Origin of the sequence: Hydrogenophaga sp. H7 (assembly GCF_002025745.1) — a bacterium.
GTDB classification, from domain to species: domain Bacteria; phylum Pseudomonadota; class Gammaproteobacteria; order Burkholderiales; family Burkholderiaceae_C; genus Hydrogenophaga; species Hydrogenophaga pseudoflava.
In genome coordinates this window covers 444,973-531,041 of sequence record NZ_MCIC01000012.1, presented here as the reverse complement: position 1 = coordinate 531,041, position 86,069 = coordinate 444,973, and the positions used below count along the sequence as shown (strand labels likewise).

Annotated in this window: 83 protein-coding genes; 38 read left to right on the top strand and 45 right to left on the bottom strand. The window is 65.2% G+C overall.

Annotated elements, in window-relative coordinates; genetic code table 11:
- Window positions 1–27: 27 nt before the first annotated feature.
- The 3 genes from BC358_RS09030 to BC358_RS09025 form a co-directional block, all read right to left on the bottom strand.
- A protein-coding gene (locus BC358_RS09030) for an IS3 family transposase (RefSeq protein ID WP_256861428.1) occupies window positions 28–1,124 on the bottom strand; the annotation gives its coding sequence in 2 pieces (ribosomal slippage) (window positions 28–872 and window positions 872–1,124; 1,098 coding nt in all).
- A gap of 49 nt (window positions 1,125–1,173) precedes the next feature.
- Window positions 1,174–1,410 (bottom strand): hypothetical protein, encoded by a 237-nt coding sequence (locus BC358_RS21820; RefSeq protein ID WP_143434236.1) that lies wholly within the window; start codon window positions 1,408–1,410, stop codon window positions 1,174–1,176.
- Between the two features lie 74 nt (window positions 1,411–1,484).
- On the bottom strand, window positions 1,485–2,030 hold the full coding sequence (locus BC358_RS09025; RefSeq protein ID WP_079365553.1) for a GNAT family N-acetyltransferase: 546 nt from the start codon (window positions 2,028–2,030) through the stop codon (window positions 1,485–1,487).
- A gap of 175 nt (window positions 2,031–2,205) precedes the next feature.
- On the opposite strand from BC358_RS09025, the gene BC358_RS22100 reads away from it, so the two are divergent.
- On the top strand, window positions 2,206–2,409 hold the full coding sequence (locus BC358_RS22100; RefSeq protein WP_179130042.1) for a putative motility protein: 204 nt from the start codon (window positions 2,206–2,208) through the stop codon (window positions 2,407–2,409).
- A 12-nt stretch (window positions 2,410–2,421) separates the two neighbouring features.
- Here BC358_RS22100 and BC358_RS09015 read toward each other — a convergent pair whose 3' ends face one another.
- Window positions 2,422–3,945 carry an MFS transporter gene (locus tag BC358_RS09015; RefSeq protein ID WP_143434234.1) on the bottom strand — a complete coding sequence of 508 codons (1,524 nt, stop codon included), beginning with the start codon at window positions 3,943–3,945 and terminating at the stop codon, window positions 2,422–2,424.
- 91 nt (window positions 3,946–4,036) lie between these two features.
- Between BC358_RS09015 and BC358_RS09010 the strand changes: the two genes are divergently transcribed.
- Entirely contained in the window at window positions 4,037–4,372 is a 336-nt protein-coding gene (locus BC358_RS09010; RefSeq protein WP_079365551.1) for an EmrE family multidrug efflux SMR transporter, read from the top strand.
- Window positions 4,373–4,394: 22 nt separating this feature from the next.
- On the opposite strand, the gene BC358_RS09005 is transcribed toward BC358_RS09010, so the two are convergent.
- The 5 genes from BC358_RS09005 to argH all read right to left on the bottom strand — a co-directional run bounded on the left by BC358_RS09005 (window position 4,395) and on the right by argH (window position 9,504).
- Complete coding sequence (locus tag BC358_RS09005) at window positions 4,395–5,597, bottom strand: ammonium transporter (protein WP_079365550.1); 1,203 nt, start codon at window positions 5,595–5,597, stop codon at window positions 4,395–4,397.
- A gap of 128 nt (window positions 5,598–5,725) precedes the next feature.
- Window positions 5,726–6,241: a DUF2867 domain-containing protein gene (locus BC358_RS09000; protein ID WP_079365549.1), complete on the bottom strand. Its 516-nt coding sequence runs from the start codon at window positions 6,239–6,241 to the stop codon at window positions 5,726–5,728.
- A gap of 27 nt (window positions 6,242–6,268) precedes the next feature.
- On the bottom strand, window positions 6,269–6,778 hold the full coding sequence (locus tag BC358_RS08995) for a hemerythrin domain-containing protein (protein WP_066153128.1): 510 nt from the start codon (window positions 6,776–6,778) through the stop codon (window positions 6,269–6,271).
- Between the two features lie 47 nt (window positions 6,779–6,825).
- The gene (locus BC358_RS08990; RefSeq protein WP_143434233.1) at window positions 6,826–7,965 is read right to left on the bottom strand and encodes an HDOD domain-containing protein; all 1,140 of its coding nucleotides are present in this window, start codon (window positions 7,963–7,965) and stop codon (window positions 6,826–6,828) included.
- A 105-nt stretch (window positions 7,966–8,070) separates the two neighbouring features.
- Window positions 8,071–9,504, bottom strand: a complete 1,434-nt coding sequence (gene argH, locus BC358_RS08985) for an argininosuccinate lyase (protein WP_079365547.1) — start codon at window positions 9,502–9,504, stop codon at window positions 8,071–8,073.
- Between the two features lie 111 nt (window positions 9,505–9,615).
- Here argH and BC358_RS08980 point away from each other — a divergent pair, with 111 nt between their 5' ends.
- Together BC358_RS08980 and BC358_RS08975 are read left to right on the top strand one after the other, a co-directional pair.
- Window positions 9,616–10,677 (top strand): histidine kinase, encoded by a 1,062-nt coding sequence (locus tag BC358_RS08980; protein ID WP_079365546.1) that lies wholly within the window; start codon window positions 9,616–9,618, stop codon window positions 10,675–10,677.
- Between the two features lie 34 nt (window positions 10,678–10,711).
- Window positions 10,712–11,449 carry a LytTR family DNA-binding domain-containing protein gene (locus tag BC358_RS08975; RefSeq protein WP_079365545.1) on the top strand — a complete coding sequence of 246 codons (738 nt, stop codon included), beginning with the start codon at window positions 10,712–10,714 and terminating at the stop codon, window positions 11,447–11,449.
- A 163-nt stretch (window positions 11,450–11,612) separates the two neighbouring features.
- Here BC358_RS08975 and recJ read toward each other — a convergent pair whose 3' ends face one another.
- Both recJ and BC358_RS08965 read right to left on the bottom strand, forming a co-directional pair.
- Complete coding sequence (recJ, locus tag BC358_RS08970; protein ID WP_079365544.1) at window positions 11,613–13,349, bottom strand: single-stranded-DNA-specific exonuclease RecJ; 1,737 nt, start codon at window positions 13,347–13,349, stop codon at window positions 11,613–11,615.
- The gene (locus BC358_RS08965) at window positions 13,346–14,296 is read right to left on the bottom strand and encodes a hypothetical protein (RefSeq protein ID WP_079365543.1); all 951 of its coding nucleotides are present in this window, start codon (window positions 14,294–14,296) and stop codon (window positions 13,346–13,348) included. Before BC358_RS08965 ends, recJ begins: the two co-directional genes overlap by 4 nt.
- Window positions 14,297–14,366: 70 nt before the next feature.
- On the opposite strand from BC358_RS08965, the gene BC358_RS08960 reads away from it, so the two are divergent.
- On the top strand, window positions 14,367–15,623 hold the full coding sequence (locus BC358_RS08960; protein ID WP_079365542.1) for a lipoprotein-releasing ABC transporter permease subunit: 1,257 nt from the start codon (window positions 14,367–14,369) through the stop codon (window positions 15,621–15,623).
- Complete coding sequence (gene lolD, locus BC358_RS08955) at window positions 15,616–16,290, top strand: lipoprotein-releasing ABC transporter ATP-binding protein LolD (protein WP_079365541.1); 675 nt, start codon at window positions 15,616–15,618, stop codon at window positions 16,288–16,290. Before BC358_RS08960 ends, lolD begins: the two co-directional genes overlap by 8 nt.
- Here the strand turns inward: lolD and BC358_RS08950 are convergent.
- Entirely contained in the window at window positions 16,268–16,708 is a 441-nt protein-coding gene (locus BC358_RS08950; RefSeq protein WP_179130041.1) for an META domain-containing protein, read from the bottom strand. The two genes, lolD and BC358_RS08950, sit on opposite strands and share 23 nt — an antisense overlap.
- Before the next feature lie 69 nt (window positions 16,709–16,777).
- Here BC358_RS08950 and BC358_RS08945 point away from each other — a divergent pair, with 69 nt between their 5' ends.
- The gene (locus BC358_RS08945) at window positions 16,778–17,626 is read left to right on the top strand and encodes a TatD family hydrolase (RefSeq protein ID WP_079365540.1); all 849 of its coding nucleotides are present in this window, start codon (window positions 16,778–16,780) and stop codon (window positions 17,624–17,626) included.
- A complete protein-coding gene (locus BC358_RS08940; protein WP_079365539.1) occupies window positions 17,623–18,117 on the top strand; it encodes a DNA-deoxyinosine glycosylase in 495 nt (164 codons plus the stop codon). Before BC358_RS08945 ends, BC358_RS08940 begins: the two co-directional genes overlap by 4 nt.
- Before the next feature lie 48 nt (window positions 18,118–18,165).
- Here BC358_RS08940 and BC358_RS08935 read toward each other — a convergent pair whose 3' ends face one another.
- Window positions 18,166–18,978: a mechanosensitive ion channel family protein gene (locus BC358_RS08935; protein ID WP_079365538.1), complete on the bottom strand. Its 813-nt coding sequence runs from the start codon at window positions 18,976–18,978 to the stop codon at window positions 18,166–18,168.
- A 146-nt stretch (window positions 18,979–19,124) separates the two neighbouring features.
- Between BC358_RS08935 and BC358_RS08930 the strand changes: the two genes are divergently transcribed.
- The 5 genes from BC358_RS08930 to BC358_RS08910 all read left to right on the top strand — a co-directional run bounded on the left by BC358_RS08930 (window position 19,125) and on the right by BC358_RS08910 (window position 24,250).
- A complete protein-coding gene (locus tag BC358_RS08930) occupies window positions 19,125–19,889 on the top strand; it encodes a spermidine synthase (protein ID WP_066153165.1) in 765 nt (254 codons plus the stop codon).
- 7 nt (window positions 19,890–19,896) lie between these two features.
- Window positions 19,897–21,711, top strand: coding sequence for a GspE/PulE family protein (locus tag BC358_RS08925; RefSeq protein ID WP_143434232.1), 1,815 nt, complete (start codon window positions 19,897–19,899; stop codon window positions 21,709–21,711).
- A 13-nt stretch (window positions 21,712–21,724) separates the two neighbouring features.
- A complete protein-coding gene (locus tag BC358_RS08920) occupies window positions 21,725–22,435 on the top strand; it encodes a Crp/Fnr family transcriptional regulator (RefSeq protein WP_079365536.1) in 711 nt (236 codons plus the stop codon).
- Between the two features lie 63 nt (window positions 22,436–22,498).
- Complete coding sequence (locus tag BC358_RS08915; protein WP_079365535.1) at window positions 22,499–23,440, top strand: DMT family transporter; 942 nt, start codon at window positions 22,499–22,501, stop codon at window positions 23,438–23,440.
- Window positions 23,441–23,452: 12 nt separating this feature from the next.
- Window positions 23,453–24,250, top strand: a complete 798-nt coding sequence (locus tag BC358_RS08910) for an SDR family oxidoreductase (protein ID WP_079365534.1) — start codon at window positions 23,453–23,455, stop codon at window positions 24,248–24,250.
- Here the strand turns inward: BC358_RS08910 and BC358_RS08905 are convergent, their stop codons facing one another.
- A complete protein-coding gene (locus BC358_RS08905; protein ID WP_066153180.1) occupies window positions 24,251–25,186 on the bottom strand; it encodes a DMT family transporter in 936 nt (311 codons plus the stop codon).
- 119 nt (window positions 25,187–25,305) lie between these two features.
- Here BC358_RS08905 and BC358_RS08900 point away from each other — a divergent pair, with 119 nt between their 5' ends.
- Window positions 25,306–26,298, top strand: a complete 993-nt coding sequence (locus BC358_RS08900; RefSeq protein ID WP_079365533.1) for a quinone oxidoreductase — start codon at window positions 25,306–25,308, stop codon at window positions 26,296–26,298.
- 71 nt (window positions 26,299–26,369) lie between these two features.
- Here the strand turns inward: BC358_RS08900 and BC358_RS08895 are convergent, their stop codons facing one another.
- The 7 genes from BC358_RS08895 to BC358_RS08865 form a co-directional block, all read right to left on the bottom strand.
- Window positions 26,370–26,909 carry a porin family protein gene (locus BC358_RS08895; RefSeq protein ID WP_079365532.1) on the bottom strand — a complete coding sequence of 180 codons (540 nt, stop codon included), beginning with the start codon at window positions 26,907–26,909 and terminating at the stop codon, window positions 26,370–26,372.
- Between the two features lie 182 nt (window positions 26,910–27,091).
- Window positions 27,092–27,724: a hypothetical protein gene (locus tag BC358_RS22095; RefSeq protein WP_157576137.1), complete on the bottom strand. Its 633-nt coding sequence runs from the start codon at window positions 27,722–27,724 to the stop codon at window positions 27,092–27,094.
- A 116-nt stretch (window positions 27,725–27,840) separates the two neighbouring features.
- On the bottom strand, window positions 27,841–28,977 hold the full coding sequence (locus BC358_RS08885) for an aminotransferase class V-fold PLP-dependent enzyme (protein WP_066153189.1): 1,137 nt from the start codon (window positions 28,975–28,977) through the stop codon (window positions 27,841–27,843).
- 134 nt (window positions 28,978–29,111) lie between these two features.
- Window positions 29,112–30,785 carry a Na/Pi cotransporter family protein gene (locus tag BC358_RS08880; RefSeq protein ID WP_066153192.1) on the bottom strand — a complete coding sequence of 558 codons (1,674 nt, stop codon included), beginning with the start codon at window positions 30,783–30,785 and terminating at the stop codon, window positions 29,112–29,114.
- Between the two features lie 33 nt (window positions 30,786–30,818).
- On the bottom strand, window positions 30,819–31,325 hold the full coding sequence (gene lspA, locus BC358_RS08875) for a signal peptidase II (protein WP_066153194.1): 507 nt from the start codon (window positions 31,323–31,325) through the stop codon (window positions 30,819–30,821).
- The gene (gene ileS, locus BC358_RS08870; RefSeq protein ID WP_079365531.1) at window positions 31,325–34,243 is read right to left on the bottom strand and encodes an isoleucine--tRNA ligase; all 2,919 of its coding nucleotides are present in this window, start codon (window positions 34,241–34,243) and stop codon (window positions 31,325–31,327) included. The genes lspA and ileS overlap by 1 nt, the downstream gene beginning before the upstream one ends.
- 110 nt (window positions 34,244–34,353) lie before the next feature.
- Window positions 34,354–35,421: a bifunctional riboflavin kinase/FAD synthetase gene (locus BC358_RS08865; protein ID WP_079365529.1), complete on the bottom strand. Its 1,068-nt coding sequence runs from the start codon at window positions 35,419–35,421 to the stop codon at window positions 34,354–34,356.
- A gap of 139 nt (window positions 35,422–35,560) precedes the next feature.
- Between BC358_RS08865 and BC358_RS08860 the strand changes: the two genes are divergently transcribed.
- Window positions 35,561–36,118 carry an HNH endonuclease gene (locus tag BC358_RS08860; RefSeq protein ID WP_079365528.1) on the top strand — a complete coding sequence of 186 codons (558 nt, stop codon included), beginning with the start codon at window positions 35,561–35,563 and terminating at the stop codon, window positions 36,116–36,118.
- Between the two features lie 48 nt (window positions 36,119–36,166).
- Here the strand turns inward: BC358_RS08860 and BC358_RS08855 are convergent, their stop codons facing one another.
- The 3 genes from BC358_RS08855 to BC358_RS08845 all read right to left on the bottom strand — a co-directional run bounded on the left by BC358_RS08855 (window position 36,167) and on the right by BC358_RS08845 (window position 39,224).
- Entirely contained in the window at window positions 36,167–37,282 is a 1,116-nt protein-coding gene (locus tag BC358_RS08855; protein ID WP_079365527.1) for an acyl-CoA dehydrogenase family protein, read from the bottom strand.
- Between the two features lie 10 nt (window positions 37,283–37,292).
- Window positions 37,293–38,474: an acyl-CoA dehydrogenase family protein gene (locus BC358_RS08850; RefSeq protein ID WP_066153215.1), complete on the bottom strand. Its 1,182-nt coding sequence runs from the start codon at window positions 38,472–38,474 to the stop codon at window positions 37,293–37,295.
- Between the two features lie 78 nt (window positions 38,475–38,552).
- Window positions 38,553–39,224, bottom strand: coding sequence for a YceH family protein (locus tag BC358_RS08845; RefSeq protein WP_079365526.1), 672 nt, complete (start codon window positions 39,222–39,224; stop codon window positions 38,553–38,555).
- Between the two features lie 48 nt (window positions 39,225–39,272).
- On the opposite strand from BC358_RS08845, the gene purN reads away from it, so the two are divergent.
- Window positions 39,273–39,851: a phosphoribosylglycinamide formyltransferase gene (gene purN, locus BC358_RS08840; RefSeq protein ID WP_079365525.1), complete on the top strand. Its 579-nt coding sequence runs from the start codon at window positions 39,273–39,275 to the stop codon at window positions 39,849–39,851.
- Here the strand turns inward: purN and BC358_RS08835 are convergent, their stop codons facing one another.
- A complete protein-coding gene (locus tag BC358_RS08835; protein ID WP_079365524.1) occupies window positions 39,852–41,477 on the bottom strand; it encodes a peptide chain release factor 3 in 1,626 nt (541 codons plus the stop codon). It lies immediately after the preceding gene.
- Window positions 41,478–41,732: 255 nt separating this feature from the next.
- On the opposite strand from BC358_RS08835, the gene BC358_RS08830 reads away from it, so the two are divergent.
- The 3 genes from BC358_RS08830 to BC358_RS08820 are packed head-to-tail and all read left to right on the top strand — an operon-like array spanning window position 41,733 to window position 44,831.
- Window positions 41,733–42,074, top strand: coding sequence for a helix-turn-helix transcriptional regulator (locus BC358_RS08830; RefSeq protein WP_079365523.1), 342 nt, complete (start codon window positions 41,733–41,735; stop codon window positions 42,072–42,074).
- Window positions 42,064–43,344 carry a type II toxin-antitoxin system HipA family toxin gene (locus BC358_RS08825; RefSeq protein WP_079365522.1) on the top strand — a complete coding sequence of 427 codons (1,281 nt, stop codon included), beginning with the start codon at window positions 42,064–42,066 and terminating at the stop codon, window positions 43,342–43,344. Before BC358_RS08830 ends, BC358_RS08825 begins: the two co-directional genes overlap by 11 nt.
- 5 nt (window positions 43,345–43,349) lie before the next feature.
- Entirely contained in the window at window positions 43,350–44,831 is a 1,482-nt protein-coding gene (locus tag BC358_RS08820; RefSeq protein WP_079365521.1) for a HEPN domain-containing protein, read from the top strand.
- Window positions 44,832–44,844: 13 nt separating this feature from the next.
- Here BC358_RS08820 and BC358_RS08815 read toward each other — a convergent pair whose 3' ends face one another.
- The 3 genes from BC358_RS08815 to BC358_RS08805 form a co-directional block, all read right to left on the bottom strand.
- Window positions 44,845–45,216 carry an H-NS histone family protein gene (locus BC358_RS08815; RefSeq protein ID WP_079365520.1) on the bottom strand — a complete coding sequence of 124 codons (372 nt, stop codon included), beginning with the start codon at window positions 45,214–45,216 and terminating at the stop codon, window positions 44,845–44,847.
- A gap of 63 nt (window positions 45,217–45,279) precedes the next feature.
- Window positions 45,280–46,920, bottom strand: coding sequence for a relaxase/mobilization nuclease domain-containing protein (locus BC358_RS08810; protein WP_079365519.1), 1,641 nt, complete (start codon window positions 46,918–46,920; stop codon window positions 45,280–45,282).
- Complete coding sequence (locus BC358_RS08805; protein ID WP_218669481.1) at window positions 46,917–47,249, bottom strand: hypothetical protein; 333 nt, start codon at window positions 47,247–47,249, stop codon at window positions 46,917–46,919. The genes BC358_RS08810 and BC358_RS08805 overlap by 4 nt, the downstream gene beginning before the upstream one ends.
- Window positions 47,250–47,781: 532 nt before the next feature.
- Here BC358_RS08805 and BC358_RS08800 point away from each other — a divergent pair.
- Both BC358_RS08800 and BC358_RS08795 read left to right on the top strand, forming a co-directional pair.
- Window positions 47,782–49,305, top strand: coding sequence for a type IV secretory system conjugative DNA transfer family protein (locus BC358_RS08800; protein WP_218669480.1), 1,524 nt, complete (start codon window positions 47,782–47,784; stop codon window positions 49,303–49,305).
- A gap of 80 nt (window positions 49,306–49,385) precedes the next feature.
- Complete coding sequence (locus BC358_RS08795) at window positions 49,386–49,610, top strand: hypothetical protein (RefSeq protein ID WP_079365518.1); 225 nt, start codon at window positions 49,386–49,388, stop codon at window positions 49,608–49,610.
- Here the strand turns inward: BC358_RS08795 and BC358_RS22185 are convergent.
- Window positions 49,607–50,941, bottom strand: coding sequence for an ankyrin repeat domain-containing protein (locus BC358_RS22185; protein WP_218669479.1), 1,335 nt, complete (start codon window positions 50,939–50,941; stop codon window positions 49,607–49,609). The genes BC358_RS08795 and BC358_RS22185 overlap by 4 nt on opposite strands.
- 98 nt (window positions 50,942–51,039) lie before the next feature.
- Between BC358_RS22185 and BC358_RS08785 the strand changes: the two genes are divergently transcribed.
- Genes BC358_RS08785 through BC358_RS08775 form a run of 3 tightly spaced genes read left to right on the top strand, consistent with a single transcriptional unit; the run spans window position 51,040 to window position 53,020 of the window.
- A complete protein-coding gene (locus tag BC358_RS08785) occupies window positions 51,040–51,726 on the top strand; it encodes a hypothetical protein (RefSeq protein WP_079365517.1) in 687 nt (228 codons plus the stop codon).
- Window positions 51,723–52,448, top strand: a complete 726-nt coding sequence (locus tag BC358_RS22090; RefSeq protein WP_079365516.1) for a hypothetical protein — start codon at window positions 51,723–51,725, stop codon at window positions 52,446–52,448. The genes BC358_RS08785 and BC358_RS22090 overlap by 4 nt, the downstream gene beginning before the upstream one ends.
- Window positions 52,445–53,020, top strand: a complete 576-nt coding sequence (locus BC358_RS08775; protein WP_143434231.1) for a hypothetical protein — start codon at window positions 52,445–52,447, stop codon at window positions 53,018–53,020. The genes BC358_RS22090 and BC358_RS08775 overlap by 4 nt, the downstream gene beginning before the upstream one ends.
- Before the next feature lie 136 nt (window positions 53,021–53,156).
- Here BC358_RS08775 and BC358_RS08770 read toward each other — a convergent pair whose 3' ends face one another.
- Window positions 53,157–54,101 (bottom strand): ArdC family protein, encoded by a 945-nt coding sequence (locus tag BC358_RS08770; RefSeq protein ID WP_079365514.1) that lies wholly within the window; start codon window positions 54,099–54,101, stop codon window positions 53,157–53,159.
- Between the two features lie 779 nt (window positions 54,102–54,880).
- Here BC358_RS08770 and BC358_RS22085 point away from each other — a divergent pair.
- Genes BC358_RS22085 through BC358_RS08755 form a run of 4 tightly spaced genes read left to right on the top strand, consistent with a single transcriptional unit; the run spans window position 54,881 to window position 59,406 of the window.
- Window positions 54,881–55,033 carry a hypothetical protein gene (locus BC358_RS22085; RefSeq protein ID WP_179130040.1) on the top strand — a complete coding sequence of 51 codons (153 nt, stop codon included), beginning with the start codon at window positions 54,881–54,883 and terminating at the stop codon, window positions 55,031–55,033.
- Window positions 55,030–55,770: a hypothetical protein gene (locus BC358_RS08765; RefSeq protein ID WP_079365513.1), complete on the top strand. Its 741-nt coding sequence runs from the start codon at window positions 55,030–55,032 to the stop codon at window positions 55,768–55,770. The genes BC358_RS22085 and BC358_RS08765 overlap by 4 nt, the downstream gene beginning before the upstream one ends.
- A 28-nt stretch (window positions 55,771–55,798) precedes the next feature.
- Window positions 55,799–57,745, top strand: a complete 1,947-nt coding sequence (locus BC358_RS08760; protein ID WP_079365512.1) for an ATP-dependent endonuclease — start codon at window positions 55,799–55,801, stop codon at window positions 57,743–57,745.
- Window positions 57,742–59,406 (top strand): UvrD-helicase domain-containing protein, encoded by a 1,665-nt coding sequence (locus BC358_RS08755; RefSeq protein WP_079365511.1) that lies wholly within the window; start codon window positions 57,742–57,744, stop codon window positions 59,404–59,406. Before BC358_RS08760 ends, BC358_RS08755 begins: the two co-directional genes overlap by 4 nt.
- A gap of 58 nt (window positions 59,407–59,464) precedes the next feature.
- Here BC358_RS08755 and BC358_RS08750 read toward each other — a convergent pair whose 3' ends face one another.
- The 8 genes from BC358_RS08750 to BC358_RS08715 form a co-directional block, all read right to left on the bottom strand.
- Window positions 59,465–59,764: a type I restriction endonuclease subunit M gene (locus tag BC358_RS08750; RefSeq protein WP_079365510.1), complete on the bottom strand. Its 300-nt coding sequence runs from the start codon at window positions 59,762–59,764 to the stop codon at window positions 59,465–59,467.
- The gene (locus tag BC358_RS08745; RefSeq protein WP_079365509.1) at window positions 59,761–59,970 is read right to left on the bottom strand and encodes a hypothetical protein; all 210 of its coding nucleotides are present in this window, start codon (window positions 59,968–59,970) and stop codon (window positions 59,761–59,763) included. Before BC358_RS08745 ends, BC358_RS08750 begins: the two co-directional genes overlap by 4 nt.
- Before the next feature lie 267 nt (window positions 59,971–60,237).
- Window positions 60,238–61,458, bottom strand: coding sequence for a hypothetical protein (locus tag BC358_RS08740; protein ID WP_143434230.1), 1,221 nt, complete (start codon window positions 61,456–61,458; stop codon window positions 60,238–60,240).
- Window positions 61,455–63,761, bottom strand: coding sequence for a Piwi domain-containing protein (locus BC358_RS08735; protein WP_079365507.1), 2,307 nt, complete (start codon window positions 63,759–63,761; stop codon window positions 61,455–61,457). The genes BC358_RS08740 and BC358_RS08735 overlap by 4 nt, the downstream gene beginning before the upstream one ends.
- A gap of 77 nt (window positions 63,762–63,838) precedes the next feature.
- Window positions 63,839–67,234: a type I restriction endonuclease subunit R gene (locus BC358_RS08730; RefSeq protein WP_079365506.1), complete on the bottom strand. Its 3,396-nt coding sequence runs from the start codon at window positions 67,232–67,234 to the stop codon at window positions 63,839–63,841.
- A 37-nt stretch (window positions 67,235–67,271) separates the two neighbouring features.
- Window positions 67,272–68,420, bottom strand: coding sequence for a restriction endonuclease subunit S (locus tag BC358_RS08725; RefSeq protein ID WP_079365505.1), 1,149 nt, complete (start codon window positions 68,418–68,420; stop codon window positions 67,272–67,274).
- Window positions 68,417–70,519 (bottom strand): class I SAM-dependent DNA methyltransferase, encoded by a 2,103-nt coding sequence (locus BC358_RS08720; RefSeq protein ID WP_079365504.1) that lies wholly within the window; start codon window positions 70,517–70,519, stop codon window positions 68,417–68,419. Before BC358_RS08720 ends, BC358_RS08725 begins: the two co-directional genes overlap by 4 nt.
- A 28-nt stretch (window positions 70,520–70,547) precedes the next feature.
- Window positions 70,548–70,868: a HigA family addiction module antitoxin gene (locus BC358_RS08715; protein WP_079365503.1), complete on the bottom strand. Its 321-nt coding sequence runs from the start codon at window positions 70,866–70,868 to the stop codon at window positions 70,548–70,550.
- A gap of 339 nt (window positions 70,869–71,207) precedes the next feature.
- Here BC358_RS08715 and BC358_RS08710 point away from each other — a divergent pair, with 339 nt between their 5' ends.
- Complete coding sequence (locus BC358_RS08710; protein ID WP_079365502.1) at window positions 71,208–71,390, top strand: hypothetical protein; 183 nt, start codon at window positions 71,208–71,210, stop codon at window positions 71,388–71,390.
- A 543-nt stretch (window positions 71,391–71,933) separates the two neighbouring features.
- Here the strand turns inward: BC358_RS08710 and BC358_RS08705 are convergent.
- The 3 genes from BC358_RS08705 to BC358_RS08695 are packed head-to-tail and all read right to left on the bottom strand — an operon-like array spanning window position 71,934 to window position 73,700.
- On the bottom strand, window positions 71,934–73,148 hold the full coding sequence (locus BC358_RS08705) for a site-specific integrase (protein ID WP_079365501.1): 1,215 nt from the start codon (window positions 73,146–73,148) through the stop codon (window positions 71,934–71,936).
- Between the two features lie 18 nt (window positions 73,149–73,166).
- The gene (locus tag BC358_RS08700; RefSeq protein ID WP_179130039.1) at window positions 73,167–73,451 is read right to left on the bottom strand and encodes a hypothetical protein; all 285 of its coding nucleotides are present in this window, start codon (window positions 73,449–73,451) and stop codon (window positions 73,167–73,169) included.
- Window positions 73,452–73,463: 12 nt separating this feature from the next.
- Window positions 73,464–73,700, bottom strand: coding sequence for a hypothetical protein (locus tag BC358_RS08695; RefSeq protein ID WP_218669478.1), 237 nt, complete (start codon window positions 73,698–73,700; stop codon window positions 73,464–73,466).
- 251 nt (window positions 73,701–73,951) lie between these two features.
- Between BC358_RS08695 and BC358_RS21800 the strand changes: the two genes are divergently transcribed.
- Genes BC358_RS21800 through BC358_RS08680 form a run of 3 tightly spaced genes read left to right on the top strand, consistent with a single transcriptional unit; the run spans window position 73,952 to window position 74,683 of the window.
- Window positions 73,952–74,185: a hypothetical protein gene (locus BC358_RS21800; RefSeq protein ID WP_143434229.1), complete on the top strand. Its 234-nt coding sequence runs from the start codon at window positions 73,952–73,954 to the stop codon at window positions 74,183–74,185.
- On the top strand, window positions 74,182–74,415 hold the full coding sequence (locus BC358_RS08685) for a hypothetical protein (RefSeq protein ID WP_079365499.1): 234 nt from the start codon (window positions 74,182–74,184) through the stop codon (window positions 74,413–74,415). The genes BC358_RS21800 and BC358_RS08685 overlap by 4 nt, the downstream gene beginning before the upstream one ends.
- Window positions 74,416–74,452: 37 nt before the next feature.
- Complete coding sequence (locus BC358_RS08680) at window positions 74,453–74,683, top strand: hypothetical protein (protein ID WP_079365498.1); 231 nt, start codon at window positions 74,453–74,455, stop codon at window positions 74,681–74,683.
- Between the two features lie 57 nt (window positions 74,684–74,740).
- Here BC358_RS08680 and BC358_RS08675 read toward each other — a convergent pair whose 3' ends face one another.
- Window positions 74,741–75,949 carry a site-specific integrase gene (locus BC358_RS08675; protein WP_079365497.1) on the bottom strand — a complete coding sequence of 403 codons (1,209 nt, stop codon included), beginning with the start codon at window positions 75,947–75,949 and terminating at the stop codon, window positions 74,741–74,743.
- Between the two features lie 298 nt (window positions 75,950–76,247).
- Here BC358_RS08675 and BC358_RS08670 point away from each other — a divergent pair, with 298 nt between their 5' ends.
- Both BC358_RS08670 and BC358_RS08665 read left to right on the top strand, forming a co-directional pair.
- Entirely contained in the window at window positions 76,248–77,513 is a 1,266-nt protein-coding gene (locus BC358_RS08670) for an RsmB/NOP family class I SAM-dependent RNA methyltransferase (protein ID WP_079365496.1), read from the top strand.
- 136 nt (window positions 77,514–77,649) lie between these two features.
- Window positions 77,650–78,876, top strand: a complete 1,227-nt coding sequence (locus tag BC358_RS08665) for a fatty acid desaturase (protein WP_066153224.1) — start codon at window positions 77,650–77,652, stop codon at window positions 78,874–78,876.
- 100 nt (window positions 78,877–78,976) lie between these two features.
- On the opposite strand, the gene rpmG is transcribed toward BC358_RS08665, so the two are convergent.
- The 3 genes from rpmG to trxB all read right to left on the bottom strand — a co-directional run bounded on the left by rpmG (window position 78,977) and on the right by trxB (window position 80,575).
- Window positions 78,977–79,147, bottom strand: coding sequence for a 50S ribosomal protein L33 (gene rpmG, locus BC358_RS08660; RefSeq protein WP_056269543.1), 171 nt, complete (start codon window positions 79,145–79,147; stop codon window positions 78,977–78,979).
- Between the two features lie 11 nt (window positions 79,148–79,158).
- The gene (rpmB, locus tag BC358_RS08655) at window positions 79,159–79,392 is read right to left on the bottom strand and encodes a 50S ribosomal protein L28 (RefSeq protein ID WP_056269541.1); all 234 of its coding nucleotides are present in this window, start codon (window positions 79,390–79,392) and stop codon (window positions 79,159–79,161) included.
- A 235-nt stretch (window positions 79,393–79,627) separates the two neighbouring features.
- Window positions 79,628–80,575 carry a thioredoxin-disulfide reductase gene (gene trxB, locus BC358_RS08650; protein WP_079365495.1) on the bottom strand — a complete coding sequence of 316 codons (948 nt, stop codon included), beginning with the start codon at window positions 80,573–80,575 and terminating at the stop codon, window positions 79,628–79,630.
- Between the two features lie 150 nt (window positions 80,576–80,725).
- On the opposite strand from trxB, the gene BC358_RS08645 reads away from it, so the two are divergent.
- The 4 genes from BC358_RS08645 to BC358_RS08630 all read left to right on the top strand — a co-directional run bounded on the left by BC358_RS08645 (window position 80,726) and on the right by BC358_RS08630 (window position 85,856).
- Window positions 80,726–81,400 (top strand): Crp/Fnr family transcriptional regulator, encoded by a 675-nt coding sequence (locus BC358_RS08645; protein WP_079365494.1) that lies wholly within the window; start codon window positions 80,726–80,728, stop codon window positions 81,398–81,400.
- A 114-nt stretch (window positions 81,401–81,514) separates the two neighbouring features.
- Window positions 81,515–83,869, top strand: coding sequence for a DNA translocase FtsK (locus BC358_RS08640; RefSeq protein ID WP_079365493.1), 2,355 nt, complete (start codon window positions 81,515–81,517; stop codon window positions 83,867–83,869).
- A gap of 45 nt (window positions 83,870–83,914) precedes the next feature.
- Window positions 83,915–84,553: an outer membrane lipoprotein chaperone LolA gene (gene lolA, locus BC358_RS08635; RefSeq protein ID WP_079365492.1), complete on the top strand. Its 639-nt coding sequence runs from the start codon at window positions 83,915–83,917 to the stop codon at window positions 84,551–84,553.
- A 10-nt stretch (window positions 84,554–84,563) separates the two neighbouring features.
- Window positions 84,564–85,856: a replication-associated recombination protein A gene (locus BC358_RS08630; RefSeq protein ID WP_256861452.1), complete on the top strand. Its 1,293-nt coding sequence runs from the start codon at window positions 84,564–84,566 to the stop codon at window positions 85,854–85,856.
- Window positions 85,857–86,069 lie beyond the last annotated feature (213 nt).

Sequence of the window (86,069 nt, the reverse complement as noted above, 5' to 3'; positions counted from 1 at the left end):
TGAAGTCCCCTCGAATTCCTGAGCCAGTCAGAAGTAGAGGTTGGGGAACAGTTTGACACGGTACTCGACCGGTGGGATTCGGCCGAGAGATTCATGGGGGCGCTGGTGGTTGTAGCGGTGCAGCCAGTCGGCCGTCATATCACGCACCTCCTGCAATGACTCGAAGACATAGCAGTCCAGCACCTCGGTTCGGTAGGTCTTGTTGAATCGTTCGACATAGGCGTTTTGCGTGGGCTTTCCTGGCTGGATGTGATTGAGCGCGATGCCCTTGGATTTCGCCCATTCGGACAGAGCGTGAGCGATGAACTCCGGGCCGTTGTCCAGGCGAATCGACAGCGGCGCTCCGCGCACTTCCACCAGCTCATTCAAGGCACGTATGACACGGGCTGCCGGCAGGCTGGTGTCGACCTCGATACGCAGGCCCTCGCGGTTGAACTCATCGATGACGTTGAAGGTCCTGAATCGCCTGCCGGACCACAGTGCATCGGCCATGAAGTCGCAGCTCCAACCCTGATTGGGTTGGCCAGCAGCCTCCAGCGGTTGCTTGATGCGCGCCGGCAAACGCTTCTTGCCGCGCCGTGGCAGGTTCAGCCGCAGCTCGCAGTACACGCGCCAAAGCACCGTCTTGCCCCAGGGCTTGCCTTGGTGGCGGGCACTGTCGTAAAGCAGGCCAAAGCCGTGGCGCGGGTTGAGCGCCATGTGCATCTGGATGAAGGTGATGACCCCGGAGTCGTCGCGCGCAATGGGTCGGTAGCGCAGTGTGGAGCGGGCAATGCCGCTGGCCTGGCAGGCTCGGCGCTCGCTCATGCCGTGCTCGGCCATGAGGGCTTGAACGACCATCTCGCGACGCTCCGGGGTCAGAGCTTTCGGTCGACAACGTCCTTGAGCGCGTGGTGCATGAGCGCCAGGTCGGCATACATGCGTTTGAGCTTGGCGTTCTCGTCCTGCAGTTGCCGAAGCTGCGCCAGGTGCGAGACCGTCATGCCAGAGAACTGACTCTTCCACTTGTAGTAGGTCGGCTCGCTCACGCCGTGCTTCCTGCACGTCTCGCCGACCTTGGCACCCATCTCGACCTCCTTGAGGATGCCGACTATCTGCGCTTCGCTGAATCTGGATTTCTTCATGTAGAGACTCCGTCTTGGGGAATTCTCTACTTCCGGGTGGTTCAGGTTTTCAAGGGGACTTCAACTCTTCAGCTTTAAACGCCTCAAGTGTTGTTAGTGTGAAGTAGATGCTTGCAAAACTTGCGATGACTGCACCCGCAAGAGATGCGAAGAAGGTGAGTAGGGTTTTTGAGAATAGTGACAAAACTGTGGAAACGACCTTGGGTGCCCTTCCTTGCGTGTTGGTGTGAGCTTCCGGGATAATTTGGCTTTTTTGCTTCTGGCGTCTTTTGTAGGGTAGTTCCATTTTTGAACTCTTTGATAGTTATTGACGTTCTTGTTTCAGCAAATTAGATGCCATCAGATTTTGAAGCTTGCTGTTCATATTTGCTCCGTACTCATAAACCGACTAAACGGATCCTCGCGGTAATCCGAAAACGGCCCGCATTCCACAAACCCGAAACGCCGGTACATCGCAATCGCCGGTTCAAACGCCGGCGTGCTGCCGGTTTCCAGGCTGACTCGCGCGTAGCCGCGTTCACGGGCCAGGGTCAGCAGTTCGGTCAGGATGGCCTGCGCGGCGCCCTGGCGCAGGTGGCGCGCGCTGGTGCGCATGGACTTGAGTTCGCCGTGGCCGCCGGCGGTGGCGGTGGTGGGCGTGAGTTCCTTGAGGGCGCCCATGGCGACCAGTTCGCCCACGGCTTCGGGTTCAGTGCCGGGCGCGGCGTCCGGCGGCAGGCGCCAGGCGGTGAGGAAGGTGATCTCGGGCCGGCGCAGGCCGTTCAGGTCCAGCGCGAACACGCATTCGGGCGGTGAGGCGGCGCGCATGCCGGCCAGGTGTTCGTCCAGCAGGCCGAGCACCTGCGGGTGCGTGAGTTTGCGGTCAACGCGGATGTGAAACCGGTGCGCCGGTGCCTCTGCTGTCATGTCGCTCCCTCCCCGGGCGGCGTGTGGGGTCTGGCCGGAATGGCTCTGCGGCCATTTTGTTCGTTTTGTTACCAGTGAGGCAAGCGGCGCACCGGGGCCAGCAGCGCCGCCAGTTCAAGCCGCCTGTCCCACCGGCCGATACAGGCTGAACAGCTTCAAAGGATTTCCCATGGACATGTCCGTTTCTCCCGCCCTGGTCGTGGACCGCGTGGCCCAGACGCGCCGTGGCGCGGCCGAGCAGCAGGTGCAGATCGCGGTGCTCAAGGAGGCCATGCAGACGCAGGAGTCGGCCGCGGCCACGCTGCTCAATGGGGTGGCCGGCAACCTGCCGCTGGCGGGCAGCGGCCCGGTGGGCACGCAGGTCAACACAATGGTGTGACCCGCGGGGCGGCTACGGCCGCCGCAGCATCCGCGCGGCCAGCACACTGGCGAGCAGCACCAGCACGCTGCTGGCCAGCGCGGTGAACTGCAGCGCGTCGGTGAACGCAGCCTGCGCGGCGCTCACCAGCGTCTGGGCCATGTCCGGTGGCAGCCGGTTCGCGGCTTCCAGGGCGCCGCCGAGCGTGCTTTGCGCCTGCGCCGGCACATCGGCCAACCCCGCGCCGCCCAGCTGGTGGCGGTAGATGAGCGTGCCCGCGCTGCCGAACAGCGCGATGCCCAGCGCACCACTGAACTCCGAGGCCGTTTCGGCGATGGACGAGGCCGCGCCCGCGCGTTCGGGCGGCGCCGAGGTGATGATCTGCTCGGTGCCCACGGCGAACACTGGTGCCATGCCCAGGCTGACCACCACCATGCCGGCCACCAGCACCCACAGCGCCCACGGGCCGTCGGCGCCCACCATCAGCAGCATGCCCACGGCCGCAGCGGCCAGGCCACAGACCATCACTGGGCCGGGGCCGTAGCGCGCCGCCATCTTCGGCGCCAGCACCAGCGAGCCGAACACGAAGCCGCCGGCCCAGGGCACGGTGGCCCATCCCGCCTGCAGCGGCGTGAGCATCAACACCATCTGCAGGTACTGCGCGATGAAGATGTAGACGCCGAACATGGCCAGGCACGACAGCGCGTAGGCCACGATGGCGGTGCGGAAGGTGGGGATGGCGAACAGCCGCAGTTCCAGCAGCGGGTAGTCGATGACCCGCTGGCGCCGCACGAACACCCAGCCCACGGCCACACCCGTGGCCAGCAGCGCCAGCCGCGCCGCGCTGGGGCCGGCCTCGGCCATGGCCTTGATGGCGTAGATGGTGGCGAGCACGGCCGCCAGCGAGAGCAGCACGCTGGCGGCGTCGATGCGGCCGGCGTTCTCGTCGCGGTACTCGGACAGCAGGCGCGGCCCCAGCACCAGCAGCAGCACCATCACCGGCACCGCGGGCAGGAACACCGAACCCCACCAGAAATGCTCCAGCAGCCAGCCGCCAACCAGCGGGCCGATGGCGCTGCCGACCGAGAATGCGGTGATCCACACGCCGATGGCGAACTGGCGCTGCGTCTCGTCGTGGAACATGTTGCGGATCAGCGAGAGCGTGGACGGCGCCAGCGTCGCGCCGGCGATGCCCAGCAGCGCGCGCAGCACGATCAGTTCGGCCGGCGTGCGCGCGAACGCGGCCAGCACCGAGGCCGCGGCAAAGAAGGCCGCGCCGATCAGCAGCAGCCGGCGGCGCCCGATGCGGTCGCCCAGCGTGCCCATGGTGATCAGGAAACCGGCGACCAGGAAGCCGTAGATGTCGATGATCCACAGCAGCTGCGAGGCGCTGGGCGCCAGCGCCCGGCTGAGCGCCGGCACCGCGAGGTTGAGCACCGTCAGGTCCATGGCATAGACCAGACAGGGCAGGGCGATGGCGGCCAGCCCCCACCATTCGCGGGGGGTGGCTTTGGCGGGGGCGGTCGAGTCGTGTTCAGGCGGGCGATCCGGCGGCATGCGCCCACTCTATGGCAAGCGGGCGGCGGACCCTTGACGCGGGGCTTTGGTGGTTCCCGGCCGCGGATTACCCCCGGGGTAGATTCCCTTCATGAAAGCCGCCTACCTCTACCTCGGCGCGGCCATCGTCGCCGAGGTGATCGCCACCTCCCTGCTCAAGACCTCCCAAGGCTTCACCCGCCTCTGGCCCAGCGTGGCCACGGTGATCGGCTACGCCATCTCGTTCTACTGTCTGGCGCAGACCCTAGGCAGTGTGCCGACCGGCGTGGCCTACGCCATCTGGTCGGGCGTCGGCATCGTGCTGATCTCGCTGATCGCGTGGTGGGTGTTCGGCCAGACGCTGGATGCGCCCGCGCTGATCGGCATGGGCCTGATCGTTGCCGGCGTGGTGGTGATCAACCTGTTCTCGACGTCGGTGGCGCACTGAGCGCCACCGCCCCGGCCCGGGTTCACCAGCTGACTTCGCGGTCCGGCGTGGCGCTGATCTTGTGGATGCTCAGGTCGGCGCCGTCGTACTCCTCTTCCTGGTCCAGCCGCAGGCCCAGGGTGGCTTTCAGCAGGCCGTAGACCACCACCCCACCCAGCAGCGCCCAGGTCACGCCCATCGCGGTTCCGATCAGTTGCGCGCCGAAGCTGACGCCACCCAGACCTCCCAGCGCCTGTTGGCCGAAGATGCCGGCGGCGATGCCGCCCCAGGTGCCGCACAGGCCATGCAGCGGCCAGACGCCCAGCACGTCGTCGATCTTCCAGCGGTTCTGCGTGGCGGTGAACATCACCACGAACAGCAGGCCCGCCACGGCGCCGACCACCAGCGCGCCCAGCGGGTGCATCAGGTCAGAGCCCGCGCACACAGCCACCAGACCGGCCAGCGGGCCGTTGTGCACGAAGCCGGGGTCGTTCTTGCCGGCGATCAGCGCGGCCAGCGTGCCGCCGACCATGGCCATCAGCGAGTTGACCGCGACCAGACCCGAGATCTTGTCCAGTGTTTGCGCGCTCATCACGTTGAAGCCAAACCAGCCCACGCAAAGGATCCAGGCGCCGAGCGCCAGGAACGGAATGTTCGAGGGCGGGTGGGCCGAGATGCCGCCGTCCTTGCGGTAGCGGTTGGCGCGGGCGCCCAGGAAGACCACCGCCGGCAGGGCGATCCAGCCACCGACCGCGTGCACCACGATGGAGCCGGCGAAGTCATGGAACGTGGCGCCGGTGGCGGCCTCGATCCAGGCCTGCACGCCGAAGTGGCCGTTCCAGGCGATGCCTTCGAAGAACGGATAGAAAAATCCGACGATGACGGCCGTTGCAATCAGTTGCGGCCAGAATTTGGCACGTTCGGCAATGCCGCCGGAGATGATGGCGGGGATGGCGGCGGCAAAGGTCAGCAGGAAGAAGAACTTGACCAGGTTGTAGCCGTTCTTCTGGGCCAACGTTTCGGCGCCGATGAAGAAGTGCGTGCCGTAGGCGACGCCGTAGCCGACGACGAAGTAGGCGATGGTCGAGACCGAGAAGTCGACCAGGATCTTGACCAGGGCGTTGACCTGGTTCTTTTTCCGGACCGTGCCGAGTTCAAGAAAGGCGAAACCGGCGTGCATGGCCAGAACCATGATCCCGCCGAGCAGGATGAACAGGGCGTCGGCGCCCTGTTTGAGTGCGTCCATGAGGAATCTCCGTGCAGAAAGCGTTTTTTGGTGCGTGATTGGCGCCAAAACAGGATCTGCATGGCGAATCGCACCATGTCAAAGCAAAAAACGCACCAATGGAGAGGTTCTTCTGCAAGAGTGGTGCGTCATGCACCGATCGCGCGCAGCACCGACGGCGCGATCAGCTTGTGCATGGGCCTGACCGGCAGCATGTAGAGCCGTCCGAGCCGGTTCTTGGTGTGGACCACGGTGGTGACCGTCACACGCACGGGCTGTCCGGCTGGGCGGGCGCAATGCACCGAGACCACCACGTCCAGGTGCTTGTCGCGGTCACCCAGCAGCACCTCGTCGGGCGTGTTCTCGAACAGGGTGAAGATGCCCACGCGCTCGCCAGGCCGGTAGTCGGCGTCGGGGCGGGCGGGGTGGATGCCGGAGAGTTCGCCCAGGTTCTTCAGGCCCACCAGTTGCACCGCGCGGTTGCGCAGCGTCATGCAGGCATCGACCCAGCGCGGCGTCGCCCGGGCCGATTTCAGGAACTGGCCGAGGGCGCTGAGCGAGGGTTCGGCGGCGTCGATGGCCCAGGCATCGTGGAAGTCGGCGCCTTCCAGGCGCAGGGCGATGCGGCTGCCCGCGGGCGGGGCGACGGCGGTGGGTGTGTTCATCCACCCACTGTAGCCGCCCGGTGGCGGTCAGGAGCAGCTGACGCTGCCGCAGCCGCTCATGGTGGCCGGGCGCACCCGGCTGGGGTCGGCCAGGGTTTCGGTGCGGGAGTCGAAACCCACGTCCTTCATGTGCAGCGCCAGGCCGGCGTCCATGGTGGCGGCGTGCTGCGGGAACCACTCGACCAGCGCCTCGGCCAGGCGTGTGATGATTTCCTTGTCGTCTTTTTCGTAGTGCTCCACCACGGCGTGCAGCGTTTCCATGATGGTGGCGTGGTGGCCGGCGTGGCAGTTGTCGGGCGCGAAACCGGTGGCCACCATCCAGCGCTCTTCCTGGGCGAAGTGCTCCTTGGTGTGCTCGATGAACTCGAGGTAGAGCGGCAGTTGCTGGTCTTGCGGGGTGGCCAGCAGCCGGTTGAGCATCTCCACGAACTCTTCGTGGGTGTCGTCCATGCGGCCGTCGCCGGTCTGCAGCTGCGGGGTCCAGTCCAGCCCGGTGGTGGCCTGGGCGGGGGCTTCGGGGGTGGTGGTCGCTTCCATGGGACGTCACTGTAGCTGCAAACCACTGCCCGGGCGCTTGACCGGGGTCAAGCCTCGGCGGTGGCGCGGCCCATCATCTGGTCCAGCGCGGCCTGCAGTTCGGGCGCGGCCAGCGCCTGATCGAGCCGGGCCAGGGCGGGGTGGGCCAGGCTGGCGCGCAGGTGGTGGGTGTCGGCGGCAATGTCCAGCGCCGGGTCGTAGCCTTCGAGGCTGTCGAGCTCTCCCAGCGCAAAGTGCTCGCCCAGTCGGGCGCAGAGATAGCCCAGCGCAAACCGCGGTGCCCGGGCGCGGTCGGTGACCATGAAAGGCGTCGCCAGCTGGCGGCCGACGCCGCAGACCTCGTCGATCAGGCTCTCGGGAAGCTCCCAGGACTTCATCAGCAGGCTGCCGATTTCGCTGGCGTTCAGGCCCAGCAGTTCCTGCTCGGTGTGGGCGCGCTGCAACCGGTTCTGGTGGTGCCACGGCTCCAGGCGCGAGGCGGGAATCAGGGATGCGGCCGCCAGTTGCCCCACGAAGCTGAGCACGACCTGGGTGGAGAGGTTGCCCACATCGGGCAGGTTGAGCGCCTTGCCCAGCCGCACGCAGAGTTCGCTGGCGATGGCGCTGGCCTGCCAGATGGCGTCGAAGCAGCGCTGCGCCTCGGCCAGCTTGGGCTTGAAGGCCTCGGCCAGCATGTACTGCAGGCAGATGCTGCGCACGGTGTTCATGCCCAGGAAGGTCACCGCATGGCCGATGTTGGTCACGGGGGTGCGCAGCCCGTACATCGGCGAGTTCACCGTTGAAAGCACCTTGGCGGCGATCAGCGGCTCGCCCATCACCAGTTCGCTGAGTTCGGCGGAACCGGCCTTGGCCACGAAATCCGGCGACAGCAGCTTCTGCATCGAACGCGGGGGGCGCGGGATGCCGCGGAAGGCGGCCAGCAGGGCGTCGCGGCGTGCGGGGTCGATGTCCTGTTCCCGCAGCCAGCGGAATCCAGCGAGTTCCGCCGGCATGGCTTCGGCCGGCGGCAGGGTGGTTTCACGGACGGCGGGCGAGGGTGTCGGGGCGGCGGCGCGCAGCGCGGGGGCATTGCTGTGCTGTGCAGCGATGGGTCGTGCGGGCGCCGCTTTCACCGGTGGGCGGCGGAAGAACCACCAGGCCAGGGCCAGCGCCAGCACACCGGCCATCCAGTACATGAGCAGGGACAAGACAACCTCCGTTCAGGGATGAGTGTCCGTGGGCCACGGACTTTTTCACCCCCGTAGATCGGCATCTGTGCGCCAGTCTTGAGGGAACTGGCCGGCTGACCGCTGTCAGGCGAGGCGGGTGCGGTGGCGCGCGATCTGCGCCTTGACTTGGGCAGGCGCGGTGCCGCCCAGGGTGTTGCGGGCGTTCAGGCTGCCGCGCAGGCTGAGGCACTCGTACACGTCTTTTTCGATCGACGCGTTGAAACCCTGCAGCACGGCCAGCGGCAGTTCGGACAGGTCGCAGTTGTGGCTGGTGGCGGCCTTGACGGCGTGGGCCACGGTTTCGTGCGCATCTCGGAAGGGCAGGCCCTTCTTGACCAGGTAGTCGGCCAGGTCGGTCGCGGTGGCATAGCCCTTGTTGGCGGCGGCCTCCATGGCGGCGGCGTTGACGGTGATGCCGCCTTCTTTCTGCCCCGTGGCCGGGTTCAGCTGACCACCCACCATCTCGCAGAAGATGCGCAGCGTGTCCTTGAGCGTGTCGACGGTGTCGAACAGCGGCTCCTTGTCTTCCTGGTTGTCCTTGTTGTAGGCCAGTGGCTGGCCCTTCATCAGGGTGATCAGGCCCATCAGGTGGCCGACCACGCGGCCGGTCTTGCCGCGGGCCAGTTCGGGCACGTCCGGGTTTTTCTTCTGCGGCATGATCGACGAGCCGGTGGTGAAGCGGTCGGCGATCTTCACGAAGCCGAAGTTCTGGCTCATCCAGAGGATCAGCTCTTCCGAGAAGCGGCTGATGTGCACCATGCACAGGCTGGCCGCCGCAGTAAATTCAATCGCAAAGTCGCGGTCGCTCACGCCGTCCAGGCTGTTCTGGCAGACGCCCTCCATGCCCAGCGTCTTCGCGACGCGCTCGCGGTCGAGCGGGTAGGTGGTGCCGGCCAGCGCGGCGCTGCCCAGCGGCAGGCGGTTGGTGCGGCGGCGCACGTCGGCCATGCGCTCGGCATCGCGGCTGAACATTTCCACGTAGGCCAGCAGGTGGTGCGCAAAGCTCACCGGCTGCGCCACCTGCAGGTGGGTGAAGCCCGGCAGGATCACCTCCACATTCTTCTCCGCCACATCCACCAGCGCGACCTGAAGTTCTTTCAGCAGATCCGAAATCAGGTCGATCTCGTCGCGCAGCCACAGGCGCACGTCGGTGGCCACCTGGTCGTTGCGGCTGCGGCCGGTGTGCAGGCGCTTGCCGGCGTCGCCCACCAGCTGGGTCAGGCGCGCCTCGATGTTCAGGTGCACGTCTTCCAGGTCGAGCTTCCACTCGAAGGTGCCGGCCTCGATCTCCGAGCGGATCTGCGCCATGCCGCGCTGGATGTCGGCCAGGTCGCTGGCGGCGATGATGTTCTGCGCCGCCAGCATCTCGGCGTGGGCCAGGCTGCCGGTGATGTCGGCCAGCCAGAGGCGCTTGTCGAAGAACACGCTGGCGGTGTAGCGCTTGACCAGCTCGCTCATGGGCTCCGAGAATAGGGCGGACCAGGCTTCGGATTTCTTGTCGAGTTGGTTGGTGGACATGGTGGTGCCAGCGGCGAGAGAAAGGATCGGAGGGCGGCGCGTGCGCCTGGAGGAATGGCCCCGGGCGCTGTGGACCATGCGGTCTGACGGCGACAACCTATAGTGCGAGCCATGCGGGACTCCCGAATTTTATCGAGCTTCCAGGACTTGTCGTCGACCATGGGCACGCTGCCGCTGTCGCAGATGCCCGAGCACCGGCGCGACCTCGAACTGGTGTACGACACCTGTCAGCTGGGCGTGGTGCTGCGCGTGGTGCTGTTCGTGCAGGCGATTGCCTGGGTGGCGGCGCTGTACGGAGCTCAGAGCGTGGTGGGCTGGCTGGAGACGCTGGCGGTACTGACAGCGGCCACGCTGCCCTCGGTGCTGATCTGGCTGCTGGTGACCTGCGCGCTCAAGCGCCAGCTGGCGCGCCTGCCCATGCCGGCCCAATGGGCGGCGGGCATCGGTCTGGGCGCCGTGTCGGCGATCTATGGTTGCGGCATGCTGGTCTGGGCCGGTCTGGTGTCACCGGCCCCCTGGCTGGCCAGCGCCGCCAGCGGCGCGCTGGTCGCGACCGTGGTCGTGGCGGGCCTGGTCTGGCGTCTGCGGGCCAAGGCCCCGGCCGGCACCACGGCGCGCCTGGCCGAACTGCAGGCGCGCATCCGCCCGCACTTTCTCTTCAACACGCTCAACAGCGCGATCGCGCTGGTGCGCGCCGAGCCCGCCAAGGCAGAGGCCCTGCTGGAAGACCTGAGCGAGCTGTTCCGCCACGCCCTGGCCGATTCGCAGGAGGCGGTGCCGCTGTCGCAGGAGCTGGCGCTGGCCGAGCACTACCTGGCGATCGAGCAGGTGCGCTTTGGCGAGCGCCTGCGGCTGGAGTGGAACCTCGACCCGAAAGCCGCCGGCGCGAAGCTGCCACCGCTGATCCTGCAGCCGCTGGTCGAGAATGCAGTCAAGCACGGTGTCGAACCGAGTCCGACCGGCGCCACCGTGCGCATCACCACCAAGCGCCGCGGTGGCATGGTGGTCATCAAGGTGACGAACACCGTGCCCGCCGGCAGTGGCCCACCGGGGCACGGTCTGGCCCAGGACAATGTGCGTCAGCGGCTGGCGCTGCTGCACGATGTCGAGGGCCGGTTCCAGTCGGCGCTGGTGAATGGCGTGTACCAGGTTCGACTCGAAATACCGATATAAGACAGTCTGGACGCAGGGATCAACGGAGCGTGACATGGCACTCAAGGTACTGATCGTGGACGACGAAGCGCTGGCGCGGTCGCGGTTGCGCACGCTGCTGGGCGACTGCACCGATCCGCGCGCCGAGGTGATCGGCGAGGCCGGCAACGCGGTGCAGGCGATGGACCAGATCCAGCGTGGGCCCTGCGACCTGCTGCTGCTGGACATCCACATGCCCGGTGTGGATGGCATGGCGCTGGCGGAGAACCTGCGTTCGATGGCCGCACCGCCCCGGGTGGTGTTCGTGACCGCGCACGCCGAACACGCGGTGCATGCCTTCGAGCTGGAGGCGGTCGACTACCTGACCAAGCCGGTGCGCCTGGAACGCCTGCAGCAGGCCCTGCAGAAGGTGCAGCGGCTGATGACGGCGGAGCCGTCGGAGGTGGGCGGGGGAACCGAGAGCCTGCTGATCCAGGAGCGGGGCCGCAGCGAGCGGGTGGCGCTGTCGGAGGTGATCTACCTGAAGGCCGAGCTGAAGTACATCACCGTGCGCACGGCTGAGAAGGAGCACATCTACGACGGCGCGCTGAGCGATCTGGAGCAGAAGTACGCCCACCTGTTCGTGCGCGTGCACCGCAACGCGCTGGTGGCGCGGCGCTGTGTGCGGGCGGTGGAGAAGCACAACGATCCGGTCGAGGGCGAGGGCTGGACCGTGCGCCTCGATGGCTGCGACGAGCGCCTGGCGGTGTCGCGCCGTCAGCTGGCGGCGGTGCGGGAGTCGCTGGTCGGCTGACTTTCCGTTCGCCGCTTTGTTGGCGTTGACGGAGCTCCGGTCAGCGGCGACTCGGGTGACCGGCTCCGCTCATGTCCCCCGGATCGGGCCGTGCCCGATCCTCCTCCTTTACTTCGCTGCGCCGCCCTCCCCAGCAACGCCCAAGTGCCGGCGTGAAAGGACCTCAGACCTCCGCCGCCTCGATCAAAAACCGGACCCGCCGCTGCCCCTGCCACTCGTCCGCATCCAGCCGGAACGCAATCTTCACCGTCGACGGCAGCGGTTCCGTGTGACCGAACCAGATCCCGTCGACCTGGTCGCCCTGGTGCTTGAGCTTCACCGACAGGTGCTTCTCGCCCACCAGCCGCTGGCTCACCACCTGCACCTCCTCGCAGAACACCGGCGGGGCAAAACCCTGGCCCCAGACCTCGGCGTGCAGCGTGTCCACCAGGTCCGGACGCCGGTACTGCCTGTCGAGCACGCCATCGGCTTCCAGCCGACGCTGCAGCGTGGCCGCGTCCAGCCACTCGTGGGCCACCTGTGCAAAGGCTTGCTCGAAGGTGTCGATGTGTTCTTCGTCAATCGTGCAGCCGGCGGCCATGGCGTGGCCGCCGAAGCGCAGCAGCACCCCCGGATGGCGCTTGGCCACCAGGTCCAGCGCGTCGCGCAGGTGGAAACCGGGGATGGAGCGGCCTGAGCCCTTGAGCTCGTGCTCCTTGCCCTCGGCGCCGCTGGCCGCGAACACAAAAGTCGGGCGGTGCAGCTTGTCCTTCAGGCGCGAGGCCACGATGCCGACCACGCCCTCGTGGAAGTCGGGATCGAACACGGTGATGGCCGGTGGCGGCTCCTCGCTCTCGTCAAACAGCTCCTCCACGATCATCAGCGCCTGCTCGCGCATCTCGCCTTCAATCGTCTTGCGCTCGCGGTTGATGCCGTCCAGCGTGCGCGCCAGTTCGTCGGCGCGACCGGGGTCGTCGGTCAGCAGGCATTCGATGCCCAGCGTCATGTCGGCCAGGCGGCCGGCGGCGTTCAGGCGCGGGCCCAGCGCAAAGCCGAAGTCGAAGGCGCTGGCCTTGGCCGGTTGGCGCGCGGCCACGGCGAACAGCGCGGCCATGCCCGGCGGCATGGCGCTGGCGCGCACACGCTTGAGGCCCTGGGCGACGAGGCGGCGGTTGTTCGCGTCGAGTTTGACCACATCGGCCACGGTGCCGAGAGCGACAAGGGGCAGCAGCGTGTCGATCTTGGGCTGCGTTTTTGCGTCGAACACACCGCGTTCGCGCAGCTCGGCGCGCAGCGCCAGCAGCACGTAGAACATCACGCCCACGCCCGCGATGCTTTTGCTCTCGAAGCCGCAGCCGGGCTGGTTGGGGTTGACGATGGTGCAGTCCTGCGGCAGCGTCACCGCGCCGTCGATGACCGCGGGCAGGTGGTGGTCGGTCACCAGCACGTTCAGGCCCGCCTCGCGCGCGGCGCGCACGCCGGCCACGCTGGCAATACCGTTGTCCACGGTCACCAGCCAGTCCGCGCCGCGCTGCTTAACGCGCTGCGCAATCGACGGCGTGAGGCCGTAGCCGTCGGTCACGCGGTCGGGCACCAGGTACTCGACCTTGTCCCAGCCCATGGGGGCGCCCAGCAGTTTCAACCCGCGCACGCCGACGGCGCAGGCGGTGGCGCCGTCGCAGTCGTAGTCGGCCACGATGCACAGGCGCTGGCCAGCGGCCATGGCGTCGGCCAGCTGCTTCGCGGCGGTGGTGGCGTTCAGCATCTGCGTGGGCGGGATCAGCAGGGACAACGCGTCGTCCAGCTGTTCCTTGGCGGTGATGCCTCGGGCGGCGAACAGGCGGGCCAGCAGCGGGTGCAGGCCGGCCTGCTCCAGCGCCCAGGCGGCGCGCGGTGGCACGTCGCGGGTGATGATCTTCATAGGTCTTTCAGGGTGTCGCTGACCGGCGTGGTGCCGAACAGATGCTTGATCGAACGGCCGAGGCGCGCGAACGCGCCCGCCGGGGCGGTGGTCCAGGTGCGGGCGTGGCGTTCGCCGCAGAGGGTGAGGGTGACGGGCTCGCCGCGCTGGGCGGCCGCCAGCAGCGCGGCGATCTCGCCCGCGTCCAGCGCCTGCCAGGCCTGCTGCCAGCCGGCCCAGTCGCCGCGCAGCGCGGCCTGGCGCAGGGTGTCGGGCATGTCCGGCGCCTCGGCCAGCGCGGGGGGCGCGGCCAGCGCACCTGCGCCGTGTACCCAGAAACCGTTGACCGGCAGCAGGCCGCGCGCGGTGCGGGCGTCGTGCGCCGGGTGGGTGTAGAACAGCATCTGCGCCTCGCTCTGCAGGCGCTTGAGCAGGCGCGCACCCGCCGGGTTGGCAGGGCTCTCGGCCAGCCAGGCGTCCACCATGCGCCCGCTCACCCGGTCCAGGCTGGCGCAGGCGATGCCACGCAGCGGCTCGCCGCTGGCGTGCCACTCGGTGGCGCTCTCCCGCCGCAGCGTGAGGCCGTCTTCGGCGCACAGCGGCTCGAAGGCCTCGAACAGGGCGTGCGAGTCGGCGTCGTCCAGCACCAGTTGTGCGCCGGGCAGCAGGGTCACCTGTTCCATGCCGACCTGGTAGTGGCAGAGGCTGAACCAGGCCTGGGGCACGGTGGGCGCTTCGCTCTGCGCAGCGGCCCAGGGAATCTGACCGTCGGCCACCGGCAGGCCCAGCGCGCGGGCCAGGGCCCGCTCGTGCGGCGGGGTGAGCTGGTGGTCGTCGCCCCGGTCGGCGGGCTGCTCGGCCAGGCGGGCCAGCAGGGCCTGCAGGTTGGGGAGTTTCAGGCCGGGGAGCAGCGCCTGGCATTCGGGGGCGCTGGCGGCGGCAAAGGGGGTCAGCAGGTGGTGGGACACGGAGGGACAAGCCGGACGGGGGAACAGCCGGGATTGTCGGGGATGCCACAATCGCCGCTGGATTTCATCGATGCAAACCCCTTACGAACTCATCCTCGGCTGGCGCTACACGCGCGCCGGCCGCGCCACCCGGCGCAACGGCTTCATCTCCTTCATCTCGGGCGTGTCCATGCTGGGCATTGCGCTCGGTGTGGCGGCGCTCATCGTGGTGCTGTCGGTGATGAACGGCTTCCAGAAAGAGGTGCGCGACCGCATGCTGGGCGTGCTCTCGCACATCGAGCTGTATGACGCCAGCGGCCAGGCCATTCCCGACCTCGGTGCGGTGCTGACCACCGTGCGCCAGCACCCTGAAGTGGTCGGTGCTGCGCCCTATGTGGGCGCGCAGGCGCTGCTGGCGCGCGGCGAGGATATGAAGGGCGCCATCGTGCGCGGCATCGACCCGGCGCAGGAGCCGCAGGTGGCCGACCTCGCCAAAGACCTGTCGCAGACCTCGCTGCCGCGGCTGGTGCCAGGCGGCTTCGGCGTGATCCTGGGTGGCGAACTGGCGCGCAGCCTGGGCGTGGGCACGGGCGACACGGTCACGCTGATCGCGCCCAGCGGCCAGGTCACACCGGCCGGCGTGGTGCCGCGGGTGCGCCAGATGAACGTGGTCGGCACCTTCGACTCCGGCCACTACGAGTACGACTCGGCGCTGGCGCTGCTGCACGTCGAGGACGCCGCACGCATCTTCCGCGTCGAAGGTCCGACCGGCGTGCGCATCAAGATCCGCGACCTGCACCAGGCGCGCGAGGTGGCGATTTCCCTGGCCGGCCAGCTGCCCGAGGGCATGCTGGTGAAGGACTGGACGCGCCAGAACCGCACCTGGTTCGCGGCTGTGCAGCTGGAAAAACGCATGATGTTCATCATCCTCACGCTGATCGTCGCGGTGGCGGCGTTCAACCTGGTGTCGACGCTGGTGATGACGGTGACCGACAAGCGCGCCGACATCGCCATCCTGCGCACCCTGGGCGCGAGCCCGAAAAGCATCATGGGCGTGTTCATGGTGCAGGGCGCCATGGTGGGCGTGATCGGCACCGGCCTGGGCCTGCTGCTGGGCCTGGGCATCGCGTTCAACATCGACACCATCGTGCCGGCGCTGGAACGTGCGCTGGGCGCCAGTTTCCTGCCGCAGGACGTTTATCTCATCAGCCGCATGCCCAGCGACCCGCAGCGCGCCGACATCCTGCCCATCGCGGTGATCTCGCTCGTGCTGTCCTTCGTGGCCACGATCTACCCGAGCTGGCGCGCCAGCCGCGTCAATCCTGCAGAGGCTTTGCGTTATGAGTGATGTTGTGTTGCAGGCGCAAGGCCTGACCAAGCGCTTCACCGAAGGCCGGCTGGACGTGACCGTGCTCAAAGGCGTGGACCTCACGGTGCGCGCAGGCGAGACGGTGGCCATCGTCGGGGCCTCCGGTTCGGGCAAGAGCACGCTGCTGCACCTGCTGGGCGGGCTGGACGCGCCCACCGCGGGCAGCGTCACGCTGATGAAGCAGCCGCTCGCCGGGCTCAGCGCCGCTCAGCAGGGCGCGCTGCGCAACCGCCACCTGGGCTTCGTCTACCAGTTCCACCATTTGCTGCCGGAGTTCAGCGCGCGCGACAACGTGGCGATGCCGCTGTGGATTCGCCGCATGCCGCGCGCCGAGGCGGGCGCCCAAGCGGCCCAGGTGCTGGTCAAGGTCGGGCTGTCCGAACGCCTGCAGCACCGGCCGGCCGAGCTCTCGGGCGGTGAGCGCCAGCGGGTCGCCATCGCGCGCGCGCTGGTGACAAAGCCGGCCTGCGTGCTGGCCGACGAACCCACCGGCAACCTGGATCGCAGCACGGCCGACGGTGTGTTCGAGCTGATGATGCAGCTGGCCCGCGACCAGGGCACGGCCTTCATCGTCGTGACCCACGACGACGCCCTGGCCGCGCGCTGCGGCCGGGTGCTGCGACTCACTTCCGGGGTGCTGTCCTGACCAAGCGCAGCGGCTGGTCCAGGCCCTGCGCATGGATCAGCAGCGTGTCGCCCTGCACCTCGTAGCGCTGGGCATTCTGCAGCGCGCCCAGGTAGCGCGACTCCTGCTCGCTGGCGCCACCGGGACAGGCCATCTTGGTGGACATCAGCGGGCCGAACTTCAGACGGTCTTTTTCGACTTCGACCGCGCCGGAAAAGCGGTTGCAGGAGCCGTGGCCCACTACCTGCCCTGGCTGCGGGAACACCAGCGTGGCCGCCGGCTGCGGCAGCGCGGCCTGACCGGCGATGGACTGCAGCCGCCACTCGCTGCCCCACAGCGGCTCGGGCTCCGGCGAAGGCGCAGAGGCGGCGCAGGCCCCCAGCGTGCCGGCGATGGCCAGGGTCGCGATGGAAAAGAAACGGGTGGTGCGCAGTGGCATGGGAATTCCTCCGTGGAGCCTGGTGGCCCCGGGGGTCGGGGCACAATCGTTCAAGGAGTTATACCCCCGATGTGGATCGACACGCACAGCCATCTGGACGCCCCCGAGTTCGGCGCCGACCACGCGCTCGCCGTGCAGGCGCGCGCGCTGGCGGCGCAGCGCGGCGTGGGGCTGTGCGTGATTCCGGCGGTGATGCGGCAGAACCTGGACACGGTGCGGCTGCTCGCGCACCGGCTGGGCGACGCCTACGCGCTGGGCATCCATCCGCTGTACGTGCCGCAGGCGGCGGACGAGGACCTGGACGCGCTGGACGCAGCGCTGACCGAACACCGCGGTGACCCACGCCTGGTGGCGTTGGGCGAGATCGGGCTCGACTTTTTTGTGCCGGCCCTGTGCGAGCCCGCCATGCGCGAGCGGCAGGAACGTTTCTACCGCGCCCAGCTGCGGCTGGCGCGCCAGCACGGCCTGCCGGTGATCCTGCACGTGCGCCGCAGCGCGGATGGGCTGCTCAAGCACCTGCGTGAGCTGCCCACCGGCGGCGGCATCGCCCACGCCTTCAGCGGCAGCGCCGAACAGGCGCGCGCCTTCACCGACCTGGGCTTCGCGCTGGGCTTCGGCGGCGCGTCCACCTTCGAGCCGGCCAAGCGCCTGCGCGCGCTGGCGGCCGAACTGCCGCTGTCCGCGCTGGTGCTGGAGACCGACGCGCCGGACATCCCGCCGCACTGGCTCTACGCCACCGCCGCCGAGCGGGCCGCGGGCCAGGCGCAGGGACTGAACACACCGGCCGAGCTGCCGCGCATCGGCGAGGTGATCGCCGGGCTGCGGGGCATGACGTCTGCAGAATTCGCCGAGGTGACCACCGCCAATGCGATGCGGGTGCTGCCGCGTCTGGCGGCGCTGGCGCCTGTCGTTCCATGACCCGGCTGGTCGGCCTGCCGCCGGTGATCGGGCCGCAGACCCGGCTGCTGGTGCTGGGCAGCTTTCCGGGTGTGGCTTCGCTGCGTGAGCAGCGCTATTACGGGCATCCGCAGAACCAGTTCTGGAAGATCCTGGGGGCGCTCTGGTCGGTCGACTTGGTCACCCTCGGCTACGCGGAGCGGCTGGCCGTGGTGCGCGACCGCGGGCTCGGGATCTGGGACGTGTACGCCGCCTGTGAGCGCGAGGGGAGTCTGGACACGTCCATCCGGAATGCGGAGCTCAATGACTTTGGCCGCGTGCGGCGCGAATGTCCTGGTCTGGTGGCGATCGCCCACAACGGCGGCGAGAGCTTCCGCCATGCGAAGCACACCCAGGCGCTGGGCTTGCCGGTGCACAAGCTGCCGTCCACGAGCCCGGCGAACGCCAGTTGGTCGTTGGATCGCAAGCTGGCGGCGTGGGGTGAGGTGTTTCGTCTGTACGGGCTGGCTTGAGTCTGCTCGGGCGCAGACCTCGCGGGCACGCTGCGAGGTGCCAACCGGTCAGCCCACCGTCCGATGCGCCATCGGCGTCTCCGGCACCGGGTACCCCGCCGCACCGAAGGTCGACACGATGGCCTTGTTGGTGTCGAAGTAGACCTGCCAGTAGTGGTCGGTGTGCGTGTACGGGCGCACACACAGCATCGGACCCTCGGGCGTGAACTGCAGGATCTCGATGTCCGGGGCGGGCGAAGCCTTGACATTCGGGATCGCAGCGATCACCGGCCGCAGGCGCGCCATGGCGTCCATCACGTCCACGCTGTTGGCCACCTTGGCCACACAGTCCACCCGGCGGTACGGCTCGGCGCTGAAGTTCTGCACGTTGTCTGCAAACACCTTGTTGTTGCCCACGACGGTCAGCACGTTGTCCGGCGTCAGCACCGTGGTGGCGAACAGACCCAGTTCCTTCACGGTGCCCAGCGTGCCGCCGGCGTTGATGAAGTCGCCCACCTTGTAGGGGCGCAGCACCTGCAGGAACAGCCCGGCCGCGAAGTTGCCCAGCATGCCGCTCCAGGCCGCGCCGATGGCCAGGCCCGCGCCGGCCAGCAGGGCCGCGAACGAGGTGGTCTTGATGCCGAAGATGTCCAGAATGGCCAGCACCAGCACCAGGGTCAGCAGCACCGAGATGATGGACTTGAGGTACTGCGTGAGGGTGGCATCGATCTTTTTGCCCTTTTCCAGGGCGGCGCCAATCAGCCGCACCGCCACCGAGATCAGCCAGCGCCCGACCACCCAGGCGGCAATCGCGCCCAGGATCTTCAGGCCGAAGTCGGCCCCCTGGGTGCTGAGGAAATTCCAGACCACTTCCATGTTCATAATGAATCCTTTCTCCTGGAACACCTTGTCCCGATGCGATCTTCCTTCGCCCATGCGAACTCTTTTCGACAGGCCGACGCCTTGACGCGCAACGCCGTGTCGTTTGCGCCGCCGCTGTCGCATTCCTGTGAGTGGAGGGCGCCCCGATGAGGAGTTCTTCACGCGCCGCAGCCGGCGCGCTGCCGGACGTCACACTCTCGGAGGACGGCGAGGTGCGCTTCCTGCACCTGGGCACCGAGTGGATCCAGGGCTCGATGATCATCGACGACCCTTTCGCCATCGAGCTGGACTACGTGCAGCGCATGATGGCCTGGTTGCTGTTTGTCGACCCCGACTCGGTGTCCAGACGCCGAGCCATGCAATTGGGCCTGGGCTCGGCCGCGCTGACCAAGTTCCATTACAAAAAGTTGCGCATGGACACCACGGCGGTGGAAATCAATCCGCAGGTGGTCGCCGCCTGCCGCGGCTGGTTCAAGCTGCCGCCCGACGGGCCACGCCTGCGTGTGCTGCTGGCCGACGCGGCGCAGGAGGTTCGCCAGGCGGTGCACCTGGGCAGCATCGACGCCCTGCAGGTGGACCTGTACGACCACGAGGCGGCGGCGCCCGTGCTCGACAGCCCCGACTTCTACGCCGACTGCCGCGCCCTGCTGACCGACGAGGGCGCGATGACGGTCAACCTGTTCGGCCGCGATGCCAGCTACGAGCGCTCGCTGGAAAGCATCTGCGCCGCGTTCGGGCGCGACGCGGTCTGGGCCTTCAAGCCCACGCGCGAAGGCAATACCATCGTTCTGGCGCAGCGCACCCCCCAGCGACCCACGCGCATGGAACTGCTGGCCCGCGCGGAAGAGATCCGCACGCGCTGGGACCTGCCCGCGGTGAAATGGCTGCGCATCTTCAAACCGGTTGAATGAGACCCGCATGAAAACCACCCACAAGCCCGCCGCCCCGAAAACCGCCGACGCCGGTCCGCTGGACTGGCGTGTTCTGGTGGGATGGCTGCGGGAGGACGCCGTGATCTCGGCCGACGAGGCCGCACGCACCATCGCCCGCTGCGCTTCGGCCCACAGCGCCCAGCATCCGCTGGTGCGGCTGGCGGTGGTGGGCATGTCGCGCCAGTCGGACGGCCAGGTGCTCGACGTGGAGATGCTCACGCAGTGGCTGGCCGCGCGCAGCGGCATGGAGTTCTTCCGCATCGACCCGCTCAAGGTCGATGTGGGCAAGGTGGGCGACGTGATGAGCGCGGCCTACGCCGAGCGCCACAAGGTGCTGCCGGTGCAGGTGGGGCCCGCCGAGGTGGTGGTGGCGACGGCCGAGCCCTTTGTGCGCGACTGGATCCCCGAGGTCGAGCGCCAGACGCGCAAGAGCGTTCGCGTGGTGGTCTCGCCGCCGCAGGATGTCGCACGCTACACGGCCGAGTTCTTCGCGCTGGCCAGGTCCGTCCGGGCGGCCAGCAAGATGGGCAACCAGAGCAACCCCTTCGGCACCTTCGAGCAGCTGGTCGAGCTGGGCAAGGCCAACAAGCTGGACGCCAACGACCAGCACGTGGTGCAGGTGGTCGACTGGCTCTGGCAGTACGCCTTCGACCAGCGCGCCAGCGACATCCATCTGGAACCGCGCCGTGACCAGGGCGTGATCCGCTTCCGCATCGACGGCGTGCTGCACCCGGTCTACCAGATGCCGATGACGGTGATGAATGCCATGACCGCGCGCATCAAGCTGCTCGGTCGCATGGACGTGGTCGAGCGCCGCCGCCCGCAGGATGGCCGCATCAAGACGCTGCGGCCTGAGCGCGGCAACGGCAAGGGCGACGAGGTCGAAATGCGCCTCTCGACCCTGCCCACCGCCTTCGGCGAGAAGCTGGTGATGCGCATCTTCGACCCCGACGCGACGGTGAAGGACCTGGCCGCACTGGGCTTCTCGGCCACCGACGCGCCGCGCTGGGAGTCGCTGACCAAACGGCCGCACGGCATCATCCTGGTGACCGGTCCGACCGGCTCGGGCAAGACCACCACGCTGTACGCCACGCTCAAGCGCCTGGCGACCGAAGAGGTCAACGTCAGCACGGTGGAAGACCCGATCGAAATGATCGAGCCGGCCTTCAACCAGACCCAGGTGCAGCCGCACCTCGACCTGGACTTTGCGCAGGGGCTGCGCTCGCTGATGCGCCAGGACCCGGACATCATCATGGTGGGCGAAATCCGCGACCTGCCGACCGCCGAGATGGCGGTGCAGGCGGCGCTGACCGGCCACCTGGTCTTCTCGACCCTGCACACCAACGACGCGCCCAGCGCCATCATGCGGCTGATGGAACTGGGCATTCCGCCTTATCTGATCAACGCCACCGTGCTCGGGGTGCTGGCGCAGCGCCTGGTGCGCACGCTCTGCCCGTCGTGCAAGGTGCGCGAGGACGATGCGGCGGCCGAGGCCTCGCTCTCGTCGCTGGCCGATCTGGTCAAACCCTGGCAGGTGAGCGGGAAGTACCGGCCCTACCAGCCGGTGGGCTGCGTGGAGTGCCGCATGACCGGTTTCCGTGGCCGCACCGGCCTGTACGAGCTGCTGACCATCACCGAGGCCTTCAAGGACAAGGTCAACCGCGAGCCGAAAATGGAGAGCCTGCGCCGCCAGGGCGTGGCCGACGGCATGCGGCCGCTGCGCCTGGCCGGGGCCGCCCGGGTCGCCGAAGGCCTGACCACGCTGGACGAAGTGCTGGCCTGCACACCGCCGGTGCAATGACACCCTGAGAACCATGATCCCCATCAAGACCGAGTCGGCCTGGCGCGGCACCGCCGACTGCCGCGCCTGCGGCATCCGCGACATGGTGCTGTTCGCCGACCTGCACGAAGACGACTTCAACCTGATCCACGCGCCCATCGACGACCTCGAATACGCGCCGGGACACGCGCTGGTGCGCATGGGCGAAACCGCCACCTCGCTGTTCACGCTGCGGGCCGGCATGGTCAAGCTGGTGCGCAACACGGTGGACGGCCGCCAGCGCATCGTGCGGGTGCTGCGCAGCGGCGACGTGATCGGCCTGGAGGCCCTCATGGGGCCGACCTACGACGCCGACGCCATCGCGCTGACCAGTGTCCGCGTCTGCCGCCTGCCGCTGCAGGTGATCCAGCGCCTGAACCGCGAAACACCGCGCCTGCACCAGCGCCTGCTGGAGCGCTGGCACCGCAGCCTCAAGGAGGCCGACGACTGGCTGGCCGACCTCAACTTCGGCAACGCGCGCCAGCGCCTGGCGGGCCTGATCCTCAAGATGCGCACCGACCAGGACCCCACGCTGTGCACGCTGTTCTCGCGCGAGGACATGGGGGCCATGCTCGACCTCAAGCTGGAGACCGTCAGCCGCACGCTCAACGCCTTCGTGCGCGAGGGGCTGATCGAGCCGATGGACCGGATTGGCCGTGCCTACCGCATCGTCGATGCGGCGCGCCTGACGGCGCCCAAAGACTGAGCGCGAAGGCTCCCATCGCCGAACACGACAGCGGCGCTGGCGTGGCCTGCAGATAATTCCCGGATGACGGTCTCCGCTTCCCGCCCGCCCCACCTCGTTTCCGGACTGCTGCTGGCCTGCGCCGGCTCCATCGCCTTCAGCGGCAAGGCCATCATCGTCAAGCTCGCGTACCGCCACGGGGTCGATGCGGTGACGCTGATCATGTACCGCATGCTGTTCGCGCTGCCGATGTTCCTGGCCCTGGCCTGGTGGGCCACCTACCGGCAGGGCGGTGGCGCGAAGCACCCGCTGAGTCGGCGGGACTGGCTGGGCATCCTGGGCCTGGGCGTGACGGGCTACTACCTCGCCAGCTTCCTGGACTTCTGGGGCCTGAGCTACATCAGCGCCAGCCTGGAGCGCCTGATCCTCTACCTCAACCCCACCCTGGTGCTGCTGCTGGGCTGGCTGCTGTATGGCCGCCGCATCAGCGCCACGCAGGCGGTGGCGATGGCGGTGAGCTACGCGGGTGTGCTGCTGGTGTTCGGCCACGAGGCCGACTTCGCCGGCCCGGGCGCGGCGCTGGGCGCGCTGCTGGTGTTCCTCAGTGCCATCAGCTACGCGATCTACCTTGTCTACAGCGGGGAGATGGTCAAGCGCCTGGGATCGATGCGGCTGGTGGGGCTGGCGACCAGTGTGGCCTGTCTGCTGTGCCTGCTGCAGTTCGTGCTGCTGCGGCCGCTGAGCGCCGCCGAGGTGGCGCCCGAGGTGATCTGGCTGTCGGTGCTCAACGCCACCGCCTGCACCTTCGCGCCGGTGATCATGGTGATGATGGCGATCGAGCGCATCGGCGCGGGGCTGGCGGCGCAGACGGGCATGATCGGGCCGATGTCGACCATCGCCATGGGGGTGCTGATCCTGGACGAGCCCTTCAACGGCTGGATCGTGGCCGGCACGGTGCTGGTGGTCTCGGGCGTGTTTCTGGTGACGCGCTTCGGCGGCCAGGCGGCGCAACCCAAACAGGACTAGGAGAAATCAACGATGGATCTGGGCATTGCAGGCAAGTGGGCGCTGGTGTGCGGCGCGAGCAAGGGCCTCGGGCTGGGCTGCGCGCAGGCGCTGGCGGCCGAGGGCGTGAACGTGGTGATGGTGGCGCGTGGCCGCGAGGTGCTGGACGCCTCGGCCGCCGCGCTGCGGGCGGCCTCGCCGGGCGTTGCCGTGATTGCGGTGGCCGCCGACATCACCACGCCGGAGGGGCGCGACGCCGCGTTCGCTGCGCCGGACGGGCCGGGCACGGCCTTTGACATCGTGGTCACCAACGCCGGTGGCCCGCCACCCGGCGATTTCCGCTCGTGGGACCGCGAGGCCTGGATCAAGGCGGTGGACGCCAACATGCTCACGCCCATCGAGCTCATCAAGGCCACCGTGGACGGCATGGCGGCGCGCGGTTTTGGCCGCATCGTCAACATCACCAGCAGCGCGGTGAAGGCGCCGATCGACATCCTGGGCCTCTCCAACGGCGCGCGCAGCGGCCTCACGGGTTTTGTGGCCGGTGTCGCGCGCAGTGGCATCGCGGCCAAGGGCGTGACGATCAACAACCTGTTGCCCGGCAAGTTCGCCACCGAGCGCCTGCAGGGCACGATCGCGGGCACGGCGTCCAAGACCGGCCAGACCGTGGACGAAGTGCGCGCCGCGCAGCTGGCGCTGGTACCGGCCCGGCGCTTCGGCACGCCCGAGGAGTTCGGCGCCATCTGCGCCTTCCTCTGCAGCCGGCAGGCGGGCTACCTCAACGGCCAGAACATCCTGCCCGACGGCGGGCTGTACCCCGGAACCTACTGATCAGCGCCGGGAACTGACCAGAATCCCGCCCACGATCAGCACGAAGCCGGCCAGGTGGTAGAGGTGCGGCGGCTCACCCAGCAGGGTCGCCGACATCAGCGCGGCGAACAGCGGGGTGAGGTTGCTGAAGAAACCGGCCACGGTCGGACCGACCCGAGACACACCCGCGCCCCAGGCCCGGTAGGCCAGCAGCGAGGGGCCGATGGCCACGTACAGCAGCGACAGCACCAGCGGCCAGCCCCAGCGCAGGTGGTGTTCGCCCTCGGGCAGGGACGGCAGCATCAGCCACTCCCCGGTGGTCATGGCGGCGGACCAGGTGAGCCCGAAGGCCACCTGGGCGAGCAGGAAGGCGGCCCAGTCGCGCCGCACCTCGGGCGGCTCGCTGCCGGGCGCCGGGCGGGCGAGCATCCAGCTGTACCAGGCCCAGGTGATGGACGCCGCGAGCATCCAGGCGTCGCCCGGCACCAGCTGCAGGGTGCCCAGCTGGTGCCAGTCGCCGCGCACCAGCACCACGACCACCCCGGCCAGCGACAGCGCGGCGCCCAGGGCAGCGCGCCTTGTCACCGGCACGCCGTAGAACAGCCGACCCAGCAGGATCATCCACACTGGCATGCTCGCGGCGACCAGCGTGACGTTGATCGGCGTCGAGGTCTTGAGCGCCATGTACTGCAACGCGTTGTAGAGCGCCACGCTGGTCAGGCCCAGCACGGCGAAGCGCCGGCCATGCGCCCACACCGGGCTGCGCGGTGCCAGCACCCAGGCGGCCAGCGGCAGCAGCATCACGAAGGCCAGCACCCAGCGCAGGAAGTTGAAGGTGATGGGCGGGATGCTGCCCTGCATCAGCCGGCCGACCACGGCGTTGCCAGCCCACAGCAGCGGCGGTATCAGGAGCAGGGCCGCGGTGGCCGGGGTCAGGCGCTGGGAGGGGTTCGACATGCCTGCACTGTAGCGACCGGTGGCATCCCCTGGCTGGCCTGGGGCTGACGGCCTGACTCCCTCGGGACGGTCGCGAATCGTGGCAGCATGTGCGGCATTGCCAACCTGAGGAGACCTGCATGACCCAGACCAGCCGCGCCGTGCGCATCCACGCCCATGGCGGCCCCGAACAGCTTGTTGTCGACACCGTCGAGGTCGGCGATCCCGGCCCGGGCGAGATCCGCATCCGCCACCACGCCATCGGCCTGAACTTCATCGACGTCTACCAGCGCACCGGCCTCTACCCCAACCCCATGCCACTGGCACTGGGCATGGAAGGTGCGGGAGTGATCGAGGCGGTGGGCGAGGGCGTGACCCATCTCAAGGTCGGCGACCGCGCGGCCTACGCGGCGGGCAAGCCCGGCAGCTACTGCGATGTGCGCGTGATGCCGGCGATGAACGTCTGCCAACTGCCCGACGGCATCTCGTTCGAGACCGGTGCAGCCATGATGCTCAAGGGTCTGACCGCGCAGTACCTGCTCAAGCGCTGCAAGCCGGTGGAAGGTCTGGAGAAGGGCGACTTCGTGCTGTTCCACGCCGCGGCCGGTGGTGTCGGACTGATCGCCTGCCAGTGGGCCAAGGCCCTGGGCCTGCGCCTGATCGGCACGGCCGGCAGCGACGAAAAGTGTGCGCTGGCGCGCGAGCACGGCGCCGAGTTCAGCATCAACTACCGCACCGAAGACTTTGCGGCACGCGTGAAGGAGATCACCAGCGGCCAGGGCGTGAAGGTGGTCTACGACTCGGTCGGCAAGGACACCTTCGACAAGTCGCTGGACTGCTTGCGACCGTTTGGTCTGATGGTCAGCTTCGGCAACGCCAGCGGCCCGGTGGCGCCGTTCGCGCCGGGCATCCTGGGTCCCAAGGGCTCGATCTACGTCACGCGCCAGACCTTGTTCACCCACATCAGCAGCCGCGAGCGCACACAGGCCATGGCCGACGACCTGTTCGACGTGGTGGGCAGCGGCGCGGTGAAGATCCGCATCGACCAGCGCTTCGCACTGACCGATGTGAGGAAGGCGCACGAAAGCCTGGAAGCGCGCCAGACCACTGGGTGCACCGTGCTCCTGCCCTGAGCCAGAGAGCCATAAAAAAAAGCCCCGGAGCCAGCAGCCCCGGGGTTTTTTCAATGGTGAGCCGGCAACGGTCAGAACTTGAAGCCGACGCCGAAGGTGACGCCGTCGACCTTGGTGCCGCGGCGGTCCAGGTAGTTCATGTAGTCGGCGTTCAGCGAGAGCTGCGGCGTGAGGCTGAAGCTCGCGCCACCGCCATAGGCGAAGCCGGTGGTGCGGTTCGAGTCGCCGACGCCGAACGCCGAGGTGCTCACCTTGGTGCTGGCCACGCCGGCCCGGCCGTACAGCTCCACGGTGTCGCCCAGCATCACCTTGGGTTTGACGAACGCCCCCAGCATGTTGTCGACCTCACCCGTGGCCCTGGCCGGCCCGATGCGCACCGAGTCGTCCTTCACGCCGGTGGCGGCGTGGCCCTCGATGGCCAGGTGCGGCGCGAGTTCCACGCCCACGATGGCGCGGGCGGCGGTCGGCTTGACCTTGGCGTCGAAGCCACGGCTGTCCTGCTTGAGGTTGAACTGGCTGTAGCCCACCTCGCCGTACACCCCCTGGGCCTGCGCGCCGAGGGCGAGCAGCGAAGCGGAGCCGATGAGCACTGTTTGCAGACGTCGTTTCATGAAACCTCCTGGTTGTGAAGATCGCTGACCCGGACAGGCCAACGCCCAGTAGGAGGGACGCGCGGGACAGCGGGTTCCGGTGATTGGGACAACGCTGCGCAAACGAGGTAATGAAATGTAGGCCGTGGGCACAACAAAAAAGGCCACCGGAAGGTGGCCCTTGGACTCAAGGCGCGCTTGTTTCAGAAGGCCACGCCGGCGCCCAGCGTGAAGCCGGTGAGCTTCACGCCGCTGCCGCTGTAGTAGCTCATGTAGTCGGCGGCCACGCTGACCGGGCGGTTGCCGAAGGACTTCCAGGGCGTCACCGTCTTGAATCCCAGCCCGTAGGACAGGCCGGCGCCGCCGTCGGTGCCGGTGTAGCCGCCGACGCTGGTGCCGGCGTTGGCGATGCCCAGGCGGGCGAAGAACTCGGTCTCACCACCGATGCGCAGCCGCGGCTTGGCGTAGGCGCCCAGCAGGGTGCCGGCGCTCACGCTGTAGGCGGTGCCCCAGGGCCCCACGGCATCGGCGCCACGCAGGCCCAGGCCCAGCATGGCTTCGGCGGCCAGGTTGGGGTGGTAGTCGTAGCCGGCGACAGCGCGCAGCATGATGGGCTTGGCCGAGATGCCGGCGCGGGCGATCTTGTAGTGCAGAAAGCTCAGGCCGAGCTCTCCGTACACCTGTCCATCCAGGCCTTGCGAGGCCAGACTTTTTTCCACATAGGCCTCGCCTTTGGCGGCGCCGGCACTGGCCTTCTTCTGAACGGTCTGCGCCGAGGCGGCGCAGGTCATCACAGCCATCGCGCCGAGCGCGATGAGCTTCTTCATCGTTTGCATGGGAACTCCCTGAAAAAACAAAAAAACGCTGGGTCGCCTTCTTCCGCTTGACGGGCGGCACACAAGAAAAAAGGAGCCCGTTGTCGGGCTCCTTTTCCTAGTGGAAAGCGGCGGGATTATATCTTTGGACTTACCGTCTTCAGCGCATCCTGCAGGTGCGAGAGGGTGCCCGCCACGTCGTGCCACTTGTCCAGGCCGAACAGGCCGATGCGGAAGGTCTTGAAGTCGGCGCCTTCGTCGCACTGCAGCGGCACGCCGGCGGCGGTCTGCAGGCCGGCGGCGAGGAACTTCTTGCTGTTCTGGACGTCCGGATCGCTGGTGTAGCTGACCACCACGCCGGGCGCCTGGAAGCTGGGCGCGGCCACGCTGGCAAAACCGTTCGACTCCAGCAGCGCACGCACCTCGCGGCCCAGAGCGACCTGTTCATCGCGCACCTTGGCAAAGCCGTAGGCCTCGGTCTCTTTCATGGTGTCGCGCAGGCGTTGCAGCGCATCGGTCGGCAGGGTGGTGTGGTACGCATGGCCGCCGCCTTCGTAGGTCTCCATGATCTGCAGCCACTTCTTCAGATCCATGGCGAAGGTCGTGCTCTGGGTGGTGTCGATGGCCTGTCGGGCGCGCTCGCTGAGCATCACCATGGCGCAGCAGGGCGAGCTGCTCCAGCCCTTCTGCGGTGCGGAGATCAGGATGTCGACGCCGGTGGTCTTCATGTCGACCCACATGGCGCCGGAGGCGATGCAGTCCAGCACGAACAGGCCGCCCACGGCGTGCACGGCCTCGGCCACCGCCTGCAGGTAGTCGTCGGGCAGCATCATGCCGGCGGCCGTCTCCACGTGCGGTGCGAACACCAGCGCCGGCTTCTCTTTGGCGATCGCGGCGGTCACCTCCTCGATCGGGCAGGGCGTCCAGGGCGACTGCGCACCGTCAGCGGTCTTGCGCGCCTTGAGCACGGTGTGGCTGGCGGGAATCGAGCCCATGTCGAAGATCTGCGTCCAGCGGTAGCTGAACCAGCCGTTGCGGATCACCATGACGTGTTTTCCGTGCGCGAACTGGCGCGCGACGGACTCCATGCCGAAGGTGCCACTGCCGGGCACCAGCACCGCCGAGTGCGCGCCATAGACCTGCTTGAGCATGGCCGAGATGTCGGTCATCACACCCTGGAAGCGCCGCGACATGTGGTTGAGCGCGCGGTCGGTGTAGACCACCGAAAATTCCAGCAGTCCGTCGGGGTCGATGTGGGGCAGCAGTCCGGGCATGAGGGTGTCTCCGTCAACAGGTGTGCCGGCCAGATTAGCACAGCACCCAGCACTTTCATCGCAGGGCCGCCCCAAGATGAAAGTAGCCCCTTGGGGGCAGCGACCCGCGTGGCGGCGGAGCGTGGGGCGGATGTTCAGTGCCGGCCGTGCGGTGTCTCCAGGCTCTGCAACCGGCTTTCGCGCAGGCGGCTGGGCGCCAGCGCGCCGGCCGAGTCGAGGATGGGATAGGCGATCGAACAGATGTGCGAGTTGATGCGCTTGAGGTCGCTGATCAGGTCAATGTGCAGCGAGCTGCTTTCCATGCTGGGGGCCGCGCGTTCGGTCAGGCGCTCAAGGTGGCTGCTGGCGTATTCGCGCTCCATCTCGCGAAAGCGCACCTTTTCTTCCAGCAGGCGCTGCGCGTCCCGCACGTCGCCGTCAAGGAAGACGCTCATGCCCAGGCGCAGGTTGTCCAGCAGGCGCGCGTGCATGGCGCTGATCTCGGTCATGCCGGCTTCGGAGAACTCGCGGCCCTTGCGGATCTTCTTGTCCTCGATGTCCAGCAGCACGCGCTCGACGGTGTCGCCGATCTGCTCCATGTTGATGGTGAAGCTGATGATGTCGGTCCAGCGCCGGCCTTCCTTCTCGTTGAGCTGCTCGCGCGAGATCTTGGTCAGGTAGTACTTGATGGCCGAATACAGGTCGTCCACCGTGTCGTCCATCTTGCGCAGGTCCTGCGACAGCTGCAGGTCGTTGGTCCGGATGACCGTCATCACGCCACGCAGCATGGTTTCCACCACATCGGCCTGGTGCAGGGCCTCGCGCGCCGCACACGAGATCGCCAGCGATGGCGTGGCCAGGGCGGAGGGGTCGAGGTGATTGGGGCGTTCGAGCGCGCTGCCGGCTTTCTGCAGCGGCAGCAGCTTCTCCACCCAGTGGGCCACGGTGCCGGTCAGGCCGATGAAGACCAGGCCGACCATCAGGTTGAAGCACAGGTGGAACAGCACGGTCTGCGCTGCCGGGTCCGGTACCCAGGGCGGCACCCAGCGCAGCCAGAACGGAATGAGCGCCGGCGCGATGGCCACGCCCATCAGCTTGAAAAGCAGGTTGCCCAGCGGCACCTGGCGCGTGGCGCGGTTGGCTTTGGCCGTGGTCAGCACCGCCAGCAGGCCGCTGCCCAGGTTGGCTCCCAGCACCAGGCCCAGCGCCACGTCGATGCCCACCACATTGATGGCCAGCGTCGCGGTCAGCAGCACCACGGCCAGGCTGGAGTACGACAGCACTGCCAGCGTGGCGCCGACCAGGATCTCCAGCATGCGGTCGCTGGTCAGCGATTCCAGCATCAGCTGCACCGCGGGGTTGGCGGTCAGCACGTGCGTGGCCTGGCTCACCAGCTGCAGGGCCAGCAGCATCAGGCCCAGGCCGATCAGCACGCGCCCCACGTCACCGACCTGGGTGCCCTGGCGCAGGATGAACAGCGTAACGCCCACAAAGATGAACAGCGGCGAGAGCCATGACAGGTCGAAGGAGAACACCACCGCCATCACGCTGGTGCCGATGTCGGCGCCCAGCATCACGGCCAGGGCCGCGGGCAGGGTGATCAGGCCGCGGCCGACGAAGGACGCGGTGATGAGGGCGGTGGCGGTGCTGGACTGCACCAGGGCGGTGACGCCCAGTCCCGACAGCGCCGCGGTGAGGCGGTTGCCCATGCTGGCCGCCAGCACCTGGCGCAGCTTGCTGCCCAGCACGCGCAGCACGCCGGTGCGCACCAGGTGGGTCCCCCAGACCAGCAGCGCGATGGCGGCCAGCAGATTCAGCAGGTGTTTCATGTCCGGGAAAACTATACCCGGAGTGCCATCGGTTTAACGGCTCTTCTTCACCCGCAGGATTTCGTCGAGGATCAGTGCGACCGCGCCGACAGTGATACCCGCATCGGCCAGGTTGAACGCCGGGAAATGGCCGCCGGGGAACAGGCCCGACAGGAAGGACCAGTGGAAATCCAACATGTCGACCACGTAGCCGTGCAGCACGCGATCCACCACGTTGCCGATGGCGCCGCCCAGGATGCAGGACAGAGCGAAGGCGAACAGCTTCTGTCCGGGGTGAGAGCGCAACATCCACACAATGAATACGGCCGCCGCGATGCCGATGCCGGTGAACAGCCAGCGCTGCCAGCCGCCAGCGGACGCCAGGAACGAGAAGGCCGCGCCGGTGTTGTGCACCCGCACGATGTTGAAGAAGCTGGTGACGTAGGTGCTGTCGCCCAGCTGGTAGTAGCCCAGGATCAGGGTCTTGGTGAACTGGTCCAGCAGGAAGACAACAGCGGCCAGACCGAGCCATGGCCAGAGGCTTGCCTTGGTTTTGGCCATCAGGCGATGCTCCTCGTTTCACCAGTGCCGGTGCCGGCTGCTTCGGCCAGGTTGCCCACGCAGCGGCCGCACAGCGTGGGGTGCTCGGCGTGTGCGCCCACATCGTCGGCGTAGTGCCAGCAGCGCTCGCATTTGGTGGCGGTGCTGGGGGTCACGGTCACCGCCAGTTCGGCGCCGTCCACCACGGTCACGGCAGAGGTGATGGTCACGAACTTCAGGTCCGCGCCCAGCGCGCGCAGCAGGGCCGCATCGTCCGCACCGGCGGTGATGGTCAGCGTCGCCTGCAGCGACGCGCCCACCTTGCCTTCGGTGCGCAGGTCTTCGATCGCCTTGTTGGCCACGTCGCGGATCTCGCGGATGCGGGCCCACTTGGCCAGCAGCGCTTCGTTGGCTGAGGGCAGGGCGCTGAAGGTCTCGAAGAAGATCGAGCCCTGCGTCGAGTCCTTGGCGAACACGGCCCAGGCTTCTTCGGCGGTGAAGCTGAGGATGGGCGCCATCCAGCGCAGCATGGCGTGCGTGATCTGGTGCAGGGCGGTCTGGGCCGAGCGGCGCGCCAGGCTCTTGGGGGCGGTGGTGTAGAGCCGGTCCTTGAGCACGTCGAGGTAGAACGCGCCCAGGTCTTCGGAGCAATAGACCTGCAGCTTGGCGACCACGGGGTGGAACTCGTAGACGTCGAAGTGCTTCAGGATTTCGGCCTGCAGCTCGCTGGCGCGGGCCATGGCGTAGCGGTCGATCTCCAGCATTTGGTCCAGCGGCACGGCGTCGGTGGTCGGGTCGAAATCGACCGTGTTGGCCATCAGGAAGCGCAGCGTGTTGCGGATGCGGCGGTACGCGTCCACCACGCGGGCCAGGATCTTGTCGTCGATGTTCAGATCGCCCGAGTAGTCGGTCGCACCCACCCACAGGCGCACGATCTCGGCCCCCAGCTTGGTGGTCACCGACTGCGGCTCCACCGTGTTGCCCAGCGACTTGCTCATCTTGCGGCCCTGGCCGTCGGTGGCGAAACCGTGGGTCAGCAGGCCACGATAGGGCGCGCGGTCGTAGATCGCGCAGCCCAGCAGCAGCGAGCTGTGGAACCAGCCGCGGTGCTGGTCGTGGCCTTCCAGGTACAGGTCGGCCTCGGGGCCTTGCGCGTGGCTGGCGCCGTTCGGGTAGGCCTTGGCGTGGCTGCCGCGCAGCACGTGCCAGAAGGTCGAGCCCGAGTCGAACCAGACTTCGAGGATGTCGGTGCTCTTGGTGTACTTGGCCGCGTCTTCGGCGCCCAGGATCTCTTCGGCCGTCACACGGCTCCAGGCCTCGATGCCGCCCTTCTCGACGATGTCGGCGGCCTGGTCCAGGATCTCCATCGTGCGCGGGTGCAGCTCGCCCGAATCCCTGTGCAGGAAGAAGGGCACAGGCACGCCCCACGACCGCTGGCGCGAGATGCACCAGTCGGGCCGGTTGGCGATCATGTCGCGCAGGCGGGCCTTGCCATTCTCGGGGTAGAAGCTGGTGTGGTCGATCGCGTCCAGGGCCAGCTGGCGCAGGGTCTTGGGCGCCTTGTCCTTGGTGAACACGCCTTCGCCCTCGTCCATGCGCACGAACCACTGCGCGGCGGCGCGGTAGATCACCGGCGTCTTGTGGCGCCAGCAGTGCGGGTAGCTGTGGGTGATGCCTTGCGTGGCCATCAGGCGGCCGTGTTCGCGCAGGGTGTCAATGATGACCGGGCAGGCCTTCCAGATGTGCTGGCCGCCGAACAGAGGCAGCTCGTCGGCGTAGACGCCGTTGCCCAGCACCGGGTTGAGGATCTGGTCGTAGCGCAGGCCGTGCGCGACACAGCTGTTGAAGTCGTCCACGCCGTAGGCAGGGGCCGAGTGCACGATGCCGGTGCCGTCGCCGTCGCTGACGTAGTCGGCCAGGTACAGCGGCGAGAGGCGCTTGTAGCTGTATTCGTTGCCAGGGACGTTGATGTCATCCGGTAGGTCATACAGCGGGTGACGGAACACCTGGCCGCGCAGGGCCTCGCCCTTGGCCGTGGCCAGCACGTTGCCGCTCAGGCCGAAGCGCTCCAGGCACTTCTCGACCAGGCTGGCGCCCAGCAGCAGCACGCCTTTGGGTGTGTCGACCAGGGCGTACTCCAGCTCGGGGTGGGCGTTCAGGGCCTGGTTGGCCGGGATGGTCCAGGCGGTGGTGGTCCAGATGACGGCAAAGGCCTGCTTGCCGTCAGGCAGGGCGCTCAGGCCGAAGGCTTGGGCCAGACCGGCGGCGTCGTTGGACTCGAAAGCCACGTCCAGCGTGTCGCTCTTCTTGTCGGCGTATTCGATCTCGAATTCGGCCAGCGATGACCCGCAGTCGAAGCACCAGTAGACCGGCTTGAGGCCCCGGTAGACGAAGCCGCGCTCGATCACGCGCTTGAAGGCGCGGATCTGGCCGGCCTCGTTGGCCGGGTCCATGGTGCGGTAGGGGCGCTCCCAGTCGCCCAGCACACCCAGGCGCTTGAAGTCCTCGCGCTGCTGGTTGATCTGCTCGGTGGCGTAGGCACGGCTCTTGGCCTGCATGTCGTCGCGGCTGAGGTTGCGGCCGTGCAGCTTCTCGATGGCGTTCTCGATCGGCAGGCCGTGGCAGTCCCAGCCGGGGATGTACTGCGCGTCGAAGCCGGCCAGTTGGCGGCTCTTGACGATCATGTCCTTGAGCACCTTGTTCAGCGCATGGCCGATGTGCAGCTTGCCGTTGGCGTAGGGCGGGCCGTCGTGCAGCACGAACAGCGGCGCGCCCTGGCGGGCGTCGCGCAGGCGTTTGTACAGGCCGCCGCTGTTCCAGTCGGCCACCCAGCCCGGCTCGCGCTTGGGCAGGTCGCCGCGCATCGGGAAGGCGGTGTCGGGCATGTTCAGCGTGGCGCGGTAGGCGCCGCCGCTGGCGTTCTCGTTCTTTTCAGCCATGGTGTTCGGCTTTCGGTGGTGGGGCTTGCAGGCTCGGTGGGCGGCGCGGTGGCCGCAGGGGGTGGGGCAGGGCGCCCCGAGCCTGTGCAGGGGCGGCGACCGGACGGCGGTCAGCCTTGAATTCGGTCGCGCGTGGTCTGGCGGCGCGTCTGGGCGTGCAGCGAGGCAAAAAACGTGCGAGCGTCGTCGCAGTCCTTGGCGATCCCTTGGGTCAGGGCGTCCAGGCTGTCGTATTTCAGCTCGTCGTGCAGTTTGTGCAGCAGTTCCACCCGGATGATTTTACCGTAGGCCTCTCCGCCGGGCAGGGCGGCCGAGAGCCCGTCGGGCCAGTCCAGGCAATGGGTTTCCAGCAGCACGCGGCCGCCGTTGACGTCGTTCGGGTCCAGCGAGGGGCGCACGCCCAGGTTGGCCACGCCCGCGAGGGGCTCTCCGGGCGGCGTGAGGCCGTGCACATGGACCGCGAAGATGCCGCTGGCGGCGGGTTTCCAGTGCGAGAAGCGCAGGTTCAGCGTGCGGAAGCCGTCGCTGCGCCCAGGGGCCGACTCGGCCAGCTGGCGGCCCAGCTTGCGCCCATGGACCACGTGGCCGCTGATGGCGTAGGGCCGGCCCAGCAGGGCGGCGGTGCGCTCCATGTCGCCGGCCGCCAGGGCCTCGCGCACCGCCGAACTGCTGACACGGGTGCCGTGCACCTCGTAGCTCTGCATGCGCGCCACATCGAAACCCATGGCCGACCCGGCGGCGTCGAGGAGGCGATAGTCACCGGCCCGCTGGGCACCGAAGCGGAAATCGTCGCCCACCAGCACGTACTTGACCCCCAGCGCGTGCACCAGGATGTCCTCGATGAAGGCCTGTGGCGGCAGCGAAGCCAGGCGCTGGTTGAACGGCAGCACCACGCACTGGTCCACGCCGCAGCGTTCCAGTTCTTCCAGCTTGTCGCGCAGGGTGGCGATGCGGGCGGGCGCCAGCTCGGGTTTGCGGTGCACCGCGGCGAAGAAGTCGCGCGGGTGGGGCTCGAAAGTCATCGCGCAGGTGGGCACGCCCCGGTGGCGCGCCTCGTTCTGCAGCAGCGCCAGCATGGCCTGGTGGCCACGGTGCACACCGTCGAAGTTGCCGATGGTGAGCGCACAACCCTGGGTCGCGGGGAGGGGGCGGTTCCAGAGGCCGCGGAGGATTTTCATGAGGGATTGCGCGGGGTTCGCGAGGGCGTCACAAAAGCACGCTATATTGACACAGCCCCGCGGGCACCGGCCTGTGGGCGCACCAGCCGCAGGTGACGGTGCGGCTGGCCTCTTCAGTTTCCGTTGAAGGAGCCAGGTCTTGAAGGTCTTGAAGCTGTCTGCCCAGGGGCTGCCGCAATCGTGGATCAGCCTGGAGGAAGCCGTGCTGCACTACGCCGCGGACGAGGTGCGCTGGGAAATGGGCGCCGAGGTCGCGGTGTTCCATGGCGGGCACAACGCGGTCACCGGGCGCCAGTCGATCATCACTGTCAACTCGATCATCGGCACCAAGGGTGTTCCCAACATCAACCCCTTCGAGCTGCGGCCCACCCTGACCAATGCCAAGCTGTTCGCCCGCGACCGCTGCCTCTGCGGCTACTGTGGCCACCAGTTCCACGAGGACGAACTGACGCGCGAGCACATCCTGCCCATGGCCCAGAACGGCCGCGACATCTGGATGAACGTGGTCACGGCCTGCAGGTCCTGCAACCACCGCAAGGGCAACCGCACCCCCGAGCAGGCGAACATGCCGCTGCTGTACGCCCCCTACGTGCCCAGCCTCTGGGAAGACTTCATCCTGCGCAACCGCCGCATCCTGGCGGACCAGATGGAGTTCCTGATGTCGCACCTGCCCAAGACCTCCAGGTTGCATGCCTGAATGAAAAAGCCCCGCTTGGCGGGGCTTTTGGTGAGGCGTCCGAGGCGATCAGGCGAACACACCCGCCGAATCCTCCATCCGCGCCGACACCTCGCCCAGGTGGTGCAAGGTGTCGCCGTAGGTCATTTCCAGCTGCGTGAGTTTCTTGAAGTAGTGGCTGACGATGTACTCGTCGGTCACGCCGATGCCGCCGTGCAGCTGCACCGCCTGCTGGCCCACATAGCGCATCGATTGCCCCAGCTGCACCTTGGCGCGCGAGAGCGCGCGGCGGCGTTCGTCCGCCGAGGCATTGAGCTTGAGGCTGGCGTAGTAGCTCATCGAACGCGCCAGCTCCAGCTGCATCTTCATGTCGGCCATGCGGTGGCGCAGGGCCTGGAAGGTGCCGATGGCGACGCCGAACTGTTTGCGTGTGTTCAGGTACTCGGCCGTCACGGCCACCGTCTTGTCCATCACGCCCACCGCCTCGGCGCAGACGCAGGCGATGCCGATGTCCACCGCGTGTTCCAGCGCGGCCAGGCCATCCGCCGTGACCAGCGTGGCCGCGGCGTTCTGCAAGCTCACCTCGGCCGCACGGCCGCCATCTTGGGTGCCATACCCTTGAGTGGACACGCCATCGGCGTTGCGCTCGACCAGGAAGAGTGCGATCTGGCCGTTGGCCATGGCCGGCACGAGGAAGGCGTCGGCGTGGTCGCCCGCGGGCACCACGCTTTTGGTGCCGCTGAGGGTCCAGCCGCTGCCCGCCTGCGCGGCGGTGGTCTTGCAGAGGTCGAGCTGGTAGCGCGCACCGCGCTCCTGCTGCGCCAGCACCACCAGGGCCTCGCCCGCTGCGATCTTCGGCAGCCAGGCCGCCTTCACCTCGGCGCCACCGTAGGCGCCGATCACGCCGCTGGTGACCAAGGTCTGCGCCAACGGTTCAAGCACGATGCCGCGGCCCAGCTCCTCCATAACCACCATGCCTTCGACCGGTCCCATGCCCAGGCCTCCGTCGGCTTCGCTGATGTACAGGCCGCCCAGCCCGAGTTCGGCCAGTTCGCTGTAGGCCGCGCGGTCAAAGCCGCCGGCCTTCACGATGGCCCGCCGGCGCTCGAAGTCGTAGCCCTTGTCCACCCACTTGCGAACCGCGTCGCGCAACTGTTCCTGGTCGTCGCTGAAATCGAAATCCATGTCTGTCTCCTTAGCCGAGGACCGTCTGGGCGACGATGTTGCGCTGCACTTCGTTGGAGCCACCATAGATGGTGGTCTTGCGCATGTTGAAGTAGGTCGACGCGAGCGGTGCGTTGGCCACCACCCCGCCCGGGAAGTTGCCCTGCCAGCCGGCCTCCATGGCTTCCTCGATGAAGGGCAGGCTGAACGGGCCGGCGGCCAGCATCATCAGCTCCGCGTAGCGCTGCTGGATCTCGCTGCCCTTGATCTTGAGCAGGCCGGCGATGTCCAGCGACTGCTTGCCCGATTTCTCGGCCGACAGCACGCGCAGCACCAGCATCTCCAGCGCCACGATGTCCACTTCCAGCAGCGCAATCTGGTCGCGGAAGCGCAGGTCGTCCCACATGCCTTCGGCTTTGGCGATGCGTTTGAGGCGTTCCAGCTCGCGTTTGGCGCGGTTGACGTCGGCGATGTTGGTGCGTTCGTGCGAGAGCAGGTGCTTGGCGTAGGTCCAGCCCTTGTTCTCTTCGCCGATCAGGTTCTCCACCGGCACCTTGACGTTGTCGAAGAAGACCTCGTTGACCTCGCACTCACCGTCCAGCAGCTTGATCGGGCGCACCGTCACGCCGGGCGACTTCATGTCCACCAGCAGGAAACTGATGCCGGTCTGCGGTTTGCCTTCGGTGCTGGTGCGCACGAGGCAGAAGATCCACTCGCCGTATTGGCCCAGCGTGGTCCAGGTCTTCTGGCCGTTGACCAGGTAGTGGTCACCCTGGCGCTCGGCGCGGGTCTTGACCGAGGCCAGGTCCGAGCCCGAGCCGGGTTCGCTGTAGCCCTGGCTCCACCACACTTCACCGCTGGCAATGCCGGGCAGGAAACGTTCCTGCTGTTCCTTGTTGCCGAACGCCATGATCACCGGCGCCACCATCACCGGGCCGAAGGGCACGATGCGCGGCGCGCCGGCCAGGGCGCATTCTTCTTCGAACAGGTGCTTCTGCACGGCGGTCCAGCCCGGGCCGCCGAACTCCTTGGGCCAGCCGTAGCCCAGCCAGCCCTTCTTGCCGAGGATCTTGGCCCAGCGCTGCATGTCGTCGCGCGAGAGGCGCAGCGCGTTGTGGACCTTGTGGGCGATGTCGGCGGGCAGGTTGTCCTTGACCCAGCCGCGAATCTCGTCGCGGAACGCCAGCTCTTGCGGCGTGAATGCCAAATCCATGCTTGTCTCCGTGGTCGGGTGATCGTTGGTCGCCGGGGGCGGCGGCCCGATCCACGAAGTTTCGCACGACCGTTCGTTTTATGGCTGTCCGGGCTGCGACAAACCCAGCTGGTCCCGAAGGTCGGCCAGCTGGGCCTGGAGGGTCGCCACCGTGGCTTCTAGAGTGGCGACGCGCTCCGCCAGGGCACTGTCGCCGGGTGAGCTTTCGGGTACCGCCGGGGCCGACATGTCCACCGGGCCACACAGCAGGTGCGTCCAGCGTTGCTCGCGGGCACCGGGCGCGCGCGGCAGCTTGACGACCAGCGGGCCACCCTTCTCGTCGCTGCGGTCCTGCATTTCTTCCAAGAAGCCCTCCACCGAGGCGATGTCCAGAAACTTGTACCAGCGGTCGGCGTTGATGCGCAGTTCGCCCGCCGTCTGCGGGCCGCGCAGCATCAGCAGGCCCAGCAAGGTGGCCGACTGGTCCGGCACGCCGGCCGCGCGCGGGAAGTTGTGTTCATAGCGCGGCACGCGCGAGCCGCTGGACTCGATGACCATGCTGTAGTCGCGCAGCACATCGATGGCGTCGCTGATCTGGGCCTCGCTGAGGCTCATCACCGGTTCCCGTGCGGTCTTCTGGTTGCAGCCGCCGTGCAGGCTGTTGAGCGAGAGCGGGTAGCTGTCGGGCACGGTGCGGGCCTTTTCCATCAGGGTGGCCAGCACGCGGGCTTCGACTGGCGACAGGGGGCGGGTGCGGAAATCGTGGTTCATTACACTTGGCGGCCCCAGCGGGCGCTGAATCGGTCGGTACATCGGGTCGTGAACAAGAACATCGTCATTCTCATCTCAGGCAGCGGCTCCAACATGGCCGCCATCGTCCAGGCGGCCCAAAAGGGCCGCTGGCGTGAGCGCTTTGGTGCCCAGGTGGCGGCCGTCATCAGCAACAAGGCCGAGGCCGGTGGGCTGGCCTGGGCCCGCGAACACCACATCCCGACGGCCAGTTTCGACCACAAGGCCTACGCCTCGCGCGAGGCCTTCGACGCGGCGCTCATGGCCGAAATCGACCGCCACCAGCCGGCGCTGGTGGTGCTGGCGGGTTTCATGCGCATCCTCACGCCCGGTTTTGTGCAGCACTATGACGGCCGGCTGGTCAACATCCACCCCAGCCTGCTGCCGGCTTTCCCTGGCCTGCACACCCACCAGCGCGCCATCGACGCCGGCTGCCGGTTCGGCGGCTGCACCGTGCACCGCGTGACGGCCGAGCTGGACCACGGTGAGTACCTGGACCAGGCGGTGGTGCCCATCCTGCCGGGCGACACCGCCCAGACCCTCGCCGCCCGCGTGCTCACGCAGGAACACCTGATCTATCCGCGGGTGGTCGAGCGGCTGATCAGCTGATCACATCGACTTGTGGAACACCAGGCCTGCGTGCTCGCGCATGGCGTGGAACCTGATCTTGGGCCAGTTGGCCTCGACCGCGCGCAGCGTTGCCATGTGGTCCAGCAGCACGGTGGGGGCATCCACGGCGTCCAGCGCCACGCGGTGGGCGTTGGCGTCCATGAAGCGTTTGAGCTCCTGTTCGCCGCCGTCCTCGGGTGCGCAGGTCACCCAGCGCGTCACGTTGTAGTTGCTGCCCGTGATGCGGGCCTTGACGCCGTACTCGTGCTCCAGCCGGTGGGCCACCACTTCGAACTGCAGCTGACCGACAGCGCCCAGCAGCAGCACCGTGCCGGCGATCGGCCGGAACACCTGGATCGCGCCTTCTTCGCCCAGCTGGGTCAGGCCGGCGCGCAGCTGCTTGGTCTTGAGCGGGTCGGCCACTTCCACGCTGCGGATGATTTCCGGCGCGAAGAAGGGCAGGCCGGTGAACTGCAGGGCCTCTCCCTCAGTCAGGGTGTCGCCCAGCTGCAGCACGCCGTGGTTCGGTATGCCGATGATGTCGCCGGCAAAGGCCTCGTCCAGCAGCTCGCGGCGCTGCGACAGGAAGCTGACCACGGTGTTGGGCCGCAGTTCCTTGCCGCTGCGCACCACCTTCAGGCGCATGCCACGCTCGAAGTGGCCGCTGGCGCAGCGCACGAAGGCGATGCGGTCACGATGCGCCGGGTCCATGTTGGCCTGGATCTTGAACACCACGCCGGTGAACTTGGGCTCGGTCGGCTCCACCGTGCGCTGGATCGCGGCCTTGGCGCCCGGGGACGGGGCCAGGTCGACCAGCGCATCCAGCACCTCGCGCACACCGAAGTTGTTGACGGCCGAGCCGAACAGCATGGGCGTCTGATGACCGTCGAGAAAGGCCTGTTTGTCGAAGGCGGGTGAGGCGCCCTCGACCAGCTCTAGCTCATCCTTGGCGGCGCTCCATTCCATGCCAAAACGGCGGGCGCTCTCGGCGTTGTCCAGGCCGGCCAGCACTTCCTCGTCGCCGCCGCGGCGGTCTTCACCGGCGGCGAACACGCGCATCTGGTCTTCGCGGCGGTCGTACACGCCGCGGAAGGTCTTGCCCATGCCGACCGGCCAGGTGAAGGGGACGACCGTCATGCCCAGCTCGCGTTCGATCTCATCCATCAGGTCCAACGGGGCCTTTACCTCGCGGTCCATCTTGTTGACGAAGGTGAGGATGGGCGTGTTGCGCGCGCGGCAGACCTGCAGCAGGCGGCGGGTCTGCGGTTCCACGCCGTTGCCGGCGTCGATCACCATCAGTGCGGCGTCCACCGCGGTGAGCACGCGGTAGGTGTCTTCCGAGAAGTCCTGGTGGCCCGGGGTGTCCAGCAGGTTGATGACGCAGTCGCGGTACTCCATCTGCATCACGGACGAGGCGACGGAAATGCCGCGCTGCTTTTCGATCTCCATCCAGTCGGAGGTGGCGTGGCGCGCGGCCTTGCGCGCCTTGACCGAGCCGGCGATGTTGATGGCGCCCGAGAACAGCAGCAGCTTCTCGGTCAGGGTGGTCTTACCCGCGTCGGGGTGCGAAATGATGGCAAACGTGCGTCGCCGCTTGACTTCATTGGCAATTTGCTCGTTCGACATCACCCAAGAACCCCGTTATGTACACAGCTATGTACGCATTCCCCAAGGTGCCCATAGCGCTGCGCACATCGGCCTCTGTTGCCCCAAAGGGCCTTTGGCCCCTTTTGACAGGCAAGATTCTAGCATGACGGCCTCAAGAAATGCTCTTGAGAGCGTATTAAAGCAGTTAAACTGCCCTTGAGAGCTTTTTTCTTGACCCCCCGGAGCCCGCATGGTACTGGTAGAGGGAGAGACGCCACAAGCCTTGGTGAGCCCATGACCGCCCGGAACAAACTTCTGACTGCCCCACCCTATCCCGTCGAGCAGACGCTCAAACGGCTGGGGGCGAACCTGCGCACGGCCCGCCTCCGAAGGAACCTCACCATCGCAGACATGGCCGAGAAGATCGGCACCGGTGAGCGCGCCGTCGCCGATGCCGAGCGCGGCAAGCCTTCGACGGGCATCGCTGTCTATGCGGCGATGCTATGGGCGCTTGATCTGCTGCATCAGGTGGCTGATGTGGCCGCACCTGAGCGCGATGAAGAAGGCCAGACCCTGGCGCTCACGCGCGAGCGAGGCCGCGCCCGTCCGAAGACGGAGCTGAGCAATGACTTCTGAAGCACCGGGCGAGTGCTTCGTCTACATCACGCTGCCCGGAGAAACCGAGCCTGTCACCGCAGGGCGCTTTGCGCTCACCGTTGACCGCCGGGGCGTTCCCGAAGGGCGGTTCGTCTACGGGCGCAGCTACCTTGAGCGCCCCAATGCCGTAGCGCTTGACCCGGTCGAGCTGAAGCTCGCACCGCGTACCTATGCGACTGCGTCGATGGGCGGCGTCTTCGGTGCCTTGCGCGATGCGAGCCCGGACTACTGGGGCCGCCGCGTGATCCAGCGCCATCTCGGCACTGCGCAGCCCAGTGAGATGAACTACCTGCTGTATTCACCCGATGACCGTGCGGGTGCGCTCGGTTTCGGGCTCAACCAGATACCACCCGCGCCCAAGCGCACTTTCAACCGGACGCTCGATCTTGCAACAGTGCAGGCCATCGCTGATGCCATCGTAGCCGACGAGGATAAGCCCACCGTCGCTGATGCTGATCACGATCAGGTCGAGAAGCTGATGGTGATCGGCACATCCATGGGGGGCGCACGCCCCAAGGCCGTGGTCGAAGACGATGACGGCCTCTGGATTGCGAAGTTCAACAGGCCCGACGACGCCTGGAACAACGCACGTGTTGAACACGCCATGCTGACCCTAGCGCGGGCATGCGGTCTCCACACCGCCGAAAGCCGGGTTGTCGATGTTGCAGGGCGCGACGTGCTTCTGGTGAAGCGCTTCGATCGCGAAAAGACCGATGCGGGTTATCGGCGCGCCCGCATGGTCAGTGCACTGACCCTGTTGCGCGCGGAGGACACCTACCAGTCCCGCGACAAGTGGTCATACGTCCTGCTGGCAGAAGAGCTGCGGCGCGTCTGTGCGGAGCCGAGACAAAACACGTCCGAACTATTCCGCCGGATGTGTTTCAACGCGCTGATCTCCAACGTCGATGATCACCCGCGCAACCATGCCGTGCTCGCGCGCGCGGCGGACTGGGACCTGTCGCCCGCCTATGACCTTACCCCTGCAGTACCGGTCAGCATGGAACGGCGTGATCTCGCGATGGAGTGCGGCGATGCCGGACGGTTTGCGAATGCAGAAAACCTGCTTTCACAGAGCGCGCGCTTCCTGCTCGACGCGGACGAAGCGCGCGCGCTCATCGAAGCGATGGAGGCACAGGTGCGTGGCTCCTGGTACGGCATCGCGCGCAGCGCCGGTGTGTCCGAACGCGACTGCGACCGCATCGCATCTGCGTTCGTCTACCCCGGCTTTGGCACGCCGGAGCGAGGGTGACTGCAATGGAAAAATTCAAGGACTTCCGAAAGTCAGGCTCCTTCAGGCTCTCGTCCGGCATCGATGTGACCGGCGAACTTTCGCTCAAGCGCGGTGGAACTTCGCTTGATCTGTTTTCCAGTTCGTTCTTTGACACGCATGCGAGTGAGGACATCGCCGGGACGTTTCACGACCGCTCGAAGGTCTCGTTGATCGGTTGCATCACCATGTCCGGGCCGGGCAGTGGTACCAGAGGCGAAGAGCACTACCACTTTTCCAGCGTCTTCCCGCACTTCGCCCTCTTTGGCGAGGAGCACATCACTGGCGCTGACCGCAAGATCACGGAAGTGAGCTTTGCTGTCGATGATGCGTCGTCGATCTTCTATGACTTCGACGCCTTCGGCCAAGTCTTAGATGCTCGCCCGCACATGGAGCGGATCGCGGAGGAGAATCAGGAACGGGGACGGACGATTGAAATCGGCGAGCACCCGCATCTCTTCTACTTCACCGGCAAGCACGACATCTTTGCCGTTGATACCGTGCTCGGAAAGGTGTCTGCGACGCATGGCATCTCCTACGCCTTTCCCGGACCTGAGGGCATCCACGTTCGGAACACGATACGTGTGAATATCGTCTTCCTCACAGCACAAACAGTGGACGAGGCCATCGGCGATGTCATCGACACGCTGCGGTTCGTGGAAGTGATCGCGGGGCGGCCTCAAAACATCGTCGAGCTGAGCTTTCGCCTCGCCGCGAGCGCGGCTGAGGAGCACCCCAAGATGCTCGACGCGTACTGGTGTCTGCCACCGCGCCGGAACATTGACGATGAGTCCCGGAAGCCACACCCTGCCGACCTACCGCTCCAGGCAGGAAGATATCCCGACAAGTTCGCGCACGTCCTTGCCCGTTGGCTTGAACGCCATGACGAATGGCGCAACGCACGGGCGCGGTACGCGACGGCATCGGCACACCAGAACCGCTACGACACTGACCGACTGGTCGGGGCAGCCAATATGTTTGACATCATGCCTGCCACCGCTTGTCCAGCAGTCGTACCAATGTCGCCAGAGTTGGAGAACGCGCGGGACGAGGCGCGCAAAGCTTTCAAGGGCCTGCCTTTAAGTCCCGAACGGGATAGCGTCCTCAACGCGCTGGGACGTATCGGTAAGCCTGCACTCAAACGAAAAATTCGCAGCCGGGTCAAGCTAATCACAGACAGGGTGGGCGCACGCTTCCCCGATTTAGAAACGGTCACTGACCAAGCCGTAGATTGTCGCAACTTCTATGTTCACGGCACACCGGGCAGGTTTGACTACGGCACCCACGTTGATCAGCCTAGCTTCTTCGCCGACACGCTGGAGTTTGTCTTTGCCGCCGCAGACTTGATCGAAGCAGGCTGGGACATTGCCGAGTGGATGAAGGATGGGACAACGATGTCCCATCCGTTCGGTCGATATCGCGTGAACTACGCGGAGCGGCTCGCCGAGCTGAAGAAGCTTCTGACCTAAGCGGCCAAAAGCTCTATGCCCTGAAAGCCGTCCGGTCACGCCCTTTGATCCATGCCGGTTCTGTCCCGCGGCCGGACCACGTAGCCCCAGTGGCGGGGTCGCGGTAGAGCGGCGCGAGGGTCCGATCCCCGCTGGCCTTACCGCCGCTCTTCTCCACTGCCTTCCCCGCGCTTCTGGCGGGCCGTGCGGCTGCCAGCTCACCCGGCTTGAAGCCGTGCAGGAGCAGCAGTTCCCGCATCGCGCTCAGGACATCGGCACGGTGCTGACGTTCCTGCGCGCGCTGTTCCGCTTCCAGAAGCTGAAGCTCATGCCGTAGGTCGGCGATCCGGCGATCGAGCGTGGGCGTGCCTGCTCCCTGGCTGGCGTTGTTGAGATGGTTCTCCATCGCAAAGCTCCTTGATGAAAAGGGCGTGAAGCCCGGTTGAGGAAACGGTCTTGAAAGTCCTGGTCAGTCGCGGCTCTGGCCGGGATCGCGACCGGGCTCCGGTGAAGGGCCCGCGCGATCAAGATCGATGGATGGCCGCGCCATGCGATCGAGGGCGGGACGCTTGTCGTCGCCGCTTTCGCGCGCGCGGCGCGCTTGCGTCGCGCGCTCAAACGCCGCAAGCAGGTTCGGAAGCTCTGTCGGCGAACGCGTGACGGCGCTCTCAAACTCTGCTTTCGCCTCACCGGCACGATGTGTCGGCGTGAGGACCTTCTTGCGCGTGCGGGTAACCCGATCCCGGCAGGCGATGGCCTCTAGCGAGGGCATCTGGCCGTCGCGATCCCCACGTGCGAGCGAGCGAGCACTGGCACGCAGGTCCCGCAGCAAGGCTGCGATCTCCCGCCTCTCGATGCGCGTGAGCGACTTCTCGCGTCGCCCCTGTTCAACAAGCTCTGCCTGGTGCTGCTGTTCTTGATGAAGATGCGCGCGCGTCTGAGACACACGGAGCTGTAGACGCTCAGCCGCATACGCCTTCAGGGCTTTGGCGTCCTGTCGCCGGTGCAGCAGCGTGCGCAAAGCTTCAACGCCGGTGATGCGACCAAGGAAAGCAGCAAGTCCGGTCGGGCGGTTTTCGCGCCGCGCAACGGTGAGCCGCTCCCGCTTGTTCAGATAGACGTGTCTGAGCGCATCCCGAACCCCGCGCTGACCGATAGCGAGCGCGGCGCGGTTTGCCTGCTGACGCGCTTCGAGCGCTGTACGTTCCAGCATCAGCGCAGCACGCCGCGCTTGCTGCGACTGGCGCAGGCTCGCGACGGCGGTCGCTTTCTGATCCTGCCCGGCCTCGCGTTCGATGGCGGCACGGTGTCCCTCTACGAGCGCGATGGCTTCATCAACACTGGGCAGGCTTTCCGGCGGAAAGTCCTTGTCGAGGAACTTCCGCAGGTCGGCGGTCTTGACTGCCTTGTCGTCGATCAGGCGCGCAAGCGCATGTGTGCCACCATAGAGATCGACAAGGACGTAGGGGCGGTTTCCGGTGGCGAGGAGGTAGCCCTGCTCGCTCAGCGCCCGCACAAAGGCTGCGGCGGTATCGCTTTGCTGCCACGCACGCGTCACCGCGCGCATGTGATCTTCTTTCGTAAGGCCGGTCTGGCGCTGCTTCTCGCGGTCGTAGAGGCTTTCTTGCCCTTTCTCGGGTGACTTCTCGTAGCCCGGCGGCAGGCGCAGGCCATGCTCGCGGGCAAAGGCCCGCGTGACACGCATCAGCTTCTCGTGATCGAAGGCGAGATGCACGGCTTTTCCGTGCACGGCGTCGATGCGCGACCACACGACATGGCAGTGTTCGCGCCCGTACTTCTCGTGGAAGACGATGGCGCGCGGCTGGTTCGTGAGCCCCAGGGCTTCCTCGGTGCGCGCGATGTAGTCCATGTACTGATCGAGCGTGAGCGGCCCCTGCTTGGGATCGGGGTTGATCGAGAGGCTGTAGAGGTACTTGGCGCAGCGCGTCAGGTCCTCTGCCTGTACCTGCCATTCCTTGAACGCGCCGTGCAGGTCCGAGGCTATTGAGCCGCGCAGTTGTGCGAGCACCGCAACCTCGTTGTCGTACTCGTTCATCAGGTGCGTGGCGAGGTCCTGGCCGCCACCGCGCTGCGAGGCAAAAGGGATCACGGCTCCCTCCCGGCAAGCTGCATGAGAAAGGTGCGGATCAGCAGAAGCTCTTCGCGGCAAGCCTGCACGACTTCATCGCCCTCCTGCGAGCCCTGCGGCAAAGTGCCAAGCCTGTCGGCGATGGCAGCGGCTTGTGCCAAGAGCGTTGCTGCTGCGGCGCGGTCAAGCGAAGGCTTTGGCCGGGCGCGTGGGGCTACCCCGGCGAAGACAGCGCGGGTGATGAAGCCGCTGACGGAGAGGCCAGAGTCGCGCACGCGCGCAGCGAACTCGTCCCGCAACTTTGCGGGCGGGCGATAGGAGATCGGTGGTGCGCGCTTCTTCCGAGCCATGCTGTGCACCGTAGGCGGTCGGCACGCCAACCTTCCTCGCGCGTTCCCCGCGCGGCATGCCCCGCGCTCTTTCGTCCCGCGCAAGGGTCGATGGGCTTCCAAAGGGAGAGCCGACATCTCCGCTTTGGTCGAAGCCGGTGCCGAAACACCGGTCTGGGTCCAGGGGCACGAAGGCCGCCTGGTCGTGGATGCAAGGGGCGCGAAAGCCCTTTGCTCATGGTCCACGGAGCACGAAGGCTCCTGGTCGTCGGTGCAACGGCGAAACGTTGCCCCGAGGGGGTCCACGGGGGACGGGACGGTCCCCCTGGCAAGGTGGGCGTGGTACTACCACGCACACCTTGTGCTCCCTACGGTCGCATGGGCTCCTTATCCCAGTCTACGGCGCGACTGGTAAAGGAAGCATTGACGCGGGAGAGCGAAGCCCCGCGAGTCTCTGTTGTCGATGTAGCACGTCCGTGAACGCGAGGAAAGCGCGTGGAAGGACGTACGTTTTCAAGGCCACCATGTAGCGGTACTAACCAAGGAGGCCCTCATGGACAAGGACGCATTCTTCAAGGACTTCATGAAGGACGTAGCGCGCGGCGATGCGATGCGGTTTCTCTCGCAGCAACGCCCGCCGCAAGCCCGGTGGATGAAGCTCACTGACATAGCGAGCAGCACGGCACTGAGCTATGACCCGCGCAACCCCGGTGCCAAGGTGCTGATCGGGATGCTGGGCGCGAAGCTCCTGGGCCTTGAAGACGACCGGCACATGATGACCGTGGCAGGGTCACGGTCGGGAAAGTCAGTCGGCCTCATCAGCAATCTGATGTTTTACCGGGGCAGCGTGCTGGCAACCGATCCCAAGGGCGAACTCGCGGTGCTCACGGCAGCCCGTCGCGCCCGCCTCGGTCAGCGCGTGCACGTGCTCGACCCGTTCGGCGTAGCTGGACCGGCTATCTCCGCATGGAAGGCGTCATACAACCCGATGGATGTGCTGACGCTCGATAGCCCGACGCTCCTCGAAGACGCAGCCCTCATCGCCGAAGCGATGGTGGTGCGCGCCGGGAACGACAAAGACCCCCACTTCGACGACTGCGCACAGAGTTTCATCGCAGGCGTCATCGTCCACGTGGCGACGGCGCCCGACTATGAAGGTAGGCGCGATCTGGTCACGGTGCGGAAGCTCTTGAAGCGCGCGCTCTGGGTGCAGGACGATGCCGCGAAGGGCGATAAGCCGGTGCTGTATTTCGAGCTGGTCCGCAATGCTGACCGGCTCGAAGCCGACCCGGAGACAGAAGACCTCGGGGAGTTCGTCACCGGGGCGGCGGAGGGCTTCTACAGCAAGGCCGACAAGGAACTATCAAGTGTGCAATCGACGGTCGATCGTCACACGCAGTTCCTTGACTTCACGGCCTTGAAGAAGGTGCTGCGCAGCAGCGATTTCAAGCTCTCGGACCTGAAAGCAAAGCCTGAAGGTGTGAGCGTCTATCTGTGCTTCCCGGCGACGCGGGCTGACATCTCGAAGCGGTGGATGCGCATCTTCGTCAATCAACTGCTCGATGCGATGGAAAGAGAGCACACCCGGACTGCGGCACCCGTGCTGGTCTGCCTCGATGAGTTCCCGGTGCTGGGCTACATGAAGCAGCTTGAGACGGCGGCGGGACTCATCGCGTCGTTCGGCGTCAAGCTGTGGATCGTCCTGCAGGACTGGAGCCAGGGCAAGTCACTTTATGGCGACCGGTGGGAGACCTTTGCCGGAAACGCTGGCGTCGTGCAGTTCTTTGGCAACAACGATCTCACAACAACCGAGTACATCTCGAAGCGTCTCGACCGGACGCAGGTGGAGATGGCACGCGTCGGCGAAGTCGCGCAGGATCAATCGGCCAAAGGGCTTTCCGGGCGCTCAGAGTCGATCGAACTCTTCGATCTGCTCACGCCCGGTGAGGTCTCGCGGCAGTTCTCGCGCGACGACCGGCTCAAGCGGCAGCTCATCATGTGGGCGGGACACCACCCGATGATGATCCAGCGCGTCGTGTACTACGACAAAGAGGGGCCGCTCGCACCCTATCTGTAGTTGTGGCCGCCGCGTTTACGCGACCTTAAGCAGAGTCGGGCGATCCTTAAAGAGAAAGAACCGTCAGGGAGGTGGTTGTCATGACGGAACCAGGATCGACCCTGCCGCCGAAAGGCATGCTGGCGGCAGCAGCGGGCAAAGCATTCCCGCTGCAGGTCTGCAAGAGTGCGGCGGGCTTCTACATTGGGACGCTCAACGAAGAAGGCGAGCCCTTCACGCGCGAAAGCCAGGAGTACTGGCGCAAGCAAGAGCTGGCGGAGACAGCGCTCGCGAAGGGCCTGTGGACTCAGAAGCCCAACTTCTAGGGCTGGGCTGCAGCACGCGGAACATAGGCAGGAACGCCTTGCCTATGGGCTTGCTGCACCTGCTTCTTCATCAGCAGGCGCGCGACGGCATAGTCCCGCGCCCACTCGATCGCGAGTTCAAACGGGTAGCGACCCTGTTTGTCGCGGATCAGATAGTCGCACTGCCCCGACCCAACAAGGAGGCGGATGCAAGGCCGCGCACCTCGTACGGCTGCGTGGTGCAAAGCCGTCATGCCATGGTCATCTGCGACGTTGACATCGGCACCCTCGGCCAGTAGAGAGGCTGCCTCGTCGGCGGCCATCGCCTGCACCATCTCTCGAAGACGTGTGCCGTTCAACCAGCGCGTGAAGCGCGAAGTCCCCGCGGCTTCGTCAGCCGGTTCAATCTCGCGTGAGGGGCTAGAAGCCTCTGGCCGCGCTTCCGTCGCTGCTACAGCGACAGGCGACGGCCCCGGAATGCGTAGAGGGTGGGAACGCTCCGCGAGGGTGAACGAAACGATATTGAACGCCGCCATGACGCGCTGAATCTGCTCTTCCTCAAGAGGCTGCGGCAGGAAGCCGGAAAGTCCGGCACGCTTCAGCGCCTCGGCGGAGTTCGCGGCATCCCGGTGGCTGATGCGCGCGATAGGCCGCGACCTCAAGAGGCGCGGAAGGAACAGGCCCGGCTGCGTTCCGAGTGCGTCACCGACACTGACATAGTGCACGTGGTCATCAAGGTCGCCACCGCGCACGAAGATGTGCAGCGTGGCGGCAGGCGACGACATGAAGGCATAGCCGCGCCTGGTGGTGATACCCAGCTTCTCGCGGTCCTTCGTCTGGCGATCGTAGTGCGTCAACACATGGCGGACGCGCTCTTCGACGGGCACGAGGTTGTCCGCAGGTTCGGCCAGGAAGCGAAGCTCGATATGCTCCTCTTCAAAGCTGCCGACGTTCACGGTGCGATAGCCTGACTCCAAGTTCGACAGGATGAGGTCGCCCTGAAGGGTCCGCGAACCCAGGACGCTCTGCAGTGTGATTGCCTCCCTGAAGTCGTCAATCTGATCAAGCTCGTCGGGCCGAAGAACACGCTTCGCGACAAGAAACTTCCGCACATCCTCCAGCTTGTCCGGCTGCAGCGTTTCCTGACCGGTGCCGAAACGGCGCAGGGCCTCCTGCCTGAAGGCTCCTTCCTTCGCGCCGTCTTTAGGCACCTTGTGACGCGTGTGCTCGGAACGCAGGATGTGGTCAAGCACGGTCTTCCACGGCAGCGGCGCGCTGCCGGTTGCCTTCATCAGCCGGTAGGCGTTCAGGCCCCGGCGCAGGCGGTCGATCTGCCATGCGGTGAAGTTCATAGCCCTGAATCTTCCCATCATCACGAGGAATGCGCGTGGAAGTCCTGAGCTGACGCGGCCTAGCCTTGTCTTGACGCTGTTGAGACTAGGAGGCGCTTATGTCGGACACCCTCATCAAGCCGCTCTCGGCCTGGCCGCCGACGGTTGAGTACACGACGCCGGACGGCCTGCCCGGCTTCCGTGTGAGCGCGCATGTGCTCACGCCGGAGCGCGCGCGTACTGCCGATGGGTGCGCGGAGCTGTTGCGAGCTGCGCTCTTCATCGGATGCGCCTACGCGCTGTGGCAGGTCTTCAGCCCGGCACACTTTGCACTGCAGTTGGCGGTAGCGCTGGCCGTGTTCTACGCGGGCAACGCGCTGCTGCTGCGCTACGTCCCTGGCCTCTTCCGCCAGACGACTCTCATCGAGCTGACAACCGAACGGGTGGGCGTGCGGCGGCGCAAGGCCTGCTTGTGGTTCCCCCGGCGCGGGCACCGCTTCAAGCATCAGCTTCACGATCGCGCCGTTTGGGAGCAACGCGACAACGAGGTCGCGCGCCAGGCAGCAAGCATCGATCGCCAGGTCTCGCGCGGTTCGTACTACTACGCGGACTCGTTCCATATCGTCTTCGACCTGGGCGGGCATCGCTACGACCTGCTGACTGTCTACGGGCCGCAGGAAGCTGCCGCCGTGCTGGCCCGCCTGCAGTATCTCGACGGTCAGCTCAACGCTGCGGTCAAGATTGGCAAGGGTGTACCCGAGCAGCCGCGCGATGAGTGGGCCGAGGCACCGGGAGACGTGGCATGAGCGCCGCCATGTATCCGTGGGTGCCGGAGTGGCTGCGCATTCTGCTCACGCTCGCGCTGCTGGGATTGGGCTTGATCGTCGGGGTAGCCGCGCTCCGCGCCGCGCTCATCGTCGCGGAGGTTGTCAGTGTCGCGGCGTGGAAGGGCGCGCAGCGCCTGACTGTCTGGCTATCCGATCTGCTGATCAGGCTGGTGCTCGGCAGCGGAGTCGTCCTGGCAGCAGCGCTGCTGACCACGGCGCGTGTCTGCGGACGCGCGGCGGCGCGCCTGTGCGCGCGTGCGTTCGCACCGATTGCCCTGTGGTTTGAATCGATGCGGCAGCGCGAGAAGCTGCGCCTGCTCTGGGAAGAGGAGTACCGCGATCAGTTTCCGCGCTTCGAGGACTTCCTCGAAGCCTTCGCGCGCGGCGGCAAGCCGCGCGAAGAAGAGCGGCAGGAGCCGCCTTTCGACGAAGCGCCGCGCGCAAAGCCGCCGCCGAAGCGTGATCCGCCACGGCCTCGCCCCTCGCCGCCACCTCCTCCTGATCCGAAGCGGCTGGCCTTCGCTGCCGCATGCCGCCTGATGGGCGTACCGGAATCGGGTGAGTTCACCCCCCAGTTCCTCAACGTGCGCTATCGCGCCCTGATCAGCGCAGCCCACCCCGACCGGGGCGGCAACGCGCAGCGCGCGGCGGCCATCAATGCGGCGCGCGATCTCATCAAGACTAGGAAAGGATGGACATGAAGCTCACGATCTGGGAACCGAAGACTCCGGCTACCGTAGATGACCTGAAGAACGACTTCGCGCGCAAGGTGGGCGCGTTTCGGGCGGCGACAGGTCGCCCCGAGCGGTTCGTGACACGCTGCGCCTGCGCGATCCATGACAAGGGATTCAGCGTCGCTTACGAGCGCACAGACCCCGCACGCCCGTTCATCCTCACGGGCATCTACAAGGATGGCGAAGGTGATTCGGGCGGCAGCACGAGTGCATCGCGCAGCCGGACGCTGCCTTCAAGTGAGATCGACCACACGGGTTGGCGCTGCCCCTACTGCGCCAATGAAAGTCACCATATCGCGTGCGATCGATGCGACACCACGGTCTGCGGCGGTCGGACCCGTCGCTATCCCGGCACGGCTGACATCTTCGCGTGCCGCGAGTCCTGCGGCGCGCGCGGGACGCTGGTCGAGTCGAAGACTGTGGGAGGCGTCGAGCCCACGCGCAGCCCGGTCAGCAGCAAGCCGATCTCTGAGCGGCTGCCCTCGCCGAGCGCGGATGCGCTACGGTTGGGCGCGCCCAAGCCCCCGCGCCTGAAGTGAGTGAGTAGGCTGGGAGGATGTGTCGCGACATTTGATCTCCACACGGGTGGGGTGCGGGGGTCGCGCCAGCGAGGGCCGCAAGCGCGAAAGCGCGCATACCGAGGTATGCACCCCGGTATGGCTTGATTGATTGAACTCAGGCCGCGAGCGGCTCGGCCTCGGCCTTCTGCAACCCGTGCAGGAAATCAAGCGCGCGCTGCGCGTGGGCTGCTGCGGTGAAGATCGCGCGCTTGTCGTCCTTCAGCACATCGAGCCAGTGGCCCAGATACGCGGCATGGTCCTCGCGGACTTCGGGCGTGATCGCAAGATCAGCACACAGGAAGGCTGAACCCAGTTCCGCCACCAGCTCCTCGAATGCATAGGCCTTGTCTCCGAAGCGCTTGCCGAACTCACGCGCCATGCGCTTCTCGTTGCCGGTCCAGTGCACCAGCTCGTGCGCTTTGGTCGCCGTGTAGGCCTCTGCATCACGGAACGCTTCGACGGGGGGAAGCTGGATGAAGTCAGCCGAGGGCGCATAGAAAGCACGCCCTCCCCCATGGCGGAAGGCCGCCCCGGTGTTGGCGAAGAACTCCTCGGCCTCCTCGATCAGCTCAACGGTGCGGCCATGGTCGCGGGGCGCGGTGGGGTGGTAGTAGTGATCGGGCAGACCTTCGATCTGTGCCACGTTGAAGACGGTGTAGCCCTTCATGAAGGGGATGGAAACTTCAGTCTCTTCGCCCTTCTCGTTCTCTTCCGTCTTGCTGAAGGTGTCGGCGTAGACGACGAGGGAACCACGCTCACCCTTGCGGACGTTCGCGCCCATGCTCTCCGCTTGCTTGTAGGTCATCCACAGGGGGTTTTCGTAGCCCTTCTCGACCATCTCGCCCCACAGCAGCAGGACATTGACGCCACGGTAGGGCGTGCCGTTGTGGCGCAAGGGAAGTGAAGGCAGACGCGCGAGGGCGTGCTCACTGTTCCAAGGCTTCATCCATGTACGCACACCCTTTTCAAGGTCGGCGACGATGCGATCGGTGACGCGGGTGTAGACATCCGCGCGGGGTTGTTGGCTGTTCGTGCTGGTGGTCTTCGCTTGCTTGCTCATGGTCTTTGCTCCTTTAGGGCTTTCGGGGTGCTGCGCAGCAGGTGCGCATGCACCCGACGCCCGTCGGCGAGGCCGGGGGTAGCAAAGGGCAAGGGCTGTAGGGCCGGAGGGGGATCACCCGGCCTGCACGGAGCGAAGCGAAGGAAGGTTGGGGACACCGGCCAGGCGGGCCGACCAGCGGGAGGCTTCACCCTTGACTGACGCGAGGGGCTGGTCCCTTAGCCCATGAGGAGCGAAGCGACCAGGCGCACGGCTGATGGCAACGACGTGATCGCCGTCGCCAGACGGCGGGCCATGAGCCGGGCGCGCTCGTGAATGTGAAGGCTTGGTCCGTCGGCGGAAGGACGGAGCCGGGTGATTCAGCGGGGGCCGATCAAGCGCCGCCGCTGCCGACCCTCTGTCTTCCGCACGAGGGATCGTTACCCGCATGGGCCGGGACCAGCGTGGCCCGGTCCCTCCCCAGGAGGGATAGAGCCCGGTCGGCACGGTGCCGCGCACGGTGCCGACGCGCCCCCGATCGGCCTGTTATCGTGTCGCCAGACCGACTTCCGGCGGCGCGGCTGCGCCCGGATCAGTTCACGAAGCGGCCAAAAGGCGTCCCTCGTGAACTAAGCGCGACCTTCCGTGCACCATGCGCGGAGCGCCTAAGTCCTTGTCCCGTAATAGATTTCGTGCCAGACTGCCGGTGGCAGGCCTGCACCTGTATCTAGATACGAGCTGCCTAGATCCATTAATTTCTGCCTCATCGGTGTTTTCGAACCGAAGGAAGGATCAGAAAAATGGACAAAGAACTGTTGTTGGCCTGCCTGAACTGGTTGTCGGCGAACACGCCGTCGCTGGTGCAGTTGCTGGGCGCGCTCGCGCCGGTGGTGGCGCTGGTGGTGGTCGGCTACGCGTTGCACGTGACGCACAGGAAGGGAGACCGCAAGTGATCAAGCCCTCAAGGTGGCACCGTCTGCCGACGGCACCGGTGCTGGCAGCGCTGCCGCAGTTGACCTGGAGCAGTGCTGACGGCGGGAAGCCTGCGGCCGAGACGGCGGCCCTGATGCTGTTCGTCGCGCTGAACTTCATGGCCTCGACCTCGGTGGACGAGCGCGACCAGTTTCACGCAATCGCCGAAGGCACCTATGTCGATCTCGGCGAGGCGACGGGGCTCTCGCGGGCGCTAATCTCGGCGGGGCTGCAGCGGCTGCAGACGCTTGGTCTGATTGCGCCGGAGGGCTCGCACCAGAAGCGCCGCTACAAGATCACCTGGCCTGCCGAACACCGGTTCTTCAAGCTGCCCTGCCAGGCGATCACGAACGGGAACGTGATCGTGCCGTTCAAGAGCTTCACCATGCGCTCAAAGCATGAACTGCACGCGATGAAGCTCTACCTCTATTTCGCCTCGATCAGGAGCAACTACGTGGCCTTCTCGATGGCGTCGTACGAGACGATCTTCGAGCGCACGCGCATCCCCGAGCGCGACATCCGGCGCGCGATCAGCGTGCTGATCGGTGCGGGTCTGCTCGAAGGCGTGGACCGCGAGCATTCACAAACACGCGGCGTCAACGAGCCGAACAAGTACTACCTGAAGGGCTATGCCGCGCTGATGGGTCAGCGGCAGGGGCAAGCTGCCGAAGCGGGGACAGTACCGAACGCAGCGCTAGCGCCAGCAACAACAGCATGAGAGCCATCAACAAAGAGAGGGAGACCACATGAAACTCGTTCGACTTCGACTATCCAACTTTCGTTCTTTCGGTCCGGAACCCACTGTGGTCGAGCTGACCGACATGACGTTCTTGCTCGGGCCAAACGGCGCAGGCAAGACTGCCGTGCTCCAGGCCCTCGCCCGCATGTTCGGCATCGATCCCGCGCAGCGAAGGATCAAGCGGTCCGACTTTCACGTTCCGGCGAGCGAAGCGCCGGAGGACGCCCCTGATCAGCGGACCCTCTGGATCGAAGCGCACTTCGAGTTTCCCGAACTGGAACAGGATGATGCCGACGCGGCGGCACTTCCGGCGGTGCCTGGCAACTTCGCGCATATGCAACTGGTGGCGGCGGAAGGCCCGGCGCAAGTTCGCTTCCGGCTGAAGGCAACCATCGATCAGGACGACGACATTGAAGAAAGCTTCACGTTCGTCATCAGCGAAGACGAGGACGGAAATCCAACCGAAGAAAGCCGTGTATCGAAGCAGGACCGTAGCGCCATCCAGGTCCACTACCTGCCAGCACGACGCGACCCTGCTGACCACATCTCCTACTCTGCCAACGCACTGCTCGGGCGAGCGCTGCGGTCGGCAGACTGGAGCGCTGAGCGCGAGGAGATCAGCACGCTGACGGAGCAGATTGGCGATGAACTCCGGGACAACGCCGCCATCGGCGGGATCGCCACCGTGCTCACCGGCCAATGGGGCGGCCTGCACAAGGGAAGCCACTACACAAACCCGTCGGTCTCATTCGGGCGAAACGAGATCGAGAACCTGCTGCGGCATCTGAGCATCGGGTTCACGCCGGGCCATGGCGAAAACATCGTGGACTTCACGCGGCTCAGCGACGGTCAGCAGTCCCTGCTCTACGTCTCGCTGGTGCTCGCCATGCACGATATCGGCCGCAAGGTCTTGAACGGCGAGCTGGCCGAAGCGTTTGACATCGACAAGCTGCGTCCCGCTGTCTTCACGCTCATCGCCATCGAGGAGCCTGAGAACAGCTTGTCGCCTCACTATCTCGGGCGCGTTGTCAGGACGCTGACGACCTTCGCTGAGGGGCAGGACAGTCAGGCGCTGGTAGCGACGCATGCGCCGTCGCTCTTGCGCCGGGTACCGCCGGAGTCGGTCCGGTACCTTCGCCTGAACGAAGAGCGGAGCACCGTCGTCAAGAGCATCGAACTCCCTGATGACGAGTCAGCACAGAAATTTGTCCGCGAAGGTGTCCAAGCCTTCCCGGAGCTTTACTTCTCTCGCATGGTCATCCTGGGTGAAGGTGACAGCGAGCAGATCGTGCTGCCGCGATTGCTGGAGGCCCGAGGCATCCTCGCCGATGACGCATCCATCTCCGTAGCGCCCCTCGGCGGGAGGCACGTCAATCACCTCTGGCGGCTCCTGAACGGACTTGGCATCCCGCATGTGACCCTGCTGGACCTCGATGTCGCGCGGTATCAGGGCGGATGGGGCCGCATCAAGTACGCCGCCAGGGAGCTATTGAAGTACGCCGACATAGACGGCAATGATCTGAAGCAGAAGGAGATCGACGACATTCCAAAGTGGAACTCCGACGATGGCGTCATCGTTGATGACAAGGGCTGGCTCGACCGTCTTGAGGCGCTCGGGGTCTACTTCTCCGCACCGCTTGATCTCGACTTCATGATGATGACGCACTACCCAGCTGCGTACGACGTTGAAGATGATGATCTGGAGGAACCCGACGAGGACACGATCAAGGCCGTCATGGGTAAGAGTCACGATGTGCTGGGCAACCAGTACACGGACGAGGAGCAGAGCTACTTCGATGCGTACCATCAGAGATTCAAGCTCGACAGCAAACCCACTTCCCATATCCGCGCGATGGCAAACCTGGATGACGACGCGCTCATCGAGGACATGCCCGATGTGCTCGACCGCCTGTTCGATGCGGTCGAGGCCAAGCTCGCGGACCTGCCCGAATGATCAGGGTCGAACAATGGTCACCTGCTGACGGCCTCTCTCTTGAGCCGAACGCACTCGTGGCGGCCAAAGAGATCGACCGCAACCTGGCGCTGACCGCCGGTCCAGGCGCAGGCAAGACGGAGATGCTGGCGCAGCGTGCCGACTTCCTGCTGCGCACCGGTTCGTGCCGATATCCAAAGCGCATCCTGGCGATCTCCTTCAAGGTCGATGCCAGTCAGAACCTCAAAGCCCGGGTCCGCAAGCGTTGTGGACAGGAGCTGGCGGCGCGCTTTGACAGCCACACGTTCCATGCGTTTGCGAAACGCATCATCGATCGCTTCCGGCTGGTGCTGACCGGACGGGATGCGCTTGACCCGGACTACAGCATCGGGAAGCACCGTGTTCAAAGGCGATCCATCACGTTCGACGACATGGTGCCGCTGGCGGTACAGATCGTGGAGTCAAGTCAGATCGCACGCAACGCGATCCGGCAGACCTACAGTCATGTGTTCCTCGATGAATTTCAGGACTGCACGAATGCGCAGTACGAGCTCATCAAGGCTTGCTTTCAGGACACGACTGTCCGGCTAACGGCGGTCGGCGACACGAAGCAACGGATCATGGGATGGGCCGGGGCGCTTGAAGGAATCTTCGAGAGCTACGCGGAAGACTTCGACGCACATCCCCTCAATCTCTATCAGAACTTTCGGTCGGAGCCGAGGTTGCGCCGCATGCAGAACGCGATGGTGCACGTCATGGACCCACCCGCAGCACTCGACGGCGCTGACCTTCCGGGCGATGAGGGAGAGATCGAAGTTCTGCGGTTCGACAATGATGATGACGAGGCAGAGGCGCTCGCAGACTCTGTGCGCGGCTGGATAGACGATGAAGGTGTCAATCCTTCCGAGATCGCGGTGCTGGTCAGCAAGCAGCAGAACCTCTACTGCCAGAAGCTGCGCGCGGCGCTGGATGCGAAAGGCGTGCCTTACCGCGATGAGGATGCAACCCAAAACCTGGCATCGGAGCCGGTTGCGAACCTGATCGTCGATTTCCTTCTCGTTGCGGCAGGGCAGCGGCAGCCCGGCCCCTTTCAGCGACTCCTCGACCTTGTCGTGTTCGGGCGCGGCCTCGATCAGGAGAACGAATATCGCGCGCGATCACGTTGGAACCGCTTCGTCGCGACCGTCAAGCAGAGGCTCGCAGCAGAGGAGGCTGATCTTGCAGACCTGGACGATCTGCGAACCATCGTCAACGAGCTGCTGGACATCGTCGGACGCGACGCGGTCGTCGCGCTTTCGTCCGAGTACGCGCATGGGGACTATCTGCAACTGCAGATCGACGCGACGACTGACCGGGCACACACGCTGATGTCCGAAGGTGACGACCCGGTGACAGCTCTAGCCTCGTTCTCCGGGGACCAAGCCGCAAAGATCATGTCGATCCACAAGAGCAAGGGCCTGGAGTTCGACACAGTCGTCGTGCTGGGCGTTGAGAAGCAGACCTTCTGGGGTGACCAGGACGCCGAGCGTTCGGCCTACTTCGTCGGCATTTCGCGCGCGAAGCGTCGCTTGTACCTGACCGTTTGCAACGAGAGAGAACGCCCCGAAGGAGCGAACAACCGCTGGAACGTCGCCAGGACCGAGCACGATGAGTTCGTCGGCTACGCGACGCCTTACCTGTAGCGACGCACGACAGAAGGAGCCCACTCATGGCCCGGCAACCGGGCCATGAGATCGACAGCTAGTATTCCTCCGGCAGGAGGATGGTTGTCACCGAGCGGTCAGCCTCGGTAATGACCCACAGGCAGTTCTCGCCCCAGCCCTTGCAGGGTTTCGATGGATCGATCGGATAGGCTGAGAGAACGCGGTCGCCTTCACTGACGGCAAGTCGGTTGGTCTCAGCGTCTTCGGGATCGACGCATCCCCAGTCACCGCTGGCGTGACGGCTGAGGAGCGCCAGGAAGTGCAGCGGGCCGCTAGATGCCTCGATCGCGCAGGGAGTGGCTACGACCTGCCCGAGAGGGAAAAGAGGGGCGCTCATCGCGCTACCTCCGCACCCTCGGTGCTGTCTTCGGCCTTCGGCGTCATCAGGACGATCCGTCCGTTGACCGGAAGCGCGTTCAGCTCGATGCTGAAGCCCTCGCCGTGCTGGTGCGGCCAGGCGGACCCAATGCGGGTCCAGAAGGCTTGCTTGCCCTCGCCGGTGACGGCGTATGCGATGAAGGCGGGTTTCTTGGTAGTCGTCATGTCGTTCTCCTTTCATTGAGCGTTGCGACACGACGGGACAGGCACGGGGTTAAGAAGACAGGGTCATGGGTCGCCCGGAGCTGCACAAGGACTGCAAGGACGCGGAAGCGAGGACGATGCGAAGCACCCGCCCTTTGAACAGGGCTGCGCCCCGTGCAGGATCACGGAATGAGTAATCGATCAGATGAAGAAGGAGAGAACGGCAGACAGCCAAGGAGCGTGCCAAGACGGCTACAGACAGCAAGGGAATGGGTTGCTGCGACCGCCTCAGGCAGGGTCTTCTTCGGCAGACGACGGGCGCGTCATCTTGGACGGACGGGAGACAACGATCGCATCCTCAACGCCCCTGATCTGCATGAGGCCGCGACGAAGTTCCTCGTGCTCCTCGGTGCGGGCCTCATCGTCCCAAACAAAGGCGACGATCGTGTCGAAGCCGCTGCCGTCCTGCAGGTAGGTACCCGCGTCTGCGGCGACCTCCTGAATGATCTTGGAGAAGGCGCTCTTGCCCTTGCGAAGGAACTTGACTTCGACAATCACGCGCAGCGAGGGGATCGCAAGGTCGGCGCGAGGATGGTGCTGACCGAGCGACTTGAGCCACTCCTCATCGTCAAGATCGGGAAACACAGGCGCAAGGACCACCCACAGCATGTCCTGCACGTGGTATTCGTTCTCGACCGCCCACTGCGCGGCTGCTGACCTCGATGTACGGGGGGCGTCTTCCCACGCCCAGCGGCGCAGTGAACGGTTCACGCCGGATAGCAGACGCGCTACGTCCGCCGGAGTGGTCGATCCTGGTCGTAGCGTCGATGCGTCGCGCAGCAAGCGCGTCATGGCGGCAAGCTGTGTGGCTGCCCGCGTCGTGCCGTCGTCTTCGCCAGACAAAGACGAAATGAGAGCCCAGGCGCTGGCCCGCATCGCCTCAGTCAGGGCGAACGCCCACTTTGCGGAAAGCGCGACCGTTAGGTCGTCTGCAACGCCTCGATGCTGCGCCCAATCGTGGCCTGATGAAAGGCAGGCACTTGCTGCATGAATCAGCGACTCGTTCCAGTCGGCCGGGCGAGACCTCCTGAGTGTCTCCGCCAGCAGGTCGCGTAACCACGCTGCAGCCGGAGCGGCCTCGGGCTGATCGAGTTTCAGGATGCCGACAGCAACGCCCAGGAGCGCAAGGCCGTCGATCTCGAAGGCGAGCGGTCTCCCTTGCACGAAGTACCTTCGTGCCCGAAGCCACGTAAGGGCCTCGACGAAGGGGCTGGCAAACGACCTATCGAGATCAAATGCGTACCCTAGCACCGCCACGTGCAATGTCTCTCTTGCGGGGCCAGAGGCGGAGGCAGCTTCCGTTGCTAGCGTGGCAAGCAGCGGAGACCTGCCCAAACTCTCGCTCTGAATCCACGCCGCAAACGCGCGGGCGTGTAGCGGCTGGTGCGGATCGTCCGCCGCCGCCGCTGCAATACTTCGACGCAACTCCCAATGCGTCAGCTCATTCACAGGAACCACCGCGTCCGACTGATCGGGCTAAGCATCGTGTCGGGGTCCCAGTCGGGAACCTGGCGAAGGCCGGTCAGCAGTCGAACCATCAGCTCGGAATAGTGGATCGTGATCGGCAGTGGTGCAGGCGTGAACATCCGCCATGTGTGATTGGCGAAGTCGAAAGCCTGCCTTGTGAGGTACGTCATGTCGCGGAACGTGGACCTGTGGTGTAGACGGAGTAGTGACGGCAGGGGCATCCCGTCTCGTGCTTGCTTGAGGTCCTTGCCACCTGTGAAGGACAAGAGGGTCTCGGTCTGGCTTAGCGCCACAGACAGGCCACGCTCCGGCGCATAGACGCCCTTCATTCCGCCGCCACGGGTTTTGGTGCCAGCGTTTGCTTCGTCGAACAAGGCGAATGGATGGTCTTCGACGATGTGCAGAAAGGCGTACTTGACATCCGAAAGCCCGAGCTTCTGGATCAACATGTCCACAGCGTCGGCCTCGTGGTCCGCCATCTGCTTGAAGACATGGAAAATCAGGCGGACCGCATCGGTACTGCGCCAGTTGTCGTTCGTTCGGACCGACTCGATGGAACGCGACAGCGACTTGAACAGCTCTTCGCTGTAGTGCTCGTAGTCAACGGCGGCGGTGCGGTCGTCTAGCAGGTACTTCCCGTCGCTGGTAAACACCGTGGTCAGGCCGACGATGCGTTCCTTGCCACCAAGCCTGTTCGGCGAAAAGTTCTGCGAACCGATGCCGACGACAAGCTCGTGGGCCACCGTCGGCTGCGACTTGAGCAACCAGGGCGTCCCGCCCATCTTCGCGTAGGTGGCAACGCTCATGTTGTTGAGCACGTACACAAGCTGCTCGTCTGCGTTTCGCATCGTCTCCAGCGTCACCTCCTGCACAGGTACGCGATGCTTCAACAGGACCGCCTTCGTCGCAAAGTACGGGTTAACGGCGTCATCCATCTCCCTGAAGTCTTTGTCGATCTGGACGAGCGCCAGGTTCCAGTCGAAGCCGCCGTTGGTCGCGGCTTCAATGGCGGCACGGCATGCAGCAGCGTAGTCGGCGGCCGTGCTGCCCTTAGTTGTGAACGTCGATACCTTCGGCTTCTCAAGGCCGTAACGACGAATGAAGCCCTTCGCGTAGGGCTGACGGGCCCATTCACCGGAGCCGGTCGTCACGTCGGGCAGCCCATCAAGGAACTTGGCAAGAAAGGCGTCAACCTGGCCTTCATAGGCAGGCTGGCAGATCACGGCAATCCGGAGTTGCTTCGGCGTGAACGTGCGTTGATCGTACGGACCGTGTTTCTCCAGACCACGCTCGTTCCACGTGTCGGTCCGCGTACCGCTAGGGTCAAAGACAAGGACAGGTTTCTTGACGACCTCTGTTGTAAACGTCCATGACCCCCTCTCGCTCCCAACTAGCGGGCCGAGGATGACGGGAACCCCTGGTGCTGCCTCGATGTTTTGCGTCCTCAGATAGTCGAACGTCCTGCGGACGAGGCTCAGGCGTTCAGGCCCCGACAGGTGATTCATGGCCGCACTGTCGGCCTCGGCAAGCAGTCGTTCTGCTCCTGCGCCAACTAGCCGTTGGACGCACATCGCAACGTTCTCTTTGCGGGCTTCCAGGTACGCATCGACAGTGCTTACTGAGGACTCGCCGTCTCCGTAGTCGTCCAGCAGGAGCCGCGAACCCTCGACGGCGACCACCCGCCCAGCAAGCGGTGAGAAATCCGATACGCGCGGATCATCAGACGGCTGTCGCCGTCGTACGTATCGGCCCACGAGAGGAATGCCCGTCTCAATCAAGGTCTGGCAGTTAGCTTCAATCAGATTGCGTGTCCGAACGCCGCAGGCGAGGAGAACGCTGGATTTATCGGCGCTGTCCTTGATGGTTCTCGTCTCAAACTCAAGCACCACGCGGCGCTGTAGCCAGTCGGGCAAGGCCTTATGCGCAGGCAAAAGGTTCGCGGGCTTCTGGGAAAGGACACGAAGCGGAAAGCGCGGCTTGAGGACAGGACGTTGGAGTTCAACAAAGCGCCCGAGTAACGCTTCTAGAGCGAGGGGCGCAAGCAGCCAGGGCGCAAGAGAAAGGGCAAAGCGCTCGCTCCGATCGCCTAGAACCGGTAGCCCCTCTTTGAGGGCCAACGTGTATACGAGCGTCCCTTCTTCGCCACTGCGGCGAAACAGATAGTCGCCCCTATGCTTCTGACGCAATTCGTCCAACGTCTCCTTGGCGTAAGGAAGCACGCCGACAGCAACCTGTGTCTCGGGAGACACGGTGACGGGAACTGCATTTAGCAGGAGCTTCGCCATAGCTAACGATCCTTCCTCTCTGTTCCGGCCACCCTAGCAAGGGATCGGAGGGTTGTCAGCCCAAAACTGACTACGCCCTATGCCGCCCGGGCCAAGTTGCCGTTGACGGCCTGTTGCCAGACGTGGGTATAGACGTTCTGCGCGACAAGCTTCTTCTCTTCCGGCGTGAACGGCGGTGTCGGCAGGCTGGCGAAGACCTCATCGAGGATGAAGATCTCCACGTCGGCTTTGGTCTGCTCTTTCTCCCAGAAGCGGTCAAGTTCGGCGAGACGCGCCTTGACGGCGGCTAGCAGCGCCCGGCTGGCCTGCTTTACCCGTTCGCGCGCGGTCGCGTCGAGTCCGTCCTTCAGCAGCAGGTCGAACAAGGCAAGTTCATCCTCTTGAAGCCCCTCGCGTGTAGCGCGCTTCTGTTCCTCGTCTAGACCGTTCACCAACTCCATCAGTAGCCGGAAGGTCTCCTCGACCGTGGCGCGATCCTTCTCGCGGTTGTAGGCGGCGACGATCTCCTCGTACTTGATCTGGTAGTCCATCCGCATGGGGTTGCGCGCCAGCATCTCGGCGAGTTTCTGCTCGACAAGTTCGCGGATGTCCTGAATCGCGGTGGCCTTATTCCGCACCTTCTTGGCGAACTCCTCGCGCAGACGCTCAAGGTCGATCTTGCTGAGATCGAAGGTCAGACCCTCCGCCTGGTCGCGGCCTGGAGCCTGGGTGCGGATCGCCTCGTTGACGATGCGGTGCAATTCCTTGAGAAGCTCCGTGACATCGGCGGTGTCGCGGTTCTCGGTGAGCTTCTTGTAGATGGCCTCGATGTTGTCGTGCCGGACTGCATACTGGAACGCCGTGGGTTCGGTCACCAGCGAGCGGAACCTCACGAACACCTGGCGGGCGAGGATTTCAAAGCGACGCTTCGCTTCATCGCTGGTGTAGACCGCCTCGACGCCTGCGCTGATCCCGGCGATCTTGGAAAACCCGCTCAGGCCAACCAGCGATGCCGGATCGAAACCGAGGCTCCGCAGATGGAACTCGGTCGCTTCAATGGCTTCGAGCAGCGCCTGTAGCCGCTCTTCAATGGGGACGAGGACTGGATCGCCGCCTGGGTCGTCGGTGGCGTACTGCGCCAGCGCCTCCCGCAGACTCTTGAGCATGCCGTTGTAGTCAACGATCAAGCCGAAGTCCTTGCCGGGATACACCCGGTTGGCGCGCGCGATGGCCTGCATCAGCGTGTGCGCCTTCATAGGTTTGTCGAGGTAGAGAGTCGATAGAGACTCAACGTCGAAGCCGGTCAGCCACATCGCGCACACGATGGCGATGCGAAATTTGTGCTTGGGGTCTTTGAAGGCGTCTTCAACCTCAAGAGGCTTGTCCCCCGATGCCTCGAAGCCCTTCTTCATCAGGGCGCGGTGCGGGATGATGTCGAAGCCCCACTTCTTGAAGTCGGCAACTTCGTTCTGCGCCTCGCTGATGATGATCTCGATGATCGTCTCATCGAGCCACTGCGCCTGAGCGGCAAGCTTCGCGGCCCCGGCATCGTCGCCGACGGACCTCGCCCGCGCCGCAGCCCCGCGCACAGCATCGGCCTTCGCCTTCCAGCGCGGCATGATTCGCTGGTACATCCGAGCGCATGTGATCTTGTCGATGCAAACGAACAAGGCCTTGCCCGACTCCCAGCGTGCCGCGCAGTGCTCAACGAAGTCGGCTGCGATCTTGTCGAGCCGCTCGTCGGCGGTGATGACCTCATAGTCCTTGCCGAGGAGCTTGTCGAGCAGCGCCGACTGATCGGCGTCGAGTTCGGCCTCCTCGATCTTCTCCGTGATGCGCTCGTTCAGATCGGCTGTCGCGACCCCAAGCTTCTCGCCCCGGTTCTCGTAGACCAGCTTGACGGTCGCGCCGTCTTCCTCGGAGCGCTTGAAGTCGTAACGCGAGACATAGTCTCCAAAAATGCGCTTGGTGATCTGGTCTTGCTTGAAGAGCGGTGTCCCGGTGAAACCGATGAAGGCCGCGTTTGGAAGCGCGATACGCATGTTTCGCGCAAAGCGCCCGGACTGCGTGCGGTGTGCCTCGTCCGAGATGACGATGATGTCGTCGCGCTCGCTGTACGGCGCGTCCGGCTTCACATCCTGATTGAACTTGTGGATGAGGCTGAAGACGTAGGTATGGTTCTCCTTGAGGAGCTTTTCGAGGTTCGCCCCTGTCGCCGCTCGCGGCGTCAGCTTGCTGGTGATGCCGCACCCGGCGAATGTCTTGTAGATTTGATCGTCCAGGTCCTCGCGGTCGGTCATCAGCAGGAAGGTGAAGTTGCCCGGCACCTTGCGCCGCACCTTTTCCGCGAAGAACGCCATTGAGTAAGACTTGCCGCTGCCCTGCGTGTGCCAGAACACACCGAGTCGCCCGAGGTCAGGATGAGCGCGTTCGATGATGTTGACGGGCCCCTGCGGAATGAAGGGCGAAGGAGTTGGCTCTGCTGCAACCAGTTCGGTGGCCGCGCGCTTCTTAGCTCTCGACTTGGGCGTGTCATGCCGTTCGAGCGGAAGCTCGACCACGCGATGACGTAGACGCTCGCCCGGCGGGAATTGCTGCTTCAGCTCTTCCTGGCGCGCAACCGATGCCACAGCCTTGTTTACGCCGAGGACTTGGTGGTTGCGGGCGACGACCTTGCGGGTTTCGCCCGGCTTGCTCTCGTCATAGAGGATGAAGTTCTCGACGATGTCGAGCAAACGGTCTTGCGCCAGCATGCCGTTGAGCAAGGCCTCGGCAGCGACGCTGCCTTTGTCCTTCTCGTCTTGGCGCTTCCATTCGTAGAAGTGCTCCCACTGGCTGGTGATGGAGCCGTAGCGGGCCTTGTCGCCGTTGGAGACGATCAGGAAGGCGTTGTGATGAAAGGCATGGGCGATGACGTTCTCGTCCATGTAGTCGCGCAGGTTGCCGTCGAACCCGGCGCGAATGTTCTTGTAGACGGCCTTCAGCTCGATGAAGACGAGCGGCAAGCCGTTGACGAAGCAGACGATGTCAGCGCGGCGGTTGTAGTTGGGCGTGTGAACACCGGTCAGCTTCAGCTCGCGCACTGCAAGAAAACGATTACCCCCCGGCTTGTTGTCGAAGTCGATGACGCGCGCGCGCGGGGCCTTCCTGTTTCCGGAGGCATCGCGGTACTCGACAGGCACGCCGTCGCGCAGCAGCCGGTAGAAGTCGTGGTTGTGCTGCAACGTCGAGCGGCTCACGTCATAGACGGTGAGTGCGCGTACCGCTTGGTCGATGGCGGACGCAGGAAGGTCGGGATTGAGGCGTTCGAGGGCCGCGCGCAGATCGCGCGTCAATACGGCCTCCTTGGTATCCGTGCGACCCAGCGTGCCGCTTGGACCGAACGTCTCGTCGTTCCACGCATAGACGCTGTCCCAGCCAAGCACCTTCTCCAGGTGGTCGGCAAAGGTCTTCTGCACCAGCCGGTCTTCACCGTTGATGGGTGTTATCGCCATCGCGCACTCCCTCCCATGCTGGTGCCATCCATTCTCATCAGACCGCGACCTCGCCGCTCATCAGGCGCGGAAGCAGTAGGTCGCGGGCATCCGCGAGGTGCTCGCGTTGCCGCTGCAAGAGTTGGCGCTGCTTGTTGAGCGGCTCTACCACTTCACGAAACTGTTGTTGCAGCCGCAAGGTGGGAAGCATCAGCGGGAGGCTAGCCACGTCGCGACGAGCTATCCGGGGTCTGGTCGCTCCTATGGCACGGCGTTCGCAAAGCGCCAGATTTGCAGGGGAATTGATGAAGTACGTCAGGAAGTATGGATCAGCGATCTCCGGGTTGGCGACAGCGATCGCGCCGTCAACCGCAGTGATCATTCTCCACGGCATCTCGTGAACTAGCCACGCTCGGCCGATGGGCTTTGGCATACGCGCGATCAGGATATGCTCGGGCAGAAGCTCGCGACAATTCAAGCGTGAGAACGTCTCTTCGGTGACGTAGCGGAAGTTGCCAGTCTCCACGAACTCGTTCAATCCGATGTTTGAGATTTGCAGGAGTCTGTAGTCGTTGCCGCCTTGGTCTTTGGTCTCAATCCAATCGCCGTCCTCCAGACTCAGACATACTCCTCCGAGCGTCGTACGTCCCCAACCATCTGGTACTCCGTCCGTTACCTTGACGTGTTCATGACCAGGGAAGCGCAGATGGACGAACCACTCGCGATACAGCAGTCGCGCCGCTTCCTCCAGCAACGCGATACGCCGCTGATTGTTCTCAATCAGGTCGTCGTATGCCGTCAGAACTGCTGTAATCCGCTCCTGTGTTGTTCGGTTCGGTGCACGCACCTTCAGGAGGTGCAGGACGTTTCGGTCAACGCCGGGAACAGCGGCTTTCTCCGAGCGATAGTTCCTCAGCGTGTTCCTAAGCAGGTAGGCGACGAAGCGAGGACTGTTGCCCTTGAAGTCAACGACGTAAAGTGCAGTGTTGAGCGGCCAGTAGGGCTCATCAACGTAGAAGACTTCACCTATGGTCCCATATCGCCCAGTCACCACGCCCGGTGGCTCGGCCTTGGGGACGTTGTGTCGTCCTGTCACTCCCGCTGAGGAAACAACCGGTACCGTGCCATCGACCCGCAGTCTGTCAGGCAGATCGTGGCCGCGCTGCAGCTTCATCACATCGCCGAGGGTGCAGTCCTGCCAACTCATACACCCAGTTCCTCGAAGTTCCTGGCGATGCGTTCAGCTAGCTCCACAGCCTCGTCGTTTAATCCTTTGAGGTCGATGTGAATTGAGCGCAGGGCTTCCTCGAAGTCGAAGTCCTCATCGACCTCTTCGGGCGCGACGCCGACATAGCGGCCCGGGGTAAGGCTCCAGTCGTGGCTCGTGATCTCGTCGCGGCTCACGACCTTGACCAGTCCTTCAACATCCACCAGCTTGGCATCAGGGAAGCGTTCTTGTAGCCAGTCCGCCTGCTTGACGAAGTAACGCGGCTTGCGGAGGGCCTCGACCGCGCCTGCACGCGTGCCTTCCAGCGCCTTGCGTGCGCGGGTGACCTCTGTACTCGGCCAGTCGTCCGCCTCACGCGCCTCCAAGTCCTTGACTGCGATGTCGATGACGCGCCCGGCCAATTTGGCCGCAAGGTCAATCTGTTTGGTGAGGTCGCGGCACTGCTCCGCCGCTGGGTGCAGTGCTCTGCGTGCCTTGTTGAGACCGGCGTTGTCGCGCTTCGCCTTGGCCCAGTCCTTGGCGCGCGTCGCGAGTTCGTCATCGAAAGTCTTAATGTCGTCCGCCAGCGTGGCGCGAAGGGTGGCAAGCTCCTTCCAGGTCTCGGCCAGCGGGTCGGGGTCGCGCTTGACCGTGGCAAACGGCTTGGCAAGCTCGATCAACTTGCCCAGTGCTTGCCCAAAGGCGGCGAGCGGCGCATCGGTGGCCTTTCCTTCATCGACAGCCTGGTTGATGTAGGACTCGATCAACTTCAAGAATCGATCGCTCTGCCCACGGTAGAGCCAGACAATCGCGGCGATGTTCTTCTGCTGCTCGGGCGAGAAGTCGTATACCGCGCGGGAGACCTTGCGGTAGATGTTGCGCGCGTCCAGCATCAGCATCTGGTCGCGGCGCGTCTTGTCGTTCTCCTTCGCGCGGTCGAAGAACCAGAGCTGGCAGGGAACGGTACGCGTATAGAAGAAGTTGCCGCGAATGTCGATCATCACATCGACAGCGCCGGACTCCACCATCTTCTGCCGCACGGCGGCCTCGTCGCGGCCCGCGCTCGATGCCTGCGACGACATCACGACACCCGCGCGGCCCTTCTCGTTCAGGTAGCTGTAGAAGTACGAGAGCCACAGGTAGTTGGCATTCGAGACCTTCTTGGCTTTGTTGATGCCGGGCAGGCCGAACGGCAGGCGCTTGTCCTTGCTGATCTTGTCGGCGTCTACCTCGTCCACGTTGAACGGCGGATTCGCCATCACGAAGTCGCACTTGCCGACCAGCTCGTGCGGGTCCTTGTAGTAGGTGATGGCTTCGTTGCCTGACCTGATCTTTCCCTCCAGGCCGTGAACGGCCAGGTTGATCTGAGCAAGCTTGGCCGTGGTCTCGTTCTTCTCGTGGCCGTAGAAGGTGACGCGCTTCATCGTGTCCTGACCGGCGTCCTCGATGAAGTGGCTGGACTGAACGAACATCCCGCCCGAGCCGCACGCGGGGTCGAGGATCACGCCGTGGTTGGGCTCGATCACATTGACGATGGTCTGGACGATGGACGGTGGTGTGAAGAACTCGCCGTTGTCGTGCGCGCCCTGCTTGGAAAACTCCGCGAGGAAGTACTCGTAGATGCGACCGAAGACATCGCCCGAGGCCTTGCGCAGTGCCTCGGTATCGAAGGTGCGCATCATGCGGTCGAGAAGTTCGTTGTCGAACTTCTCGTAGTCCTTAGGAAGCTGACCGGCGAGCGGTTGGAAGCTGGCTTCCACCGTCTCCATGGCCTTTGTCAGCGCCGCGCCCATGCTCTTATCTTTGGGCGTCTTGATGATCTCGTCGAAGAGAGCGGCTTTGGGCAGCATGAGCGCCCGACGCTTGGCGAAGTCGCCAGCAACGGGCTCGCGGTCGGGCATCTTCCCGGCCTTCTTGTCGGCCTCGATGGCGGCAAGCGCCTCGTAGTAGCGGTTGGTTGCCTGCCGCAGGAACAACAGCCCCATGATGGGCATGAAGTATTCGTTTGAGGCGAGCCCGGAGTTGGCCCGCAGGTCATCGGCGATCTTCCAGAGTCCGGCCTCGAACTCCTCAATCCCTGTCATGTGATCAGCAATCATTGTTCTCTTCTTGCTCTTTCGTTTGCCTTCAAGCGGCTCTGCGTTTGACGGCAGTGCCCTTCGTGTGAGTCGATACGGTCGGGAGGCGCTTGATCTCGCTGCCTGTCTCGGTCTTGGCGACCTCAAGCTCGTACCGCGCCTGCAGAGTCATCCAGTATTCCGGCTCGTTGCCGAACCAGTGGGCGAGGCGGAGCGCGGAGTCGCCCGTGATGGCGCGCTTCCCGTTCACGATCTGCGTGATCCGGTTCGCGGGCACGTGAATCTGCCGGGCCAGCTCGGTAGGGGTGACACCGAGGCCCTCAAGCTTGTGCGCCAGGACTTCACCTGGGTGGCGGGCAGCAGTAGACATCGGGGTTCGCCTCGCAGGAGCAGCCCGATGGCGGTTGCTCCCTTTCCTTGTGGTCTTGGCAGGGTAGTCACCCTGACGATGTACGTCAATCATAAATCGCGCCAGCGGCACGGCTGGCGTGCACAGTCATCAATCCCGGGGACGGCCCCTCGCCCCTCCTGTCGTAGCCCGCGCTGGCGGCCTTCTTGAGGACTCTTGTTGCGCCTGGGGCAGAGGTCTGCAAGTGGCAGGCACTCTTCCTCTGCCGTTTCAGCACGTTCGTGTGCTGCGCCTCAGGCCCCAAGCACTCCTCCCGGTCCTACAAGGCCGCGCTGGGCGGCCCGCGACTAGGAGGAACAAATGAAAAGCTACATCCCCACCATCGACGAGCTGCTTCGCCTTCCGAAGCGCGAGCTGGACGCGATCTTCCGCCGGGCGGCAAGCGTCGCCAGCGATGCAACGCAAGGCCCTCAAGCGAGAGAGGCAGCGGAGCGAACCGTCGAGAACGTCCGGCGCTGTCGGCTCTGCCCTCCAGGCCCGTAAAGTGCTGGCAAGCGCGGAGTCAGTGCAACAGCGGGATGTACGGAAAGAACGAGCGCGAAGCGCGCCCGCAGACCTTGCAGCGAAAGCGCATGGAGACAACATACCGGCTGCGTGGGACGGGAAGGTCACGCGCCAGTTGATGCCGCTCCCGGCGGCAGCGTTCGCACCGGACGATCAACAGTCCGTTCCTGTCGAACAGTTCCCCAAATGTCAGCTCGTCGAGTGCGCGTCCCATGCTCTGACCATAAGCACGGGCGCGAGAACATTTCAAGAACGCCGTGCGGACCACGACCATCCAAGGCTGCGAGGTACTGCTGCGATTCGCCACAAACTCGCCACAAGCTCAAAAATGTTGCCTCAGACATTGGCGGATTTCTGCGGGTTTCAGCGGGTAGTCGATTTGTGGCAAAAGCTCCGGTTTTTTGGCTGCTATGGAAACTAACCGGCTGCTAAGTCATTGATCTGGTTGATGGAGCGGGTGAAGGGAATCGAACCCTCATAGCCAGCTTGGAAGGCTGAGAAAAACTGGCTGATTTCTGCGGCTTACGGAGCGCTCGCCACAGATTCGCCACAAGGATTTTGGAGAAGGTCAGCGAAGAGCATTTCGGCAGCGCGCTTCTTCTCTTCCTCGCGCCCCTTAAGCAGGTGACCGTACACGTTGAGAGTGATCTCGGCCTTCGAGTGGCCCATCGCTTCCTGGATGAGTTTCAGGTCCAGGCGCTTCTCGATCAGCTTGGACGCGAAGTAGTGCCGCAGGGAATAGGGGGTGTACTCCGGCTCATACTTGACCTTCGACCCCTTCCGACCCTTCTTCTTCGCCGCGAGCCCGGCCTCCTTCATCAAAGGAAGCCACGCGCTGGTGGCGAAGTTGTTGAGCATGATGGGCTTCCCGCTGTCTGTCGGGAAAACGAGGTTGAGTTCTGACTTCGGGCAGTCCTTTCGCCACGCGAAGATCATGTCTGTGACCATGCGGGGCAAGTAGATCGTGCGCCTGCCTGCTTTCGATTTCACAGGGCCGATCTCGCCTGTCTTGTCGGCCCGTTGCACGACTTCGACACGATCGACGTGGATGTTGTCCCAGGTGAGGCCGCGATACTCTGAGGGACGCATTCCTGAGAATGCCGCGAGATAGATCATCGGGCGATAGCGCGCCCAGCACTTGCGCATGAAGTCGTTCTTGCTTCCCATGCGGTCGGCGGCGGACAGGATGGCGCGCAACTCCGCGTCTGACGGAATCTCGACCTCCGCGTCGTCATCCTCGTGGCGACCATGCGCTTTGATGGTGATGCCGAGAGCGGGGTCCGTCTGGATCGCATCCTGATGTTTCATCTCGATCAACATCGAGTGGAACGATGACAGGGTGCGCCGTGCAAGGTCGCGGCTCTTGTTGGTGAGAAGCCAGTTTCGGAATTGCACGCAGTCAGCCGGGCGAAGCTGCGCGAGTGGCGCAGCCCATGTGTACTCACACATAACAGCGGCGCGGCGGCGGTACTCTTTAAGTGTCTCCTTCTCGACGACCTCGCGGCCATCACGACCGATCTTCTCGCAGATGTCGAGCCATCGCTGCACGCCTTCCGGCACGGTCAACGCCGCCGCTTTGGCGGGGCTGTTTCGCGACCCGGCGGTCTCACGAAACGCGACGGCTTCTTTACGTGTATCGAATGATCTGTAGGCGTAGCCGGTTTCTGTTCCCGGTGCCGCGTAGCGGACTTGGTAGGTCGTGCCTTTGGTGCCTGTTCTTTTTCTGATGTCGGACATGAATCACGCTTACCGCACTCATGGACTCGGGTCAAAGAGTTTCTGCGTGCTGGCAGTCCGTATGGGCTGGACGTGGGCGGCACGCTCCGCTTCAACCTGGCAACGCAGGTAAATTTCAAGAAGGGTGCCGCGCTCGATCTTGAGGCGGCCGTCGATGGGATCGACGAAGAAGGGCAGCTTGCGGCGGCCTGCTGCATCGGGATCGGCGGCGCGCTTGATCTGCTTGGGTGTGAGGTTGATGCCGATCTCCGCCAATGCCTCCCGTGCTTCGTCGAGTCCGATGTAGAAGGGAGGTTTTGTCATCGGCTCCTCCGTCTACAGCTTGAAGTCGTCGGCCGCAGACCGGTACGGGCCATCGCAGTCGAGCTTCTTGACGTTTCGACCGTGCCGACGGGGTTCAACGTTGTGGCCTTTGCCATCGGTCGGATTGACGTAGAGGGTCGCGCCGCGCGAGAACTTGATCGCGTAGTCATCTTCCAGCTCGTGCAGCTTCTCGAAGATGGCCTGGCGGATGTCGGCGATCGACATCTCGCCGTGAATGAGTATCTGCATGGACGGGTCCCTTCCAACCGCTGCAACCTATGATTTCCATAAGTTCAGTGTGCGCGTGCATCCACTAAGAACTGGTTAACACACGCATGCAAGCCGCAGATTTCTGCGGCTTAGGCAGCTTCGAGGTACGCCAGTACCCGCGCCAGTCCGTGGTAGTCCTTTACCGCCGTCAGGAGGATGCGCGAGGAACGTGCGAGGACTCTCCTTTGATGCCGTCCCTAGAGTGGGTGACACCGGAAAAGGAGAGCGTCATGTCGAACGGCTACTACTCGACGAGAGACCTGTGCGTGCGTTACCGCTGCTCTTCGCGCACGCTGTTCCGACGCATGAAGCGTGAAGTGAACCCCTTCCCGGCTGCGTGCATGCAGCAGGCAGGTAGCTTCAATCTCTGGGATGCTGATGAGGTAGCGGCCTGGGAGCTGCGGGAGCGCGAGCGCACACGCTTGCGCGCGGCTCCTGACTATGAGGCGAGGGCGGCAGCATGAGCAGCTCGACCCTGTGCAAGCTCCCTTGCGGCTGCTATGCCGTCACTTTAGTGCTGCAACCTCATGTCGCGGCATTTGTCGAGGAGGCTGCCAAGGCGCGGGGCTTTGCGGATGCTGATGCTCTGCTGCAACTCGTCCTGAACAACGGGATGGCCATCGACATGTTCGATTGCCTCGGCGCGAGTACCCCGCCGAACCCGTGTCTTGATGAGGATGACCTTCCCTTCTAGTACCAACGCGCGACGGGGTGCGTTAAGGAGAGTGGCTATGAGAGTGTCCACACTTCGCAAGCTGCGCGGCGGCTGCTATGCCGTCACGCTGTGCCTGCCTCCGGACCTCGCGGCCTTTGCCAAGAAGGAGTTTCGCGGGCGGGGCTTCGTAGACGCCGACCAGTTCCTGAGCTGCCTTCTCAACACGGCGCTGTTCGAGGCGATGGAAGCTGATCCGCCTCCGCCGCTTGTCGGTTTCGACGGGATGGACGACGACATCCCCTTCTAGAGGCGCTTGCCACCGCAGGGCGTCCGAAGCCTTCATAGAGCTTCGGACGCCCCACCTTCATCCTGCCGTGAGGGTCTGCAAACGCTTGAACCACGCGGTGTAGGCCTCGGCTTGCTCCTGCAGGTAGTCGTGGTGGTCGTAGACCTGCCACGCGCCGGGCATACGGTGCCCCAGCATGATTTCAGCGATGTGCGGCGCGGTGAGCGTCGAGAAGTTGGTCCGCGCGGTACGCCGCAGGTCGTGGACCGACCAGTGCTCCATCTCGAACTTCTCGTGTCGCCGCAGCCATTGCATCACGTTGTAGGGTAGTGCGAGCGGTGCACTTGTCCCCATGGCTTCATCGCTGCCGGTGTTGGTGAACAGGTAGCGGCTACCGTCGCTCAGCGCCATCGCCTCCTTGATGAGGGGGCCGATCTCAGGCGTGATCGGGCGCAGCAGCGGCTTGCCGGTCGCGTGTCCGAGCTTGTGGTTGCCAGCGGGCACGGTCCAGACACCGCGCGCAAAGTCGAAGTGCGTCTTCTCGGCCTGACGCAGCTCACCGTTGCGGCAGCCATAGATGAGGCACAGCTTCAGGAAGAGACGGTTCTTGGCAGCCATACGGGAGCGCTCCACCGCGCGCCACAGGCGGTTGATCTCATCACCGGAAAGCGTGCGTGAGCCGGGCAGCTTCTTGATCTGCAGGTCTTCCTTGGCGTTGATCCCGGCGAGCGCGCTGGTCGCGATCAGCTTTCGCCGCACAGCCCACTTGAGCATCTGCTTGGCGTTGATCAGGATGCGTTCGGCAATGCCGGGGCGCACCGTCGCATGCTTCTCCAGCAGGTTGAGCCATTCGTGCAGGCTCACCTGCTCGGCGGGTAGCTTGCCGATCACCGGGAAGACGTGCAGCTCAAAGCTGCGCAGGATGTCGTGGTGGCCCTTCTTGTTCTTCTGGCAGTAGGCGTCGTACCACTGCCGGAAAAGCTGCTCGACCGAATCCGCCTTGATGATGGCCTGCTTCTCCAGCAGACGAACGACCTGCGGATCGTGCCCCTGCTCGTGGCGCGCGCGCAGCCGCTGCGCCTCGCTGCGCGCCTCTTTCAGCGACATCAGCGGATAGCTGCCGAGGTCAAGCCTGCGGGGCTTGCCCTGGTAGCGGTAGCGCATCTGGAACGTGATCTTGCCCTTGGGCGTGATGCGCACGCCCAGCCCTTCGCGGTCGCCGCGCTCTGCGAGCGCTGCCCGCTCCTTCCCGTCATTGGCCTTCAGCCATGTGTCCGTCAACGCCATACGCACCCCCAGTGTGTACATAGCGCGAGGGGGTCCGCGATCCGGGCGGTTTATGTACATGCCTATGTACACAAACCCGCTGTCACGGCCTGTCTCGCCATGACAGCACTTGACCATTCCCGGAAGCGATCCTTCCTCGCGCAAACCACGTGAAGGGTCAGCCCGTGTCCCGGCTTGACCCCGCCTGACTCAGAGGCCGAGGTGGGGGTGCGAAATGATGGCGAAGGTGCGGCGGCGCTGCACCTGTTGGGCGATGTCGGACATAACCCTCGATTATCCCCGGTGGGACAATACCGGCATGCACCCGAAAGCCCTTCTGGACGAAAGCGCCAGCCTGATCGAGAAAGTCTTCAAGTTCGACCACCCGGCCGATGCCATCGTGGCGCGCCATTTCCGCGAGAACAGGTCGCTCGGCCCGCGCGAGCGGGCCACTCTGTCGGACACCGTGTTTGCCGTGCTGCGCGAACGTCTGAAGTTCGAGTGGCTGGCCCGTTCCGGCAGCGGGTCCAAATGGCGTCGACTGGCCATTCTGGGGTTTCCCGGGGAGCACGACTACCTCAAGAGCGCGCTGACGGATGCAGAGAAGGAATGGTGGAACGCCTGCGGGAAAGTGGGCGATGCGCAGTTGTTGGCCCCGCATCGCCACAACTTGCCCGAGTGGCTGGCGCAGGCGCTTCGAGAGCAGTTGGGAGACGAGTTCGATGCCCTGGCCGAAAGCCTGCTGCGTCCGGCACCGCTGGACCTGCGGGTGAATGCGCTCAAACAAAAGCGCGACGCTGCATTGGCGGGTGTGCGCAGTGCCGGATGGCCTGCCGAGCCGACGCCGTACTCACCGCTGGGCATTCGGCTGGAGGGCAAGCCCAATCTGGCCAAGCTGCCTCTGTTCACTGCGGGCGAGGTGGAGGTGCAGGACGAGGGCTCGCAACTTCTGGCCCTGTTGCTCGGGGCCAAGCGCGGGGAGATGGTGGCCGACTTCTGCGCTGGCGCAGGGGGCAAGACGCTGGCGATCGGGTCGTCCATGAAGAACACAGGCCGCCTTTATGCTTTCGACACCTCGGCCCACCGACTCGATGCCATCAAGCCCCGGCTGGCGCGCAGCGGTCTGTCGAACGTGCACCCGGTGGCGATTGCCCATGAACGTGACGAGCGCATCAAGCGGTTGGCCGGGAAGATGGACCGGGTGCTGGTTGACGCTCCGTGTTCCGGTCTGGGGACGCTGCGCCGCAGCCCGGACCTGAAATGGCGCCAGACGCCTGAAAAAGTGGCGGCGCAGGCCGATCTCCAGCAGCGCATCCTGGACAGCGCCGCCCGTCTGCTCAAACCCGGTGGACGGCTGGTCTACGCGACCTGCAGCCTGCTGCCTCAGGAGAACGAAGCCGTGGCGAGGGCTTTCGAGTTGGCGCATCCCGAATTCGAGCCTCTGTCGGTGGCCGATCTGCTCGCCGTGGCCCAGGTCGGAGAGGCCGCGTCCCTGTGTAGTCCGGATGGGCTGCACATGAGGTTGTGGCCGCACCGGCACGGCACGGACGGCTTCTTCGCCGCCGCTTGGCAGAAAAAAGGCTGACACGACCGCATTGATTTCATATTGTGGTGTGCGGCTTGGGGAATTTCACCCCCACCAGTAAAATTGAAGGCTATCCTGCCAGGCGCCCGCAGCGGGATCTTCATGTTGTTACGCCGGGCGCGCACATAGGAAATCAATGTTTTCTTCCGATTACGGCCTCCTGTCCTATCTCTGGGACGGGCTGATTCAGTTTCTGGCCGACGGCCTTACCCAGGCCACCTGGTGGCAAGCCATCATCGCGGCGCTGGTGATGACGCACATCACCATCGCCAGTGTCACGATCTACCTGCACCGCCACTCGGCGCACCGCTCGCTGGACCTGCACCCGATCGCCTCCCACTTCTTCCGCTTCTGGCTGTGGATGACCACGGGCATGGTCACCAAGGAGTGGACCGCGATCCACCGCAAGCATCACGCGAAATGTGAACATGAGGGCGATCCGCACAGCCCGGTTGTGTTCGGCATCAAGAAGGTGTTTTTCGAAGGCAGCGAGCTGTATCGCGCCGAGGCCAAGAACCAGGAGACCCTGGCCCGCTATGGCCACAACACCCCGGACGACTGGATCGAGCGAAACCTCTACACGGGTCGTTCACGACTGGGTGTGAGCCTGATGCTGATCATCGACGTGGCGCTGTTCGGTGCACTCGGGCTGACGGTGTGGGCGATTCAGATGGCGTGGATCCCCATCACCGCCGCCGGCATCATCAACGGCATCGGTCACTGGTGGGGCTATCGCAACTTCGAGGCGGCGGATGCCAGCACCAACGTGTCGCCCTGGGGCATCATCATTGGTGGTGAAGAGCTGCACAACAACCACCACACCTACCCGACGTCCGCCAAGCTTTCGGTCAAGCCCTACGAGTTCGACATCGGCTGGATGTACATCACCATCCTGAAGACTTTCGGGCTGGCCTCGGTGAAGAAGCTGCCGCCCAAGATGGCCTTCGGTGCCGTCAAGCCGGTGGCGGATGAAAAGACCCTGGAAGCAATCATCGCCAACCGCTATGAGGTCATGGCCGGCTATGCCCGTGAACTGCGTGTGGCCTGTCAGCGCGAGGTCGAGGCACTCAAGAGCCGCAGTGGCGATGTGTCCGCGCTGGAAGCGGCCCGCCGCTGGCTGCACCGAGATGAAGACAAAGTGCCGGCGGCGGTGAAGCCCCAGCTGGCACAGGCCCGTGCCGAGCACCCTGTGCTGGACAAGATGGTCACCATGCGGGAGGAGCTGCGCTCGCTCTGGACCGGCACGAACGCCACGCGCGAGCAGCTCGCGGCCGATCTGCAGGCTTGGTGCCGCCGCGCCGAAGAGAGCGGCATCGCGGCCCTGCGCGATTTTTCGATCCAGCTGCGCTCCGCGCGCGCCTGACGGAATCGAGCAGCCCGTACCATGGCGTGGTGCGGGCAACAAAAAAGCCGCTGTGGAAACAGCGGCTTTTTTGTTGGGTCGAACCCGAATCAGGGCCGAATCACTTCAGCTTGATTTCCTTGTAGTCCACGTGCTTGCGAGCCTTGGGATCAAATTTCTTGATCAGCATCTTCTCGGGTGTGGTCTTCTTGTTCTTGGTTGTGGTGTAGAAGTGGCCGGTTCCTGCGGTGGATTCCAGCTTGATCTTCTCGCGTGCGCCTTTGGTTGCCATGTCGTGACTCCTTAAGCCTGGCCACGTGCGCGCAGGTCGGCGAGCACAGCGTCGATACCGTTCTTGTCGATCAGGCGCAGGGCAGCGCCCGACACGCGTAGACGAACCCAGCGGTTCTCGCTCTCGACCCAGAAACGGCGGTATTGCAGGTTCGGCAGGAACCGGCGCTTGGTTTTGTTGTTGGCGTGGGAAACGTTGTTCCCGACCATGGGCTTCTTGCCCGTGACGTCGCAGACGCGTGCCATGAGGACACTCCGATACTTCTATACAGCTGCCGCAGCGGGCCGACCGATCTGATGCGTCAGAAACGACCGACTGGCGGTTGAGCCTCACCTCGCCAGGAAAGGGTGGCGGTAACCCGGGGAATTGCTTCAAACCAAGTCAAACAGACTCGGTCCACTCAGCAAAGCCACACATTATAGCTCGACCGATGGATGGCGGTCGACCGCCAGTCGGCTTGCGGGGGCGAGGTCTGGTGTTTCAGGCCGGGTTCTGTTCCAGGAATCGCTGCGCGTCCAGCGCCGCCATGCACCCGGTGCCCGCACTGGTGATGGCCTGGCGATAGACATGGTCCTGCACGTCACCGGCAGCGAACACCCCGGGGACGCTGGTCATGGTAGCCATGCCGTTGTTGCCCGACTGGGTGATGAGGTAGCCATCCTTCATGGCCAACTGGTCTTTGAAGATCCCGGTGTTCGGGCTGTGCCCGATGGCAATGAAGCACCCCTTGACGGTCACATCCTCGGTGGTTCCGTCCTGCACGTTTTTCAGACGCACCCCGGTCACTCCGCTGGCGTCGCCAAGCACCTCGTCGAGCACGCTGTGCAGCTTGAGCTCGATCTTGCCTTCCTTCACCTTGTCCATCAGCTTGTCGATCATGATGGCCTCGGCCCGGAAGCTGTCGCGCCGGTGCACCAGAGTGACCTTGCTGGCGATGTTGGAGAGGTACAGCGCTTCTTCGACAGCGGTGTTTCCGCCGCCGACCACGGCCACCTCCTGGCCACGGTAGAAGAAGCCGTCGCAGGTGGCGCAGGCACTCACCCCTTTGCCCATGAAGGTCTCTTCGGAGGGCAGGCCCAGGTAACGGGCCGATGCGCCGGTGGCGATGATCAGTGTGTCGCAGCTGTATTGGCCACTGTCACCCGTGAGGACGAACGGACGCTTGGACAGGTCCACAGCGTTGATGTGATCGAACACGATCTCGGTCTTGAAGCGCTCGGCGTGCTCCAGGAAGCGCTGCATCAGATCCGGCCCTTGCACCCCGTGCACGTCCGCGGGCCAGTTGTCCACCTCGGTGGTGGTCATGAGCTGACCGCCTTGCGCAATGCCGGTGACCAGCACAGGGGCCAGGTTGGCGCGGGCGGCATAGACCGCCGCCGTATATCCGGCAGGGCCGGATCCCAGAATAAGAACTTTCGTATGCTTCATTTCGGAGGCCCATCGATCTTCAGGGCAAGTGGTTTAGAGTCGGTGGGTGTGCTCAGAGTCGTGATGTCCGGTGGTCACATCGCCGCGCTGAGGATTGATCGGCATTGTATGAAACGCGCCTTGGGCGCATTCGACACAAAGGTTTTAGACATGGCCATCCTGTCCAATCTGGATCTGATCCGTCGGGTTCCCCTGTTTTCGACGCTCACGCAGGCCCAGGCCGAATCTGTCGCCGAAGCCGTGGTCAAGCGGCGCTACAAGCGCGGAGAGGTGATCGTGGAACAGGGCAAGAAATCGAACTTCCTCGCCATCGTGCTCACCGGGCGTGCCCGGGTGGTCACCACCGATTCAAGGGGGCGGGAGGTGATCCTGGCAACCATGAACCCGGGCGACTACGTGGGCGAGATGAGCCTGATCGACAACCAGCCCCATTCGGCCACGGTGCGCGCCGAAGTGCAGACCGATGTGCTGATTCTGGGGCGGGTGGAGTTTGCGCGTTGCCTGCCCGAGAACACGTCGATGGCCTATGCGGTCATGAAGGGCTTGGTGCTCCGCCTGAGGCACGCCGACCGCAAGATCGAATCCCTGGCGTTGATGGATGTGTATGGGCGCGTGGCCAGGGCACTGCTCGAATTTGCGGTTCCGGACAAGGATGGTCGTCTGGTGATTCGCGAGCGGGTCTCGCGCCAGGATGTGGCCAAGATGATCGGCGCATCGCGCGAAATGGTCAGCCGGGTGATGAAGGACCTGGAGGACCGGGGCTTCATCGAGGTGGGTGAGGATGGCAGCACCATCATCAAGGACCGACTGACGTCGCTGGGCTGATCCTTCCATCGCCCATACATTTCGTCGACTCACGACTGGTCACATTCCGGTCTGCGGCCATGCGGATCGGGCACCCCCGTGCGGTAAGCTCGTTGCCGCAATCTGTCGAGGTCTATGACGTATTCCATCAACACGCTCAATGCCGACCGGGCGAATCCGCCTGCAAGTGGCGTCTCCCGGTTCGCCCATGAGCTGGCCCTGGTGCTGGGGGCCGCTCTGCTCGGGTTCTGGCTGATCGCTCTGCTCAGCCACAGCCTGAACGATCCTGCCTGGAGCACCACGGGCAATGAGGGCGATGTCCACAACTGGGGAGGGCAGCTGGGTGCCTGGCTGTCCGATGCCAGCTACTACCTGTTCGGCTTCTCTGTCTGGTGGCTGTTGCTGGCGGGCTGGCGCGTGTGGCTGTCGGCTCTGGCCGATCGTTTGCGGGGGCAGGATGCGGAGCGAGTGGAACCGGTCGACGCCGACGAGCCCTCTTTCTGGCGCAACCCCGCCGTTCAGCGCACGCTCTACGGGCTTGCGCTGGTGACGCTGATGGTCGGCAGCGTGGTGTTGGAATGGAGTCGTCTGTACCGGTTTGAATCCCTGCTGCCTGGACACGGTGGGGGCGTGCTGGGACATCTTTTGGGGCCATGGGGTGTGCGCTGGCTGGGGTTCACCGGCTCGGCACTGGTCGCTCTGGCCTTGATGGTCGTGAGTGCGCCCAGAGTGTTCCAGTTTTCGTGGGGCCACTGGGCAGAGCGCCTGGGTGCCCAGTTCGACGAGTGGTTTCAGTCACGGAGGGAAAAGCGAGAGGCCGTGGAGGACCAGCGCATCGGCGAGCAGGCTGCGCGCGAACGCGAGGTGGTGGTCCAGGTGGAGCGCGACGTGATCGAGGAGCAGCACCCGACCCCGGTGGTGATCGAACCTGCGCGGGCCGAGGTACCCAAGAGCGAGCGCGTGGCCAAGGAGCGCCAGAAGCCGTTGTTCACCGAAATGCCCGACAGCAAGCTGCCGCAGGTGGACCTGCTGGACAGCGCGCCGTCCCATCAGCAAGGGGTGGACGCTCAGACGCTGGAGATGACCAGCCGCCTGATCGAAAAGAAGCTCAAGGACTTTGGCGTCGAGGTGCGGGTGGTGGCGGCTGCGCCGGGCCCGGTGATCACGCGCTACGAAATCGAGCCGGCCACGGGTGTCAAAGGCTCGCAGATTGTCAACCTGAGCCGCGACCTGGCGCGTTCGCTGTCGCTGGTGTCGATCCGCGTGATCGAGACCATACCGGGCAAGAACCTGATGGCGCTGGAGCTGCCCAACGCCAAGCGCCAGACCATCAAGCTCAGCGAGATCCTGGGTTCGCAGGTGTACAACGACGCCAGGAGCCTGCTGACCATGGGCCTGGGCAAGGACATCGCCGGCCTGCCGGTGGTGGCCGACCTGGCCAAGATGCCTCACTGTCTGGTAGCTGGTACTACCGGTTCGGGCAAGTCGGTGGGCATCAACGCCATGATCCTGTCGCTGCTCTACAAGGCCGACGCCAAGGACGTGCGGCTGCTGCTGATCGACCCGAAGATGCTGGAACTGAGTGTCTACGAAGGCATTCCACACCTGCTGTGCCCGGTGGTGACCGACATGAAGCAGGCGGCCAACGGCCTGAACTGGTGCGTGGCCGAGATGGAGAAGCGTTACAAGCTCATGAGCAAGATGGGTGTGCGCAACCTGGCCGGCTTCAATGCCAAGATCGACGAGGCCAAGGCGCGCGGCGAGCACATCGGCAACCCCTTCAGCCTCACGCCCGAACAGCCCGAGCCACTGGAGCGCCTGCCGCACATCGTGGTGGTGATCGACGAACTGGCCGACCTGATGATGGTGGTGGGCAAGAAGATCGAGGAGCTGATCGCGCGCCTGGCGCAGAAGGCGCGCGCCGCCGGCATCCACCTGATTCTGGCGACGCAGCGGCCCAGCGTGGACGTGATCACCGGCCTGATCAAGGCCAACATCCCGACCCGCATCTCCTTCCAGGTCAGCAGCAAGATCGACAGCCGCACCATCCTTGACCAGATGGGCGCCGAGAGCCTGCTGGGCATGGGCGACATGCTCTACATGCCTTCGGGCACCGGCTTCCCGATCCGCGTGCACGGCGCCTTCGTCAGCGACGACGAGGTGCACCGGGTGGCTTCTTACCTCAAGGAGCAGTATGGCGAGCCCAACTACATCGACGGCGTGCTGGAGTCGGCTGCGGGTGATGGCGAGGGTGGCGACATGTTTGGTGAAGGTGGCGGCGAGGGCGGCGAGAAGGACCCGCTGTACGACCAGGCGGTGGCCATCGTGCTGCAGGACCGCAAGGCCAGCATTTCCTACGTCCAGCGCAAGCTCAAGATCGGCTACAACCGGGCCGCCCGCCTGCTCGAAGACATGGAAAACGCCGGGCTGGTGAGTGCGCTCACCAGCAGCGGCCAGCGCGACATCCTGGTGGCGCCGCGCGGCGATTGACGCTCGCACGGAAACCTTTGCGGGGCCTGCGGCTCCCATACGTTCATGAACCACAGAACTATTTTTGCCATCGTGCTGTCCCTGGCGGCGTCGCTTGCTCATGCCGACGGTCTGCAGGATCTCGAAACCTTTCTGCGCGAGGTCAAGAGTGCGCAGGCCAGTTTCACCCAGGTCGTGACCTCGCCCAAGCGAGAGGGCGAAGCCACCGCGCGCAGCAAGACGTCCAGCGGCCGGTTCGAGTTCCAGCGCCCGGGGCGTTTCCGCTTCGAGTACACCAAGCCGTTCGAGCAGACCATCGTGGCCGACGGCCAGACCCTGTGGCTGTACGACGTGGACCTCAACCAGGTCACGGCGCGCAAGCAGCAGGATGCGTTGGGCAGCACGCCCGCCGCGCTGATCGCCTCAGGCACCGATCTCAAGGGCCTGTCCGAGGCGTTCGATCTCAAGGCCGGAGCGGCCAGGGATGGCATGGAATGGGTCGACGCCCAGCCCAAGGCGAAGGACGGGCAACTGCAGAGCGTGAAGGTCGGATTCTGGCAGGGGAAGCTGGCGGTGCTGGAGATCGTCGACGGACTCGGCCAGCGCTCGGTGCTGAGCTTTGCGCAATGGCAAGGCAATGTGGCGGTCAAACCCGAGCGTTTCCGCTTCCAGCCGCCGGCCGGTGCCGACGTCATCCGCCCCTGAACGGAGTCGCGTGGTCACCGCTGCCGCCCACCAACCGCTGGCCGAGCGCCTGCGCCCGCGCTCGCTGGGTGAGGTGATCGGCCAACAGCACCTGCTGGGGGAGGGCATGGCGCTGCGCCTGGCCTTCGAGTCCGGTCAGCCGCACAGCTGCATCCTCTGGGGGCCGCCAGGGGTGGGCAAAACCACCATCGCGCGGCTCATGGCCGATGCTTTCGACGCCCAGTTCATCACCATCAGCGCGGTGCTGGGCGGCGTGAAGGACATCCGAGAGGCGGTGGAGCGCGCCGAGGCGGCCCGCGATGGCCTGCACGCCCAGCGCACCATCGTCTTCGTCGACGAGGTGCACCGCTTCAACAAGAGTCAGCAGGATGCGTTCCTGCCGCATGTCGAGAGCGGCCTGTTCACTTTCATCGGTGCCACCACCGAGAACCCCTCGTTCGAGGTCAATTCCGCGCTGCTGTCGCGGGCAGCGGTCTATGTGTTGCAGCCGCTGGGTGAGGACGATCTGCGCCAATTGGTGACACGTGCGCAGGGCATCGGTGCCGTGCCGGCCATTGAAAAGGCGGCCGAGGACCGTCTGATCGCTTACGCCGATGGCGATGCACGGCGTCTTCTGAACACCCTGGAAACCCTGGCGGTCGCCGCCCAGCGTGAAAAGCTGGAGCAGGTGACGGACGTGTGGCTGCTGCGCGTGCTGGGTGAGCGCATGCGCCGCTACGACAAGGGCGGCGAGCAGTTCTACGACACCATCAGCGCGCTGCACAAAAGCGTGCGCGGCTCTGATCCGGACGCGTCGCTGTACTGGTTCGTGCGCATGCTCGATGGTGGTGCGGACCCGCGCTACATGGCGCGACGGCTGATCCGCATGGCGGCCGAGGACATCGGGCTGGCCGATCCGCGGGCCCTGCGCCTGGCACTGGACGCGGCCGAAGTTTACGAACGCCTGGGGTCGCCGGAGGGCGAACTGGCACTGGCCGAATGTGTGGTCTACCTGGCGGTGGCTCCCAAGTCCAACGCGGTCTACAAGGCGTTCAACGAGGCCAAGGCCTTTGTCAAGAAAGACGGCAGCCGCCCGGTGCCCATGCATCTGCGCAATGCCCCCACGAAACTGATGAAGGATCTCGACTACGGCAAGGGCTACCGCTATGCGCACGACGAGGCAGGAGGTTTTGCGGCAGGCGAGACCTATCTGCCCGACGGCATGGCAGGCACGCAGTTCTACCGACCCGTCGACCGGGGGCTGGAGATCCGCATCGGTGATAAGTTGCGGGAGCTCAAGCGGCTCAACAATCAAAAAGACTAATGAAGAGCCTGACGCGCTGATGCAGCACTTTTGGAGCGCCAAAACCGAGGGAAAACCCGCGCGGAATCAGGGCTCGCCTGCATCAGGTGTGTGCCGACCCTTGGCTACAATCCGCCTCCAACCCGCAGTCTGCCCTGTTTCAGGGTCTGGCCTGGCGGGTTTTTTGCTAAGTTGAAGCGGGTCTGAACACGGGACCCCGCGCTGCACAACGGC

What these genes read in the sequence shown, in the direction of transcription:
- BC358_RS08750 (WP_079365510.1), bottom strand. Translation starts at nt 59,764, where the DNA reads ATGAGCGCCCCTCTTTTCCCTCTCGGGCAGGTCGTAGCCACTCCCTGC.
- BC358_RS22085 (WP_179130040.1), top strand. Translation starts at nt 54,881, where the DNA reads ATGGACAAAGAACTGTTGTTGGCCTGCCTGAACTGGTTGTCGGCGAAC.
- BC358_RS08705 (WP_079365501.1), bottom strand. Translation starts at nt 73,148, where the DNA reads ATGTCCGACATCAGAAAAAGAACAGGCACCAAAGGCACGACCTACCAA.
- BC358_RS08865 (WP_079365529.1), bottom strand. Translation starts at nt 35,421, where the DNA reads ATGAAAATCCTCCGCGGCCTCTGGAACCGCCCCCTCCCCGCGACCCAG.
- BC358_RS08725 (WP_079365505.1), bottom strand. Translation starts at nt 68,420, where the DNA reads ATGAGTTGGCAGGACTGCACCCTCGGCGATGTGATGAAGCTGCAGCGC.
- BC358_RS08730 (WP_079365506.1), bottom strand. Translation starts at nt 67,234, where the DNA reads ATGGCGATAACACCCATCAACGGTGAAGACCGGCTGGTGCAGAAGACC.
- BC358_RS08960 (WP_079365542.1), top strand. Translation starts at nt 14,367, where the DNA reads ATGCAAACCCCTTACGAACTCATCCTCGGCTGGCGCTACACGCGCGCC.
- BC358_RS08785 (WP_079365517.1), top strand. Translation starts at nt 51,040, where the DNA reads ATGTCGGACACCCTCATCAAGCCGCTCTCGGCCTGGCCGCCGACGGTT.
- BC358_RS08905 (WP_066153180.1), bottom strand. Translation starts at nt 25,186, where the DNA reads ATGTCGAACCCCTCCCAGCGCCTGACCCCGGCCACCGCGGCCCTGCTC.
- BC358_RS08825 (WP_079365522.1), top strand. Translation starts at nt 42,064, where the DNA reads ATGACTTCTGAAGCACCGGGCGAGTGCTTCGTCTACATCACGCTGCCC.
- BC358_RS08885 (WP_066153189.1), bottom strand. Translation starts at nt 28,977, where the DNA reads ATGCCCGGACTGCTGCCCCACATCGACCCCGACGGACTGCTGGAATTT.
- BC358_RS08675 (WP_079365497.1), bottom strand. Translation starts at nt 75,949, where the DNA reads ATGGCGTTGACGGACACATGGCTGAAGGCCAATGACGGGAAGGAGCGG.
- BC358_RS08900 (WP_079365533.1), top strand. Translation starts at nt 25,306, where the DNA reads ATGACCCAGACCAGCCGCGCCGTGCGCATCCACGCCCATGGCGGCCCC.
- BC358_RS08710 (WP_079365502.1), top strand. Translation starts at nt 71,208, where the DNA reads ATGAAAAGCTACATCCCCACCATCGACGAGCTGCTTCGCCTTCCGAAG.
- BC358_RS08830 (WP_079365523.1), top strand. Translation starts at nt 41,733, where the DNA reads ATGACCGCCCGGAACAAACTTCTGACTGCCCCACCCTATCCCGTCGAG.
- BC358_RS08980 (WP_079365546.1), top strand. Translation starts at nt 9,616, where the DNA reads ATGCGGGACTCCCGAATTTTATCGAGCTTCCAGGACTTGTCGTCGACC.
- lolA (WP_079365492.1), top strand. Translation starts at nt 83,915, where the DNA reads ATGAACCACAGAACTATTTTTGCCATCGTGCTGTCCCTGGCGGCGTCG.
- BC358_RS22095 (WP_157576137.1), bottom strand. Translation starts at nt 27,724, where the DNA reads ATGCAAACGATGAAGAAGCTCATCGCGCTCGGCGCGATGGCTGTGATG.
- BC358_RS08925 (WP_143434232.1), top strand. Translation starts at nt 19,897, where the DNA reads ATGAAAACCACCCACAAGCCCGCCGCCCCGAAAACCGCCGACGCCGGT.
- BC358_RS22090 (WP_079365516.1), top strand. Translation starts at nt 51,723, where the DNA reads ATGAGCGCCGCCATGTATCCGTGGGTGCCGGAGTGGCTGCGCATTCTG.
- BC358_RS22100 (WP_179130042.1), top strand. Translation starts at nt 2,206, where the DNA reads ATGTCCGTTTCTCCCGCCCTGGTCGTGGACCGCGTGGCCCAGACGCGC.
- BC358_RS08975 (WP_079365545.1), top strand. Translation starts at nt 10,712, where the DNA reads ATGGCACTCAAGGTACTGATCGTGGACGACGAAGCGCTGGCGCGGTCG.
- BC358_RS08835 (WP_079365524.1), bottom strand. Translation starts at nt 41,477, where the DNA reads ATGTCGAACGAGCAAATTGCCAATGAAGTCAAGCGGCGACGCACGTTT.
- BC358_RS08665 (WP_066153224.1), top strand. Translation starts at nt 77,650, where the DNA reads ATGTTTTCTTCCGATTACGGCCTCCTGTCCTATCTCTGGGACGGGCTG.
- BC358_RS09000 (WP_079365549.1), bottom strand. Translation starts at nt 6,241, where the DNA reads ATGAACACACCCACCGCCGTCGCCCCGCCCGCGGGCAGCCGCATCGCC.
- BC358_RS08755 (WP_079365511.1), top strand. Translation starts at nt 57,742, where the DNA reads ATGATCAGGGTCGAACAATGGTCACCTGCTGACGGCCTCTCTCTTGAG.
- BC358_RS08945 (WP_079365540.1), top strand. Translation starts at nt 16,778, where the DNA reads ATGTGGATCGACACGCACAGCCATCTGGACGCCCCCGAGTTCGGCGCC.
- BC358_RS08760 (WP_079365512.1), top strand. Translation starts at nt 55,799, where the DNA reads ATGAAACTCGTTCGACTTCGACTATCCAACTTTCGTTCTTTCGGTCCG.
- BC358_RS09025 (WP_079365553.1), bottom strand. Translation starts at nt 2,030, where the DNA reads ATGACAGCAGAGGCACCGGCGCACCGGTTTCACATCCGCGTTGACCGC.
- BC358_RS08795 (WP_079365518.1), top strand. Translation starts at nt 49,386, where the DNA reads ATGACGGAACCAGGATCGACCCTGCCGCCGAAAGGCATGCTGGCGGCA.
- BC358_RS22185 (WP_218669479.1), bottom strand. Translation starts at nt 50,941, where the DNA reads ATGAACTTCACCGCATGGCAGATCGACCGCCTGCGCCGGGGCCTGAAC.
- rpmB (WP_056269541.1), bottom strand. Translation starts at nt 79,392, where the DNA reads ATGGCACGCGTCTGCGACGTCACGGGCAAGAAGCCCATGGTCGGGAAC.
- BC358_RS08820 (WP_079365521.1), top strand. Translation starts at nt 43,350, where the DNA reads ATGGAAAAATTCAAGGACTTCCGAAAGTCAGGCTCCTTCAGGCTCTCG.
- BC358_RS08880 (WP_066153192.1), bottom strand. Translation starts at nt 30,785, where the DNA reads ATGAAACACCTGCTGAATCTGCTGGCCGCCATCGCGCTGCTGGTCTGG.
- BC358_RS08715 (WP_079365503.1), bottom strand. Translation starts at nt 70,868, where the DNA reads ATGTCTACTGCTGCCCGCCACCCAGGTGAAGTCCTGGCGCACAAGCTT.
- BC358_RS08930 (WP_066153165.1), top strand. Translation starts at nt 19,125, where the DNA reads ATGAGGAGTTCTTCACGCGCCGCAGCCGGCGCGCTGCCGGACGTCACA.
- BC358_RS08680 (WP_079365498.1), top strand. Translation starts at nt 74,453, where the DNA reads ATGAGAGTGTCCACACTTCGCAAGCTGCGCGGCGGCTGCTATGCCGTC.
- BC358_RS08950 (WP_179130041.1), bottom strand. Translation starts at nt 16,708, where the DNA reads ATGCCACTGCGCACCACCCGTTTCTTTTCCATCGCGACCCTGGCCATC.
- recJ (WP_079365544.1), bottom strand. Translation starts at nt 13,349, where the DNA reads ATGAAGATCATCACCCGCGACGTGCCACCGCGCGCCGCCTGGGCGCTG.
- lolD (WP_079365541.1), top strand. Translation starts at nt 15,616, where the DNA reads ATGAGTGATGTTGTGTTGCAGGCGCAAGGCCTGACCAAGCGCTTCACC.
- BC358_RS09015 (WP_143434234.1), bottom strand. Translation starts at nt 3,945, where the DNA reads ATGCCGCCGGATCGCCCGCCTGAACACGACTCGACCGCCCCCGCCAAA.
- BC358_RS08910 (WP_079365534.1), top strand. Translation starts at nt 23,453, where the DNA reads ATGGATCTGGGCATTGCAGGCAAGTGGGCGCTGGTGTGCGGCGCGAGC.
- rpmG (WP_056269543.1), bottom strand. Translation starts at nt 79,147, where the DNA reads ATGGCAACCAAAGGCGCACGCGAGAAGATCAAGCTGGAATCCACCGCA.
- BC358_RS21820 (WP_143434236.1), bottom strand. Translation starts at nt 1,410, where the DNA reads ATGGAACTACCCTACAAAAGACGCCAGAAGCAAAAAAGCCAAATTATC.
- lspA (WP_066153194.1), bottom strand. Translation starts at nt 31,325, where the DNA reads ATGGCCAAAACCAAGGCAAGCCTCTGGCCATGGCTCGGTCTGGCCGCT.
- BC358_RS08770 (WP_079365514.1), bottom strand. Translation starts at nt 54,101, where the DNA reads ATGAGCAAGCAAGCGAAGACCACCAGCACGAACAGCCAACAACCCCGC.
- BC358_RS08695 (WP_218669478.1), bottom strand. Translation starts at nt 73,700, where the DNA reads ATGCAGATACTCATTCACGGCGAGATGTCGATCGCCGACATCCGCCAG.
- BC358_RS08745 (WP_079365509.1), bottom strand. Translation starts at nt 59,970, where the DNA reads ATGACGACTACCAAGAAACCCGCCTTCATCGCATACGCCGTCACCGGC.
- BC358_RS09010 (WP_079365551.1), top strand. Translation starts at nt 4,037, where the DNA reads ATGAAAGCCGCCTACCTCTACCTCGGCGCGGCCATCGTCGCCGAGGTG.
- BC358_RS08670 (WP_079365496.1), top strand. Translation starts at nt 76,248, where the DNA reads ATGCACCCGAAAGCCCTTCTGGACGAAAGCGCCAGCCTGATCGAGAAA.
- BC358_RS08995 (WP_066153128.1), bottom strand. Translation starts at nt 6,778, where the DNA reads ATGGAAGCGACCACCACCCCCGAAGCCCCCGCCCAGGCCACCACCGGG.
- BC358_RS08815 (WP_079365520.1), bottom strand. Translation starts at nt 45,216, where the DNA reads ATGGAGAACCATCTCAACAACGCCAGCCAGGGAGCAGGCACGCCCACG.
- BC358_RS08775 (WP_143434231.1), top strand. Translation starts at nt 52,445, where the DNA reads ATGAAGCTCACGATCTGGGAACCGAAGACTCCGGCTACCGTAGATGAC.
- argH (WP_079365547.1), bottom strand. Translation starts at nt 9,504, where the DNA reads ATGTCCACCAACCAACTCGACAAGAAATCCGAAGCCTGGTCCGCCCTA.
- BC358_RS08685 (WP_079365499.1), top strand. Translation starts at nt 74,182, where the DNA reads ATGAGCAGCTCGACCCTGTGCAAGCTCCCTTGCGGCTGCTATGCCGTC.
- BC358_RS08640 (WP_079365493.1), top strand. Translation starts at nt 81,515, where the DNA reads ATGACGTATTCCATCAACACGCTCAATGCCGACCGGGCGAATCCGCCT.
- ileS (WP_079365531.1), bottom strand. Translation starts at nt 34,243, where the DNA reads ATGGCTGAAAAGAACGAGAACGCCAGCGGCGGCGCCTACCGCGCCACG.
- BC358_RS08645 (WP_079365494.1), top strand. Translation starts at nt 80,726, where the DNA reads ATGGCCATCCTGTCCAATCTGGATCTGATCCGTCGGGTTCCCCTGTTT.
- BC358_RS09005 (WP_079365550.1), bottom strand. Translation starts at nt 5,597, where the DNA reads ATGGACGCACTCAAACAGGGCGCCGACGCCCTGTTCATCCTGCTCGGC.
- BC358_RS21800 (WP_143434229.1), top strand. Translation starts at nt 73,952, where the DNA reads ATGTCGAACGGCTACTACTCGACGAGAGACCTGTGCGTGCGTTACCGC.
- BC358_RS08920 (WP_079365536.1), top strand. Translation starts at nt 21,725, where the DNA reads ATGATCCCCATCAAGACCGAGTCGGCCTGGCGCGGCACCGCCGACTGC.
- BC358_RS08855 (WP_079365527.1), bottom strand. Translation starts at nt 37,282, where the DNA reads ATGGATTTCGATTTCAGCGACGACCAGGAACAGTTGCGCGACGCGGTT.
- BC358_RS08895 (WP_079365532.1), bottom strand. Translation starts at nt 26,909, where the DNA reads ATGAAACGACGTCTGCAAACAGTGCTCATCGGCTCCGCTTCGCTGCTC.
- BC358_RS08935 (WP_079365538.1), bottom strand. Translation starts at nt 18,978, where the DNA reads ATGAACATGGAAGTGGTCTGGAATTTCCTCAGCACCCAGGGGGCCGAC.
- BC358_RS08850 (WP_066153215.1), bottom strand. Translation starts at nt 38,474, where the DNA reads ATGGATTTGGCATTCACGCCGCAAGAGCTGGCGTTCCGCGACGAGATT.
- BC358_RS08805 (WP_218669481.1), bottom strand. Translation starts at nt 47,249, where the DNA reads ATGGCTCGGAAGAAGCGCGCACCACCGATCTCCTATCGCCCGCCCGCA.
- BC358_RS08735 (WP_079365507.1), bottom strand. Translation starts at nt 63,761, where the DNA reads ATGGCGAAGCTCCTGCTAAATGCAGTTCCCGTCACCGTGTCTCCCGAG.
- BC358_RS08845 (WP_079365526.1), bottom strand. Translation starts at nt 39,224, where the DNA reads ATGAACCACGATTTCCGCACCCGCCCCCTGTCGCCAGTCGAAGCCCGC.
- BC358_RS08700 (WP_179130039.1), bottom strand. Translation starts at nt 73,451, where the DNA reads ATGACAAAACCTCCCTTCTACATCGGACTCGACGAAGCACGGGAGGCA.
- BC358_RS08915 (WP_079365535.1), top strand. Translation starts at nt 22,499, where the DNA reads ATGACGGTCTCCGCTTCCCGCCCGCCCCACCTCGTTTCCGGACTGCTG.
- trxB (WP_079365495.1), bottom strand. Translation starts at nt 80,575, where the DNA reads ATGAAGCATACGAAAGTTCTTATTCTGGGATCCGGCCCTGCCGGATAT.
- BC358_RS08940 (WP_079365539.1), top strand. Translation starts at nt 17,623, where the DNA reads ATGACCCGGCTGGTCGGCCTGCCGCCGGTGATCGGGCCGCAGACCCGG.
- BC358_RS08800 (WP_218669480.1), top strand. Translation starts at nt 47,782, where the DNA reads ATGGACAAGGACGCATTCTTCAAGGACTTCATGAAGGACGTAGCGCGC.
- BC358_RS08720 (WP_079365504.1), bottom strand. Translation starts at nt 70,519, where the DNA reads ATGATTGCTGATCACATGACAGGGATTGAGGAGTTCGAGGCCGGACTC.